Origin of the sequence: Georgenia sp. TF02-10, assembly GCF_022759505.1 — a bacterium.
In the GTDB taxonomy this organism is placed as follows: Bacteria; Actinomycetota; Actinomycetes; order Actinomycetales; family Actinomycetaceae; genus TF02-10.
In genome coordinates, this window is record NZ_CP094289.1 from 3136628 (window position 1) to 3247335 (window position 110708).

Here is a 110708-nt window from a genome sequence, read left to right on the forward strand (position 1 = left end):
TCGATGGCGGAGTTGGCGGCCGAGGCGGCCCCGCGGAGCTTAGTGACCTCGGTGCGGAGCTGGCCCACCAGGTCGATCAGGCCCCGGATGGCCTGGTTGTTGGCCTTGACGTTGGAGTGGATGTGGCGGACGTGGTTGTTCAGCGCCCGGATGTCGGCCCGGTTGTCGTTGATCGCCGTCAGGGTCACGGAGCCCGCGTTGCCCCGGTCGTTCGGCCCCGACGGCTGGGCGAACACCGGGTCAGACGGGGCCGACGGCAGCGTCCCGCTCGGGACCGTGGCCTTGCTGGGCTTGGGTCCCATCTCGGCGGTCACCGCTGGCGGCTCGTGCCAGGACAGGTTGGCCGTGACCTCCCAGACCCCGCCGGTCTTGACCAGCTCCACGGTGTCCCCGTCCCGGACCGCCTTCGCGGTGGAGCGCAGGCGGGCGTTGCGGGCGTGACCGTCCACCACCACCGTGACGGCGAAGGCGTCCCGGGCGCCGGTGACGGTGCCGCGGTAGGTGCCCTGCTGGCCCTTGCCGGACCTCAGGGACTCGGCCAGGGCGGTCGTGCCCGGCTCGGTGCTCACAGCTTGCGCCTCCTCGTGGTGGTCGTGGTCTGCATGCCCGAGCCGTCGGCGGGCAGGTCCAGCGACCAGGACACGACCCGCCGGGGCCCGGCCACCCCGGCGCGGGCGCGTTCGAGGACGATGGTGTCGCCCGGGTCCAGGTCGGGACGGGGCAGGTGGGTGACGGTGACCTGCTCGACCGGCTGCTGGAGGTCGGCCAGGGTGGCCCGGGCCAGGTCGTCGGCCTGCGCCTGGGTGGTGATCTCCCCGGACTCGACCCGCTTGTGGTAGGTGTGCCCGTGCCCGATCCACAGCGGGGAGGACGGGTCGTCGTCGGTGGCCACGGCCGTCAGCGGCGGCTCCACGTCCGGGCTGGTGCTGACCACGGTGACCTTGTTGGCCAGGTCGTCCAGGTCCAGCCCCACCCGCACGTCGGAGAACGTCGCCCCGGCGCCCTCGGTGAAGACCGCCACCGGGACGGCGCCGGTGGGGATCGGCTCGACGGTAACCACGCCCATCCGGTCCACGTAGGCGACCATCCCCGCGGCGGCCGCGATGCGCTCCACGTCCGCCCACGGGTCCCCGCCCGGCTCGCCCGGCTCGTAGTCAGTGGGCAGCCGGTGACCGGTGGGGGTGATCGCCGTCGGCGCCCACGGGGCCTGGGAGGCCAGGATCATCGCGATGGCGTCCGAGCAGGTCATGCCGCCCACCTGGACCGCCGTGTCCCAGGTGGCCCGCTTGATCTCCGCCACCGCGTCCGAGCCGGTCACGGAGAAGACGATGGGCCCGTCGGGCTGGTCGTCCAGGTCGGGGACCTCCAGGTAGTAGGTGCCGACCGGGACCTCGCCCCACGTGCCGTCCGGGAGCTGCAGCCGCCACCACACCCGCGCCCGGTTGTGGGCCAGGGGGTGCAGCAGGTCCCCCGGCGTGCGGGGGAAGAGCGTCTCGTCGGTGACCGTCATGGACAGGCCCCACCGGATGGACGCCCCGGAGTCGCAGGTGACGCTCGCGGACTCCACCCCGGGGTGGGTCGCCGCCTCCCCGCCGAGGGTGGCGAGCACCGTGCCGTCCTCGGCGACGATCTCCACCCGGGCGGACTGCTCGATCTCCCGCCCGTCCAGCGCCTCCTGGAAAGCCTCGGAGACGACGAGCTCGCGCCACGGGATGGGCGGCGGTGCCGGGGCGATGGTCACCTGCAGGGTCGGCACGCCGGGCAGTGTGACCGGCACGACCAGCGCGCCGGCGACGGTCAGCGGCGGGGCCGTACCGGTCCCCGAGAGGCTGGCCCCGCCGGGGAGGGTGACGGGCACGTCCAGCGGCTCGGCGGTGATGACCCGGGGGGCCACCACGTCCACCGCGCCCGGGAGCGTGACCGGCACCGTGAAGGGCTGGACGGTGATGGACTGCTCGACCTCGACCGCGCCGGGCAGCTCGACCGGGACCAGCAAGGCGCCGGCCGGGTCGAGGTACTTCGTCGCCTCGTACTCGATGGTCAGGGTCGCCGCGGGCGGGGTCTCGACGGTGCCGATCTGGGACAGCTTGCCGGTGGCAGTGAGCTTGAAGCCGAGGGCGTTGCCGGCGCGCCAGCCGGGGCGGGCCACGATGGCCCGGACCGCGGCGGTGACGTCGACGCGGTAGTCCTGCCCGGCCGGGGTGGCCGTGACCGGGTGGCCGGACGGTGCGGTGTGTCCGTTGTCCGCGAAGGGCGGCTGGTCGTCGGTGGTGAAGACCTCGACCGTGAACGGCTCGGCCGCGCCGGTCGCCCGGACATCCAGGATCGCGGACGAGACGAGCGCGCCGGGGGTGACCGGGACGCCGACGAACCGCAACCCGGCGGGGCCGCTGGTTGTGGTGGTGTTGCCGGTGGACCGGTAGGCGCCGGAACTGGACGCCCAGGAGCCGTCGTCGGCGGTGTCGGTGATCTGCCGGACGAACGTCGCCATGCTTCACCCCCTCTCGGAGACGGAGAGGTTGGGTCAGGAGCCGAGGCGGAAGATGCCCGGCACGGGCCACCGAGCTGTCACGTCGGACCCGTTCAGCGACAGCTCCGTCTGCTCGGCCCCGGCGCCGAAGTTGGACCGCCGGACGATCAGCCTGGTGCCCTGGGCGATGACGATAGCCTTGACCGTCGCCGCCCCGGTGGCGGCCGTCCAGGTCGTGGGCGAGGCGTTGAACATGCCGCCCTCGACCACCTTGCCCTCCACCGTCGTGGTCGCCAGCCTGGCCGCGGCCGGGATGTCGCTGACGAGGGTGTGGTTGTCGTAGTCCGGCTCGTAGGCGCCCGAGACGAGGATGGCCGTGACCTCCCCGTCCATCAGGTCCACGTCGCCGCTCATCATCGCGTCGAGCGCCTTGGTGTACATGCCCTCAGCCATCGGTGCTCCTCATCGGTAGGTGGCGGCGTCCTCGGGGGACATGCCGTACAGGCCAGCGGTCTCGACCGGGTGGGTGACCGGCGCCCGGGTCGCGGCGCCGGGGGCGACCGGTGCCTGCTCGACCCACGCCACCGGGATGCGCCGCCGGGTCAGGGCGTGCTGCACCGGGCGGGCGGTCGAGAGCTCGGCGGACACGTCGAAGCACAGGGCACCCGCGTCGTGCAGGTCGGGCCCGTCGCCGCGCTCGGCGGGCCACCGGACCAGCAGCGGCTCCCCGGCGTGCAGCATCGCCAGCAGCGCCTCCTGCTCGGCCCCGTCCAGGGCCGCCAGCTCCATGGACCCGGCGCGCCCACGAAGGCCGCCGTACAGGACGCGGGAGAAGGTGTCCCCCGCGCCGTCGAAGATCGTCACGGGCCGGCGGTGGGTGTGCTCCCCGTCGCTGACGATGTAGACCTCCCGCCAGGTGGTCACCGGGTCGGCTGCCGCCGCCAGGTAGGACCGGGGGTCGGTAGAGACCACGGGCGCGGAGATGCCCCACTCGGAGCGGAGGTACTGCCCGTCCAGCACCTTGGCGGCGTCCGCCCGGTACGCCGTAGGGATGCCGTACGGCGCGAAGACGTCGGTGAAGGCGACGGTCCCGGACCCGCCGGTGGTGACGGCCGTGACCGGCACCCACAGCCCCTGGCTGGTCACCCGCTCCACCGTGACCCGGGTGCCCGGGGCGGCGGTGACGCCGACGCGGATGCCTCGGCGGCCCGGGAGGGCCTCCACGGACGGCACCGGCGGCGCCGTCCACGCCACGGTGAACGGCCGGGTCGCCCAGGACGACCAGGAGCCGCCGGTCTGCTGGACCCGCACCTGCGCCTCGTAGCCCCCGCCGTTGGCCCAGCCCAGGACCGGGACGGTGTAGAAGGCCAGCCGGCCGGGGAGGACGCCGGAGTCGTGCAGGACGGTCCCGGCCTGGACGATGCGGACCTGGGCGGCCGTCTGCTGCCCCCGCGGGGTCGTCGCCGTCCACGCCACCTGCGGGGTCAGGTCGTCCTGGACGGTGCCCGTCGGGGCCGTCACCTCCGCCGTCGGCGGGGTCACGGGCGTGAAGGACGAGGCGGGCGACCACGGCGACCACTGCCCGTCCACCTTCTCGCGGGTGCGGACCTGCCAGGACCGCAGCAGCCCGGCCGTGAACCGCCCGGCCGGGATCGTCACGCCCGACGTCGCCGACAGGTTCGTCGTGGCCTGGGCGACCAGCGCCGAGGTCGAGGCCGACCAGTACAGCCACTCCCCGTCCCCGGCGTCCACCCGCCACTGGTAGGCGTCCTGCGCGCCGCCGGCCACGACCGGCCGGTGCTGCCACAGGAAGTCGATGCTGCCGGTGTTGGTCACCTCGTCCCCGGCGCCCGGGGCCAGCACCACCGGCGCCGACGGACCCGCCGGGGGCAGCAGCTCCACCGCCACGCCCGACACCCGCCCCGGCACGCCGAGGGTGCCGCCGGCGGCGGACATCACGTCCGCCGCGGCGACCTTGCCCGACCAGGCGCCGAGGATCGTGGCCTTGGTCAGGGTCGCCGCCGGACCCCACGGCACCCCGGACGGCAGGCCCGGGGAGCGCGCAGGATCCCAGCCCGCCGCCATGACAGCACCGCCGCCGGGCTGGACCGTCACCTGCGCGAGCCCGGACCGGACCACCCCGACGCCCGCAGTGTCGCGGTACACCCGCAGCTGCGCCAGGCCCTGCACGGTCGGCGCCGGGTCGCTGGCCCCGGTGAGGACCCGGGAGGACACCCGCGCCCGCAGCGACTGCGCCAGCCCCCCCACAGTGAAGCCGTCCACCACCCGCCAGCCCGGCAGCGCCCGGGGCCCACGGTCCGAGGTCGAGGCCTCCACCAGGACCGCCAGGTCCCCGGCCCGTACCCCCGCCGGCCACGACGGCGACGCCGACCAGCCGGACGCGCCCACCACAGTGGTCACCTGGCCCTCCTCACCGCGGTCGTCAGGGCACGCTGGGTCTCCCGCCGCGCCACCGGCGCGGAGACCTCCTCGACGTAGGCGTCGAACTCGCGGTTGCCCACCCGGAGGACCACGTGGTCCGGCAGGCTGTTGCTCATGCCCTGGTTGGCCAGGCGGTGCATGTCCGCGAACTGCTGGCTGGACAGCACCGCGTCCGGGGTCCGCATCGACGCCGAGTGGTAGGCCAGCATCCCCGGCTCGAGCCAGGCGTTCCCGCCGTCGAAGATGTTCAGGGACTCGGGGTTGACGGCCCGGCCCCACCCGCCGCGGTGCAGCTCGAAGTGGAGATGGACGCCGGTGACGTTGCCGGTGGCGCCCTGGTAGCCGATGTGCTGACCAGCCTTCACCTGCTGCCCCGGCCTGACCTGGATGCCACCGACCGGGTTGTGCCCGTAGTAGGTGAACACCCCGCCGCCGTGGGAGATGCCGATACCGAGGCCGGTGCGGCCCCCCAGGATGCCCGCGCCCGTCCGGAACACGGTCCCGGCGTTGGCGGCGAACGTGGGCCCGCCGCCGGCGACGTCGATACCGGCGTGCAGCCGGCCCCACCTGTTCCCGAACCGGCTCGTGATCGGGCCGCGGGACGGGCGTCGCCACCCGCCCGGCCCCGGTGGCGGACCACCCTGCTCCGCACCGCCCTGACCGGGCGGGGGTGCCTCGGCGTCCTTGCCCCTGATCCAGCCGATCAGGCTGTCCATGGCGTTGGTGACCACGGACCCGGCGAGGCCGCCGACCGGCCCCCACTGGGAGACCGTGCCGCCGATGAGTCGCTTCAGCGGGTCCAGGATCGCCGCCGCTGCCGAGGCGAGACCGCCGCGCACCCACGACACCGCCGACGACACGGCGCTCTTGGTGGCCTCCCACCCGCGGGAGAAGATGTTGTCGCCCATCGGGGCCAGCGCCTCGGACGGCCGGCGTCCCGCGGCCCGGCGCGCCAGGTCACGGTCCAGGTCCTTCCCCTGCGCCAGCGCCGCCGCGGTCTCCGCCGCGGTGTACACCCGGCCTGGGGTGGCGAGGTCGATGAGCTCGGGACCCTCCTCGCCCACCAGCGCCCAGCCCGGACGGGCCCGGCCGCCCTTCGCGAACGCCGGGATGTCGTCCGCGTGCGGCAGGCGGGCCTTCGACCCGATCGCGACAGCGACGTTGTCGAAGGCCTTCTTGATCCCGCCGTTCCAGACGTCGTTGATGATGAAGTTGATCGGCAGGCGGAACACGTTCGCCACGGCCCGGAAAGCAGTCCCGATGGACTTGACGCCGTCCTCGACCCAACCCCGGACCTTGTCCAGCCCGGCCTTGAAGCTGCCGAACACGTTGGCGTCGATCCAGTCCCAGACCGCCTTGAAGCCAGCCTTCAGTCCCTCCCAGATCACCACGACCGCGGCGACCTTGTCGTTGAACCAGGACCGCACGGCCTCGATTCCGGCGTTGAAGGCGTCGAACACCGCGCTCTTGATGTAGTCCCAGCCCGCCTTCAGGGCCACCTTGGCGCCGTCCCAGTAGCGCTGGATGTCCATCCACTTCTGGTTGAACCAGTCCGCCACCAGGGCCCAGGCCGCCCGCAGCGGGGCGAAGACGTTCAGGTCGATCCACGCCCAGGCAGCCTGGAGCGCGACCTTCGCGCCGTCCCAGTAGCGCTGGATATCGAGCCAGCGGTCGCGGAACCAGGCCGCCACCACGGCGAACGCGGCCCGCAGCGGGGCGAAGACGTTCAGGTCGATCCACGCCCAGGCAGCCTGGAGCGCGACCTTCGCGCCGTCCCAGTACCGCTGGATGTCCAGCCACCGGTCTGAGAACCACTGCGCCACGGCCTGCCACCCGGCCTTGATCCCCTCGAAGATCGGGGACAGCGCGTTCTCCCACAGCCACTGGATACCCGCGGCCATCAGGTCCCACGCCAGCTTGATGACGTTGACCCAAATGTCGTAGATGAAGCCCGCCATGGCCGACCAGGCGTTCCATATCCCGGTGAATATCGGGGACAGCACGGTGGTCCACAGCCACGACGCGGCGGCCGCCACGGCGTCCCAGGCGGGCTTGAGGATGCCCTCCCACGCCGCCTGGACGGCGGCGACCAGGAAAGCCCAGCCGGCCTGGATTCCAGCCCATGCCGGCTGCAGCACGCCCGTCCACAGCCACGACGCGCCGGCCCCGATGGCCGACCAGATGCCCTGGAAGAAGGGCACCACGGTCCCGGTGAACCAGCCGACCACGGCGCCGACGGCCGTCTGGATTCCGGTCCACACCCCGGAGACGACCGTGCCCACGGTGGAGACGCCGGACTTGATGCCCTCCCAGACGGCACCGAGGAAGGGCACGACCGAGGTGGTGAACCAGGTGACGACCGCCTCGGCGGCGGCCTTGATGCCACCCCACACCGGCTGCATGACGTTCTGCCACAGCCAGGTGGCGCCGGCCGCGATCCCGTCCCAGACCGTCTTGAGGAAGGGAACGACGCTGCCGGTGAACCAGTCCACGACGGCGCCGACGGCGGCCTTGATCCCGTCCCACGCGGCCTGGACGACATTCCGGAACGTCTCGGAGTTCTGGTAGGCATAGACGAGCCCGGCGACCAGCAGCCCGATGGCGGTGATGACGATGCCCAGGGCGTTCGCCCGCATCGCCGCGTTCAGGCCCTTCTGGGCGAACGTCGTGGCCGCGATCCAAGCCTTCACGGTGTTGAGGACCTTGAAGGCCAGCAGCGCCGTCACGGCGACGCCGACCCCGGTCGCGAGCGCGATCACGGCGTCCTTGTTCTCGACCACGAACCCCGCGAGAGACTTCAGCGCCGGCAGGCCGCTGGTGTTGATCCAGGCGACGAAGCCGTTCACGGCCGGCAGGAGCCGCTCGCCGAGCTCGGCGCGCATGTCCGCCCAGCGCGAGGCCAGGATGCGCTGCTGGTTCGCCAGCCCGTCGGAGGTGTTGGCGAAGTCGCCATGGGTCTGGGCGGTCTGCTGCATCAGGGCGCCGTAGCGCGCCTGCACCTTCTGCGCCTCGGTCATCTCGCCACTGCCGTCGGAGATTCCGTTGGCGAGGGCGTACGCCTCGACGGCGGCTGCGGAGAGGTCGATGCCGTACTTCCGCAGCGGCTCGGTCTCCCCGGCCAGACCGGACTGGAAGAGCTCGGCCGCCTCGGACACGTCGAGGTTCATCACCGAGGCGAAGTCCGACGCGCGCGTCGTCAGGTCGTCCAGGGTCCCGACGACGTTCCCACCCTCGCCGGCGATCGTCTTGGAGAACGCAGAGAACCGGACCGCCAGGTTGTTGAACTCAAGGTTCGACAGGCCCAGGTTGTCCGCGGCGCTCCGACCGAGCTTCTGCACCCCGCCCGAGGCGTCACCGAAGGAGACGTTCAGGGCGTTGATGGACTCGCTCAGCCCGGACGCCTCGTCGATAGAGCCCTTGAGGAAGGACCCGATCCCGACCGCCGTGAACACCCCGGCCATCGGCGCCACCGCCGACTTGAAGCGCGAGACGAACCCACTGCCGGCGAGGGTCCCGGCGCTGGCCACCGTGGCAGAGATGCCGCTGCCGATCTTGCTGGCCGCACTGCCGACCGCGCTGGTGGCCTTGCCCAGCCCCGCCGAGAGCCGGGAGCCGAAGCCCGTGGCGGCCGTCGCCCCGGCCCCCGCGACAGCGCCGGAGGCGCCCGCGGCAACCGCACCGGCGGCCGACTTGACAGCGCCCGCCTTGGCCGCAACACCGTTGGCCATGCCGGTCGCCATGGCCGTGCCGGCGTCCTTGCCGGCGCCCGGCATGATGGTGTTGACCTGGTCGCCGACGTCCTTCTGGAAGCCCTTGAGCGAGGGCGCCACGAGGATCGTGGCGCGACCGACGACCGGCACGGACGACCACCTCCGCCCTCGTCGTTCAGCTGTCGGTGGCGTGCGGGAAGAACGCGGTCAGGAGCCACTCCCCAGCGGCCTGCGCGGCCGCGGCGCGTGCCTCGTCCAGGGCAGTGACCGGGCGGGGGAAGGGCTTGTCGTTGACCTTGGGCGCCGGCCGCAGGCTCTTCACCTGCACGACCGGGATGCCGACCTTGAGCGTGGCCACGGCCTTGACGACCTCACCGAGGCGGTCGCGGACCTCGGCCATGAGCGCCGTCTGGGTGTCCCACTCGGTCAGCGGCGGGGTCCACCTCGGGGCCGGGCCCTCGTTCTCGCCCTCACGCTGGAGCGCGAGCTGGGCGGCCTCGCGGTCGGTGGCCATGGCGGCGCGGGTGCGGGACGTGCCCGGCAGCTGCTCGATGAGCTCCAGCAGGGCCCGCCACCGCCGCGCCCGCCACCACTGGGCGAGGTCGACACCGGGGTACTCGTGGGCGAGGTCGGCTCGGATGGCCTCCCGGTACCTCGTCAGGAGGCCGTAGAGGCGTTCCCTTCCGGGCGGCCGCCGAAGATGTACTCGTAGTGCTTGGTGACCTTCTGGGCCAGCGCGATGGTCTGGCGGATGTTCAGCCGCTCAGCCTTCAGCTTCTTGTGGTCCTCGTCGGAGAGCCATCGCTTGAAGATGACCGAGTTCGGCTGGCCCTCGATGTCGGCCATGAAGTCCTCGAACTCCTCCATCTCCATGTCGCCCGGGTCGGGGAAGGTGATGACCTTGCCGCCGGAGAGGCCCAGGCGGTACGGCTCGGGGTGCGCCTCGGTTTCGAGGCTGGCGGCGGTGGCGTGAATGGTGGGCTTGTCGGTCACGGGTGTTCCTCTTTCGGGTGTGCTGGTACGGTCCGCCCATGCTTGGACGGAAGAAGAAGGTCGAGCCGCCGCTGCGCGCCGACCTCGCGGAGAAGGCCGGCAGCCGGCTCGTGAAGGTGCTCCGGGGCCAGATGCGGCTCGCGGAGCGGCACCTCGCGCCGGACGAGACGGTCGTGGCGGTGAGCAACGCCGGCACGAGCGTGGTCGTGCTGACCGACCGGCGGATCGTCTCGGCGTTCAAGGACATGTTCGACGAGCGGGTGGACATCACCCCGCTCGGTCAGGTGTCGGGGGTCGTGGTGTCGGGTCGCGGCCCGGTCGTGAACATGACGCTGGCCAAGCCGGGCGCCCAGGTGGACTTCCGGAAGGTGGGCCGGGAGTTCGCCGAGGCCGTCCAGGCCGCGACGACGCGCTGACCTACTTCTTCTCGGCCTGCTCGTCGGCCTTGCGCACGGCGACCGTGCGGGCCTTCTCCTCCTTCACGCCGGGGGCGTTGCGGAGCCGGACGACGGTGGCGGGGTGGGCGGTCTCGACGGTGGTGCCGTGCTGGTCGGTGAACCTGGGCATGACGGACTCCTTCTACGGGACGGGACCGGGTGTTGCGGGTTGGGGTCCGGTCGGCCGTACGACACCCGTAGCGCACGGCCGACCGGAGCATCACGGCGTGGCGCCAACCTTCCAGCCCAGGGCCGCCGCCTGGCGGAGGAAGCCCTTGCCGGTGATCGTGTTCTTCACCTTGTAGCCGAGGGTCTTGTCAGTCCGGCAGGAGAAGCCGATCTCGAGGCTGGTGGCGTCGGACTGGTTCCACTGCTCCTCGGGGAACGAGCTCACCCACACGCTCGGGAAGAACTTGCCCCGCACGACCGGCGCGGTGACCGAGCCGTTGAAGCCGAGGATGACCGCGCGGTAGAAGACCTGGTCGGAGATGTCCCCGATCTCGATCTCCACCTCGCCAGTGGTCGGGTCAACGGTCGCGGCCGACAGGTCCACACCCTCGGACGCCTCGATGACGCCCTTGTCCAGCACCTGCATGAAGGCCGCGGAGAAGCCGCGGACGTCGCTGGTGATGTCCTCCGCCAGCGGCGAGGTGTGGCCCAGGGCCTCCACCGGCTCGGTGGAGACGTCCCGAGGGAAGGTGATCCCGTCCGGGGTGATCAGGCCCAGCGGCCGGTACTCCTCGGGGAAGGCGTTGATCAGCACCCCGTCGGTGGTCAGCTTGCCCGGTGCGGGCGCGTCCTCGGGGGCCAGGGCGACGATGGCACCCTTGGTCTTGCTGTAGGCGGTCGGGACCTCGGAGGCCTCGACGAACTCGGTCCAGGTCATGGCGGACATGGGTGATCCCTTCTGGGGTTCGGGAGAGGGTGGGGGTCAGCCGACGGGGCCGACGTCGATCCGGTAGGTGGCCTGCCAGAGGCTCACGGCGTCGTCGACGTACGGGATCGGGTGGGGCCCGACCTCGACCCGCACCAGGTCGATCTCGTCGTGCACGAAGCGGGCGGTCAGGGTCGCCAGGACGTCCTCGGCCGCCTGCCGCGCCTGGTCCCGGGTGGGGCCGTAGGTGTCGACGTTGACCCGGTCGGTGCGGAGGATGCGGGCCTGGACGGCGGAGCCCACCATGTAGGCGTGGTGCACCACCTGCCGGGCCGGCAGGGTGGTCAGGTTGAGCACCGCGCCGGTCAGGTCCGCGACGATCTTCTCGGTGTCCGGGAAGGTGATGACGGCCATCACTCGCCGTTCTCGATGACGTCCACGGCCCGGGCCAGGACGTGGTGCACGTCCTCGACCAGATGGGCGTGCGGGGCGTTGTTGATCAGCGCGGCACCGGCGCGGTCCTCGTTGTCGTACCCGGCCTGCACCGTGGTGGGCTCGACCCGGAACTCGCTCTTGTAGCGCCCGGTCTTGACCGGGGCGACCGACTCGGCCCACCGCCTGCCGACCTCGGCCGCCTGGACCATCGCGGCGCCGACCTCGGCGGACATGCCGAGCTCGCGCATGCCCTGGTGGTCGGGCTTGTAGGCCTTCGTCATGGGTCATCCCTTCCTGAGCGGGACCTCGGCGCCGCCGCGGCGCATCAGCACCCCGGTGGACGACGTCAGGTCCGTCCGGTCGACCGGGTCAGAGGTGGACCGGGACGCCAGCAGGCACCCATCCACCTCGATCTCCACGTCCGGGCCCGGGTAGCCGTACCGGTCCGGCGGACCCGGGCGGAGGACCGTCACGGTGCACAGCCACTCCGTGGGTAGCTCGTCCACCACGTCGACCGGCCAGGTGTGCGGCTCGCCGTCCACGGCCCAGTCGCCGGCCGCCAGCCACGTCCCCTCGGGGACACGGATGCGGTCGGTGGAGCGGAAAGCGAACGGACCCATCAGGGCACCTCGCCGGACACTGGTAGGGTCTCGGGCGACCGCTGCCCCTGCGGCTCGTGGCCCGGGGTGGCGTTGACGACCACGCCGGCGAGCGGATTGGTCGAGGTCGACGACAGGCCGGTCATGTCGACCGTGTAGGCGCCGCTGCTGGCGCAGAGGATCTGGAGGCGCTTGACCTCCGAGGGCCAGAAGAAGGAACCCTTCGGTGCGCCGTCGCCCCGCTGGGGCTCGACGGACTTCTGGAAGGGTCCGGCGCCCACCTGGGTGACGACCCGGGTGTCGGCGCCGTGCCGGCGTGGGATCGCCTGGCGCAGCAGGGCCCGGATGGCGTCGCGCTTCGGGTCCTCTGGGGCCAGGGCGGTGATGCAGGGGGCGGCGAGGATGGCTTCCGCCTCGGCGTCCTCGATCATCGCCAGGGCCTTGGCCTCGGGGATGTCCGCGTACGGGGCGAGGTCTCGTGGCTCGACGAACCGACCCATCCTCACCGCCTCCTGCTACCGAGCGTCCGGCTTGGCGGCCGGCTTGCGTGGCCGCGCCGGCCGCTTCACCGGCGGCTTCTTCTCGTCCTTGGCCTGGACGGCCTTCCACCCGAGGCGGGAGAGGGCCGCCACGCCGGCCGGCTTGATGTCGCGCTCCTCACCCTCGGGCGAGCGCATCAGCGGCGACATCAGGCGCCCGTAGCCGCCGGGGTGACCACACCGGCCGGGTAGGTGCCGCCGAGGCGGGTCATCGGCACCGCGGCCTGGAAGCCGACCCGGAAGACGACGCGCATGGCCTTGGAGTCCTGCTGCATGAGGTTCAGGACCACGCGCCCCTCGGCGTCGGAGATGACGCCCTCGCTGAAGAGGTCGTAGGTGACGTCCTGGCGGATGCCCACCACGAACTTCGACCAGTCGACGGCCAGGCCCTCGGCGACGTCCGCGTCCCAGGCGCCGTTCCGAACCTCGTCCAGGGTGTACCCGAAGAGGGTGGCGTTGCCGCCCTGCGTGGGTGCGCCGAAGAGGTACTGGCCGTTGGCGTCCTTGAGCCCGCGGAGCTGCCAGTTCAGGCCGGGCCGGGTGGCGAAGGCGTTGACCGCGAAGCCGCCCTCGGACGCCGCGCCGGCGACCGAGGCGAACGCGTCGGCCAGGTTGTTCGTGGCGGACAGCTGCGCGACGTTGCCGGCGGCGATGGCGCCCGGGACGATGGCGGTCGGCCACGAGGCCGGCTTGTCGTCCCCGAACAGGGCAGCCCCGTCGACCTTCTTCCCCAGCGCCTCCCGCAGGAGCGGCTTGACCTGGTCCCACAGCGGGACGTTGGAGTCGTCCACCACCGCGTTCGGGATCGGCACGATGACCGCCAGCTCCTCGGCGGTCATCGTGATGCCGCGCCAGGAGACGTTGGTGGTCTGCTTGAGCCCGGTGTCGCCGTCCACCCAGTAGGCCTCGGGCAGGGTGGCGAGCACCGGCTGCTTGGACTTCTTGGACGACATGAGCGTCTTGCGCGCCCGGGTCAGGACGACCGACTCCTCGGGCGCGGTCTGGATGATCTCGTTGATCTGCTGGTCGGGGATGAGCTGGTCGGTGACCTCGGCCCGCCCGACGATCTCGGCGAAACCCGCCATGATCTACTCCTTCTGTCAGGTTCGGGCGAGCTGCTGACGCAGCCAGTCGCCCTGCGGTGGGATGTCGCTGCCACCCTGGGCAGCGTTGGGGCGGGGAGCCCTGGGACCTTCCTTGGACCGCGCCACGAGCGCCTGCACCTGCTTCAGCAGCCGCTCGGGGTCGTCCGCCGTCAGGAACAGCTCGGCGCTCTCGTCGTCGATCTCGTGGAGCTGCACCAGGTGCTGGCGCAGCGCGGCGGCGACCTTCGCCGGCACCTGCTGCGCCTCAGCCTCGGCGCGCTCGGCGCGCTCAGCGGCCTTCTGCACCTCGGTCTTGTTCGCGTCCTCGATCTCGTCCAGCCGCGACGCCTTGGCCTTCAGGTCGTCGTAGTCGGCAAACTTCGACCGCTCACGCTCCAGGCGCTGACCGATCCTTCGGTTCAGCTCCTCCTGCGAGGTGATCGGCTCGAAGGCCTCCGCCTGCTCGGTCTGGTCGGCCGTCTGGTCCTGGTCCGGGGTCGGCTCGGTCGTCGGTTCGGTCATGTCAGGTCTCTCCCAAGGTCCGAGCTGTTGACCGCCGCTCGTGCGCGTAGGTCCACGCCCGGGGTCGGGCGGGAAGATCAGATGGTGTCGAGGTAGACGCGGATGGTGGCGTTGTGCCGGGCCCGCTGCTCGGGGCCCATGCGGCTCGTGCGCTTGGACGCCTCGTAGGCGCCGACGTCCACCTCGGGGGCGTCCGGGTCCCACGACGGGGCGGCTGCGCAGTTGCACGAGCCGTGCGAGGCGAAGTGCACCGTCGACTGCTTGTAGACCGCCCCTCGGCCCGCGAGAAGTCGGCAGAACCGGCAGGCGCCGCCGCGGGTGACCCGCTGCCAGCCGGACGCCCGGGGGTCCCGGTCGGTCGAGGTGACGATGGTCTGCCGACCCGCCGCGAGCGCGTACTTCCCGGCCTTGGACGACAGGGTGAGGAGCGCATCACCCGGGGTGGGCGTCCAGAGGGCGCCGGCCGCGCGGCGGACCGTGCCCTCGACGGCGTCCGTGTAGGGCGAGTCCTGCATGACCGCCCGGTACCGGCCGGGGACACGCTCGACCGCCCGCTGCTCGTCGTACCAGTCGGCCGCGACGGCCGCCGCCGACTCGCCGTAGGTGCTGACCAGGTAGGGCACGAACTCCAGCAGGGCGTCCCGCGCGGCCTCGGGCCGCCCCAGGTCCAGCGACGCGAAGAAGGCGGCCAGGTCCCGTTCGACCAGCGTCCGGATACCCACCTGGGCCAGGCGCAGCCGCTCGGCGTCGGCCGGGGAGACCATGGGCTACGCGGTCTCCAGCTCGTCGGCCTCGGACACCGGCAGCCGCAGGGACGTCGGGATCGCGCCGGTGAACTTGATGCCCGCCAGGCCGAGGCGCTGCGCCGCGTCCTGAGGGTCGACGCCGGCGCGGATGAGGACGTCGAGGGCGTCCGCCTTGGCCTTCAGCGCGCCCGCCTCGGCCACCGGGTCGGGCTGCGCGGTCGCGGGGCCGGCGGCGGCGACGAGGGTGTCGAGCCGCTGGTTCGCGGCCTTCCGGCGCTGCTCGCCCAGGGCCCGCTCCGCCTGCCGCTCGTCCAGCCCCAGCAGCTCCAGACCGACCTCGGTCTCCGCGAGCCACGGCACCGCTGCCAGTTGCTTCTGGCCGGCGTCGGCGGTGGCCGACGTGGTGGGCGTCGCGGCGTTGCGCCACCGGTTCGCCACCCGGCGGTGCAGGTCGGCCGGGGCCGTCTTGTCCCGGATCATCAGGGCCAGCCGTGCGACCTCCATCCACGCCCGGCCGAACCCCACCTGGCGGCGCTCGGCGCGCTTGACCAGCCGGGCCTCCATTGCGCGGATCGCGTCCGCCGAGGCTGGGTTGTCCGACTGGAAGCCGAAGTAGGTGACCGGCTGGCCCACCTCGGTGGCGAGCAGCTGTGCCCAGCCCTTCACCTGCTCCAGGAACGGCTGAGGGGAGCCCACCTGGAGCTGCTTGATGTCCGGCATCAAGCCCTCGTCGTCACGGTCGATCGCCAGCGCATGGCCGGCCACGATCCGCCAGCCGGACGTCGGGTTGCCGTTCGCGTCCACGAAGGCGTCCGGGCCGCGGCCGAGCAGGGTCAGCTGAGGGATGCCGTAGAACTCGCGGTTGCCCTCCATGCCGAGCACGGTCCGGACCGCGGCGTCGCAGTAGTAGCGCACCGCCTTGGTGATCTCGGACTTGCCCTCGGTGCGCGAGGCCCGCGGGCGGTTCGGCATCCGGGCCACCGGAACCCGGTCGAGCCTGTGCTCGTCCCGGTCCGTCACCACCCACGTGCCGCTGCGGCGCTGGAGGGTGATCGTCTGGCCGACCACGTCCAGCACGACGTCGGTGACCTGCCCGTCCTTGACCCCGGTCACGGTCACGGCCGAGGTGAGGCGCCGCGAGCGCGCGTCCCACACCCCGGTCGTGGTCCGCGCCGAGTGGATCGTCACCAGCGGCGACGGCTCGCCCTCGCGGCCGGTGCCGACCCGGACGAAGGAGACCCCGTACAGCAGGGAGTCCAGGTGCGCCAGGCCCGACTCGACGTCCAGCGCGTTGTCGGTGTAGACCTTCCGCAGGCCGAGGTCGTCGTCGACCTCGTCCCACCCGTACCAGTCCAGGCGCTCCTCCAGCACGTCCACCGTGGTCGCCGCCCAGCCCACGACCGGGCTGATCCGGGCGGCGATCTCGGGCGGCATCGCGATACCCATGTGCCGGACCCGCTGCTCGGCCTCGTAGTAGGCGTCCTTCTCGGCGTTCGACATGGCGTACTGGTCGAGCCTGGCGAGCAGCAGCGCCAGCTCGCGCTGCTCGTCGTCGTGCAGCGCCTGGAGCGTCAGCAGCGTTGCCGCGGGGACGACCGTCACAGGACCACCACCTTCCCGCTGCTGCTGCCGCTCCGGGGTCGTCGCTTCGCCGTCTCTGCCGCGTGCCGGGCCAGCGTCACCGCGTCCAGCGCCGTCACGTCACCGCCTGGCACGACCGCCTCCCAGCCCCACCCGCCGTAGACGCCGATCTTCCGCTTGCCCGCCACCCGCACCTGCGCGTCCAGGCCCGGCTGGCCCAGGTGGGTCACCGTGGCCTCGACGACCGCCCGCAGCATCCCCGCGTGCGCTGTGATCGCCTCGTCGGTCGTCACCACGTGCACCCGCCGCCGGGACACCCCAGCGGCCACCAGGGCGTTCGCCAGGTCGCCCGCGCCGGCCTTGCCGTCCACCACGATCTGCGCCGCCCTCCGCCACCGGGTGGCCAGCCAGTCCACCAGTGGCGCCACACCGTCCGACAGGGACGACACCCCGAGCGACACGACGTGGATCGGGCCCTCGTCCGGCCGCAACGCCACCGCACAGCTCACGCGCTCGCCGTCGGCGGAGAACTTCACCCCGAAGGCGACCGTGCCGTCCACGGGCGCCTGGTCGGACGGGACGGCCAGAGCGTCCCAGACGTCTTGATTGATGAGCACGCCCGGGCCCGACACGTCGTCCCAGATACCGAACGCCTCGCGGTCGAAGTCGCCCGGGCCCGTCAGGAGCTTCTTGAGCCGAGCCACCGCCTTCGGGCCCGTCCGCAGCGGGTACGACGGGTTCGCCTTCCGACGCTGAGCCTCGTCGTCCCACCGGGCGCCGCGGTCCGCCGAGAACTCGACGTACAGCACACCCTCGGAGTCGCCCGCCAGCGCCTCGGCGCGGAGCCGCTTGAACACCTCAGCGTCGTCCGACGGCTTCGGCGGCGTCCCCATCAGGATCACCTGCGGGTTCGTCGCCTGGTTCATCGTCGGCGCCAGGTCGGCCATCGCCCGCTCGGAGAGAATCTGCGCCTCGTCCAGGACGAGCCGCCGAACCTTCGCCACGCCGCGCACCGCGCCGGACTCGCGCGCCTTGAACAGGATGCGCGAGCCGTTGCGGAACGGGATCGCCTCGTTGCCGGCGCCCGTCGTGATGGCGTCAGGGTCGATATGGGCCCGCATCTGCGGCAGTTCTGCCATGACCTTGAGTGCCATGAAGGACTCGCGCGTTACCGTGAAGTGGTGTGCGGTCCAGACGGCCAGCGTGCCGGGATTGATGATGCAGTCCGCGAACAGCAGGGCGCCGACGTCGTAGGTCTTGCCGGCCTGGCGGCAGATCGAGATGACGATCGTGTCCGCCGCATACGAGCCACTCGCGTCCTTGGCGAGGATCGCCGTGTTGAGGTCGGCCTGCCAGGGGTCGAACCCAATACTGACCGTCCGGCACACCTCGCGGACCGACGGCCATCCGGTCGAGACGATGCCGTCCGGGAGGATCAGGTGGCGAGCATCAGGAAGCAGGCCATGCCGCGTCGGGGGTGCCTGCGGCGGAGCCGACGTCGTCACCGTTCTCCTCAGCGTCCAGAGCCGCGATCTCGTCGACGATGTTCACCAGGCGCAGCGACAGTGAAGCCATGTCCCGAGGCGGTACACCCTCGTCCAGCCGGGCGGCGATCGAGTCCCGCAGCGCCACCAGCAGGTCACGCCGACTGCTGGCCGCGGCCTTGCTGATCGCGCCGCCGGGCGGCTCAGGCGCAGGAAGCGCTCGCAGGTTCCGGCGTGCGGCCATGACCGAGCACCTCCTCTCGGCGAGCAAGCGCGAGCACTCGCACCTCGTCATCGGTTCGCGCGGCAGGGCCTCGCAGCTGGGGTCGGGCTTCTCTAGCCACCGCTAGCTAGGCGGGGCTGGTCTGATTCTTGCAGTACATCGTGGTGGAAAACGTCTGGCGGCCTCGCGTGGAACGAGTCGTGTGTATGTGCTCGCTATGCCTGGCGGGGCGAGGACCGGCCGGGGATGGGGGCTCCCTCCCCACCCCCGCAGACGAGAGCCAGCCAGTTCGGGTCGACGGGGAAATCGTCGGCGGCCGCGACGGGCACAGGCACCTTGGTGCGGTTGCGCTGGCCGTTGCACTTGCGGCAGATGACGCGGAGGTTGTCGGCGTCGTCGGTGCCGCCTTGTCCGTGAGGGATGATGTGGTCGGTCTCGGCGCTGTTGGGCAGCAGTGGTGTGTCGTAGTCGAGCTCGGCGCCGCACGGCCTGCCGTCGACGCCTGGGCAGTGGGTGAGTCCGCTGCGCCTCGCTTGGGTCTTGACGCGCTTGCTGTTGCGCAGGTAGGTGGCCGTGCCGGTGCGTGACGTGGCCATGTGACGGCTGGCCCCTCACCTCTCGCGCTCGTGCTCCTGGCGGGACCCGAACCCGCACGCCTGTCGGCACCGCTGCTTGAGGGCGGCGCGTCTGCCCGGTTCCACCACAGGAGCGAGTGACGCCCCATCGAAGGCTCGAAGGGACGCCATGTCCTTCGGCGCATAAGCCCATGCAGCCAGGGTCGATCGGCGCCCATGTGGGTCGGTCCCGGGCCCGCACTACTCCCGGGGCCGGATCGTTGCCCTACCCCCGGGGGTGCTTCTGCAAACCCCCCCTCCCGGGGGTTCAGGCTCAACACCCCTCCCGGGGTGCTGCTCGATGTACCCCTCCCCCGGGATGCACGAACGCCCCGCTCGGGGGGAGGCGGGGCGTCGGGCTGTAGGGACACTTGTCCCTGCATTGGAATGACAGTACCACGAGCGAACTACACCCGTGCAACTACGGCACGCGGAGCAGCCCGGCCACGGCATCACGGACGCGGTACCAGCTTGCGGCGAGGAAGTGGACCACCGGGTTATCGGGGTGCTCCTCGAAGATCACGACAGCCCCGCAGACCGTCACGACGCAGATCATGATCCCGAGCAAGTCACCCCACGTCACGGCTTCATCCTCCCGCAGAACTTGCACCGGGTGTCGGGCACGAGGTGCCCGAGGTGCCGCCGGGTCGCTTCATGCGCTCTGCTCCTCGGTCTCGTTCTTGCCGGTCACGTCCTCGGTCTTGTACCGCACGTTCCTGCCCTCGCCCTTCCTGCGCCAGTGCCTGCGCTTGGCCCACTGGCGGACCAGGTCCTCGCTGACGTTGAGCAGCCGGGCCGCGCGCTCGACGGTCACCCACTCGGACCGGGCGCCCCAGCGGGACCACTGCTCGTGCCCGACCCGGTCGCGGCACGCGGGGTTGGAGCAGACGAGGTCGCCGTCGAAGCCGGGCCCGTCGATCACCGCCTCATAGGTTCCCGGGCAGGTCACGACCAGGCACGGGGACCCCGTCCGCACCACCCGGTCGTGCCGCCTGGCGAGCCGGCGCATCATCCGCAGGTGTTCCACGGCGTCGAAGCAGAGCGCGTAACGGAGCATCTCGTCGGGGTGGTTCTCGATCCGGTCGGCCCACCTGGCGGCCAGCCTGAGCCGGCCGGGCGTGTGGTCGGGGACCTTCCCGATGCCCGGCTCTTCGTCGATGAGGACGTGGGCGACGAACTCGGCCCAGGAGTCGACCTCGGCGACGGCCCGGTCGTGCTCGTCGGCGTCGATGATCTCGGTGACGCCGGGCGGCACGCGGCTGCCGGGCTTGCCAGGCTTGCGACCGCCGGGGTCGGGGACGACCGGCGGCAGGGCCGCGACCGTCTCGTAGGTGCTGGCGAGCTCGTCCAGCACCACCTCCAGGGGCAGATCATCGAGGCTCAAGGGTCACCCTCCACAGCCTGGTCATCGTCCCGGTGGTCTCGCACCAGGACCTGATCCACCGCTTCTCCGAGTCGCGCTCGACGACGGCGCCGCAGCGGTTGCAGCGGTAGGTGCTCACGAGGCGTCGTCCTCGTCGTCGTACTGCTCGGCCGCCTCGTCCTCCAGCTCGCGGTCGTTGTAGTTCTCTGCGGCACTGATCGCCTGGGCGTAGGTGATCAGGCCACTAGCGACAACCTCGTCTGTCTCGGTGTCCAGAACGTCGTACTTCCCCCAGGCGTTGGAAGCCACTACTCCGTACCTGCTGCTCATCGCTGCTCCTTCTCGTGCTTGGCCTCGCAGTCCCGGGCGAGGGACGGCAGGACGTGCGGGTCACCACAGACGGTGCACTTGTAGGGGTCCACCGGGACCGCCCCGGATCGCCGCGCGCCTGCCACGCTCCCGGCCTCGAATCCCACGGGTGTAGCTCGGGAGGGGTCGGGCGCTCTCAGGACCCCTGAGGGCCTCCTGCGCGATCCGGGCGTCACCGGCCCGACCCCTTCCGCCCGACGACCTCGCTGAGCGGCACCATGGGCCGCCGGGTGTGACGGGGGCACACCGGGTAGGTGTCACCGCGCAGGTCGAGCCGCAGGGCCACGGCCGGCTTCTCGCACGGCTGGACCTCCCCGCGCCGGACCACCTCCTCGTCGCAGAGGTCGACCTGCTCGGGCACGACGGTGGCGCGGACGCCGGCGCGGGCGATCCGGAGCCACTCCTCGTCCCGGGCCCGACGGACCTCGGCGCGGCACTGCTCATCCGCCGGGGCGCACGGGTTGGGCGTCGAGATGGGCACCCCGCCGGTGACGCTCGCCGCGTAGTCGCGCTTGCCCGTGCTGTAGCCCTCACGCCAGGCGCGCTCGGCCAGCTCGGCGTCGTGGGTCGCGAGCCAGGCGGTGAACTCGGTGCGCAGGTGCTCGCGGAGGTCGAGGTCGTCGGGGCGGTCGCTCGCGTCCCAGGCGTAGGCCCAGGAGTACAGGTCGCGGACGCGCTCGGTGGTCAGGGTCTCAGGCATCGGTGGGCTCCTCTCGCCAGTCGGTGATCTCGGCGGCGGCGAGCCGGAACCGCTCACCGGGGTAGGTGGCGCGCGCGTGCTGCAGCTCGCGCTCGGCGTCGCGGCGGGAGCCCGTCCAGGAGCCGTAGCCGGCGTTCCAGCCGTCGCGGATGCCGTCGGCGTCGACCCACTCCTGGACCGAGTAGACCGTGCGCGTGGCGGTCCACGGCAGCGCAAGCCCGTCGCCGGCGCGGCGGGGCACGTAGTGGACGTGGACGTGCGACTGGGTCATCGTCGCGGCAGGGCCGGACGAGGTGATCAGGTTGTAGTCCTCGTCCTGCCCACCGGCATACAACTCGGCTTCGGCCATCGCTTCCATGACCGCGTACGCGGCCGGGTGCTCGGCGTGCCGGCGGGGTACGAACAGCAGGTGCCCGGGGACCACCGGGGCGAGCGGCTCGAACCCGACGACGTCGAACCGCGCGTAGCGCAGGTCGCGGCCGCTCTCGATGCGCTCGCAGAGCGCGCAGCTGGGCTTCCTGTCGCTCACGACCCGGCCTCCTCTCGCAGCCGGGCCGCCCGGGTGTCGAGCCGGTCAGCGGCGTTGTGGAGCACCTCGACCGTGACGTCCTGGGTGCGGCCGACAGCGCGGGGGACGCGGGGGCGGATCGCGGCCGCCGCCTCCGTCAGAGCCGCCACCCGCCCGTCGGCGTAGCCGCGGGCGTAGGCGATGTCGTCGGGGTGCCGGACCCCGCGGAAGGCGTCGTCCTCGTCCGCGGCCTGCCGCAGCGCCGCATAGGTCCGCTCCATCGCCTCCCGCACCTTCTGGCGCTCGGCCTCGTCCATCGACGCCCACACCTCCTGGACCTTCTGCCAGTCCTTCTCCCAGTCGTCAGCCACGGTCGGCCGCCTCTCTCTCGGGGTCGGGGGTGGTGGGGGGCTGGCCGTAGCCGGCCTCGCGGAGGAGGTCGGTGAGGTCGGCGAGGCGGACCAGGCAGGGCCAGTCCGCGACGGTGGTCTCGCCCATCCCGTCGGGGCGGAACACCACGACGGGAAGCCGGCCGTCGGCGCCGGCGACGGCCTGACGGACCCACGCCATCGGGGAGAGGTCTCGGCGGGCCTTGACCTCGACGGCGACGTCGACCATGCCGGTGACGTCGCTGCCCTGCCGTGAGGCACCGGTGGACTCGGCGTGCGGCCAGCCATGGTCGGCGAACCAGTCGGCCACGACCTTCTGGGTCCTCATGCCTCGGTGGCGACGGTGCTGGGACGGCATCTGCTTCTCCTGGGTGGGGTCGAGAGGGTGGGGGCGGGGGTGGACGTAGGGGTGGACAAAGGTGGACACGTCCACCCCTGGGCCTGTCTCTACGTACGCGCGATTGCACCTTGTAGGTGTGTTATCGCAGGTCAGAGCGTTGTTCGAACGGTCGTCCGAACGAGTTTTCGTCGCGCAGGGGTGGACACGTCCACCTTTGTCCACCTTTTCTTCCGCGATGCGGAAGCGCTCGGACAGGCTCATCGGTCCTCACCCGCCAGCCGGTAGGCGCCGTTGCCGCCGTGCACGACGTTCCCGTCGTGCTCGATCTGGCCGGCCTCGTACAGGCGGCGCAGGGCGTCCTCGAAGTGGGCCCGGTCGCGGCCTGCGACCGCCCGGCGGAGGTCGGCGTGGGGCACCCAGTCCCCGGTCCGCCGCAGCTTCTTGGTGATGACGACGCACACCCGCCGGACGGCCGCGTCGATGGTGCGCTCCTCGACGGTGATGGCGCGGGCGGCGTCCGCCTCGGCGCGCCGGCGACCCTCCTCGACCGTGCGCCGCTCCATCGCCTCGATGACGGCGGCGCGGGTGGCCGCCGACTTCCGCATGATGACCTCGGACAGGTCCCAGTCCTCGGTGGTGACGACGAGGCGGTCGTCGGCGAGGGCGAGGGCGGCGGCGACCTTGAGGCGGCACTGGTAGACGTGCCCGTCCAGCGGGTCACCCTCGCCCCGGAGGGTGGCGAGCCGGGCGGCGTCGACCTCGGCGACGATGGCCGGGTCGAGGTCCATCCGTGCCCCGCCGACACCGACGAGCGACCCGAGGCGCGGTGGCGACCAGGCGATCGGGGCCGGCTCCTCGGGTCGTTCGTCGGGCGCGTCGGGGTCGGTGACGGGCAGCCACAGGAATCGTTGGGGCGTGCCGCCGTCGGCGTCGTCGAGGAGGACCCCGGCCCGGTGGGGCTGGACGCCAGCAACGAGGCAGAGGCGGTACTCGTGGGCCTCGACCAGGAAGGACCGGGAGGGGTCGGCGGCGACCTGCCCGAGCATCTCGCCCGACCAGGCGGCCCGCAGGTCGGCCATGAGGGTGGAGCCCTGGCGCCCGGACTGGGCGGCGAACCTGTCGATCTCGGAGACGTCGACCAGGCGGGCGTGGGTGGCGTCGGTCCAGTCGGACTCGCCGGCGTCCTTCTCGCCCTTGGTCAGGCGCCGCTTGTACAGGTGGGCGATGGCCTCTCCGGAGGCGAGGCGCGCGGTCTTGATCCCGCTGATGTGCACGGCGTCGGTGGCGGCGGCGGTGGCGACGCCCTTGCCGGCGCCGGAGGGGCCGACGAGACCGACGAAGGTGTTGAGGGAGCCCCGACCGCCGACGATGGGTGGCAGGCACACCTGGGCGGGGGTGGCGGTGAGGATACGGGCGAGGGTGACGCCGAGGACCGCCCAGGGGGAGGCGCGGCGTGCCCGGGCGAAGTCGTGCAGGTGGCGCAGGAGCGGCCGGGCGCCCCAGAAGGCGTCCTCGGCGGCCGGGTCGAGGTCGGGCAGGACCGTCACCGGCGGCGGTTCGTACTGCTCGCCCGGCTCGGGCTCGGGCAGCCCGGCCGCGCCGGTGGCCTTGGCGGCCTGGTCCCAGCACTTCTCGCAGCCGTCCCAGACGTGGTCGTGCGGGGCGTGCGCGAGGTAGTCGGCGCGGGCGGTGGCGAGGTCGTAGCCGGACCACGGGGAGTTGGCGAGCTCGATGAGCTTGCGGGCGGTGACGAAGCTGTTGGTGTCCCAGGACGCGCCCTTGACCCACGGCCTGGGCAGCTGGTCGAGCCGGTCGAGCCAGGCGTCCCGGATGGCCGCGGCGTAGGGATGGAGCCCCTCGGCGGGCTCGCGGCGCCGGATCGGGGTGACGACCGCCCCGGCCGGAGCGGCTGAGCTGCCGTTCCGGCCGCGGAACAGGTCGTAGAAGTCCACCGTGTCGGTCACCGTGCTGGCTGCCACTGGTCTACCTCGGCACGGATCAGCGGCTGGCACGGGAGCTCCCGGTCGTAGTCCGGCCCGTAGTGGCCGAACCGCCACCAGATGTCGGAGTGCTCACGCTCGCCGCAGGCGCGGCACACCTCCGTGTACAGCGGCCAGACGTTCACTCTGCACCGTGCGGGGTTCGCTCCCCGTGCGCGTCAGCAGGAGCCGATGCCCACAGTTCCGCAGCGAACCTCTCAACCTTCTCGACGCGCTCGCCGTGCGCCCCCTTGACCTCGACCCACGTGCGGAGGTTCGGCAGCCAGAAGTCCGGCAGGTACCGCATCCCGTTCTCGAGCTGGAACCCTTCCGGCTCGTACTCCCAGGCGATGCCGAGGTGGTCGAACGTGGCGGCGACGTCGGCCTCGAGGCGCGACCGGAAGGGTGTGCCACGGTAGGTCGTCGGGATCGGCTTCATGCTGCCACCTCGGTCGTCAGCGGCTCGTACCAGAAGTAGGTGCCCTCGGGCGTCCGGCTCGGGGGCAGGACGACATACCCGCCGCGGCCGCGGTAGTCCACGGACGGGAGCAGGTTCGTGGTGCTACCCTGCGCGGTCGGCGGGACGAGGAGGTGGCGGCCGCGGGGGGTGAGGGCGTAGGCGATCCGCTCGGGAAGCACTCCGCCGCCGTCGACGTACTCCCCGAGCGCGACCAGCCCCTCGGGGCCGTCGACGTCGATGGCATCGAACAGGACGCCCGTGGGGGCCGCGACGTTGTAGCTCGGGTTGACCCGCCACCAGGCCCTGATCTGGCCGGGGTCGGTGGTCGCGTCCTTGAAGCCGTGCGGGGTGGCGGGCCGCTTCCCTCCCGGGGCGCAGGGGAACACCGGGAGGCCGAGGGCTGTGGCGTACCAGGTGGCGCTGGCCAGGAGGGCGCCGGGGGCGGCGAGGCGGGCCTCGGCGGCCTCCTGCTCGGCGTCGACCAGGGCGCTGAGCCGGGCCACCTCGGCCTGGTCGCCGCGGGTGGCGGCGGCCAGGTAGGCGCGGTCCGTGTCGGTGAGCGCGGTCATGCGCCGCCGCCTGGCGTACCCAGCCTGTCCGGGCCGAGGATGTCCTCGATCTGCCAGGCGTAGTCCTCCAGCTCCTGGTCCGCCGTCTCACGGGCGCGGGCGCGTATCCGCCCGGCGAGGTCGTGCAGCGCCTGGAGCATCCACCGGGTGTCCGTGTCGCTGGTCATGGCCCTGTCCTTTCCTTCCGTGACGCGGCCGCCCGCTCCCGCGGCGTCATCCCCGCGGCGATGCCGTGCCGGGCGGACCTTGGGAGACCGGCCTCGGCGGCGAGGATGTAGCGCCGGCAGGCGGTCAGGGCCGGGCAGGCCTGGCACTGGGCGACGGCCCAGGCGACCGCGGCGGCGTTCTCGGGCGGGGGGAACCAGCACTCAGGGCTGCACTGGCGGCAACGGGCCTGCTCGAAGACGTCGGCCTGGGCGAGGCCGGGCGCCTCGGTCCGGGTGGGTCGGGGGTCCGGCTCCGCCGGGGCCTTGGTGAGCGCCCGGTCCAGGGCGGCGCAGGCCTTGCACAGCCGCGCCGCGTAGTTCCCGGCCCGGACCGTCCCGGGGTGGTCGGCGGCGCGTTCCTTGCTGGGCCGGATGCGCTTGCCGCACCGGCAGGTGGGGTGCTCGCAGGTGCACGCCGCCCGGGGCTGGACGGTCCCGGTGGTCAGGTGGGTGGGGTGGAGCTGGAAGGCACCGAAGGGGGTGCGCTCGCGGGCGGACTGGCCGCCCCAGGGGCTGGGGCTCATGCGGCACCTGCCTCGGCGTCGAGGAGGTCGAACAGTCGGCCGCCCTCGACCGCCCACTGCACAATGTCGCGCTGGTGCGGGAACAGGACGGGCGAGATGTCGCCGGGGTCCCCGCCGGTGCGCTCGTCGTCAGCCATCGGTCGCCCGCCTCGCGATCAGGTCCAGCAGGCCGAGGACGTGCCCGCGCCGCCGGTCGAGCTCGGCGTGCGCCTCGTCCATCTCGCGGGCGAGGCGGTCCCGCTCCTTCTCGATGTTCGCGAGCTGCTCCTTCGCGGAGCGGAGCCTGCCGCTGACCACCTCCAGCTCGGCGTGCAGCGTCTCGACCTTCTCGGTCGTGGACCACGGGGCGCTGGGCGCCTCGATCAGGAGCATCTCGTCCCCGTCATCGTCGCGGCGCCTCGTGATGCTCTCGGCGTAGCCGATGGCCGTACCGTTGACGATGACCCACGGGGTGCGGTTGGGCTCCACGGCGGTGATCCACGCCTCCTCACCCCCGGGGGCCGCGGTCTGCTGGGGATGCTTCATGGCTGGGTCCTTCCTCGTGACCTTCGGGTGGTCGCTACCTGGTGCCCGGCCGACGGCTCGCACGTCGGTGCCCGCTGGCCCGGGCTGCCGTCTCAGAACGGCGGGGCGCCCATGCCGGCGGCGGCCTGCTGCTGCACCGGCTGCTGCTGGGCCGCGGCAGGGGCCGCGAACTGCTGGGACTGGCGGCTGGCGAGCCAGGCCTTACCCGCCGCCAGGTCGGCCTCGCTGGGCTCGGCGATCAGCCACGGCGGGGACTGCGAGGGCTTCGCGTTCCCGGTCGTGAGCCGTCCGAGGACCTTCGCGCCCACCTTCGGCGCCAGCTGCGATCTCAGGACGCGCGGAAAGACCAGGGCGTCGAGGAACTCCTCGGGCTCACCGTCGATGGCGTAGACGTTGGCCCGGACGGCGTCGGTGCTGCCGAACGCGGTCTGGATGTCGTGCTCGACCCCGAGCGGCTCGATGACGAGCAGCCGGCCCTTGAGGTCGCTCCACTGGATGCCGGACGCTGACGCCGGCGCGGCGAACGGATTCTCGCTCATGCTCTTGCTCCTTCTTGTTCTCGTGCTAGCCCTGGTCCGCGGCTGCGGTCAGGGACGCCTTCTTGTCGAGCCTCCGGTGGCAGGGTTTGCACAACGGGGATATATCTCTCCGGGTTAATGGAGTAGGGGCCGTTCGGCGATTGACGTTCGAAGGGGTCTGCGTGGTCATATGCCCATTCGGCTGCCACTTCTTTACAGAAGTGGCAAGGATGCATTGACGCATGTCCGCGATCGCGTCGCAACCGATAGTGCACGCCAAAGTAACCAACATCGTCACCACGGGACCAGCGCGTCAATATCGCTTCGGCATCGCCGTGCTTAATGAAACGCCAGTAATGGTATCGGCACAGGCCAAAACCGTGGGCGTCGGCCCCACAGTCATCGATAGAGCACGGCATTCGGCCTCGCACGGGGTCCGCAGTCGATCCGGTTCGCTTCATTCGCATGTAATGCTTGTGGCAGAGCCCGCGCGCCTCGATCTTGCCTTCGCAACCGACGACATCGCAGGTCGCCGCTGTCTTGATGGGCTTGCCGGTTGAGCCGTGCCGACGCAGGCGGCGGTAATGCTTATCACAAAGCCCTCGCGCAACAGCTGTGATCTTGCACTGGTCAACTGAGCATTGCATTCTGGGCACCCCCTTCGATCGCCGCCCGCCGTGCCGCTGCTGCGGCGGTGTGTGCCTCGGTCCAGCCGTGGCCGGCGTAGAGCTCCCAGGCCTTGATCAGCTCGTCGACGGTCGCGGTGGTCTCGATGAGCGCCAGGACCGCATCCCGGTGGGGCTCCTCCGGAGCCGCCGCCGGCGGTTCCCACGGGGTGAGGAGGTTCTTCTCCTGGCGCCACGTCCGGGCCTTCATGGACAGCAGCAGGGCCTCCCAGCCGCGGGCGATGTCCACCCAGTAGGCGGTGGCGGTGCCCTGCCTGGCGGGGACGTGGACGACGAGCGCCCGCTCCTGGTCGGGGACCTTCTCCCACGGCAGGCGCTTGCCGGTCTCGGGGTCGTACCTCATGGAGTGGGCGTAGATCGCGGTCTGGACCGCCCAGGCGTGCGGGTAGGCCACCGACGACCCGGTCTTGACGTCCCCGATCACCACGCGCCCGTCGGGCAGGCGAAGCACCCGGTCGGCGGTCCCGGCGATCCGGAAGGCGTCGCAGACGACGAACTCCTCGACCCCCAGCACCTCCCAGCCCACCTGGTCGGCGAGGCGGACGTAGGCGGCGATGTCGGCGGAGTGCTCGGGCGGTACGTGGCCGAGGTCGGCGCCGGTGTCGAGCCGCTCGGTGAAGGCGTGCAGCGCCGTCCCGGTGGTCGCCGCGGCGGTGGAGCCGCCGGCGTCGGCGGCCTGCTCAGCGAGCCGGTTGAGGGTCTGCTTGTCGGTGGGGTCGGTGGCGGCGGCCGCGGTGAGGAGGTCGCGGCGGGCGACCAGCCCGAGCAGGGTCATCCGCTGCTTCCACGTCATCAGCCCCGACTGGTCCTCCAAGGTCTTGGCGACCGTGGTGGCGCGGGTGTACGGCACCGCCTTTGCGCCGAGTGGCTGGGGCGGGACGATCATCGCTCGACCCCATCTGTCGCGGATGATGCCCTTGCCGGGGCCGACGAGCCCCTCGCCGCCGCTCACAGTGGCCACCAGCGCAGGTCGTCGACGGACAGGAGGGCACGGCAGCCGACGCACACCAGGTGGTCGGCCAGCCTGACCGCGCGCACCGCATTGGCGTGGTGGGTGTCGCACAGGAGCCAGATCGGGCAGGGGCAGGGGTGCTTCCACGCCCAGGTGGCGTGCTGGTCGCACCCGACGCAGGGCACGTCCCGGGTCAGGTCGAGGTCGAGGTCGACCTCGGGTGCGATGGCGGCCATTAGGCCCTCCAGTAGCGGGCGCTGGTCGCTGGTGCGCGGACGCCACAGCGGTGGCACCGGACCATCGGCCAGGCGTTGACGAGGTGGACCTGCTCGATGTGGTGGTCCTGGCACAAGGCGGTCGCCGGGCAGGGGCATTTCGCCTTCCACATCCAGGCGCCCGGCCGGTCGCAGTCCTGCATCCAGCAGGGCAGGGTCTGGTCCAGGTCGACGGCGAGGTCGGCGCCGAAGGCGGTGGCGGTCATCGTCCGATCACCGCCCCCCAGATGCCCTGGGCGGCCCAGACGAGGACACCGAGGGCGACGACGGCGAGCATGACGATGACGAGGGCGGCGAGGACCTGGCCGATGACGTAGGAGGGGTCGCGGCGCTTCATGGCGTCACCGCCATCGGGCAGCGATGGAGGGACTCGAACACGTCGACGTCGATGCCCCGCGCGCTCTTGGCGAGGCACCTGGTGCACAGCCACCTGTCGTCCAGCTGGGCGAACCCGTCGTCGCTGTAGGTCTCGACCTGGGCCATGACGGCCTGGTGGACCTCGACCAGGTCATCCAGCGACATGCCGGCGCGGAGGATGGCGAGGGCGACGGCGACAGCCTGGTCGTCGCGGAGGCGGAGCTCCAGGTCTCCCCCGAAGTAGAGCTCGGTCTCGGTGGCCCAGCGGTCGGCGGAGATGTCCCCGGCGGTGGTGTCGAGGCGGACGGTGGTGCTCATCGGGCGTTCGCCTCCCGGACGAGGGCCGCGACGATGGCGGTGGCCTGGTCGCGGTCGAGCTCGAGGGTGAGGCCGTCGCCGAGGTAGAGCTCGACAGCGGGCCCGTCATCGGTGGTGTAGCTGTCGGCGTCGATGGCTACCGGGCCGACGTGGACCTGGATGGTGGCGTCGCTCATCGGGCCACCTCCTGCGGCCAGACGTCCACGAGGTGGATGCTGGTGCCGGCGACGTGATCGCCGTCGTGACCGGCGGCGTCGGTGCAGAGGTAGCCCTTGGGGCTGGTCGCACCGCAGTCCGGGTCGATGAGGGCGCCGGTGAAGTCCGGGGCGCCGACCTCGCGGCGGCCCTCGGGGCGGTCGTCGGCGCTCATCGGTCGCCCCCCCGCAGCCTCGGCGGTCTCCCTCTCCGCGGTAACAGAGACCATGACGTGGACGCCCCGAACCTGGCCGGACCAGACGCCGGCGACGCCGGTGTCGTCCAGGCCGAGCTCATCGGCCACGGCGGTGGCGTGCAGGTGACGGAGCTTGCCGTGGATCATGATGCTCACCGAGGCGCGATCGGCGTGGTTCTGGACGATGAGGCTGTAGTCAGGGTCGGTGCGGTAGTCCACGACCTTCATCAGGTAGGAGACCGTGGCGGCGAACGGGTGCTTGGACATGCGTTGTCCTCTCAGGTGGTGGGGAGCTGGGCGGCCACGAGCTCGTACTCGCGGCGGAGCATGACGGTGGTGAGGGTCCACACCCGGTCGGGGCGGGACATGTGGGCGTCGGTGCCGACGGCGGCGACGACGACGCGGCGGTAGGTGTCGTGCAGGGCCTCGACCGACTCGGCGGCGTTGAGGCGGACGACCCAGGCGAGCAGGGCGTCGTCCAGGGCGGCGGTCACCGATCCACCCCCGCCTCGTAGACCCGGTAGGCGCAGCCGGCGGCGAGGAGCAGCAGGGCCGGGCCGGCCAGGTCGGTGACGGTCACGGGGCCGAGGTCGACCAGCCACAGGGCCGTCAGCGGCAGGCCGACCATGGTGGCGAGGGTGGCGACGCCGAGGAGGAGAGCCGTGGCGAGGACGTTGGGGATCACCGGGCCACCCCCCGGTCGCCGCCGTCGGTGAGGACGGGATCGAAGCTGGGCTGCACCTCGAACACCGTGCTCACCCCGAACACCCGGCCGGCGTACCTGACGAGGCCGGCACGCTCGGGCACCGTCAGGCCGAGGGACCAGGCCGCACGGCCGAACCGGTAGGCGTCGCCACGGTTCAGGTGGACGGTGATCGTCGCGGACTCCTGGCCCCGGAGGAGCACCAGGCAGTAGACGTCGGTCCCGTCCTCGAGCTCCTCGGCCAGGACGACGGTCACCTGCGAGACGGCGCGGATCAGACGCAGTGCGCGCCTCCGCTCGGCACCCATCGGGGTGAAATCGGTCGGGTTCTTCACCGGGCCACCCCCAGCGCGTCGAGCAGGTCCTCTCGGGCCACGACGAGCCCGACGTACTTCTTCGGGGTGTGGGCGACGAGGTGGACGTGGCGACCGTCCTCGTCGGGCACGACCTTGAGGTCCCGGTCGGTGCGGGCCACGTCGGGGATCAGGTGGTAGACCTCGGCGTCGTCCGCGAGGCCGAGGACGGCCGGGGGGTCGGCGGCGCGGCGCCCGGACGGGACCGGGCGGGCGCCGGCCGCCCTGGCGAGGGCGCGGGCGACCGGGCCGTTCGGGGAGTGCACGTCGGTGGTGCGGTGGCGGGGGCTCATGACGCTGCCCTCTCGGTCTCGGCGTACCACTGGCGGAGGGTCTCGTGCGTGACGTCGATCTGGCCGTCGGTGGCCTCGTAGAGGTCGCGGGCGATGAAGCGCCAGGCGCGGCGCGTCTCGCGACGCTCGGCGATGAAGGTCTGGACGTCCTGGCCGAGCAGGACGCTGGCGAGCCTCTGTGTCGGGGTGGGGGTCTCGCTGCCGAGACCATCCTCTCGAACTTCGGAGTTCATGAGCGGGACACTACTCCCGACTTCCGGAGTGGTCAACCACTCTAGGGACGGGGCTTGTCAAGATGCTTGACTGGCTCTACCGTCAGGAGACATGAGCACGCAGACGACACGCATCGCACCCCCGACCGGGCCGGAGGCGGAGGACACCATCCGCCGGACCGTCAAGGGGATCATGAAGGGCCGCGGTCTGACCGTCGAGGAGGTCGCCCCTCGGCTGGGCATGGCCGTGTCGACCCTCTACCGCAAGCTCGCGGGCCACGGGAACCGCGACGCCTTCCGCGCTGGCGAGGTCGCGTCGCTCGCTGACGTCCTCGGCGTCGAGGTCGGCCGGCTCTACGACGGCGCCGGCGGCATGTTCACCCCGCCCGACGGCGGGGGCTCTGTACACCGCCTGGGACTCGAACCCAGAACCCACTGATTAAGAGTCAGTTGCTCTGCCAATTGAGCTAGCGGTGCATGGCGCGCGGTGCCCAACTTTACACGGGTCGTCAGAGGGGCTCCAACCGAGACGCCCGGTGAGGTGCCGCACAGGTGCGACCGAGGCCCAGGTCTCCCCCAAGGTGCTCGGGTGGCATCAGCCCCCGGCGCAGTCGACGCAAGTCCTCGCCGTCGGTCGCGCAGCGAGGCGTCCCGCAGGTATCCGGCGTCCGCACCGTTCGCACACGCCGTACGTGGCCGCGTCGAGACGCGCGAGGGCCTGGTCGACCTGCTCGAGGCGCGACTCTGCGGAGCGGGCGAGCGCCGCCACCTGGGCGCGTTCGAAGGCGATGGTGGCGCCGTCGGGGTCGTGCTCGTCGTCGGAGTTGGCGTCGCGGGAGGAGTCCGTGAGGCTCGCCAGCTCGGCGCGGGCGGACGCGATCCGTGCCAGTGCCTCGGCGCGCAGGTCGAGCAGCGCCGCGCGGGTGTCACCGCCCGTCGCGGGGGCGGACGGCCCTGCCGTGGGGGTGCTCGCATGGCTAGTTCCGGGTCTCACGCAAGGCGCAACCGCCAGGCCGCGCCGGGACTTCCCGGCGACCTGGCGCGCGCAGCCCGTCCCGTGCAGCTCCACGTCGCGCACGACGCGCGCCCCGGCATCCACATGGGCTTCGCCCGCATCCCGTGTGCTCCATTTCGCGCACGACGCCCACCCCGTGCGGCTCGACCTCGTGCGCGACCCGTCCACCTCGTCAGGTGTCCACCCCGGACGCGGCGCACCCCCTGCACCGGGCGACGGCTCCGCGCTGCAGCGGTGGTGGGAGGATGAGGCGTCCTGCCCCCTGCCCCGGAGCCTCCATGACCCGCCTCGCCCCCGGTGACCCCGCCCCCGACTTCACCCTGCCCACCGCCGACGGCCCGGTGTCCCTCGCGGATCTGCGCGCCGGCGCGGAGAAGGGCGTGATCGTCTACTTCTACCCCGCGGCCGCGACCCCCGGCTGCACCACCGAGGCGTGCGACTTCCGCGACTCCCTGGCCGCGCTGCAGGGCGCCGGGTACGCCGTCGTCGGCATCTCCCCCGACGACGTGCCGGCGCTGAGCCGGTTCGCCGCGCAGGAGTCGCTCACCTTCCCGCTCGCCGCCGACCCCGAGCACGAGGTGCTGGCCGCCTACGGTGCCTGGGGCGAGAAGAAGAACTACGGCAAGACCTACGTCGGGGCGATCCGGTCCACCGTCGTCGTCGCGCCGGACGGCAGCGTGGTGCTGGCGCAGTACAACGTGCGGGCCAGCGGGCACGTCGCCCGGCTCCGCAAGGAGCTCGGCGTCGCCGCCTGACGCGGTCGCCCCGCCAGGCATGGTCCCCGGCAGCCCTGCCGTGGGGCGCAGCACCATCACCGTGGCTACGGTCGGCAGCAGCTCGTGCAGCGAGGGACGTGGTGCAGTGAGAGACGGGCGGTTCGACGAGGCGCTCCCCTATCCCCGGTGGGTCCGTTGGATCGGTGGCCTTGCCCTCGTCCTCATGGTGGTGATCACCGCCAACGGGGTGGCCACGCGGGCGGCGATGTCGCGCGTGGAGCTCGTGGTCTTCGCGGTCGTATGCGCCCTGGGTCTCGCCGCAGCGATCGCGACGCTTCTGGGCAAGCAGCGGGTCGTGGTCACGGCTGCCGCACTGGTCCTCCGCCTCACCGGGTGGCGAAAGACGGTGCCGCTGTCCGACATCACCCTGGTCGAGAGCTACGGGCGCACTACCGAGCTCGAGTTCGGCGGCTACGGGGTGCGCCTCGCGGGCAAAGGGGTGACGGCCCTCGTCGCCAATCCGGGCCCGTGCGTGCGGGTCGCGGTCGGTGGACGGCGCCCGCGGACCTACATCATCCGCACCGACCGCCCGGAAGCGCTCGTCAGCTCCCTCGACGACGCCGCGCGCCCAGTCCCTGGGCGGTAGCAGCTCCTCATGGTGCTCGACGTCGCTGCGCCCGCCGCCGCGCTCACGCGCCCGGAAGTCTCGCCGCCCGGCGAGTCACGCGCCCCGGTTGGCTCGCCCGCCCGGCGGGTCTCCCGTCCCCGGTAGGCTCGAGGCGAGCGCGAGTGGCGTAACTGGCAGCCGCGCCAGGTTTAGGTCCTGGTGCCCTTGGGCGTGCGGGTTCGAGTCCCGCCTCGCGCACCGGAGGTCCTCATGACGACGTCGCCATCCGCCGCTGAGACCGAGGCGGCGCCGGGCCCGACCAGCGTCCCCGCCGCCTCCGCCGCGCCGTATCCCCCGGCGCCGTGGCACCTGCGCGGCAGCGCCGTAGTCGCGCTGTTCCCGGTTCCGGTCGCCGACCTGCCGCCCGCGGTCGCCGCGGCGGTGCCCGCCGGCGCCCGTCCGCTGCGGGTCGCCGGCCGGGTCCCGGTCCTGATCGCCGTCGCCCGGTACGTCCCCGGCGGGGACCTGAGCTACCACGAGGCCTTGGTCGCCGTGCCGACCGCTCGGCTGGGCATGCGGGCCATGCGTGCGCCGGCCGCTCAGCCCGGCAGCCGGGACGCCCGCGTGCCGACCGCTCGGTCAGACGGCCGTCCGGCGACGGCCGGCCCAGCGGGTCGACGGCGCAGCCCATTGACCGCCACGGTGGCGCAGATCTGGGTGGACAGCGCCGCCTCCCGGACCGGCGGCCGGAAGCTGTGGGCCATCCCGAAGGAGCTCGGCACGTTCGTCACAAGCCGCGGGCTGGCCGGGCTCGGCACGACGCTGACGGTCGACGGCACGCCGGTCCTCACCGTCCAGGCCCGGCTCGGGCGCCGGCTGCTGCCCGGGGCGCCCGCCGTGCCCCTCACCACCCTCCAGCGCGGCACCACGCCGGCGCAGGGCGGGGGCGCCGGCCAGGTCCGCGCACGGGTCCGGGTCCGCGCGGTCACCCACCCCGTCCGGGCGCGGTGGGCCTTCGCCCCCGCCGGTCCGCTCGGCTACCTGGCCGGCCGGTCCCCGCTCGCCGTCGTCGGGCTCACCGACGCCGCCCTGGTCGTCGGCGGCGACTGACGGCCCTGCGCGAACGCCGGCGGGCCCCGCCCGCCGGGCCACCTGGGTCCAGCACCACGCCGCCCTGCGAGAGGAAGTGGCGGCCCCCGCCGGGGCCATCTCGCTCCCCCGGCGGCCTGACCTCGCGCCAGTCACGCCCGCCCACCTGGCGTCCGCCCGGCGGGGCGACCTCGCATCCCCGCCCCGCGCACGATAGAAACGAGCAGTGAGTGAGATCGCGAGCGGGGACATGGGCCCGTGGCTCTCCCCCGAGGACCTGGAGAGCGTGCGCCGCAAGGTGCCCATGCTCTACATCGACGCCCTGCCGGTACGGGTGGACGACGCCGGGGAGGTGGAGGCGGTCGGGCTGCTGCTGCGGGTCACCGAGGCCGGCACCATGTCCCGAGCGCTGGTCTCCGGCCGGGTCCTCTTCCACGAGACGGTCCGGCAGGCGCTGGCCCGGCACCTGGAGAAGGACCTGGGCCCGATGGCCCTGCCGCGGCTGCCGCTGTCCCCGGTGCCCTACGCCGTCGGCGAGTACTTCCCCACCCCGGGCAGCCCGTTCTACGACCCCCGCCAGCACGCCGTCTCCCTCGCCTACGTGGTGCCGGTGGTCGGGGACTGCCGACCGAGCCACGACACCCTGGAGCTGACCTGGCTGACGCCGGCCGAGGCGCTGCTCCCGGAGATCCTGGCCGACATGTCCGAGGGCCACGCCAGCCTGCTGCGCCGGGCGATGGCCCACCTAGGGAGGTTGTACTGATGGAGACAGCGCCCGAGCCGATCCCCACCGGGTCGGTGCACCCGCTGCGCTGGTTCGGCATCGACCTGGTGTGCGTCGCGGTGTTCACCCTCGTCGGGCTGCTCGCCCACGGCAGCCCGCTGAGCGGGTACCTGAGCACGCTGTGGCCGTTCCTGGTGGGGCTGGTGGTGGCGTGGATGGCGCCGGGCGTCCGGGCCCTGCCGCTGATCATCTGGCCCTCGGGCGTGATCGTCTGGGCGGTCACCGTGGTGGTGGGCCTGGCCCTGCGGTGGGCGACCGGGGCCGGGATCTCCGGCGCCTTCCCGTGGGTCGCGGCCGGCGTCCTGGCGGTGCTGCTCCTCGGCTGGCGGGTGGTCCCGGAGGTGATCGAGCGGCGCCGGGAGCGGCGCGCCCGCTACCTGTAGGGGCTTCCCGACGGCGGCCGCCCGGCCGTCCCGGGCAGGTGGCTGACGGCCCGCGGCCGGGACTCGGTGGCTGACGCTCCTGGCCGGGACTCGGTGGCTGACGCCGCTGCGGGTCGCTCTCGGCAGGTCCCCGCCGCGGCCGGGCCCGCGGGCGCCGTCGTCCCCGGGCCGTTCAGCCCAGCGCGGCGGCGACGTGCGGGGCGAGCGCGGTGAAGGCCATCCCGCGGTGGCTGATGGCGTTCTTCTCCGCCGCGGTCAGCTCCGCGGTCGACCGGTCCTGCCCGAGCGGCACCAGGATCGGGTCGTAGCCGAACCCGCCGGTCCCGCGCGGCGCGGTGAGCAGCGTGCCGGGCAGGGTGCCCTCGGTCACGGTCTCCCGGCCGGCCGGGGTGACCAGCGCGGCGGCGCAGGTGAACCGGGCGCCGCGGTGCTCCGGGCGGACCTCGGCGAGCTGGTCGAGCAGGAGCTCGAGGTTCGCGCGGTCGTCGCCGTGCCGGCCCGACCAGCGGGCCGAGAAGATCCCGGGGGCGCCGCCCATGATGTCCACGCACAGGCCGGAGTCGTCGGCGACGGCCGGCAGGCCGGTCGCGGCGACCAGCGCCCGGGCCTTGATGAGGGCGTTCTCGGCGAAGGTCGTGCCGTCCTCGACGGGCTCGGCGACGCCGAGGTCCGCCGCGCCGACCACGGCGCCGGCCGGCAGGCCGGGGACCAGCGGGGCGAGGATGGCCCGCAGCTCGGCGACCTTGTGCGGGTTGTGGGTGGCCAGCACGAGCCGGGGCCCGCCGCCCGCCTCGGTCGGCGCGCTCACCGCAGACCGAGCACGGGGACGACGACGGCGGTCCCGGAACCCGGGATCACGGCAGCCGCTCCAGCGGCGCGGCGAGCGCGGCGGCCTGGATGTCCCGCAGCCGGGCAGTGCCGGCCACGGCCAGGTCGAGCAGGGCGTCGAGCTCGGCCCGGTCGAACGGCGCGCCCTCGGCGGTGCCCTGCACCTCGACGAACTGCCCGGAGCCGGTGACCACGACGTTCATGTCCGTCCCGGCCGCGACGTCCTCCACGTAGGGCAGGTCGAGGACGGGCCGGCCGTCGATGATGCCGACGGAGACGGCGGCGACGGAGTCGGTGAGCACCGGGCCGGGCCGCTTGCCGCTGATGTGGCCCTGCGCGGTGCCCCAGGCGACGGCGTCGGCGAGGGCGACGTAGGCGCCGGTGACGGCGGCGGTGCGGGTGCCGCCGTCGGCCTGCAGGACGTCGCAGTCCAGCACGATGGAGTTCTCCCCGAGCGCGGCGAGGTCGACGACGGCGCGCAGCGAGCGGCCGATCAGGCGGGAGATCTCGTGGGTGCGCCCGCCCACCCGGCCCTTGACGGACTCCCGCTGGGAGCGGGTGGTGGTGGCGCGCGGGAGCATCGCGTACTCCGCGGTCACCCAGCCCTGGCCGGAGCCCTGGCGCCAGCGGGGGACGCCGTCGGTGAAGGAGGCGGCGCACAGCACGCGGGTGCGGCCGAACTCCACCAGCGCGCTGCCCTCGGCGGCGTCCAGCCAGCCGCGGGTGATCCGGACCTCGCGGAGCTCGTCGGGGCGGCGGCCGTCGGCGCGCAGGGTGGGGGCGGTGGGGGGCGAGGACATGGCGTCGAGGCTACCGCCGCCCGCGAGAGGCGGGCGACGGCGACCGCGGCCGGACGACGGCGGCCCCACGGGTCGGTCCGCCCGCCCGGCTCAGCCGGTGTTCTGCAGCCCGGCGGCCACGCCCTTGAGGGTGAGCAGCAGCAGGGTGCGCGCGTCGGCGCCGTCGCCGCCGGCCTCACCACCCCCGCCGGCCGCCGTCGTCCCGGCCGCGCCGGCCGGGGCCCGCAGCGCCCGCAGCGCGCGGAGCTGGAGGAGGGACAGCGCGTCGACGTAGGGGTTGCGCATCTGCACGGCGCGGCCGAGCACCCGGTGCCCCTCGAGCAGGCGGGCGTGGCCGGTGATGGCGAGCACCCAGTGGGTGGTCAGGTCCAGCTCGGCCAGGACGAGGTCGGCCAGGTCGGGCCGGTCGCCCAGGGCCAGGTAGCGCTCGGCGATGCGCCGGTCGGTCTTGGCCAGGGACATCTCGACGTTGTCGATCATCGTCGTCAGCAGCGGCCACTCGGCGTAGGCCCGGCGCAGCAGCGCCAGGTCCCCGACCCGGTCCAGGGCGGTGCCCAGCCCGAACCAGCCGGTGAGGTTGATACGGGCCTGGGTCCAGGCGAAGTTCCACGGGATGGCGCGCAGGTCCTCCAGGGACTCCACCGACAGCCCGCGCCGGGCCGGCCGGGACCCGATCGCCAGGTCGCCGATCTCCTCCTGCGGGGTGACCTGGGCGAACCAGGCGGGGAACCCCTCGGCGCGGACCAGCTGGTAGAAGCGCGCGCGGGAGACCTCGTCCAGGCGCCCGGCCAGGTCGGCGTAGCGGCGGGCGGCGTCGGCGTTGCGCTGCTCGGTCGAGGGCGCCGAGGCCATCAGGGTGGCGGCGGCCACCTGCTCAACGTGCCGGACCGCGATGGCCGGGTTGCCGTACCGGGCGGTGATGACCTCGCCCTGCTCGGTGACCTTGAACCGCAGGTCCACCGAGCCGGGGGGCTGGGCGAGGATGGCCCGGTTGGCCGGCCCGCCGCCGCGGCCCAGCGCCCCGCCGCGGCCGTGGAACTGGGTGACCACGACGTCGTTCGCCGCCGCCCAGGCGGTGATCCGTTCCTGGGCCTCGTACAGGGCGAGGGTGGCGGCGACCGGGCCGACGTCCTTGGCGGAGTCGGAGTAGCCGAGCATCACCTCCATCCGCCGGCCGGTCTGGTCCAGCCGGCGCTGCACCGCGGGCAGCTGGAGCATCTCGGTGAGCACCTGCGGGGCGGCGCGGAGGTCGTCGAAGGTCTCGAACAGCGGGATGACGTCCAGGACCGGGGCCGCCTCCGGGGAGCCGGCGGCGAGCTCGGCGAGGGCGTAGACGTCGGCGATGTTCTGCGCGGACTGGGTGAAGGAGACGATGTAGCGCCGGCAGGCCTCGACGCCGTGCCGCTGCTGGACGGCGGCGACGGCCCGGAAGGTGTCCAGCACCTCCTCCGGCGGCACCGCGGGCTTCTCGACGGCGGCCGGGTCGGCGGCCCAGGCGAGGGTCTGGCTGTGGACCTTGGCGTGCTGGCGCACCTCGAGCTCGGCGAGGTGGAACCCGAAGGTGTCCAGCTGCCAGATGAGCCGCTGCAGCTCCCCGAACGCGGCGCGGGCGGCACCGGCCGCGGCGAGGGAGTCCTGGACGGTGCCGAGCTCGGCCCGCAGCTCCGTGGGACCGGCGTAGGCCAGGTCGGCGTCCCGGCGCCGGGTGGCGCCGATGCGCTCGGCGAGGACCAGCAGCACGCTGCGGTGCGTCTCCCCGGGGGAGGCGGCCGCGGCCTGGGCGGCCAGCTCGGGGGCGAGCTGGCGCTGGCGGGCCCACAGGCCGGCCAGCGCCTCGCTCGGCGGCGCGAAGCGGTCCTCCACGGTCAGGCCGACGGCGACCGCCCGGGCGGTGCGCTCCAGCGCGAGCAGCACCCGCTCGGCGGCCTGCCCGGCGGCCTGCCGGGTGATCGCGGCGGTGACGTTGGGGTTGCCGTCCCGGTCCCCGCCGATCCAGGTGCCCAGCCGGACGAAGGCCGGCGCCCGCGGCGGGGTGTGGCCCGCCTCGGGGCCCTGCAGCCAGTCGTCCATCCGGCGGTAGACCTCGGCGAAGACCTCGGACAGCGAGGCGTCGAAGACGGCGAGGGAGGTGCGGACCTCGTCCAGCGGGGAGGGGTTGGCCGGCCGCAGCTGGGCGGTGCGCCAGAGGACGTCGATCTCCGCGAGGAGCTCGCGCTCGTTCGCGGCGAGGGCCCCGGCGCCGAGGCGCGGGTCGTCCCGGTCGTCCAGGAGGGTGGCCAGGCGGCGGAGGGAGCCGGCGACGGCGTTGCGGCGCGCCTCGGTGGGGTGGGCGGTCAGCACCGGGTGGAACCGGAGCTCGCCCAGCCGGCGGGCCGCCTCCTCCTCCCCGACCTCGGCGGCCAGGTGGGCGTAGGCGGCGGCCACGGAGTCCGCCGGGCGCTGCTCGGCCAGCGGGACGCTGCCGTCGCGGCCGCGCAGGGTGCGGACCCGGTGCTGCTCCTCGGCGAGGTTGGACAGGTGGAAGTAGCAGGTGAAGGCCCGGGCCACCTCCTCGGCGCGGGCCGGGGTGAACCGGGCGACGAGCTCCTCGGCCCGGGCGAGGTGGTCGCCGGCGGGGTCGTCGACGGCGGCGATGACGAGCTCGCGGAGCTCCTCGACGTCCTCGAACAGCCCGTCGTGGCCGTACTCGGTGAGCACCCGCCCCAGCAGCCCGCCGAGGAGGCGGACGTCCCGGCGCATGGCCTCGGGGATCTCGTGGCGGGCGGCGCCGCGGGTGTGCTGGCCGGCGGGGGTGGGCTGGCCGGCAGGGGTCGGCTGGCCGGGAGAGGTGGGCTCGCCGGCGGGCTGGCCGGCGGAGCGGGTGGGGGCCTGGCTCATACCGGCAGGCTACCCACGCGTCCGCGGCGCGGACGCTCCGGACCAGTCCCTGGTCGACGCAGGGGTGGCAGCTGCCGGAAGGGGACGCCAGCGTCCGGGTGGCCACCGACGGCGACCAGTCCGTACCTCACCGTGTCCAGCCTTCGGGCCGCAGCGTCCAGGCAGCGGGCTACAGCGTCCAGGTGGCCCCGGCGGCGGCGACGTCCACCGGGCCCGGGTAGGCCTGCTGCGCCTCCGCACGCACCGTCTGCGGGTCGGTCCACGGCTGCAGGTGGGTCAGCACCAGCCGGCGGACCCCGGCGGCGGCGGCGAGCTCGCCGGCCCGGCGGCCGGTGAGGTGGATGCCGCGGGCGGTGTCCCGGCCCTCCTGGAAGGCGGCCTCGCTGAGCAGCAGGTCGACCCCGCGGGCCAGGTCCGTCACCCCCGCGCAGGCGTCGGTGTCGCCGGTGTAGGCCAGCGTCACGGTGCCCGGCCCCCGGTCGCTGGGCCCGGTGACCCGGATGCCGTACGCCGGCACCGGGTGGTGCACCGGGAAGGACTCCAGCCGCAGCGGGCCCACGTCGACCGCGGTGCCCGGGCGGTGCTCGGCGAAGGTCAGCTCCCCGGTGTAGCTCTCCGCCGGGCCGTCCCCGCCCACCCCGCGGACCCGCTCCAGGGCGCCGGCCGGGGCCAGCACCGGCAGCGGGGCGAGCGGCCCGGCGGGGTGCCAGCGGCGGTAGACCTGCATGCCGATGACGTCGACCATGTGGTCGGCGTGCAGGTGGGACAGGACGAGGAGGTCCAGCGCGGCGGGGTCGAGGTGGTTCATCAGCGCCCCCATCGCCCCCGGGCCCAGGTCCAGGACCACCGACCAGGTGCGCCGCCGGCCGTCCTCGCCCACGCCGTCGGCCTGGACGAGGTAGCACGAGGCCGCCGACGCCGGCCCGGACATCGAGCCCGAGCAGCCGACGACGGTCAGCCTCACCGGGCGTCCGCCAGGACCTCGGGGGCGTCCGCCAGGACCTCGGGGCCGCGCACGGCGCTGACCTCGGGGCCGAGGAAGCGGCGCGCCAGGCGGGTGAACTGCGCGGCGTCGCCGGTGGCCAGGAAGCGGTGGGTGGGCGGGCCGGCGTCGGCCGGGCGGGAGAGCCCGTTCGCCACCAGGGCGCGGTAGACGTCCTTGGCGGTCTCCTCGGCGGAGGAGACCAGGGTGACGCCGTCGCCCATGACGTAGGCGATCGCGCCGGTGAGGAGGGGGTAGTGGGTGCAGCCCAGGACCAGGGTGTCCACCCCGGCGGCGCGGACCGGGGCGAGGTACTCCTCGGCGGCGGCCAGCACCTCCGGCCCGGAGGTGATCCCGCGCTCGACGAGGTCGACGAACGCCGGCGCGGCGGCCATGGTCAGCTGCAGGTCCGGGGCCGCGGCGAAGGCGTCCCGGTAGGCCCCGGAGTCGATCGTCGCCCGGGTGCCGATGACCCCGACCCGGCCGGTGCGGGTCGCGGCGACGGCGCGGCGCACCGCCGGCTGGATGACCTCCACCACCGGCACCCCGGCGTCGACGGTGTACCGCTCGCGGGCGTCGCGCAGCACGGCGGAGGAGGCGGAGTTGCACGCGATGACGAGCATCTTCACGCCGGAGACGACGAGCCGGTCCATGACCTCCAGGGCGAGGGCCCGGACCTGGGCGATCGGCTTGGGGCCGTAGGGGGCGTTGGCCGTGTCGCCGATGTACAGGACGGACTCCCCCGGCAGCTGGTCCAGCACGGCGCGGGCCACCGTCAGCCCGCCCACCCCGGAGTCGAAGATACCGATGGGTGCGTCCACGGCTCGCGAGCCTACCGACGGCGGTTGCGGCGGTGCAGGGCCTCCAGCAGTGACTCCTGCCACCACGTCAGCGCGGTGTACATGGTGGCCAGGGCGTCCGTGACCTCGTCCTCCGGACCGGGGTCGGGGTCGCGACCGGGGTCGCGGCCCGGCCCGGGGCGGCGGCGGGCCGGGTGGCCGGCCTCGGCGCGGGCCTGCACCGCCTCGGCGTCGGCCTCGTCCTCGATGCCCAGCCGGACGGCCAGCACCAGGCGCACGTCGGTCAGCGCGGCGAGCCAGTCCTGCTCCTGGCCGGTGCGGACCAGGACGACGTCGCCCGCGCCCTCGCGCAGCGCCTCCCGCACGGTGGCCAGCCGGGCGACCTTGCCCGCCCGCAGGCCCTGCTCGGTCAGCGTGCGCAGCTCGGCGGCCAGCTCGGGGTCGTCCTGGCTCATCGGCGGCAGGAGCCGGGCGACGGCGGGGTCGGCCGGGACGTCCGGGCCGGCCTGGCCCGGGGTGAAGTCCAGGGCGGCGAGGACCGCGGCGTCGCCGTCGGCCTCCGCCGCGCGGGGGTCGGGGGCCTCCTCGAGGCGGGTGCCGAGCAGCTCGGCGACGTCGGTGACCAGGCGGCGCAGGATGCGCCGCTCGGCGGGGTCCACCCGGGCGGCGTGGCCGCCGGGGACGGGGACGAAGGCCTGCACTACTCCCCCTCCTCCTCGACGGTGGCCCACAGGCCGTAGCCGTGCATCGCCGTGACGTCGGTCTCCATCTGCTCGCGGTGCCCGCGGGAGACGACGGCCCGGCCGCGGGTGTGGACCTGGAGCATGAGGCGGCGGGCGGTCGGCTCGTCGTAGCCGAAGTAGGTCTGGAAGACGTAGGTCACGTAGGACATCAGGTTGACCGGGTCGTCCCAGACGACGGTGCGCCAGGGCCGCTCGGGCGCCTGCTGCTCGGCCTGCTCGGGCGCCTCCTGGCCGGCCGGGGCGGCGGGGGCGGCCGGGGCTTCCGGCGCGGCCGGGGTGGCCTGGCCGGCCGGGGCGCGGGAGGTGGGGTGGGCCAGCACGCTCATCCCCTCACTCTAGGCAGCGCTACCGTGCTCACCATGCTGAGCGCCGGGAGCACCGCCCTGCTGACCGACATGTACGAGCTGACCATGGTCCAGGCGGCCCTGAAGGCGGGCACCGCCGAGCGGCGCAGCGTCTTCGAGGTCTTCACCCGGCGGCTGCCCGGGGGCCGCCGGTTCGGCGTGGTGGCCGGGACCGGGCGCCTGCTCGAGGCCGTCGCGGCGTTCCGGTTCGGCCCGGCCGAGCTGGACTACCTCGCCCGGGCCGGCGTCGTCGACGAGCCCACCCTGGAGTTCCTCCGCGACTACCGCTTCACCGGCGACATCACCGGCTACCCCGAGGGGGAGTGCTTCTTCCCCGGCTCGCCGGTGCTCACCGTCGAGGGCACCTTCGCCGAGGCGGTCGTGCTGGAGACCGTCATCCTGTCCATCCTCAACCACGACTCCGCGGTGGCGGCGGCGGCGTCGCGGATGACCATCGCCGCCCACGGGCGGCCCTGCCTGGAGATGGGCGCCCGGCGCACCCACGAGGAGGCCGCCGTCGCCGCGGCGCGCGCCGCCGTCGTCGGCGGGTTCACCGGGACCTCGGCGCTGGAGGCGGGCCGGCGCTACGGCCTGCGCACCATCGGCACCGCCGCGCACTCCTTCACCCTGCTGCACGACGACGAGGAGGCCGCCTTCGCCGCCCAGGTCGCCGCGCTCGGGCCCGGGACGACGCTGCTGGTGGACACCTACGACGTCACCGCGGGCGTGCCCCGGGCCGTGGCCGCGGCACGCGCCGCCGGCGGGGAGCTGGGCGCCGTCCGGCTGGACTCCGGGGACCTGGTGGCCCAGGCGTTCACCGTCCGCGCCCAGCTCGACGACCTCGGGGCGACGTCGACCCGGATCACCGTCACCTCCGACCTGGACGAGTACGCCATCGCCGCGCTCGGCGCCGCGCCGGTGGACGCCTACGGGGTGGGCACCAAGCTGGTCACCGGCTCCGGCCACCCCACCGCCGAGCTGGTGTACAAGCTCGTCGCCCGCGAGGGCCCGGCCGGGCAGATGGTGCCGGTCGCCAAGGCCTCGGCGGCCAAGGCCTCGCTCGGCGGGCGGAAGGTCGCCGGCCGGGTGCTCGACGGCGCGGGCCGGGCCACGGAGGAGCTGGTCGTGGCCTCGGCCGACCCGGGGCCGGGGCTGGCCGCGCTGGCGGAGGCGGGCGCGCGGCCGCTGCAGGTGCCGCTGGTGCGCGGCGGGGAGGCGGTCCTCGACGACGGCGGCGCGGCGGCGGTGGCCGCGGCGGCCGACCGCCACCGGGCGGCGCGGGCGGAGCTGCCCTACGACGCGTGGCGGCTCAGCGAGGGCGAGCCGGGGATCCCGACGCGACACCTGGACCTGGACGGCGGCGGCCGGCCGCGCTGAGCCGAGCCGGCGGCGGCCCGGGCGGGGGACGCCGGACCGGCGAGGACCGGTCCTGCCGAGGGCGCCGGACCGCCGGGTCACCGGGCGGTCAGTCCTGACGAACACGCCGGACCGCCGGGGGCCAGTCCTGCCGACGGACGCCGGACCGGCAGGGGCCAGTCCTGCCGAGCACGCCGCACCGGCGGGGGTCAGTCCTGCAGGATCAGGAGCCGGATCGCGCGCGCCAGCCACTCCTGGTAGGCGGACCGGCTCCAGCCCGCCTCCGACACCAGCTGCGTGTAGCTCTCCGGGGAGATGAGGAACGAGAGCGCGTCGGCCAGCTCTCCATCGCTGCGGGTGCTCCGGCAGAGGCCCTTCTCGCGGAAGACGGCGACGGAGCTGAGCATGTCGGTCCGCCGGTTGCCCTGCAGCTCGTGCAGCCGGCGCGCGACCTCGGCGTCGGCGGCCGCGGCCTCCAGCAGCCGCGGCCAGAGCCGGGCGACGCGCGCGTTGGCGGCCGTGACGAAGTCCAGCTGGAACGCGAGCAGCTCCTCCCCGCCCAGCGGCGCGCTCTGCGCGCCGAGCTCGCGCCCGTGCAGCGGGCCCTCGCCCTCGGAGCCGGCGAAGGCGAGGTCGAAGCTGGCCAGCAGCAACGACGCCTTCGGGCCGTTCTGCTTGACGGTCTCGAGCGAGACGCCGGCGTCCCGCGCGATCCCGGCCAGCGAGGCGCCGGCATAGCCGGACTCGCCGAACGCCCGCGCCGCCGCCTCGAGCACCCGGCGCCGCGTCTGCGCCGCCTGCGCCTCGCGCAACGGGGAGACGTAACGAGCCATCCGAGCCATTGACTGCCCTATCGAGGTAGTGAATACTCCTGCGGTACCTTCAACATCCTACACGGCAGGAGACCGCAGATGTCCTCCCTCCTCCTCTGCAGCACGCCCGTCCACGGGCACGTCACGCCGCTCCTCACCGTGTCGAGCGCGCTCGTCGCGGCCGGGCACGACGTCCGCTTCCTCACCGGCGCCCGCTACCGCCGCGCCGTCGAGCAGACCGGCGCCCGATGGGTCCCGCTGCCGGCCGAGGCGGACTACGACGACCGCGACATGGACGCCGCGTTCCCCGGCCGGACCGGGCGCAGCGGCGCCGACGGCGCCCGGTGGGACCTGCAGCACATCTTCCTCGACCCGGCACCGAGCCAGCTGGCCGCCGTCGACGCGCAGCTGCGCGCCGAGCCCACGGACGCCGTCCTGGTCGAGAGCCTGTTCCTCGGGGCGATGCTGCTGCTGTGCCGCCCGGCGGGCGAGCGCCCGCCGGTCATCAACCTCGGCATCGTGCCGCTGGGCCTGCGCAGCCGCGACACCGCCCCGTTCGCGCTGGGCATCCCGCCGATGCCGGGCCCGGTCGGGCGGCTCCGCAACGCCCTGCTCACCTGGACCGCGGACCGCTTCGTCTTCGCCGCGCTGCAGCGGGCCGCCGAGGAGATGGCACGCACCGTGGTGGGCGCGGAGCTGCGGACCGCGGTGATGAACTACCCGGCGACGGCCGACGCCGTCGTCCAGCTCACCGTGCCCGAGTTCGAGTACCTGCGCAGCGACCTGACGGTGCCGGTGCACTTCGTCGGGCCGGTGTCGCTGGCCGCCGCCTCGGCGACGCCCGAACCGGAGTGGTGGGACGACCTCGACGGGCGGTGCCCCGTCGTGCACGTGACGCAGGGCACCGTGGCCAACGGCGACCTCGAGGAGCTCGTCCTGCCCACCATGCGCGCGCTCGAGGGCCGCGACCTGCTCGTCGTCGCCTCCACCGGCGGGCGGGAGGTGCCGCGGTCCCTCGCCCTGCCCGCCAACGCCCGCATCGCCAGCTACCTCCCCTACGACCGCCTGCTCCCGCGCACCGACGTGCTGGTGACGAACGGCGGGTACGGCGGCGTGCACTACGCGCTCGCCCACGGCGTGCCGGTCGTCGCGGCCGGCAGCACCGAGGACAAGGCGGAGGTGTCGGCGCGGGTGGCCTGGAGCGGAGCGGGCCTGCGCGTGCGCCCGGGCGCGGGCGGGGTGGCCCCCGCCCGCATCCGCCGCGCCGTCGACCGCCTGCTCTCCCAGCCCTCCTACCGGGAGAACGCCCGCCGCCTCGGCGCGGCGATCTCCGCGGCCCCGGGGCCGGCCGGTATCGAGCCGGTGCTCCGCGACCTCGTCGCGGCCAGAGCGGCCTGACGCGCCCCCGGCTTCTCGCGGGTCCCCCTCGAGCGGGTCCCGACGACGACCCGCGAGACCTCGACACCGTCTCCAGCCCGCACCTCACCGTCTCCCGCACACCGCGCATCGTCTCCCGCACCCCTCGGCCCGAAAGGCACGACCATGGACGCTCCTTCACCCGTCCCGCCCGCCCCCGCCGTCCCGGCTGCCCTGCCCGGCGAGCACGCCGAGCGCCTGCGCGCCGCGCTGCACGGCGACCTGCTGATTCCTGGCGACGACGGGTGGGACGCCGCCCGCCAGGCCTGGCAGGTGCGCGTGGACCAGCGGCCCGCCGCGGTCGTCGTCGCGGCCGATGCCGACGACGTGGTCACGACCGTGCGGGCGGCGCGGGAGCTCGGGCTGCGGGTCGCGCCGCAGTCCACCGGCCACGCCGCCGGCACCATCCCCTCGCTGGCCGGCACGATCCTGCTCCGCACCTGGCGGCTCGACGAGGTGACGATCGACGCCGCCGCCGGCACCGCGCGCGTCGGCGCGGGCGCCCTCTGGGGCGACGTCGCCGCTCGTGCGGCCGAGCACGGCCTGGCCGCCGTCGCGGGGATGTCGTCCACGGTGGGCGTGGCGGGGTTGCTCCTCGGCGGCGGCCTGGGGTGGCTCGCCCGCTCCCACGGGCTCGGGGCGAGCAGCCTCGTCTCGATCGACGTCGTCGACGCCCTCGGGCGCACGCTGACCGTCGACGCGGAGCACCACGGCGACCTGTTCTGGGCGGCCCACGGCGGCAGCGCCCCCGTCGTCGTCACGGCGGTCCAGATCCGGCTCCACCCCGTCGCGCAGCTGAGCGCCGGGGCCCTGATGTGGCCGGTCGACCGGGCCGCCGACGTCGCCCACGCCTGGCGGGAGTGGAGCGCCGGCCTGCCCGACACCGTCACCTCGTTGGTCCGCGTGCTGCGCTACCCACCCATCCCCGACATCCCCGAGGCGCTGCGCGGACGCTCCTTCGTGGCCGTCGAGGCGGCGGTCCAGGCGGATCCGTCGTCCGCCGCGGCCCTGCTGCAGCCGCTGCGCGCCCTCGGTCCCGCGCTCGACTCGGTCCGCCCGATGTCGCCCGCCGAGCTCGGCACGGTGCACGGCGACCCGCCCCGACCCTCACCGGCCTACGGCGCGGCGGTGGTGCTGGCGGAGATCACGCCTGAGTCGGTGGACGCGCTGCTGGGCGCGGCGCTGTCCGCGCCGGCGGCGCCGCTGCTCTCGATCGAGCTGCGCCAACTCGGCGGCGCGCTGACACCCGGCCGGGCGGACGGCGGCGCCGTCGCCGCGGTCGACGGCGCGGGGCTGGTCTACGCGGTCGGCATCGTCCCGGTCCCCGAGGCGCTGGAGCCGGTCCGGGCCGCCGCGGCCGCGGTGACCGGGGCGCTCCGGCCGTACGCGTCCGGCACGGTCGTCAAGAACTTCGCCGAGACGCCGGCACCCGCGAGCACCCTGTACGGCGACCAGGTCGACCGCCTGCGCCGGGTGGTGACCGCCTGGGACCCGGACCGGATGATCAGCACCGGGCACCCCATCGACTGACCCGAGCTGGTCGACTGGACCGACCGGAGCCCGTCGACGGCGACCCGCGCACGCTCACCGACGAGCACCTACGCGTCGAGCAGGGCTCCCAGGGCGCGAACGGGTCGACCCGCGGGGGCAGGCGGACGACGTGAGTCAGGATCGCGTCCATGAGTGTCGGTGGCGGCGGCCCGGAACCCCTCGCGCCGGTCAGCGGCGGCCCACGAACCACTGCCGCAGCAGCGCGATCCGGGCCTCGATCTCGTCGGTGCGGGCCAGCGCCACCTCCGGCCCGCCGCACCGGCTGCGCAGCTCGGTGTGGACGACGCCGTGCGGGGTGCCGGAGCGCCGGGACCAGGCCGAGACCAGACTGGCGAGCTCCTTGCGGGCGGCAGCGCGGCGGCGGTGGTCAGCGGCGCCGTCGTCCGGCCCCCGCTCCCCCGCCGCAGCCCCGCGGCGCTGCTGGGCCTTGATCTGCTCGGCCTGCCGCGCGCGCAGGAGGGTGCTGACCTGCTCGGGCTCGAGCAGGCCGGGGATGCCCAGGTACTCCTGCTCCTCGGCCGAGCCGACCTCGGCGCCGGTGCCGAACTCCCCGCCGTCGAAGAGGACCTTGTCGAAGGACGCCTGGGAGCCCAGCGCGGCGAACCCGGGCAGCAGGGCGTCGGAGGCCTGCTCGGTCCGGTTGGCCCGGGCGAGCAGGGCGTCCTCGGGCGTGTAGCCGGCGCCCTTCTCCTCGGCGGTGAGCACCCGGTCCAGGGCGTGGTCGCGCTCCCGCTCGAGCTCGCCGGCCAGGGCGAGCAGGTGCGGCACGGAGGGGAGGAACACCGACGCGGTCTCGCCCCGCCGTCGGGCCCGGACGAACCGGCCCACCGCCTGGGCGAAGAACAGCGGGGTAGCCGTGGCGGTGGCGTAGACGCCCACCGCCAGGCGGGGCACGTCCACCCCCTCGGAGACCATCCGCACCGCGACCATCCAGCGCTGCTGCCCGCCGGCGAAGTCCTCGATCCGGGCCGAGGCGCCGTCGTCGTCGGACAGCACGACGACGGCCGGCTCGCCGGTGAGGTCGCGGAGCATGCGGGCGTAGGCCCGGGCGGTGTCCTGGTTGGTGGCGATCACCAGGCCGCCGGCGTCGGGGACCTGGCGGCGGACCTCGGTCAGCCGCTGGTCGGCGGCGGCGAGGACGGCCGGGACCCACTCCCCCTCCGGGTCCAGCGCGGTGCGCCAGGCCTGGGCGGTCATGTCCTTGGTCAGGGGCTCGCCGAGGGTGGCGGAGACCTCGTCCCCGGCCTTGGTCCGCCAGTGCATCTGCCCGGAGTAGGACAGGAAGATCACCGGCCGGACGACGCCGTCGCGCAGGGCGTCGCCGTAGCCGTAGGAGTAGTCGGCGCGGGAGCGGCGCACGCCGTCGGCGTCCGGGACGTACTCCACGAACGGGATCGCGGCGGTGTCGGACCGGAACGGGGTCCCGGTCAGCGCCAGCCGCCGCCGGGCCGGCTCGAACGCCTCGGCGACGGCGTCGCCCCAGCTGAGCGCGTCCCCGCCGTGGTGCACCTCGTCGAGGATGACGAGGGTGGGCTCGGCGGTGGTCCGCGCCCGGTGCAGGGCGGGGTTGGCGGCGACCTGGGCGTAGGTGACGGCGACGCCGTCGAACGCGGCGCCGTGCCGGCCCTGGGCGTTGGTGAACGCCGGGTCCAGCCGCACCCCGACCCGGGCGGCGGCGTCGGCCCACTGGACCTTGAGGTGCTCGGTCGGGCACACCACGGTCACCCGGCGCACCACGCCGGCGGCGATGAGCTCGGTGGCGACCCGGAGGGCGAAGGTGGTCTTGCCCGCGCCGGGGGTGGCCACGGCGAGGAAGTCCCGCGGCGAACGGTCGAGGTAGGTGCGCAGGGCCTCGGCCTGCCAGGCGCGCAGCCGCGAGGCCGTCCCCCAGGCCGCGCGCGCCGGGTAGGCGGGCGAGAGGCTCTCCGCGGCCGCCGTCGAGACGGCCGCGGGGTGGGGCGGCGTGGGCGTGCGCTCGTGCCGGGCGGTCACTCCCCGGTGCCGGCGTTGTCGCGGCGGCCGCCGAAGGGCCAGCCCCGGCCCTTGGCGCCGTCGTCGCCCCCGGGCTTCATGCCCTCGAAGATGGCCTTGCAGGTCGGGCACACCGGGTACTTCTTCGGGTCGCGGCCGGGGGTCCAGACCTTCCCGCACAGGGCGATGACCGGCTGGCCGGTCACGGCGGACGCGGCGATCTTGTCCTTGCGGACGTAGTGGGCGTACCGCTCGTCGTCCCCCGGCGAGGTCTGCTCGCGGACCTCCTCGCGCTCGAGCACGCTCGTGCCGGACGACGGCGCGGACGTGGGCGGCTGCGGCCTGGTGGGGGCGTCGGGGGTCGAGCTCATGACGGCCAGTGTAGGCACCGGGTGCGGGTCGGGGCGTGTCCTCACGGCCGCTGCCGGGGCGGGTTCCTCACAGCCCCGCCGTGCTCGTGCTCACAGCCCCTGCCAGGCCGGCTTGGCCGCGTAGACCTGCCGGAAGTAGTCGGCGAGGCGGAGCCGGGAGGCGGCGTCCTCGTCGACCAGGACGGTGACGTGCGGGTGGTGCTGCAGGATCGTGGCCGGCCACAGCGCGCTCACCGCGCCCTCGACGAGCTGGTGCACGGCCTCGGCCTTGCCGGTGCCGCTGGCGACGAGGACCACGTGCCGGGCGGACATGATGGTGGCCAGGCCCTGGGTGAGGCAGTGGTGGGGGACGGCGTCGACGTCGCCGCCGAAGAACCGGGCGTTGTCCCGGCGGGTCTGCTCGGTGAGGGTCTTGATCCGGGTGCGGGAGGCGAGGGAGGAGCCGGGCTCGTTGAAGGCGATGTGGCCGTCGGTGCCGATCCCGAGGATCTGCAGGTCCACCCCGCCGGCGGCGGCGATGGCCGCCTCGTAGGCGGCGCAGGTGGCCGGCAGGTCGGCCGCGCTGCCGTCCGGGCCCTGCACCGCACCCGGGGCGAAGTCCACCTGGCCGGTGAAGTCCCGCTCGATGACGTTTCGGTAGCGCTCGGGGTGCTCCGGGGGCAGGCCGACGTACTCGTCCAGGGTGAAGGCACGCGCCCGGGCGAAGGAGACCCGGCCCGCCTGGTGCCGGCGGATGAGCTCGGCGTAGACGGCGAGCGGGCTGGAGCCGGTGGCCAGGCCCAGGACGGCGTCGGGACGCGCCTGCAGGAGCTGCTCGATCTCGTCGGCGACGAGCCGGGCCCCGGCCTCGGCGTCGGGCTGGATGACGACCTCCACGGCATTCCTCCTCGCTCGCCGGCGCCACCTGCACCGGCGCCCGCCACCCTAGCGGGCGGCGGGCGGGGGGCAGCGGGCCCTTCGGCGGCGGCGGGCGGGAAGGGGGAGGCAGCAGCCGGCCAGTTGCCGGCGGCGCCGGGCTGCGCTGGACGCCGGTCACCGGTCGGCCCTGAAGCCGGCCGGCGGGACTGGTTGGCGCCGAGCCCGGCCGGTCTGCCGACTACTGCGTCCGGCAGGCCGTCGTGCGGTCGCGACGGCGGGCAGGACCGGCCACGTCCTGGGGCCAGGTCCTGCCCGCCGCGGGAGGGTCAGGAGGCGGCGACGGCCTTCTTCAGGGCCGAGCCGGCGGAGATCTTCACGCCGTGGCCGGCGGGGATCTGGATCTCCTCACCGGTCCGGGGGTTGCGGCCGGTGCGGGCGGCCCGGTCCACGCGCTCGACGCTCAGCAGGCCGGTGACCTTGACGGCCTCGCCCTTGCTGATGGAGTCCACGAGGACGTCCTGCAGCGCGGACAGGGCGGCGTCGGCCTGGGACTTGGTGAGCGAGGAGCGCTCCGCGATGGCGGCGACGAGCTCGGTGCGGTTGACGGACATAGAATCCCTCTCATCGGTCGGTTCGGGCACCGCCTGGTGGTGCCGCTGCGCCGACACTACGCACACCGCGGCGCCGTTGTCGCATCACACGCCCGCGTTTTCCGCGAGTTCGAGCCGTTCCGGGTGCTTTCGACGCTCGGCGGCGACGGCGTGCCGTCGTTGGCCCAGTCCTCGCGAGCGACGTGACGCCCTGGGGTCGGCGACCGGCCGCCGTCGTCCCGGTTGGGTCCGGCAACCGCCGTGCCGTCCCGGGCCAGGTCCCCCGTCGCCGTCGTCCCGGCACTGCCCCGCTTCCGGCGAGACGCCCGGGGGGCGGCGCCCGGCCGCCGTCGTCCCGGCCGGGTCCGGCAACCGGCGTGCCGTCCCGGCCGGGCTCGCAACCGGCGAGCCGTCCCGGGCCAGGTCCCCCGTCGCCGTCGTCCCGGCGGGCAGGATGGGGGGACACGAGGAGGAGGTCGACATGGAGGAACGTCTGCTGGGCTCGACGGGCCGGCAGGTCTCGGTGGTGGGGCTGGGCACCTGGCAGCTGGGCGCGGACTGGGGCGAGGTGGAGGAGTCGGCGGCCATGGCGGTGCTGGCGGCGGCCGTGGACGCGGGCGTGACCTTCCTGGACACCGCCGACGTCTACGGCGAAGGGCGCAGCGAGCGCCTCATCGGCGCCTTCCGCCGGGCGAACCCCTGGGCGGACGTGCTGGTGGCCACCAAGATGGGCCGGCGCGCGCCGCTGGTGCCCGAGGCCTACCACCTCGACGCGTTCCGGGCGTGGACGGACCGCTCCCGGGAGAACCTGGGCGTGGACCGGCTGGACCTGGTGCAGCTGCACTGCCCGCCGTCGGCGGTCTACTCCTCGGCGGCGGTCTTCGAGGCGCTGGAGACCCTGGTCGCCGAGGAGCGGATCGCCGCCTACGGCGTCAGCGTGGAGACCTGCGCGGAGGCGCTGACGGCGCTGGAGCACCCCGGCCTGGCCTCGGTGCAGATCATCCTCAACGTCTTCCGGCGCAAGCCGCTGGCCGAGGTGCTCCCGACGGCGCAGGAGCGGGGCGTGGGCATCGTCGCCCGGGTGCCGCTCGCCTCGGGGCTGCTGTCGGGGCGGTACGACCACCGGACGGTCTTCGCCCCCGACGACCACCGCAGCTTCAACCGCCGCGGGGAGTCCTTCGACGTCGGCGAGACCTTCGCCGGGGTGGACTTCGAGACCGGTGTCGACGCCGCCCGGGAGTTCTCCCGGATCGTGGCCGAGCTCGGGCCGGCCGGCGCGAGCCCCGCGCAGGTCGCGCTGGCCTGGGTGATCCAGCAGCCCGGGGTCACGACGGTCATCCCCGGCGCGCGGAACCCCGAGCAGGCGCGGGCCAACGCGGCCGCGGCGGACCTGCCCGCGCTCTCCCCCGAGCTGCTGGCCGCCGTCGAGCGGCTCTACGACGAGCGGCTCCGGCCGCTGGTGCACGACCGCTGGTAGGCGCCTGGGGGCGGGCAGGGTCAGCCCAGGAACGGGGCGAGCTGCGCGACGAGCGCCTCGACGTCCTCCGGCGTCGTGTCGAAGGAGGCGACGGCGCGGACGGTGCCGGCGTCCCACGCCAGCACCGGTGCCTGGGCGACCACCCGCGGCAGGGCCGCCGGCGGCACGGCGACGAAGACGGCGTTGGCCTGCACCGGGTACCGCGGCGGGGCGCCGAGGGCGGTGAGCCGGTCGGCGAGCAGGTCCGCGGCCGCGTTCGCCCGCGCGGCGTTGTCCCGCCACAGGTCGTCGGTGAGCAGGGCGAGGAGCTGGGCGGAGACGAAGCGCATCTTGGAGGCGAGCTGGGTGGAGGCCTTGCGCAGCCGGTCGACGGGCTCGGCGAGGGCGGGGTCGAGCACGACGACGGCGTCGCCGAACATCGCCCCGTTCTTGGTCGCGCCGAAGGAGACGACGTCGACGCCGGCGTCGGTGGTGAGCGCGCGGAGCGAGGTGCCCAGGCGGGCCGCGGCGTTGGCCAGCCGGGCGCCGTCGACGTGGACCCGGGCCCCGCGGCCGTGGGCGACGGCGGCCAGGGCCGCCAGCTCATCGGGGGTGTAGGTGGTGCCGAGCTCGGTGCTCTGGGTCAGCGACACCGCCGCCGGGCGGGCGTGGTGGACGCTGCCGTCGTCCTCGAGCGCGGCGGCGAGCTGGTCGGGGGTGATCTTGGCGTCGACTGCCGGGACGGTGCGGGTCTGGATGCCGCCGACGAGCTGGGGTGCGGTGGACTCGTCGGTGACCAGGTGCGCGCGGTCGGTCGTGACCAGGGCGTCCCAGCGCTGCAGCAGCGCCTGCGCGGCCACGATGTTGGCGCCGGTGCCGTTGAAGACCGGGAAGATCCGGGCGTCGGGGCCGAAGACCTCCCGGGCGCGCTCGGCCAGGGCCGCGGTGACGGTGTCGGCGCCGTAGGAGGCTGCGTGCCCCTCGCCGGCCGCGGTGACCGCGGCCAGGACTGCGGGGTGGACGCCGGAGGCGTTGTCGGACGTGAAGCCGCGCGTGGTCATCGGGCCATTGTCTGACGCCGGGAGATGGGCGCTGGCACAGAGCCGGCGGCGGCTGCCGCGGGTCGGCCCGCGGCGCTGACATCAGCGAAGCGCTGGCGGGCTTCGTTCGCTGATAGCACCCGGACGACCGCCGCCGACGAATCGGCGGCGGCCGTGATGCTGGACGACGTCGGGTCTAGAACGGCGGGTCGCCGTATTCGTCGTCGCCGTGGTTCCCGGCGGCGGAGATCGTGCTGGGGCGTGCTCGTCCTCGCCAGGTGTTCAGGGGGGTGGTGGTGCCGTCGAGGTTGCGGCGGTATGCGTGGCCGGTGGGGGTGAGCCACTCGAAGACCCCGGGGGTGGGCTGGGTGGTCTTGAACGTGCCGGCGGACTTGAGGGCGTGGTCGGTGGTGCACTGGGCGCCGAGGCTGTCGGCGGCGGTGCGCCCGCCCTGGGAGAAAGGCCGCGTGTGGTCGATCTGGCAGCGTTCGGCGGGGGTGGTGCAGCCGGGGCGGACGCAGGTGCGGTCGCGGGTGCGGACGTGCTCGGCGAGGTCGGCGGGGGGCCGGTAGCGGGTGCGGCCGAGGTCCAGGACGGTGCCGGAGAGGGGGTCGGTGATCAGGCGGCGCCAGGTGCCGCCGGCGGCCAGGGCGCGGGCGACGTCGGGGCTGATGGGGCCGTACCCGGCGAGCTCGGCCACCTCCCCCGGCTCGGGGTCCAGGACCAGATCCCGCCCACTCCCGCCGGCGGGACCGGCGGGCACACCGCCGGTGCCGGGGCCGGTGCCGGTGCCGGAGCTGGTGGTGGCGTCGTCCTTGGTCACCCCTGCGGTGGCCCGGTCACCGTCACCGACGACGGCGTTACCGTCCCGACTGGCGCCGTTGCCGTCCCCGTCGCCGGTGGCGCCGGTGGTGTCGCCGCTCGTGCCGGTGGGAGCCTCGCCGTCGTGCGGGGGGAGGGCGACGGACAGGGGGATGGTCACGCGGATCTGGGTGCGGTTGGTGCCGGGGTCGCCCAGCGGCATGCCGGAGCGCCAGGACAGCAGCAGGTGCAGGTCGGGGATCTCCCCGAGGCCCGGGCACTCCACCCAGGCGCCGCTCCCGGGCGCCTGTTGGCCGCCCCGGGGCGGACAGTCGGGCGGTAAACCCGACGGTGCCGGCGGGTCGGTGACGCCCAGAGGCACTTCAGGGCGTGACAGGGCAGGGTCAGGCGTTGAGCCAGGCGGACCAGATTCGGGCGGCGAGCCCGGCGGGCCAGGGTCAGGCGGTGCGCCGGTCGCGGGCGCTGCGCGGTCCTCGACGCCGGGTTCGGCTCCCGGGCCGGGCGGGCCCGCGCCCGCGTCCTCATCGGTTGCACGCATCTCACCGTCGTCGCCCGCACCGTCGTCGGTTGCGTCGATTGCGTCGGTTGCGTTCGCCTCGTCGGCCGCGCCCGCGCCGGCGTCGGCCGTGCCGGCGTGGTCGCCGGCGTGCTCGTCGCTGCCTGGGTGGTTGAGGTTCGGTGGTTTGGTTCCGGGTGGGGGGCCGGCCCAGCCGGTGGTGAGGGCGCCGTGGGCGAGGACGGCGAGGGCGTCGGCGCGGAGCTGGTCGCGGGTGCGGTCGTCGCCGTGGGCCTGGGCGGTGGTGGTCATGGCTTCCAGGGCGAGGTCGACCCGGACGGCGTCCTCGGCGGGCAGGACCGCGTACAGCGAGGCCATCCCGTCCGGCAGCGGCGCCGGGTGGGTCACTTTGCGGCCGGCGCGGGCCCGGTGGTGGCGCTCGGTGGCCGCGGCGGGGTCGACCTTGACCAGCGCGGCGGCGAGGTCCTTGACGAGCTGGGCGTGGGTGCGGGTGGGGGCGGTGGGCAGCACCTCGGCCTCGGCCAGGACCGCGACCGGGAGGGCGTGCTCGGCCAGGGTGGTGATGATCGTGGCGGCCTTGCGGTAGTCGATCGCCCCGGACCGCAGGGCCTGGGCGGTGTCGGTGAACGCCCCCCGCATGCCCCGGCCGGTGCGGATCAACCGGTTCGCCTCCGTCACGGAGATGCCCAGGCGCATGGCGACCTCCTGGGCCGAGCCGTCCAGCACCGTCCCGCCCGGGCCCTTGACGGTGCGGGCGTCGTAGATGTCTCGGCACCGGGTGGCGACCACGTCGGCGAGCTCGGCGGACCTCGCGGCGGCCCAGGCCTCCACCCGGCGTATCGCGGCGAGGGCCTCCACCGCGGCGAACCCGTCCAGCTCGGCAAGGTTCACCCCGGACAGCAGGGCGGCGAGCTCGGGCCCTGCCGGGCACCGGGCCAGGGAGTCCGTGTCCACCCCGATGGTGGTCAGCAGGCAGCCGTCCCCGGCCGCCCCGGCCGCCTCCCACCGGGAGTACGGCACCTCGGTCACCGGCACCGGGCCGGGATCGTCCGGGACGACCACGTCGGTCTCGCCGCGGGCCACCGCCAGGAACAGCTCGACCCCCGCCGCCACCTGCTCACCGGTGAGCGTGACGGTCCGGTCCTCATCGGCCAGCGGCTCGCGGGGGGCCATCGCCGATGCGGTTGCGAAGAACTCCTGGACCGGCGGGGTGATCTCCTCCCCGCGGGCCCGGGTCGCCGCCTCCGCCGCCCGGGCCAGCCGGGCCGCGGTCTCCTCCACCTCACCCGGCGCCACCGCGACGTCCCCGGTGATCTCCGAGGTCCGGGCCACCCCGGCCGCCACCGCGGCGTCGGCGAGGACCTGGGAGGCCACCAGCCACACCCGCACCCGCACCCGGGCGTGCGGGTCGTCCCCGGCCGGGCCGCCGCCGGGGCCGTCGAGGGTGTCCTCGTCCCACAGCTCCCCCGCGGTCGCCGCCCGCACCGCCGCGACCCGGTCCTGGGCCGCCATCATCGCCGCGAAGTGGCGCATGTGCCGGCACGGAGAGTTCGACTCGAAGTCCTCGGCGCAGCAGAACCCCCGCGCCTGGGCCGCCTCGTCCGCCGGAGACCACACCAACCACCCCTCCGGACCCGGACCGTCCCACCCCCACCCACCAGCAGACGGACCGGCACCGCCGGGACGACCAGCAGCAGCACCGGGACGACCAGCAGCACCGGCCGCCGGCCGCTTCTCCCGCTCACCATCGAACACAGGTACAGAGTAGATCGGGCCACCGACATCGGACCCCGGCCCGTCCCCACCCCCGCTGAACGGACCGCCAACACGGCCGGAGCGACCCGCAGCGCGGCCCGGACGACCGGGGGCGCCACCGGCTTGAGCCTCGTCCCGCTCCTCCTCGAACATACGTCCATAGTGGGACCGGCCACCGACATCGTGCCGGGCTTGTCCCCAGCCTCGGGGGTCAGCCCCATGCCGCACCACCCCGGAGGGGCCGACAGCACGTCCCGCAGCTGGCTCGGCATGCCCTTCGTTGAGCATGCCGACATGACGGCGGCCTGGCCAGTAGCGTCGACGTTGCCATCTCAGGCGTGTCGACCACGAACGACGCCGTCGCCGTCGCCGTCGACCACGGACGACAGCACCCCTCCGGTCGTGCCACGCGGGCACGAAAGGAGGGGTGCTGCCTGCGGGACCCCGATCGGTCAGGGCCCCGCTGGGGGTGGAGATGGCGGGAATCGAACCCGCGTCCGACGGTGCTGAACCAGGGCTTCTCCGGGTGCAGTCTGCTGCTGATTTTCTCGGCCCCAGCGATCACGCAGACAAGTCGCTGACGGGCCCAGTCATCTAGGTGTCCCCGCTGCCCCGATGACGAGGGCGGCGAGCAGTGGCTCTCTAGTCGACGCCAGGATCCGGGACGAGAGCTAGCCCGGGCTGACGGAGTTCAGGCCTCGCTCAGGCGGCGAGGGCGAACTCGGTGCGCTTGGAATCGGCACCTATTGGTTTGCAGAGAGCGTTGACGAGATGACTCTGCATCCTCGACCCGCTTCCCCTGGGACGACAACCGTCGTCGAAACCGATCATCCCCTGTGGAGTTGTCGCCAGTCCCGCCCGGGGGCGGGGCCTGCGGTGTCATGCTACGGGGTCAACCACCGGCCCCGCACGTTCATTCCCGCCCCCGCCAGAGCGTCGACCGCGGGCTCAGGACCGCTTGCGGGAGGTGAGCTCGTCGAGGAGCAGGGTCCCGGCGATGCCCAGCATGAAGACGTCCTTGGCGATCCCGGTGCCCTCCTGGCTGGGCCGGAACCGGGACCCCTCGGCGGTCAGGCCGGGGGTGCGCAGGTACATCCGCAGGAGCGCGGTGGAGAAGCCGCCCAGGCCCAGGGCCACCAGCCAGGTGGGCACGAACGGGGCCAGCAGGGCGGCGCCGAGCGCGGTCTCGGTCGTGGCGATGAGCTTGCCGAAGTCCTGCGGGGACAGCTCCTTCAGCTGCGGGAACGCGTTGGCGCCCATCTGCTGCAGCCCGGCGGCGCCCTCCGGCGGGAGGTTCCGCTTGCCGAGGCCGGAGTTGAGGATGAAGGCGCCGGCGGCGAGGCGGGCGGGGACGTGGCGGAGCTTGATCGGCATACCCATGGCTTCCTCCTGTACAGGTAACAGGAGTACAGCCTATCGACGGGCGGCCCGGACCACCGCCGCTACCCGGACGCCTGCAGCGACCGGGAACCTCCAGGTGGCGGCGCAGGCGACGGCCTGCAGGTGGCGGCGCAGGCTCGTCGGCCTACAGGTGGCGGCGCAGGCTCATCGCCCGTTGCGCCTCGCGCTCGTCCTGCTGCCGGCGCAGGGTCTCCCGCTTGTCCCACTCCTGCTTGCCGCGGGCCAGCGCGATCTCGACCTTGGCCCGGCCCTTGAGGAAGTACAGCTCCAGAGGCACGATCGTGTGCCCCTTCTCCCGGCTCTTGACGGCGAGCTCGGTGATCTCGTCCTTGTGCAGCAGGAGCTTCCGCTTGCGCCGCGGGCCGTGGTTGGTCCACGACCCCTGCGCGTACTCGGGGATGTGCGCGTTGTGCAGCCACGCCTCGCCGTGCCGGTCGATCTCCACCCAGCCGTCGACGAGGGACGCCCGGCCCATCCGCAGCGCCTTGACCTCGGTTCCGGTGAGCGCGAGCCCGGCCTCGAAGGTGTCGTCGATGTGGTAGTCGTGCCGCGCCTTCCGGTTCCGCGCGACGACCTTCTTCGCGTCCGCCGCGGCCTTGGCCCGCTGCGCGGCGGTCGGCTTCTGCGTCGCGGGGGCCTTGCTGCTGGCCACGTCGGTCACCTCCTGGGTCTGGTCGGGGCGCGCCCACCGTCGTCCGTCGTCGTGCTGGCGCTGCCGGTCCTCAAGCCTAGGTCAGGGCGGGGCGGATCCCGAGGGGATATCGCTGACGGCGCACCCGGCTGACGACCACGCCGCAGGGAGTCCCCCGCGGCGCACCCGCGCGGCGACTCGGCGACGTCGCGAGGGTGCGCCCGGATCAGAAGCCCGGCAGCGTCATGGGGTCGATCGTCACCCCGTCCTTCCAGACCTCGAAGTGGACGTGGCACCCGGTGACGTTCCCGGTGGCGCCCGTGTACCCGATGACCGAGCCCTGGGGGATCTGCTGCCCGGCGCGCACCGCGAACCGGGAGAGGTGGTTGTAGACGGTGACGTAGGAGCTGCCGTCGAGGATGCCGTGGTTCACCAGCACCTGGTTGCCGTGCGTCCCGTTGCCGGCGGCCGGCCGGACCCCGACGACGGTCCCGGCCGCGGCGGCGACCTGCGGGCTGCCGCAGCTCGAGCGCAGGTCGACCCCGTTGTGCATGAACCACCCGCCGGTGATCGGGTACACGCGGTAGCCGTAGGAGGAGGTGACGAAGAGGGAGCCGGACACCGGCGGGATCAGGATCCCCCCGGCCGCCGGGGCGGGAGCGGCGGGCGCGGCCGGGGCCGGCGCCGCGGGGGCCGCGGGGGCGGGCGCGGCCGGGGCCGGCGCTGCGGAAGCGTCCCGGCGCTCCGCGTCCCGACGGGCGGCGTCCCGGGCGGCGGCGTCTGCCTGCCGCTGCCGCTCGGCCTCCGCGGCGGCGGCCGCCGCCGCGGCCTTGCGCTTCCGCTCCTCCTCGGCCTTGCGGTTGGCCTCGTCGATGGCCGCGATCTCCTTGGCGAGCTCGTCGTTGGAGGACTCCAGCTCGTCGATCTGCTCGCCGTGCTCCTTCTTCTTGGCCTCCAGGTCGGCGGCGAGGGCGGTCGTCTCCCGCTCGAGCTGGGCGATCTCCGTCGCGTGCTTCTTCGCGGCGGCACGGGCCTCGTCGGCAGCGGCGACGGCGTCGTCGGCGTCGGCCTTGAGCTCGCCGATGCGGGTGGTGACCGCCTCCTGCCGCTCGGCCTGGTTGCGGGCGACGGCGCCCGCGGTCTCCAGCTCGTCCAGGACCTGGGTCTGGGCCCGGACTGCGCTCTCCCGCACGGCGTAGCCCCGCAGGAAGTCCTCGGTGCTGCCCGCGTCCAGGACGACCGACAGCGAGCTCGCCGCGTGCTCGCCCCGGTAGGTGCTGCGGGCCAGCTCGCCCATGGCCGTCTTGGTGGCGTCGATCCGGGTGCCGCCGTCGGCGATCTCCTCGGCGAGCGCGGCGGCCTCGGCCTCGGCGAGGTCGAGCCGGCCGGCCACCTGCGCCTGCTTGCTCTCCGCGGCGGCGAGCTTGTCCTGCGCCTCGGCCAGCGCGGCCTGGGCGACGGGCAGCTTGGTGCGGACGTCCTCCAGGGCGAGGTAGGCGGCGGCGAGCTCGCTGTTGACCCCCTCCAGGGACGCCTCGACCCGCTCGCGCTCGGCGGCGTTCTCCTCCTGCTGCCGCACCAGGTCGTCGCGGGTGTCGGCCTGCGCGACCGCCGCCGGGAGCGCCACGGCGAGGGCGAGGGCGAGTGCGGTGGCCCGGACCAGGCGGCCGCGGCCGCGGCGGCCCGTGCCGGCACGGCGAGCGGTACCGCCCAGACGGCCACGGCCGCCGTCGGAAGGGACGGGACGGGCGCCGTCGGAAAAGACGGGACGGTCGCCGTCGGGAAGCGCAGGACGGGCGCCGTCGGGCCGGGTCCGACGACGGCGGGTGCCCCTGAGGCGGACGGGACGGGCGCCGTCGGGGCGGGCCGAGCGGACGCCGTGGGGCTGCTGGTACATCTGTCTCCTCATACCCGTGTGTAGCGGCCCAGGGTCACCACGGAGCTGACGGCCGCGAGCAGGATGGCGGCGAGGACGAGGAAGGGGGCGATGGCCCACACGTCGGCGGTGCCGACGTACTGCACCCAGGGCGTGGAGGAGGCCAGCCAGTCCTGGACGAGGTAGCGCACCCCGGCCAGCAGGCCGGCCACGGCCAGCACCGCGCCGGCGAGGGCGGCGATCGCGCCCTCGAGCATGAACGGCAGCTGGATGAACAGGTTCGACGCGCCCACCAGCCGCATGATGCCGGTCTCCCGGCGGCGGGACATGGCCGAGAGCCGGATGGTGGTGGTGATGAGCAGGACCGCGGTGACGATCATGACCGCGCCCAGGCCCACCGACATCAGGGTGGCCCGGTTGAGGACGAGGAAGAGCGGCTCGAGCTGCTCGCGCTGGTCGACCACCACCTCCACGCCGGGGCGGCCGTCGAGCTCGTCGGCGACGATCTGGTACTGCTCGGGATCGACGAGCTTGACCCGGTAGGAGACCTGCATCTGGTCCACCGTCAGGGACTGGGCCCAGACGGTGTCCTCCATCTGCTCCTGGAAGGCCTCGTACGCCTGCTCCTTGGTCTCCAGGTAGACCTCGTCGACGTACGGCGCGAGGGCCTCGGACTCGAGCAGCTCGCCGATGTCGGCGATCTGCTCCTCGGTGGCCTCCCCGGCGGCGCAGGCGGGCTCGGCGGAGTCCGCCGGGCACATGAACGCCGAGACCTCGACCTTGTCGTACCAGTCGTTCTTCAGGTTGCCGATCTGGGCCTGCAGCAGGGCGGCGGCGCCGACGAACATCAGTGAGACGAAGGTGACCAGGGCCACCGAGACGGTCATCGCGAGGTTGCGGGTGAGGCCCTGGAGGGTCTGGGAGAGGACGAACCGGATGCGCACGTGGCCGTCCCCTCTACCGGCTCGCACCGTAGACGCCGCGGGACTGGTCGCGGACCATGACGCCGTCGGAGAGCTCGACGACGCGCTTGCGCATCTGGTCGACGATGTCGTCGTTGTGGGTGGCCATGACGATGGTGGTGCCGGTGCGGTTGATGCGGTCGAGGAGGCGCATGATCCCGATCGAGGTGGTGGGGTCGAGGTTGCCGGTGGGCTCGTCGGCGAGGAGGAGCTGGGGGCGGTTGACCATCGCGCGGGCGATGGCGACGCGCTGCTGCTCGCCGCCGGAGAGCTCGTGCGGCAGGCGGCGCTCCTTGCCGTCCAGCCCCACCAGCTCCAGGGCCTCCGGGACGGTGGTGAGGATGTGGTGCCGGGGCTTGCCGATGACCTGCAGCGCGATGGCCACGTTGTGGAAGACGGACTTGTCGGGCAGCAGCCGGAAGTCCTGGAACACCGTGCCGATCTGCCGGCGCAGGTGGGGCACCTTCCACCGGGAGACCTGGGCCAGGTCCCGCCCCAGGGCGAGCACCCGCCCGGAGGTGGGCCGCTCCTCGCGGAGCACCAGCCGGAGGAAGGTGGACTTGCCGGAGCCGGAGGCGCCGACGAGGAAGACGAACTCGCCCCGCTCGATCTCCAGGGTCACCTGGTCCAGCGCGGGCCGGGCGCCGCGCGCGTAGACCTTGGAGACGTTCTCGAACCTGATCATGCCCCGGGGCGGCCAGTCTCGACGGCAGGGAGGTACAGCTCTGGCCGCTCCGAGACTAGACAGGTCGGCGACGGCGGTGGCTGACCGACACGCCCGTTCTCCCGGCCGGGCCGGGGCGGCGGCAGGGCCAGGGCGGCGGCAGGGCCAGGGCGGCGGCAGGGCCGGGGCCGGCAGCAAGGGCCGGGCCCGGCGGCAGGGCCGGCGACGGCGCCGTCAGGCTTCGGCGAGGACCTGCTGGTTGTTCTTGCGCCAGCGGATGCCGGCGTCGATGAAGTCGTCGATCTCGCCGTCGAAGACCGCCGCCGGGTTGCCGGACTCGTGCTCGGTGCGCAGGTCCTTGACCATCTGGTAGGGCTGGAGGACGTAGGAGCGCATCTGGTCCCCCCAGGAGGCCTTGGCGTCCCCGGCGAGCTCCTTCTTTTCCGCGGCCTCCTGCTGCTGCTTGAGCAGCAGCAGGCGGGACTGCAGCACCCGCATGGCGGCCGCGCGGTTCTGGATCTGGGACTTCTCGTCCTGCATCGAGACCACGATGCCGGTGGGCAGGTGCGTGATGCGGACCGCGGAGTCGGTGGTGTTGACCGACTGCCCGCCGGGGCCGGAGGACCGGAAGACGTCGACCCGGATGTCGCTCTCCGGCACGTCGATGTGGTCGGTCTTCTCGATGAGCGGGATGACCTCGACGGCGGCGAAGGAGGTCTGCCGGCGACCCTGGTTGTCGAACGGGGAGATCCGCACGAGCCGGTGGGTGCCGCCCTCGACGGACAGGGTGCCGTAGGCGTAGGGGCCGTCGACCTCGAAGGTGACCGACTTCAGGCCCGCCTCCTCGGCGTAGGAGGTGTCCAGGACCTTGGTGGCGTAGCCCCGGCGCTCGGCCCAGCGCAGGTACATCCGCAGCAGCATCTCGGCGAAGTCGGCCGCGTCCACGCCGCCGGCGCCGGCCCGGATGGTGACGACGGCGGACCGCTCGTCGTACTTGCCGGACAGCAGGGTGCGCACCTCGAGCTCGGCGAGCTCCTTGGCGATGGCGGTCCGCTCGCGCTCGGCGTCGACGAGGAAGGCGTCGGCGTCGGCGCCGTCCTCCTCCTGCCCCAGCTCCACGAGCGCCTCGAGGTCGTCGATCCGGCGGGTCAGCCGCTCGACCCGCTCGAGCTCGCTCTGGGCGTGGGAGAGCTGGGAGGTGACCGCCTGGGCGGCGTCGGGGTCGTCCCACAGGTCGGGGGCGGCGGCCCGCTCGGAGAGCTCGGCGATCCGGGCGCGCAGGGCCGCCGGGTCCGTCACCGCCCGGATGGACTCCAGGGTGGAGCGGAGCTCGGCGATCTCGTGCGGGAAGTCGGTGGCCACGCACCGAGATTACGCGATGGGGCCTGGGTCCGGCCGGGCCTGGACCGGCCGGACCGGCCGGCCCGGCCGCCGTCAGACCGGGCGGTGGAGGCCGGGCCCGCCCCGTCAGGTCGGCGCCCGCCCCGTCAGGTCGGCGCCGGCACCAGGTGGCGGGCGAACCAGTCCGCGGCCAGCGCGCCGGCCTGCTCCAGCGCACCCGGCTCGGGGAAGAGGTGGGTGGCGCCGGGGACGACGGCGAGGTCGCACTCCCCGGGCAGCTGCGCCTGCGCCTGCCGGTTGAGGGCGAGCACCTCGGTGTCCCGCTCCCCGACGACGAGCAGGGTGGGGGCGGTCACCTCTCGCAGCCGCGGAGCGGCCAGGTCGGGCCGGCCGCCGCGGGAGACGACGGCGCGGAGCCGGGCGGGGCGCTCCGCGGCCGCCCACAGCGCGGCGCCGGCCCCGGTGCTGGCGCCGAAGTAGCCGAGCGGGAACTGGTGGAGCGCGGGCTCGGCGGCCGTCCAGGAGGTGGCGGCCAGCAGCCGGTCGGCGAGCAGCGGGATGTCGAAGACCCGACGCCGGTCGGCGGCCTCCGCCTCGGTGAGGAGGTCCAGGAGCACCGTGGCCAGGCCCGCGGCATGGAGCAGGTCGGCGACGGCCCGGTTGCGCGGGCTGTGCCGGGAGCTGCCCGAGCCGTGCGCGAACAGCACCACGCCGGCGGCGGCCGCCGGCATGGCGACGTCGGCCGGCAGGGGGCCGGCGGTGCTCGGGACGGCGGCCTCGTACCGACGGACCGACGGTCCGGCGGGTGCCGGGTCTGTGGGCGGGTCGGCCGTGCCCCGGTCCGGGGCGGGTGTCTCGCTCGCCCGGTCCGGTCTAGGCTCGGCCGGCGCCCGGTCCGGGGCGGGACTCCCGCTCGCCCGGTCCGGGCCAGGCGCCGGGTCCGGCACTGGCTCCGTCGTCACCCGGGCCGGCCCCGACCCGGCCGGCTCCCGGTCCGCCCGCTCGGTGCGGCGGGCCTCGGCGAGCAGGTCCCGGACCTGCGCGTCGGTAACCTGCCGGAAGTCCTCGTACCAGGCGCCGACGGCGAGGAGCCGGGCGGGCTCGGCCAGGGCGATGAGCTCGTCGACCTCCTCCCGCAGCGCGGCGGCGACGTCGCCGGCGACGACGGGGACGGCCAGCACGATCCGCGCGGCGCCGCGGGCGCGCAGCACCGCGACGGCGGCGCGCACGGTCGCTCCGGTGGCGATGCCGTCGTCGACGAGGACGACCTCGCGCCCCGCGACCTCCTCCCCCGCCCCGGGGCCGCGCCAGGCCGCCACCCGCCGGTCCAGCTCGGCCCGTTCGGCCGCCGTCGCCGTCTCGATGTCGGTGGCGCTCACGTGCCGCACCACCGCCGGGTTCAGGACGCGGGTGCCGTCCTCCCCGAGCGCGCCCATGGCGAGCTCGGGCTGCCAGGGCACGCCGAGCTTGCGCACCACGACGACGTCCAGTGGGGCGCGGAGGGCCCGGGCGACCTCGGCGGCGGCAACGACCCCGCCGCGCGGGAGGCCGACGACGACGGTGCCGGGCCCCCCGGCGACCCGCGCGGCGAGCTGCTCGGCGAGCCGGCGCCCCGCCTCCCGGCGGTCGGTGAAGATCTCCTGGGTTGCGGCCATGCCTCAGCGTCCCCCATCGCCCCACCGGGGACAACGACCGCACCCCGGCCGGCCGGCTGCGCGCCCGCCTCGAGCTCGGACGGCTCAGGCGGCGCCGCGCCGGTACGCCGGCGTCGTCAGCGCGAGCACGGCGAGGCCGGCGAGGACCGCCCCGAGGATGACCACGGACATCGCCGCCGCGTCCTCGCCGAGCACGCCCACCAGCGGGCTGATCACCCCGGCCACCCCCGCCTGGAGCGCCCCGACCAGCGCCGCCGCCGCACCGGCCCGCTCGCCGTGGCGGGTCAGGGCCAGCGCCGAGGCGTTCGGCGGGATCACCGAGTTGACGGTGAGCAGCAGCCACAGCGGGACCAGCAGGCCCACCAGCCCGCCGGCCCCGGTCTCGGCGACGAGGAGCAGCACGACGCCGAGCGCCGCCGCCACCGGCATGGCCACCCGGAGGATGGCGAGGGGAGCGAAGCGCCGGACCAGGGACGCGTTGACCTGCGAGCCCAGGATGATCCCGACCCCGTTGACCGCGAACAGCAGCGCGAAGACGTTGGCGGAGAGCCCGTACCCCTCCCGGAGCACGAACGGGGAACCCGCCACGTAGCTCATCAGGGCGGCCAGGCCCAGGCCGGGCAGGACGGCCAGGCCCATGAACTGCCGGTCCCGCAGCAGGGTCCGGTACCCCCGCAGGGTCCCGCCCAGCCCGTCCCGCCGTCGTCGGGCCGGGGGCAGCGTCTCGGGCAGGGCGAGGGCGACGACGACGAGCAGCACCAGCCCGAGCACGGCGAGCGCGCCGAAGGTGCCGCGCCAGCCCCACCACCCGGCGATCAGCCCGCCGAGCGACGGCGCGAAGAGCGGCGCGACGCCGATGACGAGCATGAGCCGGGACAGCACCACCGACGCGCCGGCGCCGCTGTACCGGTCACGGATGACGGCCATCGCGCAGACGGTGGCGGCGGAGTTGCCGATGCCCTGGATCACCCGGAGCGCCAGCAGCGGCAGGATGTCGGGCGCCACCATGCACAGCACCGACGCGACGACGTGGATGCTCACCCCCACCAGCACCGGGCCGCGGCGGCCGTGCCGGTCGGACAGCGGTCCCATGAGGAGCTGGCCCAGGGCGCCGCCGACGAGGACGCCGGTGATCGTGCCCTGGACCAGGGCGGCGGTGGTGGACAGGTCGGCGGCGACGTCGGGCAAGGACGGCAGGTACAGGTCGGTGGTGACGGCCGGCAGGGCGGCCATCGCGCCGACGAGGACGACGAACGCCGCGCCCGGGCGCGCGGCGGGGGCGGGGAAGCTCACGGGGCGGCATCGTCCCACGTGGCAGCGTCTGCGCGCGGTGCCGGTCCAGGAGGCCGTGCACCGGCGGGGCGTGCGGCCGGCGCGGTGGGCCCGGACGGCTCAGCCGCCCCGGGCGGTCGCGGTGGCCTGCAGCGCGATGCCGCCGCGCCACCGTTCGAGCACCCACGGCACGAGCGGTGGCCGGGCCACGCTGCTCAGCGTGACCTGGGCGGTGTACCCGTCAGTGGTGCCGGTGGGCTCGGCCACCCGCAGCTGGTCGAACTCGCCCAGCAGGTCCGCCGGGGCCTGCCCGAGGTAGGCGTCCACCGCGGAGCGGACCGTGGTGTCGGTGAGCGGCACCCGGGTCGGGGTGCCGGCCCCGGCCTCCTGGGTCGTGTAGTACGTCACGGTGTCCAGGGCGTCGGCGGCGTCGGCGGCAGCGGCGTCGGCGAGGGCGAGGAGCCGCTTGCGCTCGATGTGCACCGCGGTCGCGGAGGCGACGACGAGCACGAGGACGAGCGCCAGCACGGCGAAGCCCAGGGTGAGCAGCATGATCTGGCCGGAGTCGCCGTCGGCCCGCTGGCCCCACCCGTGCCGGCCCCACCAGTCCCGCCCGCCGACCGCCGGCGGGCTGCGCCGACGGCGACCGACCGCCGCCGGTGGCGAGGACCGCCAGCCGCCCAGACCGCGGCGGGCGGACGCTCCCCCGCTCATCGCTCGGTCTCCCGGAACTCCCCGACGACGGCGACGTGCGTGGCGTGCACCGGCACGGCCACCGGCACAGCCCGAGCGAGCACGTCGGGGACCAGCGGCAGGTCGACCTCGCTGCGGACCTCGACGACGACGCGGGCGCCCGGGGTCAGGCACGGGTCGGCGGTGCAGGTGGCGGTCAGCGCCGCGGCGCCGTCGACGGCGAAGCCCTGGTCGGCCAGCGCGAGCTCGACGGCGGCCCGCCCGCGCGCGGTGGCGTCGGCCATGGTCTCGGCCTGGGCGACGATCCGGCCGGCCTCGCGGGCGGCGCCCTCGGTGGCGAAGGCGGCGGCCTGCACCCGGCCGAGGGTCAGCACGAGGTAGACGAGCGGGACGAGGAGCAGGAGCGTCACGCCGAGGAACTCCACCACCGCGCTCCCCCGGTCCGCGCCGTCGGCGTCGAGGCGGCGCCACCACCGGACCAGGGCGATCATGGCCCGGCCCCGGCCGGGTGCGGCGGCTCGAGCACGGCGTGGCCCTGGACCTCCAGCACGCCGGTAGGCCCGAGCAGCCCGATGACCGGGAGCGGCGCGCGGACCGCCACCCGGACGAGCGTGCTGCCGCCCCGCTCGACGGTGCTGGCCGCAACGTCCTGGCCGTACCGCGGGGACAGGCTCAGGCCGATGAGCTCCTCGGTCCGGGCCGCCCCCTCGGCCGGGCTGGACCCGAGGAGGGCGCCGCGCCGGGCCCCCTCGGACGCGGCGTCGACGAGGGTGTTGCGCACGTGCAGGGCGAGGCCGAGCTGGAGGACCGCAACGACGAGGGTGAGGACGAGGACCGCGACGAGGATGAAGTCGACCATCGCCGACCCGCGGGTCGGGGCGGCGGCGAGCCGGGACCAGCGGCCGCCGGGACTGGGGCGTGCGGACGGGGCCGGTGCGGGCCGTCCCGGTGCGGGAGGCGCCGGCACGAGCGGCGCCGACGCAAGTCCTGGGGCGGGCCCTGGGGCGACCCGCACGGGCGCACCGCTCAGACGCTGAGCACCCGGTTGATCGCCGTCTGGAACACGTTGGTCAGGGCCGGACCAGCGATCGCCCAGATCGCGATGACCAGGCCGGCGGTCATCAGGGTGACCAGCACCCAGCCGGGCACGTCCCCGCGCTCGGGGTCGTCCTCCCGGTGGGGCCAGGTGAGGTGGGGCCAGGCGAGGTGGGCGGTGAGCAGGAGCAGGGTGGTCCACATGGGTCGGTCCTCCAGGGGTGCGGGTCGGGACGGGGCCTGGGCGCTGAACGGGGGCGGTAGATGCGGCAGGGGCGGCGGATGCGGCAGAGACCGCGGACGGGGTGGCATCGCCGGATGAGGCGAGGCCGGAGGTTGCGGCGTGGCCGTTCGGCGAGACGGGGGCGCTGCCGTTCGGCGCGACGGGGCCGGCGGGCGAGACCCGGCCGTCGCGCGGGACGGGGCCGCCCGACGAGACCCGGCCAGGGCCCCGGGCCGGCGCCGGCCGGGGCGCGGTCATAGGCCCACCTCGAGGACGGCGAGGCCGGGGAACACCGCGAAGAGGACGGTGACGGGGAGCACCAGGAAGACGACCGGGACCATCATCATGATCTCCTTCTTCCCGCCCGTCTCCATCAGCTCCTGGCGGGCGCCCTCCCGGGCGTCCTGGGCCTGGGCGCGCAGCACCTCCGCCAGCGGGGTGCCGCGCTCGAGCGCGACCGCGATGCCCTCGGCGAACCGGGCGACGGTGGGGGCGTCGGTGCGGCCGGCCATCCGCTCCAGGGCCACCACCAGCGGCACCCCGGAGCGGGCGTCGACCAGGGTGCGGCGGACCTCGGCGGCGAGCTCGCCGCGGGTGGTGCCGGCGACCCGCTCGAGCGCACCGACCGGCCCCTGCCCCGCGGAGACGGCAAGCGCGAGGAGCTCGGCGACGTCGGGCAGCTCGGCCCGCATCCGCTCCTGGCGGCGCCGCGCGGTGGTGGTGAGCACCCGGTCGCGGGCCACGGCGCCACCGACCCCGGCGAGCAGAACCCCCGCGAGCAGCGGCACCAGCGGCGCGCCCCGCAGCGTGCCCAGCGTCAGGGCCCCCAGCAGGGCCACGGCGACGGCGACGGCGGCCCACACCAGCTGCTCCATCCGGAGCTGGTCCGGGGTCAGGTCGCTACCGGCGAGCTGCAAGCGCCGACGGATGCTGACCGTGGAGGAGCCGAGCCGCTCCAGGACCCGGCTGGCGTCGGCGAGCCACGGGGTCAGCAGCCGCTCAAGGGTGGGGAAGGGCGTGTGCAGCTGCCGCTCGGCCAGGAGTCTGGAGGTGCGCGGCCGCTCCCGCAGGTAGGGCGTCAGCCGCTCCGTCAGGGTGATCCGGCGGGCGGCCAGGCGCCACAGCACCAGGCACAGGCCGAGCCCGCCGACCAGGCCGGCCAGCGCGCCGAGCGCGGCGGGGCTCATCGCAGCACCCGCTGGTCCTCGGGCAGCCGGCCGATGCGCACCATCAGCCAGTAGGCGGCCGCCGAGCAGGCCCCGCCGAGGGCCAGGACGACCACCCCGGCGGCGGTGCTGTAGGCGGCGGTCGTCTCCTCCCGGGTGGCCAGCAGCACGAGCACGAGCCACGGCGCGGCGACGGCCAGCCGGGCGCCGTTGACGGTCCAGGACTGCCGGGCCTCGAGCTCGCCCCGGGTGCGGAGGTCCTCGCGAAGCATCTGCGCCAGGGTGCGCAGCAGCCGGCCCAGCTCGGTGCCGCCGACGTCCCGGGTCAGCCGCAGCGCCTCCACGATCCGGTCCGCGACCGGGTCGGCCAGCCGGGCCTTGAGCGTCTCCAGGGCGTCGTCGAACCGGCCGGCGGCGCGGTAGTCCTCGGCGAATCGGCGGAACTCCGTCCGCACCTCCTCCGGCCCCCGCTCGGCCAGCGCGATCAGCCCCTCGGGCAGGGACAGCCCGGCCCGGATGCCCGAGGCGAGGTCGTCGATGACCTCCGGCCACACCGTGCGCAGCAGCGTGCGGCGGTGGCGGGCCCGGGAGCGCACCAGCGCCCAGGGCAGGGTGCCGGCGAGCACGGCGAAGCACGCCGCGATCGGCGCGGCGGTCAGCGCCAGCCCGAGCAGGCCCACCGCGGCGCCCAGGCCCAGCGAGGTCAGCAGCAGCGACGTGGGGCTGACGGCCGGCGCGCCGGCCTGGACCAGGAGGTCCTGGGTGCGCTGGGTCCAGGTGGGCCGCGAGCGCCGGCGGGGCGCGGCGGGCGGGAAGCAGGAGAACCAGACGGAGAGCAGACCGGCGCCGAGGAGCAGGCCGGCGACGACGCCCACCGCTACCGCCCGCCGTCGTCGTCGGCCAGCAGCGCGGCCAGGTCGATCCCGGCGCGGGCGAACCGGTCCTCCCCGGCCGGGAAGCCGCCACCGCGCACCAGGTGCCCGTCCCGGCGGACGTACAGCTCGGCGGTCTCCACCACGCCCTCCTCCACCCGGCCGGTGACGGCGACCACCTCGCGCACGGTGCGGCGGCCGTCCCGGTCGAGCTCGAGGTGCACGACGACGTCGATCGCGGCGGCCACGGTGGGCACGACGAACGCGGCGGTGACGTTCTCCCCGGCCAGCAGCGGCAGGGTGCACAGCTTGGTGACGGCCTCCCGGGCGGAGTTGGCGTGCAGCGTGCACATCCCCGGGATGCCGGCGTTGAGGGCGACGAGCATGTCGAAGGCCTCCGCCTCGCGGACCTCGCCGATGATGATCCGGTCCGGCCGCATCCGCAGGGACTCCTTGACCAACCGCCGCAGCGGGACCTCCCCCACGCCCTCGAGGTTGGGCTGGCGGGTCTGCATCGCCACGGTGTCGCGGTTCGCCAGCCGCAGCTCGAAGACCTCCTCGCAGGTGATCACCCGCTGCCCGGGCGGGATCGACCCGGCGAGCGCGCCGAGCATGGTGGTCTTGCCCGCCTGGGTGGCGCCGGAGACCAGCACATTCATCCCGGCGAGGACGGCCGCGTCGAGGAACGCCGCGGCCGCCGCGGTCAGGGACCCGCGCGCGACGAGGTCGGCCAACGACCGGGCGCGGGTGACGTACTTGCGGACGTTGACGGCCCACTCCGCCCGGGTGATGTCCGGGATGACCACGTGCACCCGCTCGCCGCTGGCCAGGGCGGCGTCGACGAAGGGTGTGCTCAGGTCCAGCCGCCGGCCGGAGGCCCGGAGCATGCGCTCGACGAGGTCGCGGACCTGGACCCGGTCCAGGATCGTCGTGGTCAGCTCGGCCCGGCCGGACCGGGCCACGAAGAGCTTACCCGGTTCATTGATCCAGAGCTCCTCCACCTCGGGGTCGTCGAGGTAGCGCTGCAGCGGGCCCAGGCCGGCGACGGCGTCGAGCACGTCCCGGGCCGCGCCGTCGGGGTCCGGCAGCGGGGGGACCAGGCCGGCGACGGAGCGGTCCTCGTAGTCCGCGAGCGCCGCGGCCACCAGGCTCCGCACGCCGTCGGCGTCCCGGCTGGGGTCCAGGCCGCGTCGGCGCACGAGCTCGCGGACCTCGGACTCCAGCAGCGCGACCCCGTCGTCCATCACCACCCCCAGGTGCTGACCCGGCGCGCCCCCGCGCCGGTGCATGCGGAGAAGGTAGGCGAGGATCGGCCCGGACGGAAGGGGTTCGGCGACACCTGTGGACGTCCTGGCCCCCGGCGCGGCGGCGGACAGCGGGCCGGGCTGGCGCCTACCGTTGCCCCGTGGTCCGTTCCGCGCTCGCCCTCGCCGCCCTCGCCACCACGGCCCTGCCCGGCCTGGACGTGGTGGCCACCCGCCCGCCGCAGCGCGTCGGCGCCGACTTCCAGACCACCGGGATCCTGGACGCCGGCGGCCGGCACTGGGTGGTGCTCGCGCCGCTGCACCCCGCCGCCGGGGCGGCGCTGGAGGGGGAGGTGGCGCTGCTGGGCAACCTCGCGGCCGTCGTCGACGCCGGCCGGCTGCCCTTCGACGTGCCCCGGCCGGAGGGCTTCGCGGTGCTGCCCGAGGGCGGCCGGGCGATGGTCTACCGCCAGCTCGTGGGCCGGCCGCTGGACCTGGACCGGCTCACCGCCGGCCCGGGCCTGTCGGCCGAGGTCGGCCGGGCGATCGCGGCCCTGCACGAGCTCGACGTCGCCGTCGTCGCCGACTCCGGGCTGCCGGTCTACGACGCCGAGACCTACCGGACCCGGTGCCTGGCCGAGGTCGACGAGGCGGCGCGGACCGGGCACGTGCCCGCGGTGCTGCTGAGCCGGTGGGAGCGGGCGCTGGAGGACGTGGCGCTGTGGCGCTTCCGGACCACCCCGGTGCACGGGGACCTGGCGCCGGAGCAGGTGCTCGTCCACGAGGGCCGGGTCTCGGCCCTGCTCGGCCTGGCGGAGGCGCACGTGGGCGACCCGGCTGAGGACCTGGCCTGGCTGGTCGCCGCGGCGCCGGAGGAGTCCCTCGACGCGATCGAGGAGGCCTACGCGATGGCCCGCACCGAGGGCGCAGACGCGCACCTGATCGACCGGGCGCTGCTCGTCGCCGAGCTGGCGCTGGCGCGGTGGCTGCTGCATGGGGTCCGCACCGGGGACCCGGCGGTGGTCGAGGACGCCGCGCGGATGCTCCGCGAGCTGGCCGAGGACGTCGCCGACGCACCGCCGATCGGGGCCGCGGAGCCGGTGGTCCGGCCGGCTGAGGGGTACGAGCCGGCGGAGGGGTACGTGCCGGACGACGGCGACCGGGGGGTGGGTGCGTCCGCGGGCCGGGCCGCCGCTCCGGTGGGCGGGGCCGGTGCCACGGCCGCCGGCGCCACGGCCGACAGTGCCACGGCCGCCGGTGCCACGGCCGGCGGGGACGGGGCCGGCGGAGACCCGGCGGCGGTCACCGAGGAGCTCAACCTCGGCGCGGCGCTGCCCGACTTCCTGCGCGAGGAGGCCGCCGCGGCCGACATCCCGGCTCCCGCCAGCACCGCCCCCGAGGACGGGCCGCACTCCGGCGACGCCGACCAGCCCGCGTCTGGCACGGCCCCCGTGGCAGGCGTCGAGGCCGACGACGCCGCGGCACCTGCCGCCGGCGCTACCGCCGCGCAGCCGGGCAGCGAGGACGCACCGGCCGCCGCGGATCCGGCGGCCACCGGGATGACGCACGACGGCGACGCAGCGGCGAGCGCGCCGGACGACCCGTCGGCGGACGGCCGGAACAAGTCGTCGGCGGACGCCCGGGACAAGGACGCCTGACTGCCCCAGACTGACTGCCCCAGACTGCCGGCCCGGCCGCGAGTTCGCTGGTTCGTGCCGAGGTCGAGGTTGTCCGCCGAGTTCGCCAGCTGTGACTAGCGAACTGGGCTCGGACTGGCGAACTCAGCACCGTCCGGCGGCGCGAGTCCGCTCGTTCGAGCCGAGGTCGCTGATGGAGCAGGTGCCGCCCCAGCCACCGGCGGCCCACCCGCCGGGGCGCCTACCCGCCAGCCCCGCCCAGCGCGGCGGTGATCCGCGCGACGACCTCCGCCTCCGGCAGCGCGCCGGCCCGCACGGTGGTGTCCGCGCCGACGTAGTAGAACGCCGCCGAGACCTTCTCCAGCGGCACGCCGGCGGCCCGCGACCAGGCCAACCGGTACAGCGCCAGCTGCATCTCCCGGTGGGCGAGGTCGGCCGCGTCGCGCGGCGGGGCCCCGGTCTTCCAGTCCACCACCTCGTCCCCGTCCGGGCCGCGGAAGACCGCATCGATCCGGCACCGCACGATCGTGCCGGCGACCGGGGTCTCCAGGTCCACCTCCACCGCCACCGGGATCCGGGTCGCCCAGGCCGAGGCGGCGAAGGTGGCCTGCAGGGCGGCGAGCTCGGCGTCGGTGACGGCGCCCTCGTCCGGGGCGTCGGCGTCGAGGTCGTCGAGGTCGAGGAGGGCCGCCGCACCGTAGAACCGCTCCACCCAGGCGTGGAACCGGGTGCCGCGGCGGGAGACGACGGTGGGCTCGGTGGGCACCGGCCGGCGCCGGTCCCGGGCGAACGCCGCCGGGTCGGTCACCAGCCCGACGACGGCGGAGGCGGACAGGTGCCCGGCGAGGGGGACCTCGCGGTCCCGCTCGGTGGCCTGGTCCCGCTCGGCGAGCAGCAGGGCGGCGTCGCGCAGCCAGCGGTCCAGCCGGGGGTCGCCGGTGCGCGCCGCGAGGTCCAGCCCGCGCCCGCCGAGGTCGCGGCGGGTGGCGGTGACGGCGGCCGCGGCGGCCTCCCGCCGCGGCCGGCGCGCGCCCAGCGGGTCCGGCCAGGGGGTGCCCGGGGCGTCGGCGAGGGCGGGGTTGGTCGCCTCCGCCGGCGGCCGGGGGGCGAGGCCCTCGCCGAGGTCGGTGACCTGCCCGGCGCGGTGCGGCCCGAGGAGGAACCGGGACGGCGGCAGGGCCGAGGCGCCGTCGCGGAACCAGGACCCGGTGAGCAGCAGGGTGTGCCGGGCGCGGGTGAGGGCGACGTAGGCCAGCCGCCGTTCCTCGGCGACCCGGTGCGCGCCGGCGGCGGCGCGGAAGTCCTTCCGGGCGGCCTCGACGTCGGCGTGGGTGGCGGCCCCGGCCAGGTCCAGGGCGGGCAGGGCGTCGGCGTCCCCGCGCAGCGGGTAGGGCAGCTCGCCGATGTCGGTGAGCCAGGCGGAGGCGCTCACCGCGCCGTCGTCCCGGGGCCGGCCGTCGTAGCTGGGGAACTGGGACTCCACCAGCCCGGGCACGGCGACCAGGTCCCACTCCAGGCCCTTGGCGGCGTGGACGGTGAGGACCTGGACGACGGCGGAGTCGGGGGTGGCCTCGGCGGTCTCGGCCGCGTCGAGGCCGCGCTCGCGCTCCTCGGCGGCGTCCAGCCAGGCGAGGAACGCGCCGAGGGTGGGCCGGTCGGCGTCGCCGGCGAAGGTGGCCGCGACCTCGGTGAAGGCGTCGAGCGCGGCGCGGGCGGCCCCGGTGCCGGTCCCGCCGGCCCGGGCGGCGACCTCGATGTCCAGGCCGAGGAGCTGCTCGGTGGCCACGACGAGCTCGGGCAGGGACAGGTGGGTCAGGGCGCGGACCTGGCGGAGCACCTCCCCCAGGTGCCGGACCCGGGCGGCGCCGGCGGCGGAGAGGGTGGTGCCGCGCTCGCCCTGCCAGCCGGGCTCCGGCGGGTGGTCCACGGCCTCGGCCAGGCTCGCCTCGGCCCGCGGGTCGAGCCGGCGGTCCGGGTCGGCGGCCAGCCGGCCGGTGGCCCGCCGGGCCAGGGTCCGGGCCCAGTCCTGCAGGGCGTGCAGGTCCGCCGCGCCGAGCCGGAGGTTGGTGAGCAGGCGCACGACGGCGTCTCCGCGGCCCGGGTCGTGGGCGGCCTGGAGCGCGGCCCGCAGGTCCACCACCTCCGGGGTGGCGAGCAGGCCGCCGAGGCCGAGGACCCGCACCGGCAGGCCGCGCTTGCGCAGCGCGGCGACGACGGCCGGGAACTGGGCGCGCCGGCGGCACAGCACCGCCGCGGTGCTGGCGTCGGCCGGGTCCCAGCGGGCGGCGACCAGGTCGGCGACGGCGCGGGTCTCCTCCTCCTGGCTGGTGGTGTACCGGCCCAGCACCTCCCCCGCCCCGGCGTCGGGCCGGGCGCGCAGCACCGGGACGGCCACGGCGGGGCCGGGCCCGTCGCCGCCACGCAGCGGCGCGGCGACCGTGTTCGCGGCGGCCAGGACCGCGCGGTCGTTGCGCCAGGAGGTGCTCAGGGCGAGGGTGGGCGCGGCGATGGTGGCGCCGTCGTCCCGGACCCGGGGGAACATGGTGGGGAAGGTGGCCAGCGACGCGGCCGAGGCGCCGCGCCAGCCGTAGATCGCCTGGTGCGGGTCGCCGACGGCGGTGACCGGGTGGCCGTCGCCGAAGAGGCGGGCGAGCAGGCGGAGCTGGGCCACGGAGGTGTCCTGGTACTCGTCGAGCAGGACGACGCGGTACTGCCCGCGCAGCTGCGCGCCGACCTCGGGCACCTCGGTGGCGATGCGGGCGGCGAGGGCGACCTGGTCGCCGAAGTCGATCAGGCCGCGCTCGCGCTTGCGGCGGCGGTAGGCCTGGACCAGGTCGAGCAGCGCGCGCCGCTCGGCCAGCGCGGCGGCCGCCACGGCGACCTCCTTGTACGGGCCTTTCTTCGGGCCGGCGGGGTCCTTCTCGAGGAGGTCGCGCTCGAGGTCGGCGAGCAGCTCGCGGGCCTCGGCGACGTCCAGCAGGTGCTCGTCGAGCGCCTGGGCCAGCCGGAGCACCGCCTGGGTGACCGAGGCCGTCGAGCGGTCGGTGGGCAGGTCCGGCACCCAGCTCCGGACGACGTCGTCGGCGAGCTGCCAGGACCCGGCCTCGGTGACCAGCCGGGCGTCGGGGTCCGCCCCGACCCGCAGGGCGTGGTCGCGGGCGAGGTTGGCGGCGAAGGAGTTGTAGGTGGCGATGCGGGGCCGGTCCACGTCCAGGGGGCGCCGGGCGGCGGGCGCGCCGGCGCTGGTCCCGCCGGGGGCGGCGGTGGTGGTCCCGCCCGGCTCGGCGGCCGGCCCGGCCGGCTCGGTAGCCGGCTCGTCCGGTGCGGCGCCGGGGCCGGTCGGTGCTGTCGACCCGCCAGCTGCGCTGCCCGGCCCGGCCGGCGGGAGCAGCCCGGCCGCCCGCAGGTCGGCCAGCCGGCGTCGGACCCGGCCGGCGAGCTCGGCGGCGGCCTTGCGGGTGAAGGTGAGCCCGAGGACCTCCTCGGCGCGGACCAGGCCGTTGGCGACGAGGTAGACGACGCGGGCCGCCATCGTCTCGGTCTTGCCCGAGCCGGCGCCGGCGACGACGAGCAGCGGGCCGAGGTCCGCCTCGATGACCGCCGTCTGCTCGGCGGTGGGCCGGGGCCGGCCGAGGGCGTCGGCGATGTCCGCGGCGCTGTGCCGCTGGGCGGGCGGGGCCAGGGTCGACGTCGGGGTCATTCGGTCACTCGCTTCCCGGTCTCGGCCACCGGGCAGGAGCTCTGCACCGGGCAGTGGCGGCACTGCTCCCCCGGCTGGGCGGGGAACACCGACCCGGCCATGGTCTCCGCGGCCTCGGTGACCAGGTTCCGGGCCCAGCCGGGCTCGGCGGCGTCGGGCAGGGCGGGCTGGGGCCGCTGGATCGGGCCGCCGCGGCCGGTGCCCAGGTAGACGAGCCGGCCCCCGCCGGGCCGGACGTCCCCGAACGCCCCGGCCTCGACGGCCACCTGGTAGGCGCCCAACTGGGGGTGCTCGGCCGCCCGGTCGCCCGTCACCGGGTGGGCGGAGGTCTTCAGGTCCACCACCCGGACCCGGCCGTCCTCGGTGTGCTCCACCCGGTCCATCCGGCCGCGCAGCCGGGCCCGGCCGACGTCGGCGGTGAACTCCCGCTCGACGTCGACCTCGCCCGGCACGCCCGCCAGGTACGCGGCGAGCCGGTCGACCATCGCCTCGGCGCGGGCCCGCTGGCGCCGTCCGGACCAGGTCTCGTCCAGGCCGAGCTCGGGCCAGCGGCGGGCCAGCTCGGCGCGCAGCTCGGCGGCGGTGCCGTGCGGGTGGGCGGCGGCGATCTCGTGCACCAGGGTCCCCACCGACTGGTCGGTGCTGGCCTCCCCGCGGCCGCCGGCCTGCTCCAGCACCCACCGCAGCGGGCAGGTGGTGGCCAGCTCCACGGCGGACGGGCTGACGCTGACCGGGCCGGCGGGGCGCAGCGGGGCGGCGGTGCTGACCGGGGCGAGGCCGCTCCAGGTGGCCGGGTCGGCCCCAGCCACCCCGTGGTCGGCAAGGTGGGCCAGCAGCGCCGCGGCGGTGCCGGCGGTCCGGGCGCCCGGCCCGTCGGCCCCCACCGTCTCCTCGAGGGCGCCGCGCAGCTCGGCCACCAGGCCGCGCAGGTCGAGCGCCGGGGAGACGGTCCGGGGCGGGGCGGCGGGGTCGAGGTCCGGGTCGAGCAGGTCCAGGAAGGTGGAGGGCTGGTCCTCCTCGTCCAGGACCGCGGTGACGAGGAGCCGGCGGGTGGCGCGGGAGACGGCGACGGCGAGCATCCGGAGCTCGTCGTCCAGCACCTCCCGGCGGGCCGGCGCGTAGGCGCGCCGCCCGTCCGGGGACCGGCCGGCCTCGACGTCGGCGAGGGCGCCGGCGCCCAGCAGGGAGTCCCGGAGCCGCAGGTCGGGCCAGACGTCCTCCTGCACGCCGGCGACGACGACGACCTCCCACTCCTCCCCCGCGGCCGCCGCGGGGGTGAGCACCTGCACGGACTCGGCGCGCACCCCCTGGGCGGCGAGGGTGTCCGCCGGGAGGTCCTGGGCGAGGACGTGGTCGAGGAACGCCGCCGGCCCGGCCCCGACGGTGCGGTCGGTGAACTGCTCCGCGGCCCGGAACAGGGCCAGGACGGCGTCGAGGTCGGCGTCGGCCCGCTCCGCCCCGGGGCCGCCGGACAGGGCCCGGTCCCGCCACGGCCCGGCCAGCCCGGTGGCGTCCCACAGCGCCCACAGCACCGTCTCGGCGGTGGCGCCCGGGCGGGCCAGGGCGGCCCGGCCGGCGGCGAGCACGGTGCGCACGCGTGCGGTGGCGCGGCCGACGCGGGTCGGCAGGTCGGCGGTGAGGTCCGGGGAGCCGGCGGGCGGGCCGGGTTCCGGGGCGGCCGCCGCTGTGCCGGCGGTGGTGCCGGCCCCTGCGGCGCTGGCCTCTGTGGCGCTGGCCTCTGTGGCGCTGGGGGTGGTGCCGGCCGCCGGGGCGCCGGCGGGCAGGTCCGCCGGGGGCGGGGCGAGCGCGGCGACCAGCAGCTCCCCGGGGCTGCGGGTGCCGCCGGCGGCGTGCTCGCGGCCACGCAGCTCGCGGCGCAGCACCCGCAGCCCGACGGCGTCGAGCCCGCCCACCGGGGAGAGCAGGAGCTCGGTGGCCTGCTCCTCGTCCGGCACCCCGGCGACCGCGGCGGTCAGGGCGAGGAGGAGGGGGCGGACGGCCGGCTCCTCCCGGAGCACCCCGGGCCCGGCGGCCGCGCCGGCCGGGACGCGCCAGGTGCGCAGCGCCCGCTGGACCGCGCCGACCTGGGCGGCGGACCGGACGACGACGACCATCTGCGACCAGGCGGTGCCGTGGTGCAGGTGCTCCTCGCGCAGCTGGCGGGCGATGAAGGCACCCTCCTGGGCGCGGGACCGCAGCACCTCCACCGCCACCCCGCGCGGGGCGGCCGGCCGCTCGCCGCCGGCCTGCCCGACGGTCGGCCGGTCGTGACCGGCGGGGTCCCCGGCACCCGCCGGCGCCGCCGCTGCCCGCCGGTGACCGACCACCCCGGAGCTCGCGACCTGCCCGGTGACCGCGGCGGTGGCGGCCCGAAGCCGGGCGGTTCCCCGGTAGACCCGCTCCAGCACCAGCCGGCTGGCGGAGAACCCGCCGAGCGGCTCGGTCGTCTCCGCCCGGGCCACCAGGGCCGGGGTGCCGCCGCGGAAGCCCTGCACCCCCGCGTCGGGGTCGCCGAGGAGGAGGAGCTGGGCGCCGTCGTCGGCGAGCACCCCCAGCAAGCGGGCGGTGGCCAGGGTGGAGTCCTGGTAGTCGTCCACCACCACGCTGGACCAGCGCGGGCGCGGGTGGCCCGGCACCTCCTCGGTCCAGGCGAGCAGGGCGGCGGTGGCCTCGTCGACGATGCGGGCGGCGTCCAGCCGCGCCCCGCGGTCCGGAGTGACCTCCCCCAGCGCGGTCACCTCCTGGTACTCCTGCAGGGCGGCCGCCGCCGCCGTCCACTCCGGCCGACCGTACTGCCGGCCCCGCTCGGCGAGCTCGGCCGGGCCGAGCCCGAGCTCGGCGGAGCGCATGAACAGGTCCCGCAGCTCGGCCCGGAACGCCGGCAGGGCAAGAGTGTCCGGGCCGATGCCGTCCGGCCAGCGGACCGCCGCGCCCTGCCCGGCACGGTGCCCGGCGAGCAGCTCGGCGAGGATCAGGTCCTGCTCCGGCCCGGTGATCAGGGTGGGGGCGGGCTCGTGCAGGAGCGCGGCCCGCATCCGGAGCACCGAGTAGGCGAACGACGCCGGGGTCCGGACGAGCACCTCGCCGGTGGTCCGGCCCAGCCGGCGGGCGACGGCGTCGCGCGCCCGGGCGGCGCCGCGGCGGGTCGGCACCAGCAGCACGGTGGCGCCGGCGTCCGCGGCGTCAGCGGCCTGGGCCCGGGCGAGGAAGGCCGCGGTCGCCGTCGTCGTCTTCCCGGTCCCCGGTGCGCCGACGACCAGGAGGTGCCCGGCGTCCGGGGCCCAGCCCACCGCGGTGGCCTGCTGGGCGTCCAGCTCCGGCGCGGGCGGCGGGGGCGGCGGGGCGGTCAGCCGCAGGGTGGCCGCCGGCATGGGGTGCTGCATGGGAACGATGGCATCACACCCCACCGACATCGCGTCGCTGCGGGTACGACGGCGGCCATCCCCCGTGGCTACTCGGCGGCCGGCCAGCCGTTGGGGGTGCACCCCTCCAGCCCGAGAGTCTGCTGGAGCATGACCGGAGCGGGCCGGCCCGGTGCCGGGCAGCCGACGTGCGGCTGCCCGACCAGGTGGCCGACCTCGTGGTTGACCAGGTACGCCCGGTACTCCCCTGTCGTGCCGCCGGCGGCCAGGAAGGGCTCGGCGCCGTCGGAGAACCGGGCGGCGTTGAGCACCGCCCGGTCGCGGGTGCCGCAGGACAGCCGCCCGCCCGTCGGGAGCGGGGCGCAGAGCTGGTCGGTCAGCGCCGGGGAGGCCAGGACGAGACGGATGTCGGCGGGTCCGTCGGTGCGGGCGAACGTCGCCGTGCCGTCGTGCGCCCAGCCGCGGGCGTCGTTGAGGACCGTGAGGGCGTAGTCGGCGAAGGTCGCCGCGTCCACCGGCAGGCCCTCCTCGACCTCGACCCGGACGGTCCGCACGGGCGCGTCCGTCCGAGGCGCGGGCACGCTGCCCGGCACCGTGTGCCGCGTGCCGCTGGCCGACGACGGGATGGGGGCCGTGGTCAGTCCCGCCCGTGCCCGCTCCTGGCGGACCGCTGCCTCGGCGGCGGCGAGCAGCCGGGGGCCGTCGGCGGCCGCGGTGTCCCCGGGCGGCGCCGGCGTCCGCACCGGGCCGAGGCCTGCCCGGCCCCGGTCGGCGGGGCCGGGGGCGTGCCCGGGGTGGCCCTCGGCGGCGGGGCCACGGGCGGGAGAGGCGGACGGCGGGGTGACGGCTGCGCGCACCGGTGCGCCGATCGCCGGAGCGGTGACGAGGCGCCCCACGGCGAGCCCGGTCCCGGTGCTCGGCACCGCGACGATGGCCGCCGCCGCGGCCGGGGCCGCCGGCGCTACCGTCCCCGCCTGCGCGGCCGGCACCGCCGCCGCCAGCAGCGCGAGCGCGGCGGCCGCGGGCGCGCGGCGACGCCACGAGGTCGGGGACACGGCCCAATCCTGGCACCAGCCGGCACATGTGGGAACGTGCGTGCACCGGCAGCGGAAGGGGCCGTCCGTCGCCGGCCGGGGAGGCCGGGTCGGTCCGTGGCCGGCCCTGGGGACCTGGTTCCGGACGGCGCGGGGTCCACGCGAGGACCTACGATGGAGCGAGTCAGTCCATCTGCAGGAGGAGAACCGTGGAGATCACCATCGGCGTCCGGAACGTCGCGCGCGAGATCACCCTGGAGTCTGCGCAGACCCCGGACGAGGTGGTGGCCGCGGTCACCGAGGCGCTGAAGGGCGAGGCTCCGCTGATCCTGCCGGACGAGAAGGGCCGCCAGGTCGTCGTCCCCGCCGGCGCGCTGGGCTACGTCGAGATCGGCTCGCCGGAGCAGCGCCGCGTCGGCTTCGGCCTGGTCTGAACCGCCTCCGTCCGAGCCGGCCTCGGTCTCGCCCGAGCTGAGCGAGCGACCCGAGAGGCCTGTCTTTTCGTAGGGCCGGGGCCCAGGGGGCGCCGCACGCCCCTGACGCCAGTCGGGCCAGCGCCAGCGTGCCCGCCGCCACGCCCGGCCTGCCGGGCCCCGTGACCGCCCCCACGCCCGTCATGCCGGGCCCCGTGACCGCCCCCACGCCCAGCGGGCCGCGGCCGGCCGCGGCGCGCGCTACCCTGGAGAGGTAACCGGCTGCCCGGTCGTCTCGTCGAAGCCAGCACCCTTGCCGCCACGCGCGGCGCGCACTGATCACGATCGGCTGCCACGAGCAGGCTGACGACCCTGCGCGCCCCGGGCCCGCCCGGCGCGGTGTGCGGCGCCGTCGGCCACGACCGACAAGGCACACATGACCCAGACCACCGGCGTGCTGAACGCCGCCCCGGCCGCCGTCGTCGTCGACGACCACGACCAGCCCACCCCGGACATCACCGACGCCGCCGCCCCGGCGGACCTGGCCCACAAGTCCTTCGCGGACTTCGGCGTCTCCGAGCCGATCGTCGAGGCGCTGCGGGCCGTCGGCATCACCCACCCCTTCCCCATCCAGGCCCTGACCCTGCCGGTCGCCCTGGCCCGGCACGACATCATCGGCCAGGCCAAGACCGGCACCGGCAAGACCCTCGGCTTCGGCATACCGCTGCTCCAGCACCTGGTGGCCCCCGGCGAGGACGGCTGGGACACCCTGCCCGACGCCGGCCTGCCGCAGGCGCTGGTCGTCGTGCCCACCCGCGAGCTCGCCAAGCAGGTCGCCGAGGACCTCGCCGCGGCCGCCCGCACCCGCAGCGTCCGCATCCTGCAGGTCTACGGCGGGCGGGCCTACGAGCCGCAGATCGAGGCCCTCCGGGACGGCGTCGAGGTCGTCGTCGGCACCCCCGGCCGGCTGATCGACCTGCTCAAGCAGCGCGTGCTGAGCCTGTCCCGGGTCCGCACCGTCGTCCTGGACGAGGCCGACGAGATGCTCGACCTGGGCTTCCTGCCCGACGTGGAGACCCTGCTCGCCCGCACCCCGGCCGCCCGGCACACCATGCTGTTCTCCGCGACCATGCCGGGCGCCGTCGTCGCCCTCGCCCGGCGGTACATGACCCGCCCCACCCACATCCGCGCCCAGGACCCCGAGGACACCGGCGCCACCGTGCGGCTCACCCGGCAGGTGGCCTACCGGGCCCACGCCCTGAACAAGGTCGAGGTGCTCGCCCGGATCCTGCAGGCCCGCGGCCGGGGCCTGACCATCGTCTTCACCCGCACCAAGCGCACCGCCGCCAAGGTCGCCGACGAGCTCGCCGAGCGCGGCTTCGCCTCCGCCGCCCTGCACGGGGACCTGGGCCAGGGCGCACGGGAGCAGGCGCTGCGCGCGTTCCGCGCGGGCAAGGTGGACGTCCTGGTGGCCACCGACGTCGCCGCCCGCGGGATCGACGTCGACGACGTCACGCACGTGATCAACTACCAGTGCCCCGAGGACGAGAAGATCTACCTGCACCGCATCGGCCGCACCGGCCGGGCCGGCAACACCGGCACCGCGGTGACCTTCGTGGACTGGGACGACATGCCCCGCTGGTCCCTCATCAACAAGGCTCTCGACCTCGGGGTCCCGGAGCCGGTGGAGACCTACCACACCTCCGAGCACCTCTACACCGACCTGGACATCCCGCAAGGCACCACCGGCCGGCTCCCCCGCGGCGAGCGCACCCGCGCCGGGCTGGCGGCCGAGGCGGTGGAGGACCTGGGCGAGACCGGCCACCGGCACGGCGGCCGCGGCGGCGGTCGCGACGGCCAGGGCGGCGGGCGGCGGACCGGGACGCGCGGCGACGGCGGCCGGTCGGGAGCCCGTGGCGACGGCGGCCGGTCGGGAGCCCGCGGCGACGGCGGCCGGGCCGAGGGCGGGCACGACCGCGGACGCGACGACGGCGACCGCACCGGCGCGCCCAACGGCGACCGGCCCCGGCGCCGGCAGCGGCGCCGCACCCGCGGCGGCAAGCCGGTCCAGGGCAACCAGGGCGACCAGGCCTGACGGCGCCTGGGGCGGTGCCGTCGCTGCCGACCGCGCCAGCGCGCCCCGGCGGCGTTGACCCGCACGGGCAGCACTGACCGGCCGCCGGCGCTGAGTTCGGCGCTCCCCGGCGGCGCTGCCCGTCGGCGCTGCCCGACGCTGGCACGGACGCCGTCGGCACCAACGCGGCAGCGGTGGTTCGCCCCCGGCCGCCTGTACACCCCCCGGCGTCCCTGGCATGGTGGGCGGCAGCCCGCCGCCCGGACAGCACCGTCCGGCGCGGCGCGGCGCGCAGCGCACGTCGACGACGAGGACCCGACGCCATGACCACCGCAGTGCTCGACCAGACCCGCGCGCAGCTGCTCGGGGCGGCCGCCAGGCTCGACCCCGCGCCGGCGCAGGCCGAGGAGCTGCTGCGGCTGTTCTACCGCGACGTGATGACCGAGGACCTCCAGGCCCAGCGGCCCGTCGACCTCCTCGGCGCCGCCCGGTCCCACCAGGAGACCGCGAGGCGGCGGGCGCCGGGCACCGCGCAGGTCCGGGTCTTCAACCCCTCGGCGGACGCCGAGGGCTGGTCCACCGGCTGCACCGTCGTCGAGATCGTCACCGACGACATGCCGTTCCTCATCGACTCCGTCGCCGCCGAGCTGAGCCGCCAGGGCCGCACCGTCCGCCTGCTGGTCCACCCCCAGCTCGTGGTGCGCCGGGACGCCGACGGGGTGCTGCAGGAGGTCCTCGACGCCGAGCCGGCGCCGGCCCCGGCCGAGCCCGGCGCCGTCGTGGAGTCCTGGGTGCACGTGCAGGTGGGGCTGGTCAGCGACCCGGCCGAGCGGTCCGAGGTCGCCGCCGAGCTCGCCCGCGTGCTGGCCGACGTGCGCCTCGCCGTCACCGACCACGACGCGATGGTGGCCAAAGCCGACGAGATAGCCGCGGACCTCGCGACTGCCCCGCCGCCGGTGGTCGACCGGGCGGCCGCCGAGCGGGCGCGGGCCCTGCTGCGCTGGCTCGCGGACGGCCAGTTCGTCTTCCTCGGCTACCGGGAGTACCGGCTGACCGACCCGGACCCGGGCCCCGGCGCCGCCGCCGAGGCGGTGCTGGCCCCGCTGCCGGAGACCGGGCTCGGGCTGCTGCGCCCGGACCCCGACCGCCCGGCCCGGCCCACCGTGCTGCCCGGCCGGGCCGCCCGCAAGGCCCGCGAGCCCCGGCTGCTGATCATCACCAAGGCGAACTCCCGCGCCAGCGTGCACCGCCCGCTGTACCTGGACTACATCGGGGCGAAGACCTTCGACGGCGACGGGCGGGTGGTCGGCGAGCGCCGCTTCCTCGGGCTCTTCACCGCCGCCGCGTACCGCTCCTCGGTCACCGAGGTCCCCTACGTGGCGGAGAAGGTCGCCCGGGTCATCGAGGCCGCCGGGTTCGCCCCGGGCAGCCACCTCGGCCGGGACCTCATGGGGGTGCTCGAGGACTACCCCCGCGACGAGCTCTTCACCGCCACCGTGGAGCACCTCACCGAGGTCGCGACGGCGGTGGTGCACCTGCGCGAGCGCCCCCGCACCCGGCTGTTCCTGCGCACCGAGGTCTACGGCCGGTTCGTCTCCTGCCTGGTGTACCTGCCGCGGGAGCGGTACAGCCCGGCGGTGCAGCAGCGGGTGATGGCCCTGCTGCGGGAGGCCTTCGGCGGGGTCTCGGTCGAGCAGGACGCCCTGCTGTCCCGGTCGGTGCTGGCCCAGCTCCACGTCGTGGTCCGGGTGGCACCCGGCGAGCAGGTCCCCGAGGTCGACGTCGCCGCCCTCGAGCAGCGCCTGGCCGAGGCGACCCGCGGCTGGGCGGAGGACCTGGCCGACGCCGCCCGGGAGCGGTACGGCGAGGCGACGGCGGCCCGGCTGCTCGGCCGGTTCGCCGCGGCCCTGCCCGAGGCGTACAAGGAGGACTTCCCGCCCGAGGTGGGCGCCGCGGACCTGGCCCACCTCGACGCCCTCGCCCCGGGCGCCGTCGGGCTGGACCTGTACCGCGGCCCGGACGCCCGGCCCGGCGAGCGACGGCTGAAGGTCTACACCACCGACCCGCTCACCCTCAGCGGGATCCTGCCGCTCTTCCACCACCTCGGCGTGGCCGTCACCGACGAACGGCCCTACGAGCTGCGCGCCGAGGCGGGCAGCCTCGCCCACGTCTACGACTTCGGCCTGCGCGCCCCCACCGAGGAGGCCTGGGCGGCGCCGGGCAGCCGCGAGCGGTTCCAGGACGCCTTCGCGGCCGTGCGCTCGGGGCTGGCGGACAGCGACGGCTTCAACACCCTGGTGCTGCTGGCCGGCCTGACCTGGCGGGAGGTGACCGTCCTGCGCACCCTGGCCGCCTACCTGCGCCAGACCGGGTCGGTCTTCTCCCGCGAGTACGTCGAGGCCGCGCTGCGGGAGAACCTGGGCACCACCCGCCTGCTCGTCGAGCTCTTCGCGACCCGGTTCGACCCCGGCCGGTACGGCGGGCAGGCCAGCCCGGAGCGGTCGGCGGCCGAGGAGGAGCTGGCCGAGCAGGTCCGCGCGGCGCTGGACGAGGTGACCAACCTCGACCACGACCGGATCATCCGGGCGCTGCTCGCCGTCGTGCGGGCCACCCAGCGGACCAGCTACTACCGCACGGCCGACCGCGCGGGCGGGGCGGCCGGCACCGCTGAGGGGGACGTGGCTGGCACCGACACCGACGGAGCGGGCGGGCCGGCCGGCTCCGCCGACCGGGACGCCGACGGCGCGGGCGGAGCGTCCGGCGCCGCCGACGGGGACGCGGCCGGCAGCGGCACCGACGACGCCCCAGCAACCCAGCCGCCCGCCGTCGCCCTCAAGATCGACCCCCGGGACCTGCCCGACCTGCCCCAGCCGCGGCCCCGGTTCGAGATCTTCGTGTGCAGCCCCCGGGTCGAGGGCGTCCACCTCCGCTTCGGCCGGGTGGCGCGCGGCGGGCTGCGCTGGTCGGACCGCCGGGAGGACTTCCGCACCGAGGTCCTCGGCCTGGTCAAGGCCCAGACGGTGAAGAACGCCGTCATCGTGCCCACCGGCGCCAAGGGCGGCTTCGTGGTGAAGCGGGCGCCGGACCCGGCGGTGGACCGGGACGCCTGGCTCGCCGAGGGCACCGCCGCCTACCGCACGTTCGTCACCGCCCTGCTCGACGTCACCGACAACCGGGTCGGCGGGGAGGTCGTCGGCCCGGACCGGGTGGTCCGGCACGACGGCGACGACCCGTACCTGGTGGTAGCCGCGGACAAGGGCACCGCCGCATTCTCCGACCTGGCCAACGCCGTCGCCCGGGAGCGGGGCTTCTGGCTCGACGACGCCTTCGCCTCCGGCGGGTCCACCGGCTACGACCACAAGAAGATGGGCATCACCGCCCGCGGGGCATGGGAGTCCGTCACCCGGCACTTCCGCGAGCTCGGCCACGACACCCAGAGCCAGGACTTCACCGTCGTCGGCGTCGGGGACATGAGCGGGGACGTCTTCGGCAACGGCATGCTGCTCTCCGAACACATCCGCCTGGTCGGCGCCTTCGACCACCGCCACGTCTTCCTCGACCCCGACCCCGACCTGGCCGCCTCCTACGCCGAGCGGCGCCGGCTGTTCGACCTGCCCCGCTCCTCCTGGGCCGACTACGACCCGGCCCTGATCAGCCCGGGCGGCGGGGTCTACCCCCGCACCGCCAAGTCGGTGCCGCTCACCCCGCAGGTCCGGGCCCGGCTCGGGATCGCCGACGACGTCGCCGCGCTCACCCCGGCCGAGCTCGTCCGGGCCATCCTCACCGCCCCGGTGGACCTGCTCTGGAACGGCGGCATCGGCACCTACGTCAAGGCCACCGCCGAGTCCCACGCCCAGGTCGGGGACCGCGCCAACGACGCCGTCCGGGTCGACGGCGCCGCGCTGCGCTGCCGGGTCGTCGGGGAGGGCGGCAACCTGGGGCTGACCCAGCGCGGCCGGATCGAGGCCGCGCTGGCCGGGGTGCGGCTGAACACGGACGCCATCGACAACTCCGGCGGGGTGGACAGCTCGGACTACGAGGTGAACATCAAGATCGCCCTGGGCGCCGCCCTCCGGTCCGGCCGGATCACCCGGGCCGAGCGGGACGAGCTGCTCGCCGCGATGACCCCGGACGTGGCCCGGAAGGTGCTGCGGCAGAACTACGAGCAGAACGTGCTGCTCGGCAACGCCCGCGCCCAGGGGGACCAGATGGTCCCCGCGCACCGGCGCCTGATGACCTGGCTGGAGGACCGCGGGGAGCTGGACCGCGCGCTGGAGTTCCTGCCCACCGACGCCGAGCTGGCCCGGCGCGCCGCGGACGGCCACGGCCTGACCTCCCCCGAGTTCGCCGTCCTGGTCGCCTACGCCAAGCTTGCCCTCAAGGCCGACCTGGTCCGCAGCGGCCTGCCGGACGACCAGTGGTTCGCCGCGACCCTGACGGAGTACTTCCCGCCCGCCCTGCGCACCCGGTTCGCCGCCGAGCTGGCCGAGCACCCGCTGCGCCGGGAGATCGTCGTCAGCTCCGTCGCCGGCTCGGTGGTCAACCGGGGCGGGATCACCTTCGTCTACCGGGCGATGGAGGAGACCGGCGCCGACGCCGAGCAGGTCACCCGCGCGTTCGTCATCTGCCGGGAGGTCTTCGACCTGGCCGGGTTCGTCCGTGCGGTGGAGGCGCTGGACAACGTCGTGCCCACCGCCGTGCAGTCCCGGCTCTTCCTGGACTTCCGCCGGCTGCTGGACCGCGCCGTCCGGTGGTTCCTGCGGAACCGGCCGGCGCTGGACGTCGGCGCGGAGATCGCCCGCTTCGGCCCGGCGGTGGCCGGCTTCCCGAGCATGGCCACGGTGCTCCGGGGCGACGAGCGCGACCGGCTGCAGGCCCAGGCGCAGGAGTACGCCGACGCGGGGGTGCCGGCCGACCTCGCCGAGCACACCGCCTCGCTGCTGGACCGGTACTGCCTCCTCGACGTCACCGAGCTGGCGACCCAGACCGGCCGGCCGACCGCCGAGGTGGCCGACCTGTACTTCGCGACCTCGGAGTACTTCGGGTTCGACCGGCTGCTCGACCGGGTCCAGCAGCTGCCCCGGGAGGGCCGGTGGGACACCCTGGCCCGGGGGGCCATGCGGGAGGACCTCTACGCCGTGCTCCGCTCGCTGACCGCCGCGGTGCTGTCGGCGGCCGACGGCGGCGGGCCGGCCGACAGGGCGGCACCAGCCGGCGACGGCGCCGCCCGGCTGGCGGCCTGGGCCCAGGCACGGGAGGGCATCCTCGCCCCGGTGCGGCAGGCGCTGGCCGAGATGGACCGGGCCGGCGCCGGAGGCCTGGCGCCGCTGTCGGTCGCGCTGCGGGACCTGCGCGGCCTGGTCCGCCTCGACGAGCTCGCGACCGCTCGCCCGGCCTGACCTCCGGCCGCCGCAACCACCGCCCAGACCACATCGAGAACGACAAAACGGTTGCTCCCGGCAACCACTTTGCCAGTCTCGACGCACACAGCGGCCGCCACCACCGCCCGCCCAACACCGACAACGACAACGACAAGACAGTTGCTCCCAGCAACCACTTTGCCAGTCTCGACGAGGCACAGCCGCCGCCACCACCGCCCGGACACCGTCACCCGCGCCGGGGCCAGCGTGGGCGATTCGCGGATACCTCTGTGCCGTATGCGTCTGTGCCGACGTTCTCGGCTCAGTCGTCGAGCCGCACCACGTGCTTGCCGAGAGTCGAGCCGGACTCGACATCGGCGTGAGCGTCGCGGACGTGCTCCAGGCCCACGTAGACCTTCGCGACCGGCGCCTTGAGTCGGCCGTCGGCGATGGCTTGGAGCTGTTGCTGGAACACCTGAGGGGGCAGGTCTGTCGCCTGGCCCGCATAGCTGGTCAGCCTCACCCCGCTGGGGATCATGAACGGGCTGAAGTCGGGAATGCTCCATCCGCCTGCCAGGGCGCCCGTGAAGCATGCGGTGCCGTGCCTGCGCACGCACCCGAGGGTGTCGGGCAGCACGGTGCAGCCCACGAGCTCGAGTGCGGCGTCGACGCCGGCTGGTGCGAGGCCGTGGACCTTGGCGGCGATCTCTCCGTCGTCCACGATGGGATGGTCGACGCCGATGGCCCGTAGCTCGTCGGTACGGTCGGCGTGACGGGTGGTGGAGATGACGGTGGCGTCCATGTCCTTCGCGATCGTCGCGGCGCTCAGCCCGACCGTGGACGTGCCCCCACGGATCAGCAGGGTCTGCCCGGCCTGCAGATCAAGGCCGGTGGTCAGCGATCCGTAGGCGGTCTGGAACATCTCGGGCAGTGCGCCGACGACGTCCCACCCCAGCGCGGTCTCGAACCCGATGACCTGTGCCGCGGGGACGGTGACGTACTGGGCGTAGGAACCGTCAAAGGTGCGGCCCATGCCACCCATCATCGTGGCTACCTGCTGCCCCGGACGTAGGTCGCTGTCCTCGTCGGCCTCGTCGACCACGCCGACGGCCTCGATGCCGGGGATGCGGGGGTAGGTGACCTCCGGGTCTGACTCGCCCTTGCGGGTGGTGACCTCGGACTCGTTGACGCCGAAGGCCTTCACCGCGATCCGCACCCAGCCCGGCTGCCGTTCGGGGACCGGGACGTCTTTGAGCTCCAGCGCGTCCAGATCCCCGGGGCGGGTGACGACGACGGCTCGCATCGCGTCAGGTGTGGTGCCTACAGCTGATTCCGTGCGGCTCATTGCAGCTCCTTGCGTTCGGGTCTTCGGGACTCCTGCTAGGGACGGCGCTCCAGAGGTCGAGGGCTGTCCTCATGGTCCACCTTCCGGTGCGGTCTCGCGCCTTGCGTCCTGCGTCGTGCCCGGCTGCGTGAGTACGGCGCTCAGCCGGCCTTGGGACCGGCAGGTCGCCTGGTGAGCACCGGTGCGCGTCACTGACGAACTCATCGACGATGGATCGATAGGCGCGACGGACCGCGTCCTCGTCCAGGGGCCGCTTCATGGAAGGAGCGGTAGTCCACCAGCCCCACATGAGTGCGTCAACGGCACGGGCGGCGGCGTCCGGGAAGTGCTCACGCAGGACGGTGAGTGCCTCTTCCTGGAAGTCACGCAAGATCGCTGCGACCCTGGTACTGCACGCCGCGTATTGGTACATCTCCGTGTATACCGAGGCGACCCGTCGACCCGCCACCTCTGGAAGGGAAGAACAGTGAGCCTGTCGGGAGAGCAGCTGCAGCAGGTCGCACGCGACACGGCCGGCTCACTGGCCGGCGTCAGCCATGGGCGCCCGTTCACCCCGCACCTGGACGTGTGGAAGGTCGCGGACAAGGTCTTCCTTGTCGTCACCGACGACGATCCCGACGCCCAGATCATCACGGTGAAGGTAGACCCTCACCATGGGGAGACACTGCGTCGTGACCACGAGACGATCACCGCAGGCCGGTACTTCAACAAGCGGCACTGGGTGTCCGTCGGAGCCGGGCGCGGGATCACCAAGCACGTCGTCGAGGACCTCGTGCTCGGCTCCTACGAGCTCGTCGCCGACCACCTGCCCACCAAGGACAGGCCGGCATGAGCTCGTAGCCACCGCCGTCCGACCAACACCGAGAACGACAAAACGGTTGCTCCCAGCAACCACTTTGCCAGTCTCGACGCAGCACGGCCCCGTGCCGGCCGGCCCCCAGCCCAGCCCAGCCCCGGTCAGTAGTGCATGTCGACGAACGCGAACACGGCGTCGGCCATGAGCTGCACGGCGATCGCGGCGAGCAGCAGGCCGGCGATCCGGGTGACCAGCGTGGTGCCGCCGTCGCCGAGCACCCGGTGGATCACCCCGGCGAACCGCATCGCCGCCCAGAGGACCAGGTGCACGCCCACCAGCGCGACCCCGATCGCGACCCACCCGGGCGGGCCCTCGACGTCCTGCACCGCGAGCATGGCCGCCACGATCGCGCCCGGCCCGGCGAGCAGCGGGGTGCCCAGCGGCACGAGCGCCACGTTCACCCCGTTCGGCGACGATCCGGGCTCCTCCTGCTTGCCGGTGAGCAGCTCCATCGCGACCAGCAGCAGCAGCAAGCCGCCGGAGAGCTGCAGGGCCGGCACGGAGATGTGCAGGAAGTCCAGGATGTACTGGCCGAACAGGGTGAAGGCGAGGATCACCCCGAAGGCCACCGCGGTTGCCTGCCGGGCCGCCACCCGCCGCTGCCGGGCGGTCATCGTCGAGGTCAGGGCGAGGAAGACGGGCACCGTGCCCGGCGGGTCCATGATGACGAAGAGGGTCAGGAAGGTGGTCGACAGCAGGCCGACGTCGACGATCTCGGTCATGGCCGCACCACCGGCAGGCTCCCCTCGCTCTCGATCAGGGCCAGCACGGCCGGGTCCGTCGTGTGCTCGCCGAGCACGTTGAGCTTGCCCGTGCCGTGGTAGTCGCTGGCCCCGGTGCGGGCCAGGCCGAGCCGGTCCGCGAGCGCGGCGAGCTCGGCCCGCGCGACCGGGCTGTGGTCCCGGTGGTCGACCTCCAGGGCGGCCAGGCCGGCGTCGGCCATGGCGGCGACGACGGCGTCGCTGACCACCCGCCCGCGGGTGGCGGCGCGGGGGTGGGCCATCACCGGCACCCCGCCGGCGGCCCGGACCAGGCCGACGAGCGTCACCGCGTCCGGGGCGTGGTAGCGCACGTAGTAGGGCCCGCGCGAGGAGAGGATGGTCGCGAAGCAGGTGTCCCGGTCCGGGGCGACGCCGGCGGCGACCAGCGCGTCAGCCATGTGTGGCCGCCCCACGGTCGCCCCGGGGGCGACCTGGGCGCGGACGTCCGCCCAGGTGATCGGGAAGTCCTGGGACAGCCGGTCGACCATGATCCGGGCGCGCTCCTCCCGGGAGCGCCGGGACCGGTCGACCTCCGCGGCGAGGTCGGGCTCCGCCGGGTCGTGCAGGTAGCTGAGCAGGTGCACCGAGATCCCGCCCGCCTGGCAGGACAGCTCGGCCCCGCGCAGCAGGGCCACCCCGGTCTCGGCGACGGCGGCCTCGGCCTCGGCCCAGCCGGCGACGGTGTCGTGGTCGGTGATCCCGACGACGTCGAGGCCGGCCGCGGCCGCGGCGCGCACCAGGTTGGCGGGGCTGTCGGTGCCGTCGGAGGCGGTCGAGTGCGCGTGCGGGTCGATGCGCATCTCGTCTGCTGGCACCCGCCCAGGGTATCCGTGGCGCCGGAGGCGTCCGGCAGCGGGCGCCCGCCCCGACGGGGCGGCGCCAGCCGGTGGCACGATGGAGGGATGAGCCAGGACACCGCCTCCGACCAGCCCCTGCAGGACCGCGGGGACAACCGCTCCCAGAAGCCCAGCAGCCCGGCCTTCCGCGCCTTCATCGCCGACGGCTGGGGGCCGCGGCCGGAGGGTCTGCCCGAGCGCTCCCCGGCGGCGGATCCGGCGGCGCTGCGCCGCGCGGCGGTCGGCCGGCTCTTCCCCGGCGAGCGGCTCGTGGTCCCGGCCGGGCAGCTGGTCGTCCGCAGCAACGACACCGACTACCGGTTCCGCCCGCACTCGGCGTTCGCCCACCTCACCGGGCTCGGCACGGACCTGGAGCCGGACGCCGTCCTGGTCCTGCACCCGCTGGACGAGGCCGACGGCGGCCGGGGCGGTGCGGCCGAGGCCACCACCGGCGAGCCGGCCACCGAGGCCACCACCGGCGAGCCGGCCACCGAGACCACCGACACCCAGGGCACCGACGAGGCCACCGGCATCCGTGCCACCGACGCCCGCCCCACCCACGAGGCGGTGCTGTACTTCCGGCCGCGGGCCGGGCGCGACACCGAGGAGTTCTACGGCGACTCCCGCTACGGCGAGCTGTGGGTGGGGGCGCGCCCCTCGCTGGCGGAGATGGCGGCCGTGACCGGCCTGCGGGTGGAGCACATCGACAGCCTCGCCGACGCCCTGGCCAAGGACGTCGGCGCCGGGCAGGTGCAGTTACGGGTGGTGCCGGCGGCCGACGCCGCCGTCTCCGCCCTCGTCGAGAAGCTCCGGGCCGAGGCCGGCGTGACCACCGGCACCACCGAGGCCGACGCCCGCCTGGCGGAGGCGCTCTCCGAGCTCCGGCTGCGCAAGGACGACCACGAGGTCGGGCAGGTCCGGGAGGCCGTCGCCGCCACCGCCCGGGGCTTCGAGGACGTCATCCGCTCCTTCCCCCGGGCGGTGGCGCACCCGCGCGGCGAGCGGGTCGTCGAGGGCGCGTTCGAGGCCCGGGCGCGGGAGGAGGGCAACGGGACGGGCTACGAGACCATCGCCGCCGCCGGCGAGCACGCCAGCACCCTGCACTGGATCACCAACGACGGGCAGGTCCGCCCCGGGCAGCTCGTCCTGGTCGACGCCGGCGTCGAGGTCGACTCGCTCTACACCGCCGACATCACCCGCACCCTCCCGGTCGACGGCGTCTTCAGCGCCGCCCAGCGGCAGGTGTACGAGGCGGTCCTGGCCGCCGCCGACGCCGCCTTCGCCCGGGCGGGCCGGCCGGGCACCCGGTTCAAGGACGTCCACGCCGCCGCGATGGAGGTCATCGCCGCCCGCCTGGAGGAGTGGGGGATGCTCCCCGGCACCGCCGCGGAGTCCCTGGCGCCCGAGGGCCAGTTCCACCGGCGGTGGATGGTGCACGGCACCAGCCACCACCTCGGCCTGGACGTCCACGACTGCGCCCAGGCCCGCCGGGAGATGTACCTGGAGGCCGAGCTCGCGCCCGGGATGATCTTCACCATCGAGCCGGGCCTGTACTTCCGGGCCGACGACCTGAAGGTGCCGGCGGAGCTGCGCGGCATCTCGGTGCGCATCGAGGACGACATCCTCGTCCGCCCGGACGGGTCGGTGGAGAACCTCTCCGCCGCTATCCCCCGGACGGTGGCCGACGTCGAGGCGTGGGTGGCCCGGCTGCGCGGCTGAGCTGGGGCTCAGCCCTCCTCCGGCGCCGGGCGCGGCACCGGCACGCGGGCCCGCTCCCGCTCACCCGCGGCGAGGTGCTCGCGGGCGAAGGCGAGGGAGGCGGTCAGCGCCGCGCGGCGGGCGTCCGGGGTGAGCTTGCGGGTGTTGACCTCCACGACGACCGCCCCGGTGTACCCCTGCGAGCCGAGCATGGCGAGGACCTCGGCGCACGGTTGGTCCCCCCGGCCCGGCACGAGGTGCTCGTCCTTGTAGCTGTGGGTGCCGTCGGCGAGGTGGACGTGGGCCAGCCGCGGGCCGAGCTCGTCGGCCATCGCGAGCGCCTGCGCCCGGTCCAGGCCGGCGGTGGCGGTGTGCGACAGGTCCAGCGTCACCGAGGCGTAGTCGTGCTCGAGCGGGTCCCACCCGGGTAGGTACGCCTGCATGACGCGCTCCCGGCGCCGGGTCCGGGCCCGCCAGGGGAACATGTTCTCGACCGCCAGCCGCATACCGTCCAGCCGCTCCCGCTCGGCGATCGCGCCGACGAAGTGCTCCGCGTAGGAGCGCTGCCACCGGAACGGCGGGTGCAGCACCACGACGTCGGCGCCGACCTCGGTGGCCAGCTCGGTGGACCGGTCGACCTTGTCCCAGGGGTCGTTGCCCCACACCCCCTGGGTGAGGAGGAGGGTCGGGGCGTGGATGGCGAGCACCGGCAGGCCGTAGCGGTCCATCAGCTCGCGCAGCCGCCGGATGTCCTGGCTGTCCGGGTCGCGCAGCACCATGACCTCCACGCCGTCGTACCCGAGCTCGGCCGCGACGGAGAAGGTCTCCGCCACGCCAGCGGGGTAGATCGAGGAGGTCGAGAGCCCGACCGCTGGGGGCACGCTCAGCCCCTGCCCTCGCCCGGCTCCTCGAGGTCCTCCAGGCGGACCCCGTAGCGGGGTCGCTCGCGGCGCTGCGGCGGTTCATCGCCGGTCGGCCGCTCAGCCGTGCCGGGCGCGGGCTCCCGGCCGCCGTCGGGCTGCTGCGCGGGCTGGCCGGTCCCGGGCTGGGTTCCGCCGGGCTGGGTTCCGCCGGGCTGGGTGCCGGTGGGCTGGCTGCCGGCGGGCCGGCTGCCGCCGGGGGCGGACCAGGAGGTGGGCGGGGCGTAGGGGTTGTCCGACGACGGCGGCTGCGGCCCCGGCCCGGCCGGCCCGGTGCCGGCGGGCCCGGGACCGGTCGCGGTGAGCGGCCCGCGGGCGCCCGCACCGGTCGGGACGGCGGCGGCCGGGCCGCGGCCGCCGTGGCCGCCGGCGGTGAGCAGCTGGCGCGCCTGGCCGGCGAGCTCGGGCGAGCAGAGCACCGAGTAGCGCGAGGCGACCACCTGGCTGGTGGAGGTGAAGTCCCGCTTCCCGCCGGTCAGGGCGTAGGAGACGACCGCGAAGAGGATGCCGAACGCCGCACCGATGAGGATCCCGGCGAGCAGCGGGAACTGGCCGTCCGGCGCGAACACCCAGAACAGCAGGGAGATCATCAGGCCGAACCAGGCGCCGCTCATCGCTCCCGCCCCCGCCACCCGGGCATAGGTCAGCCGCCCGGTGACCCGCTCGACCAGGCGCAGGTCGCTGCCCACGATCGTCACCTGCCGCACGTCGAAGGCCTCGTCGGAGAGGTGGTCGACCGCCTGCTGGGCCTCGAGGTAGGTCGGGTAGGACGCCACCTCCACGCCGCTGGGCAGGGTGGGGGTCCGCGGGTCGGGCTGCTGCGCGCGCATGCCTCGATCTTCCCCCGAACCCGGGGGTCGCTGCCAGGCGTTCCACCCGCGGAGAAACCGGTCCGGCCGCGCCAGGAACTCCCCCAGACTCCCCGCCGCTCCCCCAGACCCCCGCCGCCTCGCCCCCAGCCCCCCGCCGCCTCTCCCCAGACCCGCGCCGCCTCTCTCCCGGGACCCCTGCGACATCTCCCCCAAGCCGGGGCCCCGGCGCCCCCGTGCCCCCGCCCCGCGGCGCGACGGCGCTGTCCTAGGCTCTGCTCGTGAGCACCACCGCCCCGTCCCGCTCCGGCGCCCCGAGCCGCGTCTACGTGGCCCGGCTCGCCGGCACGCCGGTGTTCGACCCCCTCGGGGACCAGGTGGGCCGCGTGCACGACGTCGTCGTCCTGGTCCGGCTCAAGGGTGCCCCGCGCGCCGTCGGGCTGGTGGTGGAGGTCCCCGGCCGGCGGCGGGTCTTCCTGCCGCTGACCCGGGTGACGAGCATCGACGCCGGCGCCGTCATCACCACCGGCCTGGTCAACATCCGCCGGTTCGTCCGCCGGGCCACGGAGACCCTGGTGGTCGCCGAGCTGCTCGACCGGCAGGTCACCCTCCGGGACGGCTCGGGCACCGCCGTCGTGAAGGACGTGGCGCTCGAGCAGCAGCGCAACCGGGACTGGCTGGTCACCAAGCTCTTCGTCCGCCGGCACGCCGGGCGTGGCGTGCTGCGCCGCGGGGAGGCCCTCGTCGTCGACGTCGAGGACGTCACCGGCCTGGCCGCCAGCCCGGGCCAGCAGGGTGCGACGGCGCTGCTCGCCACCCTGGAGGACCTCAAGCCGGCGGACATCGCCGACGTCCTGCGCGACCTCACCGACACCCGCCGGCTGGAGGTGGCCGCCGAGCTCGACGACGAGCGCCTGGCCGACGTCCTGGAGGAGCTCGGCGAGGAGGACCGGGTCTCCATCGTCTCCGGGCTGGGGGTGGAGCGGGCCGCGGACGTGCTGGACGTGATGGAGCCCGACGACGCCGCGGACCTCCTCGCCGAGCTGCCGACCGCCCGGGCGAGTGAGCTGCTCGAGGCGATGGAGCCGGACGAGGCGAAGGACGTGCGCCGGCTGCTGGCCTACGAGGAGCACACCGCCGGCGGGCTGATGACCACCGAGCCGATCATCCTGCCGCCGGAGGCCACCGTCGCCACCGCCCTCGCGCACGCCCGCCGGCAGGACGTCACCCCCGCGCTGGCCGCGATGCTGTTCGTGGTCCGCCCGCCGCTGGAGACCCCGACCGGGCGGCTGCTCGGCGTCGTCCACCTCCAGCACGCCCTGCGCGAGCCGCCGCACGCCCTGGTCGGCTCGCTGCTGGACAAGGACGTCGACGCCCTCGCCCCGCAGGACGAGATCGGCAAGGTCACCCGCCTGCTCGCCACCTACAACCTCACCGCGCTGCCGGTGGTGGACGACGGCGGCCGGCTGCTCGGCGCCGTCTCCGTCGACGACGTGCTGGACCACCTGCTGCCGGAGGACTGGCGCGACGCCGACGAGGACCTCACCGACGAGGTGATGACGAGGAGCGCCCATGGCTGACCGGCTGGACACCCCGCTCGAGGCACGGCGGCGCTGGCTGCCGCGCAGCCGGGACCCCGAGGCGTTCGGCCGGATCTCGGAGGGCATCGCCCGGTTCATGGGCACGCCGCGGTTCCTGGTCTACCTCACCATCTTCTGCGGCGCGTGGCTGCTGTGGAACACCTTCGGGCCGCCGGAGCTGCAGTTCGACTCCGCCGCCCTGGGCTTCACCGCCCTGACCCTCATGCTCTCGCTGCAGGCCTCCTACTCCTCCCCGCTGATCCTGCTGGCGCAGAACCGGCAGGTGGACCGGGACCGGGTCGCCGCGGAGCAGGACCGCCAGCGCGCCGAGCGCAACCTGGCCGACACCGAGTACCTCGCCCGGGAGGTGGCGGCGCTGCGGCTGGCGATGAACGAGGTCGCCACCCGGGACTTCGTCCGCTCGGAGATGCGGTCGCTGCTGGAGGACATCGTGGAGGAGCGGGAGGCGCGCATCCGCGAGCTCGAGCGGGACCTGGCCGAGGCCCGCCGCGCCGTCGAGCACGCCGGCGGCGCGGGGTAGGCGGCTGCCCGGGCGGGACGGGGACCGGCCCCCGGACCACGACGGCGGCAACCTACGATGGAGGCATGAGTGCTCCCACCGTCGAGGCCGTCCGGGCCGAGCTCGGGAAGGTCATGGACCCCGAGATCCGCCGTCCCATCACCGATCTCAACATGGTGCGCAGCGTCGAGGTCGGCCCGGACGGTCAGGTCGTCGTCGGCGTGGACCTGACGACGGCGGGCTGCCCGCTGAAGGACACGATCACCCGGGACGTCTCCGCCGTCGTGGGCGCGCTGGACGGCGTCGCCGGGGTGCAGGTGGCCATGGGCGTGATGTCCGAGGAGCAGCGCCGCGAGCTCCGCAGCCAGCTGCGCGGCGGCGTCGCCGAGCCGGTCATCCCCTTCGCCCAGCCCGGCTCCCTCACCCGCGTCTACGCGGTGACCTCCGGCAAGGGCGGGGTGGGCAAGTCCACGGTCACGGCCAACCTCGCCGCGGCGATGGCCGCCGACGGGCTCAAGGTCGGCGTCGTCGACGCCGACATCTACGGCTTCTCCATCCCCCGGATGCTCGGCGTGACCTACCCGCCGACCAAGGTCGAGGACATGATCCTGCCGCCGGTGGCGCACGACGTGAAGGTCATCTCCATCGGGATGTTCACCCAGGACGGCCGGCCGGTGGTGTGGCGCGGGCCGATGCTGCACCGCGCGCTGCAGCAGTTCCTCGCCGACGTCTTCTGGGGCGACCTGGACGTCCTGCTGCTGGACCTGCCGCCGGGCACCGGGGACATCGCGATCTCGGTGGCGCAGATGCTGCCGACCTCGGAGATCCTCGTCGTCACCACCCCGCAGGTGGCCGCCGCGGAGGTGGCGCAGCGGGCCGGGGTGATCGCCGCGCAGACCCAGCAGCACGTGGTCGGGGTCATCGAGAACATGTCCTGGATCGAGCAGGGCGGGGACCGGGTGGAGATCTTCGGCTCCGGCGGCGGTGCGCGGGTGTCCGCCGAGCTGGGCCGCACGCTCGGCTACCAGGTGCCGCTGCTCGCCCAGCTGCCCATCGAGGTGGCGCTGCGGGAGGGTGCCGACGCCGGTCGCCCGCTCGTCCTCGCCGACGGCGGCAGCCCGGCCGTCGACGGGCTGCGGGAGGTGGCCCGCACCCTGAGCCACCGGGCCCGGGGGCTCGCCGGCCGCTCGCTCGGGATCAGCCCGGTCGGGCGCTGACGACGGCGCCCGGCCGCCGCGCGTGACCGGTGCGTCGGCGTCAGTGGTCGGCAGACGTCTGGTCTGTCGGCGTCACTCGTTCCGCCGACGTCAGCCGGTCGACCGGGTCACCGGTCGGTGGACCCGCCGTTCGTCTCGTCGTCGCCGGCGACCCGCTCGGACTGGCCGCGCAGCTCGTCGATGAGGCTGGAGGCCTGGGCCTTGGTCAGGTCCTCCGGCAGGTCCCGGCCGGCCTCGCGGGCGAGCGTGCCCAGGTAGCTCAGCTGGGCGCCGGTGGCCGGCTCGTCCCCGGTGGTCCAGTCCTCGGGGTCCTTGATGGTGTCGTCGCCGCGGTTCTCGGTCATGGGGAACACGGTAGGGCGGGACCTGGCTCCGCGCGCGGCGGTGCAGGCGCCGGGCGGCCGCCGTCTGCCTGATCGGCTGCCGCGATCCGCCCGACCTGGCTGCCACGATCCGCCCGACCGGTGCCGCCGTCCGCCCGACCGGCTGCCGTCATCGACCCGACCTGGTCGGGCTGGGCGCTCGTCCCCAGAGAGCGCGACCCGCACCGGCGGGAGGCGCGGGTGGCTCCAGACTCAGGTGGCCTCGTCGTCGAAGGGGACGACGTAGCCGGCAACGTCCTCACCCGCCGGGGCACCCGCCGTCGGCGCGCCGCCGTCAGCTGCGGCGACCGATCCCCCGGCCCTTCCATCCGTCCCCGGAATGGCCACCGCACCGATGGCCGGCGACGCTCCGGGCACCGCACCATCGGACGTTGCCTTGCCGGACGCCACCCCGGCCGCCGTCGACCCGGCAGCCGCCATTCCAGCCGCCGACGCCGCGCCGCTAGCCGTCATCCCGTCGCCCGCTGCGCCGCCGGGCCCGGGCGTCACCGTCGCGCCGGCGGCGACACCACTCCCGCTGGTGCCACGGCCCGCCGGCGCAGTGGCCCGCCGGGCGGTGGGCGGACGGCGCACCACCGGCGGTGGGGGCGGGTCGTCGAGGAGCGCCTCCCGGACGATGCGGCGCGGGTCGTACTGCCTGGGGTCCAGCGCCGCCAGCTCGGCCATCTCGTCGCCGAGCTCCTCCTGGACCCGCTCCTTGGCACCGGTGGCCAGCCGCTTGAGCTCGCGGACCAGGCGGGCGAGCTGTGCGGCGAGCTCGGGCAGCCGCTCGGGGCCGATCAGGAGGAACGCCAGGATGAGCAGCACAGTGAGCTCGCCCCAGTTGATCGGCACCCGGCAAGGATAGGCCGAGCCTTGGGGCGCCATACCGCGCGCGGTGCCGGGAGCCGGTCGCTTTCGCGGCGGTCGGGCCGGCCTGACCCGTGCCCGGGGGCGGTCCAGCGACGGCTGCGCCAGCCCGAGACGGGCGCGGGTCGTAGAGCGGGCCATCCGGCTAGGGCAGCCCGGGCAGGGCAGCCCGGGCAGGGCAGCCCGGGCAGGGCAGCCCGAGCGCTCAGGCCGCTCGGCGGCGCCTCAGCCCACCAGCGCCTGGGTCCACCCGACGACCGTGTCCAGGCCCCGGTCCAGGCGACCGGCCACGCCGGTACCCGGGTTGGTGGCCGGGAAGAGCTCGGCCACCTGGGTCACGTGCTCGGCGTCCTCACCGGCCGCGGTGACCAGGACGACCACGTCGTCGCACTGCGCGACCAGGCCGGCGCCGGCGCCCGGCAGCCGGAACGCGCTACCCGACCCGAGGGGCACGGTGGGCAGCGTGGCGAGCGCGGCGACGTCGAGCACGCCGCGCTGCTGCAGCACCTGGACCGGCCGGCCGTCGGCGACGACCGCGACCTCCACGACCTCCCGGCCGGCGTCGTCGGTGCTGGTGCCGACGTGCGAGATGCGGATCCCCTCCGGCAGGTCGGCGGGGGCGGGCCAGTCGTGGTCCCGCAGCCAGGCCAGCGCGGCGGTGGTGGTGTCCGCCCCGGCGTCGACGCGCTGGACGGAGTCGGCGGAGACGACGAAGGTGCTCGGGCCCTGTCCGGGCCCGGACACCTGGGCGAGCATCCCGGCCGGGTCCCCGGTCCGCTCGGTGAGCGCCCCGACGACGACGAGCGCGCCGGCCACCCCGGCGGCCCCGGCGACGGCCAGGGAGGCGCGGACCACCAGCCGGCGCCGGCTCCCGGTGCGCAGGTGCGCGCGCAGCCCCCCCGGGGCCGGCCAGGGGGCTGCCGGTGCGGCGCCGAGGCGGAGCAGGCGGTCGGTGAGCTCGGCGCTAGGTGCGACGTCGTGGGCCTCGCTCAGCCGCCGTCGGGAGGCCCGCTCGACGGCGACCTGCGCGGCGCAGGCCTCGCAGGTCACGAGGTGCGCGAGGGCCTCCTCGGCCCGCTCGGGCGGCAGCTGGCCGTCGACGAGCGCGCTGACGTCGTCGCCCAGGTGCGCCATCACCTGGCCTCCGCGGGGTCGGGGACGGAGGTGGGGCGGCGGTGCGCGAGCTGGTCGCGCAGCATGGCGCGGGCGCGGTGGATGCGGGAGCGGACGGTACCCATCTTGATGTCGAGGGTGGCCGCGATCTCCTCGTAGGACAACCCCTCGATGTCGCACAGCACCACCGCGGCGCGGTACTTCGGCGGCAGCGCGTCCAGGGCGGCCTGGACGTCGACGTCGAGGTGGGCGTGCTCGAACCCGCGCTCGGGCTCGTCGACGTCGCGGGCGGCCGGCAGCCGCTCGGTCGCCTCACCGATCGGGTCCATCCGCACCCGGGAGCGGCGGCGGGCCTGGTCGAGGAAGAGGTTGGTGGTGATGCGGTGCAGCCAGCCGTCGAAGTTGCCGGGCTGGTAGCTGTGCAGGGACCGGAAGACCCGGACGAAGGTCTCCTGGGTGAGGTCCTCGGCGTCGGCCCGGTTGCCGCTGAGCCGGTAGGCCAGCCGGTACACCCGCGCCGAGTGCTCGGTGACGATCTCCTCCCACGACGGCGGCTGCCAGGCGGGGGCGTCGGCGGCAGCCGGGACGGGGGCCCCGGCGGGAGGTGCGACGGCGGCCGCAGCAGAATCGTCGACGGCGACGTCGGCGGCTCGGGTGTCGAGGCTGCCGCCGGCCGGGCGGGCGACGGGCGCGCCGTCGTGCGACATGGGACGTCCTTCTGTTCGGGTCCTCCTACGGTACTGGTCGGACCTGGGCGTCGCCTGGGAGCGGGTCGTACCGCGGAGCGGTCGTGGAGCGCACGGGAGATGGCACCACGTGCGAGCCCCGGGCCTTGTCGGCGTCTTGGTGCCGGCAGTCACAGTCACGTCCCGGCCGGGGGGTCAACCTCCGAGGTGCTCGGGGCCGTGGTGCTTCGCGTCCGGGCACCGCCGGATCGCGGTCCGAGCGGGTCGCCGGGACCGAGGTGGCGGGCGGGCGGCCTCGTCCAGGGCTTCTTGTAGGTCGTCATCGAGCTGGACTCGGGTATGGCTCGGCCTCGAGGCGAAGAACTCACGATCGGCTTGCCACATCTTCTCTCGCACTCGCTCGTGCGCTTCGGCCTCGTCGGCTGCGCGAAGGGTGGGTCGGGTAAGTGCCATGTGGACGTGATCAGCCGCCGCTCGGCGGCTTTCCACACGATGGGTGTAGCCGGGGATGTTGACCAGCACCTCGGTGTCCGGATACGTGTAAGGATCCGGCATCACCGGTCACCCCAGCCCGTTCGCTGTGGTCAGCGCGTGTCGTGCTCGGCTTCCAGTTCCGCCAGCCCCTCGGCGATGGTTTGCTCGGCCGTCGCCTCACCGGTCAGCACCCTGCGGGCCGCCTCCCGGTCCGCGGCCGTCGGCTCCTCACCAGCGGTGCGCTGACCCGCTTCGATCGCGGCCTGCCGCCGAGCGATCCACGCCTGGGAAGCCGCCTTCGTCACTACGATCACCCGCCTCCTCCGCGGTCCCCGGCGCCTTCCGGGCTACCGCCTGCGCCCGGCACCACTCCAGGTGACATCCTCGCAGCGCCCGCCAGTGGCGTCTCCACGCCGCCAGATCATGTTCTACCCGTCCTGACCGGCAAGACGGGATGGATGCAGGGCCCCAGGGTCCGTAGTGCACCTCCCCTACGGGACGACTCTGCGGAGGCCCGCGGTGAGGGGCGGTGCGACGGCACAATTCGCGACCGACATGATTTGCGATCGCTACAATACTTGTAGCCGCCCCCGACATGATGCGTCTCGGAACCGTCATCAGAGCACCGCTTCTCGTCAGTCAGTGAGGGACGGCGACTGCTGACGCCATCAGCGCTGGTCGACAAGCTCGGGGGAAGACGCGCGGTCAAAGGAGTGTGGACAGAAGATGAGTGCGCCGAATCGAGACACGCTGGCGTCGATGACTGGTGGCCGTGCACTCGCTCGACCAAGCGGTGGACTACGACCCGATCGCCCGCCCGAGGGTTCGGGCATCCGGGTCGTGACGCTCAACGTGCTCGACTTCGCCGACGCGGACGGAGAGACCCGGAGGGCGGTCGTCGCGCGCCGGCTGCGCGAGCTCGCGCCCGACGTCGTCGCGCTGCAGGAGGTGCCCACCGACCGGCCGGACGAGATCGTGTCGGAGCTCCTCGGCGCGGGCTACGCCGTGGTGGCCCACCCGACGGACTCTCCCGACGGCGTCGGCGCGCTCCTGGCCTCCCGGTGGCCGCTCGCGCCGCTGCACACGGAGGACCTGCGGCTGACGGACCGGTCCGGGGACCTGCCGTGGAGCTTCGCGGTGTTCGCCCGGGTCGACGCGCCGGCCCCGCTGGGTCCGGTCCTGGTGGTTCATCCCAAACCCGCCTGGACCTACCGGCTCGAGCACGAGCGCGAGATCGCGGCGGTACGGACGTCCGAGCTGGCCGACGGGCTCACCGCAGAGCAGGGCATCGAGCACGTCGTCGTGCTCGGTGACTTCGACGCCGCACCCGACCACGCCTCGATGCGGTTCTGGACGGGCCGGCAGTCGCTGGGCGGGACGAGCACGTGCTACACCGACGCGTGGGAGGCGTGCCGTCCGGCCGAACCCGGCCACACCTTCACCCGCCAGAACCCTCTCGTCCGGGCGGGCACGATGCCGCACGGCCCGGACCGGCGGATCGACTACGTCCTGGTGCGCTGCGGCAGCCACGGCCCCTCGCTGCAGGTCGCCTCGTGCGCGCTCGTCCTCGACCAGCCCGTCGACGGCGTGCAGGCCAGCGACCACTACGGCGTCCTCGCGGACCTCTCGGTGCCCGACCGCCCAAGCGGCAGCTGGGCGCCCGACTGGTGAACCCAGGCCTACCGTCGCCGGTCACCGCGCCTCGGCGACCCGGCTGACGATCCAGGCGTGCTTGCCGACCTGCCGCACCCGCTCGAAGCCGTACTGGTCGAAGAGCTCCACCGTGGCGCTGAACAGGAACCTCCCCTGGGAGCCTGTTGCTTTTTGGGCTGGCGCGGGCCTGGGCGTGTCTGCCGGCCGGCCTGGGCGCTGCCGGGAGGATCGGGGGTATGGCCAGGACGTACCGGGTGGTGGATCGGGACCAGGAGTTCTTGCTCCCGCCGGACATGCGTGAGTGGTTGCCGCCGGAGCATCTGGTGTGGTTCTTGATCGCGGCGGTGGAGCGGATGGACACCACCGCCTTCCACGCCAAGGCCCGGTTGGGTGGGGTGGGTCGGCGGGGGTATGACCCGGAGATGCTGCTGACGCTGTTCGTGTACGCGATGGCGCAGGGGGAGTCCTCCTCGCGGCGGATCGAGCGGCTGTGCCACACGGATGTGGCGTTCCGGGTGATCTGCGCCCAGGACGTCCCGGACCACACGGTGCTGGCCCGGTTCCGCCAGCGCCACGAGGAGGCGCTGACCGGTCTGCTGACCGAGTCGTTGGTGCTGGCCGCCGAGCTGGGGATGCTCTCGATGGGGGTGGTGGCTCTGGACGGGACGAAGATCCAGGCCAGCGCCAGCAGGGGCGCCAACCGCAGCGAGGCCACCCTGCGGAAGATGGCGGAGGACTACGTCGGCCGGGTCGGCGCCACGGACGCGGAGGAGGACGCCCTGTTCGGTCCGGACAAGCGCGGGGACGAGCTGCCCGAGGCGGTGACCGACCGGACCGACCGGGGTGGGCGGATCCAGCGGGCGCTGGACGTCATCACCGCCCGCCGCACCAAGACCGAGGCGGAGGAGAAGAAGAAGGCCGAGCGGGCCCAGAAGCGCGCCGCCGCCCGCAAGGTGGAGGCGGAGGCGGAGGCGGCGAGGGCCGCCGAGCGGGCCGAGAAGTATCTCGCCGCCCGCCGCAAGGCCGAGGCCGAGGCGGCGAAGACGGCCGAGCGGGCAGAGAAGACGGTCGAGCGGGCCGAGGAGTACCAGAGCGCGCAGGCGGAGGGGGCCCCGCTGTGCGGGCACCCGCCGAAGGGGGTGGACCCGGTCGGCGTGGCCAGGGCCCGGTGGGAGCGGGCGCGGGCGCAGGCCGCGGCCCGGTACGAGGCCTACCAGGGCGACCTGGCCGCCGGGGTGGTCAGGAGGGGACGCCCGCCGCTGCCGCCGGACGAGCACTGCCGGGTCCGTCGGGCCTGGGTGGCCTACCAGGCGGCCCTGGCCGCCCGCGGCCTCGTGACCGCTGGTCAGGACACGGCCGGCGGCACCGATCAGGACCGGGCCCCAGGCGCCGGCGCCGGCAACGCCACCGGGGCCGGCACGGAGCAGACCGCCGACGCCGGCCAGGCGCCGGGCGCCGGCACGGAGCAGGCCGCAGACGCTGAGAAGGTTGGCGCCGGGGCGGCGGCGCAGGCCGGCGGCCCGGCCGGGGAGAACGCCGGGGAGAAGGTGTATGCCAACCTCACCGACCCGGACTCCCGGCTGATGAAGACCCGCGACGGTTGGGTCCAGGGCATGAACTGCCAGACCTCCACCAGCGAGGACGTGTTCATCCTGACCGCCCGGGCCACCCAGGACACCACCGACGTGCGCCAGTTCCTGCCCACCAAGGACGCGGTCGAGACCACCCTGGCCACCATCGCCGAGCGCACCGGCCGGACGGACCTGACCATCGGGACGATGCTCGCCGACGCGGGGTATGACTCCAACGAGAACCTCACCGCACCCGGCCCGGACCGGTTGATCGCCGACAGCAAGCGCCGCCGCCTGTCCGCCCGCGCCACCACGAACCCGGCCGAGGGTCCACCACCGGAGGGTGCGTCGGCCCGGGAGAAGGTCAACCACCGGCTGCGCACCCCCGACGGGCTCGCCACCTACCGGCGCCGGTCCCACCTGATCGAAGCCCCCAACGCCTGGCTGAAGGACGGCCGCGGGCTGCGCCGGTTCTCCCGCCGCGGCCTGGCAGCGGTGCAGTCCGAGCTCTCCCTGGCCGCCGGGGTGACCAACCTGCTCCGCCTGCTCGCCAAGGGAGTGACCACCGCCCAGCTCCAGGTCGCCTGACCCCCACCAGGGGCACCCCCACACCCCCGCCAGGGCCCCCACCCGCCCGCACAGCCCCCGAAGTCCCCCCAGGGCGTCCAGCACACGCTCGGCCCGGCTCACCGAGCCGCTGGTCCGAAAATCCCGCCACCAGGCCCCCGCGCGACCGCCGCCAAAGGACAACAGGCTCCTGGGCCTGGCGGCCGTCCGTCACCTCGGAGATCGCCTCCACCAGCCCGCCGCCCTGCCGGGCGATGGCATCGAGCGCACCTTCCAGCGCCACCCGGGCGATGCCCTGGCCGCGGTGCTTGGGATCGACGTAGATACAGGTGATCCGCCAGTCCGGCACCGGCGGGGCGTCCTTGTCGTAGACGCGGCGGTGCTTGATACCGGGCAGCTCCTCCGGGCTGCCGTACTGGGCCCAGCCCTGTGCCCGCCCCTCCCCGTCCAGGACGAGCGCGGCGTGGGCCCGACCGGTGCGCACCCGGTCCTCCTTGATCGCCCGGTAGCTGACGCCGCGCTGCCCGCACTCCGGGTGGTAGCCGATGCACCAACACCCGCCGTAGACGCCGTTGTTGCGCTCCACGAGCTCGGCGAACGCGTCCCACGTCGAGGCGTCCAGCTCCGTCACCCTGTACACCGGCGCTCCTCCGGCGCCCGCCAGAGTCACCATCGGTCGGCCTCCCCTACCGGCATCCGGGCCAGGGCGGGCGGAGCAGTGATCATCGGCCAGCGCCCCGAGTCGAGCGCGACGGAGGAGCCGCTGGCGCTCGTCAGTTCCGGCATGTCAGCACCTTTATCCGCACTCTCGCCTTCGATCCGCGCTCTCGCCTTCAATCCGCACGCTCGCCCGCGGCGGGCGTGAAGCTCCGGGTATGCCCGCACGGGGAGATCGTGGCCGAGGTCGCCTCGGTCGGCCCACCGGTCAGAGCTCGGTGCCCAGCGGCCGGCGCGGAACGAACGGCGTGGTGCGCCGCCGCGCCTGCCGCCGGACGCGGCGAAGGTGGGCGCCCTCGGCCTCACGGATGAGGTCCGCTGCACGGACCTCATGGAGCTCGAACCACATGTCCATCACGGTCTCCTCCTGGTGGTGGTACGGACGATGGGTGGGTGGGGGTGTGCGCCGCTGCGCCCTCGGCGCCCGCCGCGGTCACCACCGGTCGGCCTCCTCGGCCAGCACCCGGGCCAGGGCGGCCGGGGCGGTGATCATCGGCCAGTGCCCGGAGTCGAGGTCGACGAAGGAGACCGCGGCGCGCGCCAGCTCGGGCACGTCCCCGCCGTCGATCCATGCTCGTGCGTCGGCAGGTGAGAACTCCGGGCATACCAGCAGCACGGGGACGTCGTGCCGCCGGTCGTCGCGGAGCCGGACCACGCCCCGCGAGACGGCCTCCGGGACCGGGACCGCCCGCGCCACGAACGCGCGCCGGGCGGCGTCGTCCAGGTCCGCGGAGTCCGGGCCTTCGAACGGCTCCCAGCCGGGGAAGGGCATCGCGCCGTCCTCGGGCTCGAAGAGGTCGGCGTAGCGCTCGCCGTCCGCCGCGGGGAACCCGCCCACCAGCGCCACCGCGCGGACTCGCGCCGGACGCGCGTCGGCGGCCACCCACGCGAGGCTGCACGCGGCCGAGTGGCCGACGACCAGCGGCGGGCCGTCCGCGGCGTCGACGGCCGCGACCACCGCCTCCACCTGGTCGTCGAACGTCGCCGTCGGGTCGCCGTCGTCCTGGCCCGGGAGGGCGACCGGCACCGGCCGGTGCCCGCGCACCCGAAGGTGCTCGGCCACGTCGTCCCAGACCGAGGCGTCCAGCCACAGCCCGGCGATGAGCAGGATGTCCACGGCTGCTCCTTCCTCGAGGGCCGGCCGGGGTGCCAGCGCCTGCGGTTCGCGTCTCTCGCACCCCGACGCTAGAGCCGGTTCCGGACGATCTACTTCCTGGCTAGCCTCGGGATGTGGGAGCCGACCTGAGCCCGACCGCGCGGGCGCTCCGCGCGCTCGACCTGCTCCAGACCAGCCCCGGCGCCACCGCCGCC

General features: G+C 74.9%; 118 protein-coding genes, 3 tRNA genes, 1 other RNA gene and 1 pseudogene (2 of these 123 running past the window's edge). 25 read left to right on the forward strand and 98 right to left on the reverse strand.

The window, feature by feature from the left end; translation table 11 throughout:
- From MF406_RS14145 to MF406_RS14175, 7 genes are all read right to left on the reverse strand, one after another.
- Positions 1-569, reverse strand: partial view of a hypothetical protein gene (locus MF406_RS14145; protein ID WP_242894953.1) — the 5' portion only. 73 nt of this gene lie to the left of the window's left edge; only the first 569 of its 642 coding nucleotides appear in the window; its start codon is at positions 567-569; its stop codon lies beyond the left edge, outside the window.
- Positions 566-2491, reverse strand: coding sequence for a DUF5047 domain-containing protein (locus MF406_RS14150; RefSeq protein ID WP_242894955.1), 1926 nt, complete (start codon positions 2489-2491; stop codon positions 566-568). Before MF406_RS14150 ends, MF406_RS14145 begins: the two co-directional genes overlap by 4 nt.
- Before the next feature lie 33 nt (positions 2492-2524).
- Positions 2525-2923: a hypothetical protein gene (locus MF406_RS14155; RefSeq protein ID WP_242894957.1), complete on the reverse strand. Its 399-nt coding sequence runs from the start codon at positions 2921-2923 to the stop codon at positions 2525-2527.
- Between the two features lie 9 nt (positions 2924-2932).
- Positions 2933-4891, reverse strand: coding sequence for a hypothetical protein (locus MF406_RS14160; protein WP_242894959.1), 1959 nt, complete (start codon positions 4889-4891; stop codon positions 2933-2935).
- Positions 4888-8772 carry a peptidoglycan DD-metalloendopeptidase family protein gene (locus tag MF406_RS18905; RefSeq protein ID WP_305852963.1) on the reverse strand — a complete coding sequence of 1295 codons (3885 nt, stop codon included), beginning with the start codon at positions 8770-8772 and terminating at the stop codon, positions 4888-4890. Before MF406_RS18905 ends, MF406_RS14160 begins: the two co-directional genes overlap by 4 nt.
- Before the next feature lie 25 nt (positions 8773-8797).
- Positions 8798-9136, reverse strand: coding sequence for a hypothetical protein (locus MF406_RS14170; RefSeq protein WP_242894961.1), 339 nt, complete (start codon positions 9134-9136; stop codon positions 8798-8800).
- 143 nt (positions 9137-9279) lie between these two features.
- Positions 9280-9615, reverse strand: coding sequence for a hypothetical protein (locus tag MF406_RS14175; protein ID WP_242894963.1), 336 nt, complete (start codon positions 9613-9615; stop codon positions 9280-9282).
- A gap of 38 nt (positions 9616-9653) precedes the next feature.
- On the opposite strand from MF406_RS14175, the gene MF406_RS14180 reads away from it, so the two are divergent.
- On the forward strand, positions 9654-10031 hold the full coding sequence (locus MF406_RS14180; RefSeq protein WP_242894965.1) for a hypothetical protein: 378 nt from the start codon (positions 9654-9656) through the stop codon (positions 10029-10031).
- 1 nt (position 10032) lies between these two features.
- Here MF406_RS14180 and MF406_RS14185 read toward each other — a convergent pair whose 3' ends face one another.
- From MF406_RS14185 to MF406_RS14335, 31 genes are all read right to left on the reverse strand, one after another.
- Positions 10033-10182 (reverse strand): hypothetical protein, encoded by a 150-nt coding sequence (locus MF406_RS14185; RefSeq protein ID WP_242894966.1) that lies wholly within the window; start codon positions 10180-10182, stop codon positions 10033-10035.
- Between the two features lie 90 nt (positions 10183-10272).
- Positions 10273-10947, reverse strand: coding sequence for a hypothetical protein (locus MF406_RS14190; protein ID WP_242894968.1), 675 nt, complete (start codon positions 10945-10947; stop codon positions 10273-10275).
- A 36-nt stretch (positions 10948-10983) separates the two neighbouring features.
- The gene (locus tag MF406_RS14195; RefSeq protein WP_242894970.1) at positions 10984-11340 is read right to left on the reverse strand and encodes a hypothetical protein; all 357 of its coding nucleotides are present in this window, start codon (positions 11338-11340) and stop codon (positions 10984-10986) included.
- On the reverse strand, positions 11340-11642 hold the full coding sequence (locus MF406_RS14200) for an HK97 gp10 family phage protein (RefSeq protein WP_242894972.1): 303 nt from the start codon (positions 11640-11642) through the stop codon (positions 11340-11342). The genes MF406_RS14195 and MF406_RS14200 overlap by 1 nt, the downstream gene beginning before the upstream one ends.
- Before the next feature lie 3 nt (positions 11643-11645).
- Positions 11646-11981: a hypothetical protein gene (locus tag MF406_RS14205; protein WP_242894974.1), complete on the reverse strand. Its 336-nt coding sequence runs from the start codon at positions 11979-11981 to the stop codon at positions 11646-11648.
- The gene (locus MF406_RS14210; RefSeq protein ID WP_242894976.1) at positions 11981-12460 is read right to left on the reverse strand and encodes a hypothetical protein; all 480 of its coding nucleotides are present in this window, start codon (positions 12458-12460) and stop codon (positions 11981-11983) included. Before MF406_RS14210 ends, MF406_RS14205 begins: the two co-directional genes overlap by 1 nt.
- 15 nt (positions 12461-12475) lie before the next feature.
- A complete protein-coding gene (locus tag MF406_RS14215; protein WP_242894978.1) occupies positions 12476-12649 on the reverse strand; it encodes a hypothetical protein in 174 nt (57 codons plus the stop codon).
- Complete coding sequence (locus tag MF406_RS14220; RefSeq protein WP_242894980.1) at positions 12649-13584, reverse strand: phage major capsid protein; 936 nt, start codon at positions 13582-13584, stop codon at positions 12649-12651. Before MF406_RS14220 ends, MF406_RS14215 begins: the two co-directional genes overlap by 1 nt.
- Before the next feature lie 15 nt (positions 13585-13599).
- Positions 13600-14106 carry a hypothetical protein gene (locus tag MF406_RS14225; protein ID WP_242894982.1) on the reverse strand — a complete coding sequence of 169 codons (507 nt, stop codon included), beginning with the start codon at positions 14104-14106 and terminating at the stop codon, positions 13600-13602.
- A gap of 77 nt (positions 14107-14183) precedes the next feature.
- Positions 14184-14870 carry a hypothetical protein gene (locus tag MF406_RS14230; protein ID WP_242894992.1) on the reverse strand — a complete coding sequence of 229 codons (687 nt, stop codon included), beginning with the start codon at positions 14868-14870 and terminating at the stop codon, positions 14184-14186.
- Between the two features lie 3 nt (positions 14871-14873).
- Positions 14874-16454: a phage portal protein gene (locus tag MF406_RS14235; RefSeq protein WP_242894994.1), complete on the reverse strand. Its 1581-nt coding sequence runs from the start codon at positions 16452-16454 to the stop codon at positions 14874-14876.
- A complete protein-coding gene (locus MF406_RS14240; RefSeq protein WP_242894996.1) occupies positions 16451-17821 on the reverse strand; it encodes an ATP-binding protein in 1371 nt (456 codons plus the stop codon). Before MF406_RS14240 ends, MF406_RS14235 begins: the two co-directional genes overlap by 4 nt.
- A gap of 61 nt (positions 17822-17882) precedes the next feature.
- Complete coding sequence (locus MF406_RS14245) at positions 17883-18161, reverse strand: hypothetical protein (RefSeq protein ID WP_242894998.1); 279 nt, start codon at positions 18159-18161, stop codon at positions 17883-17885.
- A gap of 194 nt (positions 18162-18355) precedes the next feature.
- Entirely contained in the window at positions 18356-18736 is a 381-nt protein-coding gene (locus MF406_RS14250) for an HNH endonuclease (RefSeq protein ID WP_242895000.1), read from the reverse strand.
- A 31-nt stretch (positions 18737-18767) separates the two neighbouring features.
- Positions 18768-18850: transfer RNA gene (locus MF406_RS14255), tRNA-Leu, on the reverse strand.
- Between the two features lie 325 nt (positions 18851-19175).
- Positions 19176-19337: a hypothetical protein gene (locus MF406_RS14260; protein WP_242895002.1), complete on the reverse strand. Its 162-nt coding sequence runs from the start codon at positions 19335-19337 to the stop codon at positions 19176-19178.
- 69 nt (positions 19338-19406) lie between these two features.
- On the reverse strand, positions 19407-20138 hold the full coding sequence (locus MF406_RS14265; protein ID WP_242895003.1) for a helix-turn-helix domain-containing protein: 732 nt from the start codon (positions 20136-20138) through the stop codon (positions 19407-19409).
- A 114-nt stretch (positions 20139-20252) separates the two neighbouring features.
- Entirely contained in the window at positions 20253-20447 is a 195-nt protein-coding gene (locus MF406_RS14270) for a hypothetical protein (RefSeq protein WP_242895005.1), read from the reverse strand.
- 211 nt (positions 20448-20658) lie between these two features.
- Positions 20659-21186 carry a hypothetical protein gene (locus MF406_RS14275; RefSeq protein WP_242895007.1) on the reverse strand — a complete coding sequence of 176 codons (528 nt, stop codon included), beginning with the start codon at positions 21184-21186 and terminating at the stop codon, positions 20659-20661.
- A complete protein-coding gene (locus MF406_RS14280) occupies positions 21179-21715 on the reverse strand; it encodes an HIT family protein (protein WP_242895009.1) in 537 nt (178 codons plus the stop codon). Before MF406_RS14280 ends, MF406_RS14275 begins: the two co-directional genes overlap by 8 nt.
- Positions 21712-22065, reverse strand: coding sequence for a hypothetical protein (locus MF406_RS14285; RefSeq protein WP_242895010.1), 354 nt, complete (start codon positions 22063-22065; stop codon positions 21712-21714). Before MF406_RS14285 ends, MF406_RS14280 begins: the two co-directional genes overlap by 4 nt.
- On the reverse strand, positions 22058-22411 hold the full coding sequence (locus MF406_RS14290; RefSeq protein ID WP_242895017.1) for a hypothetical protein: 354 nt from the start codon (positions 22409-22411) through the stop codon (positions 22058-22060). The genes MF406_RS14285 and MF406_RS14290 overlap by 8 nt, the downstream gene beginning before the upstream one ends.
- Positions 22412-22680: 269 nt before the next feature.
- A complete protein-coding gene (locus tag MF406_RS14295; RefSeq protein ID WP_242895019.1) occupies positions 22681-24402 on the reverse strand; it encodes a hypothetical protein in 1722 nt (573 codons plus the stop codon).
- The gene (locus MF406_RS14300; RefSeq protein WP_242895021.1) at positions 24384-24548 is read right to left on the reverse strand and encodes a hypothetical protein; all 165 of its coding nucleotides are present in this window, start codon (positions 24546-24548) and stop codon (positions 24384-24386) included. The genes MF406_RS14295 and MF406_RS14300 overlap by 19 nt, the downstream gene beginning before the upstream one ends.
- Positions 24545-24841: a hypothetical protein gene (locus tag MF406_RS14305; RefSeq protein WP_242895022.1), complete on the reverse strand. Its 297-nt coding sequence runs from the start codon at positions 24839-24841 to the stop codon at positions 24545-24547. Before MF406_RS14305 ends, MF406_RS14300 begins: the two co-directional genes overlap by 4 nt.
- A complete protein-coding gene (locus MF406_RS14310) occupies positions 24838-25431 on the reverse strand; it encodes a bifunctional DNA primase/polymerase (RefSeq protein WP_242895024.1) in 594 nt (197 codons plus the stop codon). Before MF406_RS14310 ends, MF406_RS14305 begins: the two co-directional genes overlap by 4 nt.
- A complete protein-coding gene (locus MF406_RS14315; RefSeq protein ID WP_242895026.1) occupies positions 25428-25598 on the reverse strand; it encodes a hypothetical protein in 171 nt (56 codons plus the stop codon). Before MF406_RS14315 ends, MF406_RS14310 begins: the two co-directional genes overlap by 4 nt.
- Positions 25595-26161, reverse strand: coding sequence for a WhiB family transcriptional regulator (locus tag MF406_RS14320; protein ID WP_242895028.1), 567 nt, complete (start codon positions 26159-26161; stop codon positions 25595-25597). Before MF406_RS14320 ends, MF406_RS14315 begins: the two co-directional genes overlap by 4 nt.
- Complete coding sequence (locus MF406_RS14325; RefSeq protein ID WP_242895030.1) at positions 26158-26298, reverse strand: hypothetical protein; 141 nt, start codon at positions 26296-26298, stop codon at positions 26158-26160. Before MF406_RS14325 ends, MF406_RS14320 begins: the two co-directional genes overlap by 4 nt.
- Positions 26291-26686 carry a hypothetical protein gene (locus tag MF406_RS14330; RefSeq protein ID WP_242895032.1) on the reverse strand — a complete coding sequence of 132 codons (396 nt, stop codon included), beginning with the start codon at positions 26684-26686 and terminating at the stop codon, positions 26291-26293. Before MF406_RS14330 ends, MF406_RS14325 begins: the two co-directional genes overlap by 8 nt.
- A 92-nt stretch (positions 26687-26778) precedes the next feature.
- Complete coding sequence (locus MF406_RS14335) at positions 26779-27225, reverse strand: hypothetical protein (protein WP_242895034.1); 447 nt, start codon at positions 27223-27225, stop codon at positions 26779-26781.
- Between the two features lie 221 nt (positions 27226-27446).
- Between MF406_RS14335 and MF406_RS14340 the strand changes: the two genes are divergently transcribed.
- Complete coding sequence (locus MF406_RS14340) at positions 27447-27764, forward strand: hypothetical protein (RefSeq protein ID WP_242895035.1); 318 nt, start codon at positions 27447-27449, stop codon at positions 27762-27764.
- A 70-nt stretch (positions 27765-27834) separates the two neighbouring features.
- Here MF406_RS14340 and MF406_RS14345 read toward each other — a convergent pair whose 3' ends face one another.
- Genes MF406_RS14345 through MF406_RS14395 form a run of 12 tightly spaced genes read right to left on the reverse strand, consistent with a single transcriptional unit; the run spans position 27835 to position 31765 of the window.
- On the reverse strand, positions 27835-28851 hold the full coding sequence (locus MF406_RS14345) for a PD-(D/E)XK nuclease family protein (protein ID WP_242895037.1): 1017 nt from the start codon (positions 28849-28851) through the stop codon (positions 27835-27837).
- On the reverse strand, positions 28839-29078 hold the full coding sequence (locus MF406_RS14350; protein ID WP_242895039.1) for a hypothetical protein: 240 nt from the start codon (positions 29076-29078) through the stop codon (positions 28839-28841). The genes MF406_RS14345 and MF406_RS14350 overlap by 13 nt, the downstream gene beginning before the upstream one ends.
- Positions 29078-29323 (reverse strand): hypothetical protein, encoded by a 246-nt coding sequence (locus MF406_RS14355; RefSeq protein WP_242895041.1) that lies wholly within the window; start codon positions 29321-29323, stop codon positions 29078-29080. The genes MF406_RS14350 and MF406_RS14355 overlap by 1 nt, the downstream gene beginning before the upstream one ends.
- Positions 29320-29454, reverse strand: coding sequence for a hypothetical protein (locus tag MF406_RS18770; protein WP_256463900.1), 135 nt, complete (start codon positions 29452-29454; stop codon positions 29320-29322). Before MF406_RS18770 ends, MF406_RS14355 begins: the two co-directional genes overlap by 4 nt.
- Entirely contained in the window at positions 29451-29792 is a 342-nt protein-coding gene (locus MF406_RS14360) for a hypothetical protein (protein ID WP_242895043.1), read from the reverse strand. The genes MF406_RS18770 and MF406_RS14360 overlap by 4 nt, the downstream gene beginning before the upstream one ends.
- Entirely contained in the window at positions 29789-29968 is a 180-nt protein-coding gene (locus MF406_RS14365) for a hypothetical protein (RefSeq protein ID WP_242895050.1), read from the reverse strand. Before MF406_RS14365 ends, MF406_RS14360 begins: the two co-directional genes overlap by 4 nt.
- Positions 29965-30450: a hypothetical protein gene (locus MF406_RS14370; RefSeq protein ID WP_242895052.1), complete on the reverse strand. Its 486-nt coding sequence runs from the start codon at positions 30448-30450 to the stop codon at positions 29965-29967. The genes MF406_RS14365 and MF406_RS14370 overlap by 4 nt, the downstream gene beginning before the upstream one ends.
- A gap of 11 nt (positions 30451-30461) precedes the next feature.
- Positions 30462-30677, reverse strand: a complete 216-nt coding sequence (locus MF406_RS14375; protein ID WP_242895053.1) for a hypothetical protein — start codon at positions 30675-30677, stop codon at positions 30462-30464.
- Positions 30674-30868 carry a hypothetical protein gene (locus MF406_RS14380; protein ID WP_242895055.1) on the reverse strand — a complete coding sequence of 65 codons (195 nt, stop codon included), beginning with the start codon at positions 30866-30868 and terminating at the stop codon, positions 30674-30676. The genes MF406_RS14375 and MF406_RS14380 overlap by 4 nt, the downstream gene beginning before the upstream one ends.
- Positions 30865-31221 carry a hypothetical protein gene (locus MF406_RS14385; protein ID WP_242895057.1) on the reverse strand — a complete coding sequence of 119 codons (357 nt, stop codon included), beginning with the start codon at positions 31219-31221 and terminating at the stop codon, positions 30865-30867. The genes MF406_RS14380 and MF406_RS14385 overlap by 4 nt, the downstream gene beginning before the upstream one ends.
- Positions 31218-31532, reverse strand: coding sequence for a hypothetical protein (locus MF406_RS14390; RefSeq protein ID WP_242895059.1), 315 nt, complete (start codon positions 31530-31532; stop codon positions 31218-31220). Before MF406_RS14390 ends, MF406_RS14385 begins: the two co-directional genes overlap by 4 nt.
- Positions 31529-31765, reverse strand: coding sequence for a hypothetical protein (locus MF406_RS14395; protein WP_242895061.1), 237 nt, complete (start codon positions 31763-31765; stop codon positions 31529-31531). The genes MF406_RS14390 and MF406_RS14395 overlap by 4 nt, the downstream gene beginning before the upstream one ends.
- A gap of 91 nt (positions 31766-31856) precedes the next feature.
- Between MF406_RS14395 and MF406_RS14400 the strand changes: the two genes are divergently transcribed.
- On the forward strand, positions 31857-32183 hold the full coding sequence (locus MF406_RS14400) for a helix-turn-helix domain-containing protein (RefSeq protein WP_242895063.1): 327 nt from the start codon (positions 31857-31859) through the stop codon (positions 32181-32183).
- Here MF406_RS14400 and MF406_RS14405 read toward each other — a convergent pair.
- A tRNA-Lys gene (locus tag MF406_RS14405) sits at positions 32149-32221 on the reverse strand. The genes MF406_RS14400 and MF406_RS14405 overlap by 35 nt on opposite strands.
- 118 nt (positions 32222-32339) lie before the next feature.
- Positions 32340-32738: a TraR/DksA family transcriptional regulator gene (locus MF406_RS14410; protein ID WP_371744512.1), complete on the reverse strand. Its 399-nt coding sequence runs from the start codon at positions 32736-32738 to the stop codon at positions 32340-32342.
- 299 nt (positions 32739-33037) lie between these two features.
- On the opposite strand from MF406_RS14410, the gene MF406_RS14415 reads away from it, so the two are divergent.
- The 6 genes from MF406_RS14415 (at position 33038) to MF406_RS14440 (ending at position 36338) form a co-directional block, all read left to right on the forward strand.
- The gene (locus MF406_RS14415) at positions 33038-33514 is read left to right on the forward strand and encodes a peroxiredoxin (protein WP_242895065.1); all 477 of its coding nucleotides are present in this window, start codon (positions 33038-33040) and stop codon (positions 33512-33514) included.
- 184 nt (positions 33515-33698) lie between these two features.
- Positions 33699-34121 carry a hypothetical protein gene (locus MF406_RS14420; protein ID WP_242895066.1) on the forward strand — a complete coding sequence of 141 codons (423 nt, stop codon included), beginning with the start codon at positions 33699-33701 and terminating at the stop codon, positions 34119-34121.
- 137 nt (positions 34122-34258) lie between these two features.
- Positions 34259-34340: transfer RNA gene (locus tag MF406_RS14425), tRNA-Leu, on the forward strand.
- Between the two features lie 12 nt (positions 34341-34352).
- Positions 34353-35192, forward strand: a complete 840-nt coding sequence (locus tag MF406_RS14430) for an acetoacetate decarboxylase family protein (RefSeq protein WP_242895068.1) — start codon at positions 34353-34355, stop codon at positions 35190-35192.
- Between the two features lie 229 nt (positions 35193-35421).
- A complete protein-coding gene (locus MF406_RS14435) occupies positions 35422-35934 on the forward strand; it encodes an NUDIX hydrolase family protein (RefSeq protein ID WP_242897809.1) in 513 nt (170 codons plus the stop codon).
- The gene (locus MF406_RS14440; RefSeq protein WP_242895076.1) at positions 35934-36338 is read left to right on the forward strand and encodes a DUF3054 domain-containing protein; all 405 of its coding nucleotides are present in this window, start codon (positions 35934-35936) and stop codon (positions 36336-36338) included. The genes MF406_RS14435 and MF406_RS14440 overlap by 1 nt, the downstream gene beginning before the upstream one ends.
- A 172-nt stretch (positions 36339-36510) precedes the next feature.
- Here the strand turns inward: MF406_RS14440 and rdgB are convergent, their stop codons facing one another.
- The 7 genes from rdgB to clpS all read right to left on the reverse strand — a co-directional run bounded on the left by rdgB (position 36511) and on the right by clpS (position 43694).
- Positions 36511-37146, reverse strand: a complete 636-nt coding sequence (rdgB, locus tag MF406_RS14445; protein ID WP_242895087.1) for an RdgB/HAM1 family non-canonical purine NTP pyrophosphatase — start codon at positions 37144-37146, stop codon at positions 36511-36513.
- Positions 37147-37192: 46 nt separating this feature from the next.
- Positions 37193-37966, reverse strand: a complete 774-nt coding sequence (rph, locus tag MF406_RS14450) for a ribonuclease PH (protein WP_305852964.1) — start codon at positions 37964-37966, stop codon at positions 37193-37195.
- A 90-nt stretch (positions 37967-38056) separates the two neighbouring features.
- Positions 38057-40843 (reverse strand): phosphoenolpyruvate carboxylase, encoded by a 2787-nt coding sequence (locus tag MF406_RS14455; RefSeq protein ID WP_371744513.1) that lies wholly within the window; start codon positions 40841-40843, stop codon positions 38057-38059.
- Between the two features lie 169 nt (positions 40844-41012).
- Positions 41013-41807 carry an MBL fold metallo-hydrolase gene (locus MF406_RS14460; protein WP_242895089.1) on the reverse strand — a complete coding sequence of 265 codons (795 nt, stop codon included), beginning with the start codon at positions 41805-41807 and terminating at the stop codon, positions 41013-41015.
- Positions 41804-42646 carry a glutamate racemase gene (murI, locus tag MF406_RS14465; RefSeq protein ID WP_242895091.1) on the reverse strand — a complete coding sequence of 281 codons (843 nt, stop codon included), beginning with the start codon at positions 42644-42646 and terminating at the stop codon, positions 41804-41806. Before murI ends, MF406_RS14460 begins: the two co-directional genes overlap by 4 nt.
- Before the next feature lie 11 nt (positions 42647-42657).
- Positions 42658-43326: a DUF2017 domain-containing protein gene (locus MF406_RS14470; RefSeq protein ID WP_242895092.1), complete on the reverse strand. Its 669-nt coding sequence runs from the start codon at positions 43324-43326 to the stop codon at positions 42658-42660.
- A complete protein-coding gene (clpS, locus tag MF406_RS14475) occupies positions 43326-43694 on the reverse strand; it encodes an ATP-dependent Clp protease adapter ClpS (RefSeq protein WP_242895100.1) in 369 nt (122 codons plus the stop codon). The genes MF406_RS14470 and clpS overlap by 1 nt, the downstream gene beginning before the upstream one ends.
- 33 nt (positions 43695-43727) lie before the next feature.
- Here clpS and MF406_RS14480 point away from each other — a divergent pair, with 33 nt between their 5' ends.
- A complete protein-coding gene (locus MF406_RS14480; RefSeq protein ID WP_242895107.1) occupies positions 43728-45089 on the forward strand; it encodes a nicotinate phosphoribosyltransferase in 1362 nt (453 codons plus the stop codon).
- 188 nt (positions 45090-45277) lie between these two features.
- Here MF406_RS14480 and MF406_RS14485 read toward each other — a convergent pair whose 3' ends face one another.
- Positions 45278-45901, reverse strand: coding sequence for a TetR/AcrR family transcriptional regulator (locus MF406_RS14485; protein ID WP_242895109.1), 624 nt, complete (start codon positions 45899-45901; stop codon positions 45278-45280).
- 78 nt (positions 45902-45979) lie between these two features.
- On the opposite strand from MF406_RS14485, the gene MF406_RS14490 reads away from it, so the two are divergent.
- Positions 45980-47278, forward strand: a complete 1299-nt coding sequence (locus MF406_RS14490; RefSeq protein ID WP_242895111.1) for a glycosyltransferase — start codon at positions 45980-45982, stop codon at positions 47276-47278.
- Between the two features lie 144 nt (positions 47279-47422).
- Positions 47423-48826 carry an FAD-binding oxidoreductase gene (locus MF406_RS14495; RefSeq protein ID WP_242895113.1) on the forward strand — a complete coding sequence of 468 codons (1404 nt, stop codon included), beginning with the start codon at positions 47423-47425 and terminating at the stop codon, positions 48824-48826.
- A 189-nt stretch (positions 48827-49015) separates the two neighbouring features.
- Here MF406_RS14495 and MF406_RS14500 read toward each other — a convergent pair whose 3' ends face one another.
- From MF406_RS14500 to MF406_RS14515, 4 genes are all read right to left on the reverse strand, one after another.
- A complete protein-coding gene (locus tag MF406_RS14500) occupies positions 49016-50839 on the reverse strand; it encodes a DEAD/DEAH box helicase (protein ID WP_242895114.1) in 1824 nt (607 codons plus the stop codon).
- On the reverse strand, positions 50836-51189 hold the full coding sequence (locus MF406_RS14505; protein WP_242895116.1) for a DUF3039 domain-containing protein: 354 nt from the start codon (positions 51187-51189) through the stop codon (positions 50836-50838). Before MF406_RS14505 ends, MF406_RS14500 begins: the two co-directional genes overlap by 4 nt.
- A 90-nt stretch (positions 51190-51279) precedes the next feature.
- Positions 51280-52065, reverse strand: a complete 786-nt coding sequence (gene nagB, locus MF406_RS14510; RefSeq protein WP_242895118.1) for a glucosamine-6-phosphate deaminase — start codon at positions 52063-52065, stop codon at positions 51280-51282.
- 308 nt (positions 52066-52373) lie between these two features.
- The gene (locus MF406_RS14515) at positions 52374-52658 is read right to left on the reverse strand and encodes an HU family DNA-binding protein (protein WP_242895120.1); all 285 of its coding nucleotides are present in this window, start codon (positions 52656-52658) and stop codon (positions 52374-52376) included.
- A 460-nt stretch (positions 52659-53118) separates the two neighbouring features.
- Here MF406_RS14515 and MF406_RS14520 point away from each other — a divergent pair, with 460 nt between their 5' ends.
- On the forward strand, positions 53119-54114 hold the full coding sequence (locus tag MF406_RS14520; RefSeq protein WP_242895122.1) for an aldo/keto reductase: 996 nt from the start codon (positions 53119-53121) through the stop codon (positions 54112-54114).
- 20 nt (positions 54115-54134) lie between these two features.
- Here the strand turns inward: MF406_RS14520 and MF406_RS14525 are convergent, their stop codons facing one another.
- From MF406_RS14525 to MF406_RS14615, 18 genes are all read right to left on the reverse strand, one after another.
- A complete protein-coding gene (locus tag MF406_RS14525) occupies positions 54135-55154 on the reverse strand; it encodes a low specificity L-threonine aldolase (RefSeq protein WP_242895124.1) in 1020 nt (339 codons plus the stop codon).
- Positions 55155-55329: 175 nt separating this feature from the next.
- Positions 55330-58089, reverse strand: a complete 2760-nt coding sequence (locus MF406_RS18910) for an HNH endonuclease signature motif containing protein (protein WP_305852965.1) — start codon at positions 58087-58089, stop codon at positions 55330-55332.
- Positions 58090-58694: 605 nt separating this feature from the next.
- Positions 58695-59062, reverse strand: a transfer-messenger RNA (tmRNA) gene (ssrA, locus tag MF406_RS14540).
- Between the two features lie 113 nt (positions 59063-59175).
- Entirely contained in the window at positions 59176-59607 is a 432-nt protein-coding gene (locus MF406_RS14545; RefSeq protein ID WP_371744517.1) for a hypothetical protein, read from the reverse strand.
- A 145-nt stretch (positions 59608-59752) separates the two neighbouring features.
- Positions 59753-60280, reverse strand: coding sequence for an SsrA-binding protein SmpB (gene smpB, locus MF406_RS14550; protein ID WP_242895126.1), 528 nt, complete (start codon positions 60278-60280; stop codon positions 59753-59755).
- Positions 60281-60485: 205 nt separating this feature from the next.
- A complete protein-coding gene (locus MF406_RS14555; RefSeq protein ID WP_242895128.1) occupies positions 60486-61886 on the reverse strand; it encodes a M23 family metallopeptidase in 1401 nt (466 codons plus the stop codon).
- Positions 61887-62164: 278 nt separating this feature from the next.
- On the reverse strand, positions 62165-63079 hold the full coding sequence (gene ftsX / locus MF406_RS14560; RefSeq protein WP_242895129.1) for a permease-like cell division protein FtsX: 915 nt from the start codon (positions 63077-63079) through the stop codon (positions 62165-62167).
- Between the two features lie 13 nt (positions 63080-63092).
- Positions 63093-63782 (reverse strand): cell division ATP-binding protein FtsE, encoded by a 690-nt coding sequence (ftsE, locus tag MF406_RS14565; RefSeq protein WP_242895131.1) that lies wholly within the window; start codon positions 63780-63782, stop codon positions 63093-63095.
- Positions 63783-63995: 213 nt separating this feature from the next.
- The gene (prfB, locus tag MF406_RS14570; protein ID WP_242895133.1) at positions 63996-65123 is read right to left on the reverse strand and encodes a peptide chain release factor 2; all 1128 of its coding nucleotides are present in this window, start codon (positions 65121-65123) and stop codon (positions 63996-63998) included.
- A 125-nt stretch (positions 65124-65248) separates the two neighbouring features.
- A complete protein-coding gene (locus tag MF406_RS14575) occupies positions 65249-66757 on the reverse strand; it encodes an alpha/beta family hydrolase (protein ID WP_242895134.1) in 1509 nt (502 codons plus the stop codon).
- Between the two features lie 84 nt (positions 66758-66841).
- Complete coding sequence (locus MF406_RS14580; RefSeq protein ID WP_242895136.1) at positions 66842-68050, reverse strand: multidrug effflux MFS transporter; 1209 nt, start codon at positions 68048-68050, stop codon at positions 66842-66844.
- Between the two features lie 99 nt (positions 68051-68149).
- A complete protein-coding gene (locus tag MF406_RS14585; protein WP_242895138.1) occupies positions 68150-68743 on the reverse strand; it encodes a hypothetical protein in 594 nt (197 codons plus the stop codon).
- Complete coding sequence (locus tag MF406_RS14590) at positions 68740-69213, reverse strand: pilus assembly protein (protein WP_242895140.1); 474 nt, start codon at positions 69211-69213, stop codon at positions 68740-68742. Before MF406_RS14590 ends, MF406_RS14585 begins: the two co-directional genes overlap by 4 nt.
- Positions 69210-69581 carry a TadE/TadG family type IV pilus assembly protein gene (locus tag MF406_RS14595; protein WP_242895142.1) on the reverse strand — a complete coding sequence of 124 codons (372 nt, stop codon included), beginning with the start codon at positions 69579-69581 and terminating at the stop codon, positions 69210-69212. The genes MF406_RS14590 and MF406_RS14595 overlap by 4 nt, the downstream gene beginning before the upstream one ends.
- Positions 69582-69748: 167 nt before the next feature.
- Positions 69749-69961 (reverse strand): hypothetical protein, encoded by a 213-nt coding sequence (locus tag MF406_RS14600; RefSeq protein WP_242895143.1) that lies wholly within the window; start codon positions 69959-69961, stop codon positions 69749-69751.
- A gap of 273 nt (positions 69962-70234) precedes the next feature.
- The gene (locus MF406_RS14605; RefSeq protein ID WP_242895145.1) at positions 70235-71167 is read right to left on the reverse strand and encodes a type II secretion system F family protein; all 933 of its coding nucleotides are present in this window, start codon (positions 71165-71167) and stop codon (positions 70235-70237) included.
- On the reverse strand, positions 71164-72021 hold the full coding sequence (locus tag MF406_RS14610) for a type II secretion system F family protein (protein WP_242895147.1): 858 nt from the start codon (positions 72019-72021) through the stop codon (positions 71164-71166). The genes MF406_RS14605 and MF406_RS14610 overlap by 4 nt, the downstream gene beginning before the upstream one ends.
- Before the next feature lie 2 nt (positions 72022-72023).
- Positions 72024-73307, reverse strand: coding sequence for a CpaF family protein (locus MF406_RS14615; protein WP_242895149.1), 1284 nt, complete (start codon positions 73305-73307; stop codon positions 72024-72026).
- A 116-nt stretch (positions 73308-73423) separates the two neighbouring features.
- On the opposite strand from MF406_RS14615, the gene MF406_RS14620 reads away from it, so the two are divergent.
- On the forward strand, positions 73424-74920 hold the full coding sequence (locus MF406_RS14620) for a phosphotransferase (protein WP_242895157.1): 1497 nt from the start codon (positions 73424-73426) through the stop codon (positions 74918-74920).
- 220 nt (positions 74921-75140) lie between these two features.
- On the opposite strand, the gene MF406_RS14625 is transcribed toward MF406_RS14620, so the two are convergent.
- From MF406_RS14625 to MF406_RS14635, 3 genes are all read right to left on the reverse strand, one after another.
- Complete coding sequence (locus tag MF406_RS14625) at positions 75141-78599, reverse strand: ATP-dependent DNA helicase (RefSeq protein ID WP_242895159.1); 3459 nt, start codon at positions 78597-78599, stop codon at positions 75141-75143.
- Complete coding sequence (locus MF406_RS14630; protein ID WP_242895161.1) at positions 78596-81982, reverse strand: UrvD/REP family ATP-dependent DNA helicase; 3387 nt, start codon at positions 81980-81982, stop codon at positions 78596-78598. The genes MF406_RS14625 and MF406_RS14630 overlap by 4 nt, the downstream gene beginning before the upstream one ends.
- A gap of 68 nt (positions 81983-82050) precedes the next feature.
- Positions 82051-83016 (reverse strand): DUF3152 domain-containing protein, encoded by a 966-nt coding sequence (locus MF406_RS14635; protein ID WP_242895163.1) that lies wholly within the window; start codon positions 83014-83016, stop codon positions 82051-82053.
- 188 nt (positions 83017-83204) lie between these two features.
- Here MF406_RS14635 and MF406_RS14640 point away from each other — a divergent pair, with 188 nt between their 5' ends.
- The 3 genes from MF406_RS14640 (at position 83205) to MF406_RS14650 (ending at position 90881) form a co-directional block, all read left to right on the forward strand.
- Complete coding sequence (locus MF406_RS14640; protein WP_242895165.1) at positions 83205-83429, forward strand: DUF3107 domain-containing protein; 225 nt, start codon at positions 83205-83207, stop codon at positions 83427-83429.
- Positions 83430-83844: 415 nt separating this feature from the next.
- On the forward strand, positions 83845-85503 hold the full coding sequence (locus tag MF406_RS14645; RefSeq protein ID WP_242895167.1) for a DEAD/DEAH box helicase: 1659 nt from the start codon (positions 83845-83847) through the stop codon (positions 85501-85503).
- A 302-nt stretch (positions 85504-85805) separates the two neighbouring features.
- Positions 85806-90881, forward strand: a complete 5076-nt coding sequence (locus MF406_RS14650) for an NAD-glutamate dehydrogenase (protein WP_242895169.1) — start codon at positions 85806-85808, stop codon at positions 90879-90881.
- A gap of 283 nt (positions 90882-91164) precedes the next feature.
- Here the strand turns inward: MF406_RS14650 and MF406_RS14655 are convergent, their stop codons facing one another.
- Complete coding sequence (locus tag MF406_RS14655; protein WP_242895171.1) at positions 91165-92187, reverse strand: alcohol dehydrogenase catalytic domain-containing protein; 1023 nt, start codon at positions 92185-92187, stop codon at positions 91165-91167.
- A 466-nt stretch (positions 92188-92653) separates the two neighbouring features.
- On the opposite strand from MF406_RS14655, the gene MF406_RS14660 reads away from it, so the two are divergent.
- Positions 92654-93019, forward strand: coding sequence for an MmcQ/YjbR family DNA-binding protein (locus MF406_RS14660; RefSeq protein WP_242895172.1), 366 nt, complete (start codon positions 92654-92656; stop codon positions 93017-93019).
- 125 nt (positions 93020-93144) lie between these two features.
- Here MF406_RS14660 and MF406_RS14665 read toward each other — a convergent pair whose 3' ends face one another.
- Positions 93145-93765 (reverse strand): MarC family protein, encoded by a 621-nt coding sequence (locus MF406_RS14665; RefSeq protein ID WP_242895174.1) that lies wholly within the window; start codon positions 93763-93765, stop codon positions 93145-93147.
- Complete coding sequence (locus MF406_RS14670; RefSeq protein WP_242897813.1) at positions 93762-94604, reverse strand: PHP domain-containing protein; 843 nt, start codon at positions 94602-94604, stop codon at positions 93762-93764. Before MF406_RS14670 ends, MF406_RS14665 begins: the two co-directional genes overlap by 4 nt.
- 102 nt (positions 94605-94706) lie before the next feature.
- Between MF406_RS14670 and MF406_RS14675 the strand changes: the two genes are divergently transcribed.
- Entirely contained in the window at positions 94707-96359 is a 1653-nt protein-coding gene (locus MF406_RS14675; protein ID WP_242895176.1) for an aminopeptidase P family protein, read from the forward strand.
- An 8-nt stretch (positions 96360-96367) separates the two neighbouring features.
- Here MF406_RS14675 and MF406_RS14680 read toward each other — a convergent pair whose 3' ends face one another.
- Both MF406_RS14680 and MF406_RS14685 read right to left on the reverse strand, forming a co-directional pair.
- The gene (locus MF406_RS14680; protein WP_242895178.1) at positions 96368-97219 is read right to left on the reverse strand and encodes a sugar phosphate isomerase/epimerase; all 852 of its coding nucleotides are present in this window, start codon (positions 97217-97219) and stop codon (positions 96368-96370) included.
- A gap of 2 nt (positions 97220-97221) precedes the next feature.
- Complete coding sequence (locus tag MF406_RS14685; RefSeq protein WP_242895180.1) at positions 97222-98088, reverse strand: general stress protein; 867 nt, start codon at positions 98086-98088, stop codon at positions 97222-97224.
- A gap of 260 nt (positions 98089-98348) precedes the next feature.
- On the opposite strand from MF406_RS14685, the gene MF406_RS14690 reads away from it, so the two are divergent.
- The 3 genes from MF406_RS14690 (at position 98349) to MF406_RS14700 (ending at position 101384) form a co-directional block, all read left to right on the forward strand.
- A complete protein-coding gene (locus tag MF406_RS14690; RefSeq protein WP_242895194.1) occupies positions 98349-99647 on the forward strand; it encodes a magnesium transporter MgtE N-terminal domain-containing protein in 1299 nt (432 codons plus the stop codon).
- Positions 99640-100188, forward strand: a complete 549-nt coding sequence (locus MF406_RS14695) for a DUF1003 domain-containing protein (RefSeq protein ID WP_242895196.1) — start codon at positions 99640-99642, stop codon at positions 100186-100188. Before MF406_RS14690 ends, MF406_RS14695 begins: the two co-directional genes overlap by 8 nt.
- Before the next feature lie 65 nt (positions 100189-100253).
- Positions 100254-101384 (forward strand): P-loop NTPase, encoded by a 1131-nt coding sequence (locus MF406_RS14700; protein WP_242895198.1) that lies wholly within the window; start codon positions 100254-100256, stop codon positions 101382-101384.
- A 107-nt stretch (positions 101385-101491) separates the two neighbouring features.
- On the opposite strand, the gene MF406_RS14705 is transcribed toward MF406_RS14700, so the two are convergent.
- The 5 genes from MF406_RS14705 to MF406_RS14725 form a co-directional block, all read right to left on the reverse strand.
- On the reverse strand, positions 101492-101728 hold the full coding sequence (locus MF406_RS14705; protein ID WP_242895200.1) for a DUF3072 domain-containing protein: 237 nt from the start codon (positions 101726-101728) through the stop codon (positions 101492-101494).
- Positions 101729-101959: 231 nt separating this feature from the next.
- Positions 101960-102601: a twin-arginine translocase TatA/TatE family subunit gene (locus MF406_RS14710; RefSeq protein WP_242895201.1), complete on the reverse strand. Its 642-nt coding sequence runs from the start codon at positions 102599-102601 to the stop codon at positions 101960-101962.
- Positions 102602-102841: 240 nt separating this feature from the next.
- Positions 102842-103750: an anti-sigma factor gene (locus MF406_RS14715; RefSeq protein WP_242897814.1), complete on the reverse strand. Its 909-nt coding sequence runs from the start codon at positions 103748-103750 to the stop codon at positions 102842-102844.
- Positions 103750-104436 (reverse strand): RNA polymerase sigma factor SigE, encoded by a 687-nt coding sequence (sigE, locus tag MF406_RS14720; RefSeq protein WP_242895203.1) that lies wholly within the window; start codon positions 104434-104436, stop codon positions 103750-103752. The genes MF406_RS14715 and sigE overlap by 1 nt, the downstream gene beginning before the upstream one ends.
- Positions 104437-104999: 563 nt before the next feature.
- Entirely contained in the window at positions 105000-105203 is a 204-nt protein-coding gene (locus MF406_RS14725) for a hypothetical protein (RefSeq protein ID WP_242895205.1), read from the reverse strand.
- Between the two features lie 526 nt (positions 105204-105729).
- Between MF406_RS14725 and MF406_RS14730 the strand changes: the two genes are divergently transcribed.
- Positions 105730-106560, forward strand: coding sequence for an endonuclease/exonuclease/phosphatase family protein (locus tag MF406_RS14730; RefSeq protein WP_242895207.1), 831 nt, complete (start codon positions 105730-105732; stop codon positions 106558-106560).
- Between the two features lie 218 nt (positions 106561-106778).
- Positions 106779-108701 carry a transposase gene (locus tag MF406_RS18915; protein ID WP_305852966.1) on the forward strand — a complete coding sequence of 641 codons (1923 nt, stop codon included), beginning with the start codon at positions 106779-106781 and terminating at the stop codon, positions 108699-108701.
- Positions 108702-108915: 214 nt separating this feature from the next.
- On the opposite strand, the pseudogene MF406_RS14750 reads toward MF406_RS18915, so the two are convergent.
- The 3 genes and pseudogenes from MF406_RS14750 to MF406_RS14760 form a co-directional block, all read right to left on the reverse strand.
- A pseudogene (locus tag MF406_RS14750) lies at positions 108916-109353 on the reverse strand (GNAT family N-acetyltransferase); the annotation flags it as partial.
- Between the two features lie 252 nt (positions 109354-109605).
- The gene (locus MF406_RS14755) at positions 109606-109752 is read right to left on the reverse strand and encodes a hypothetical protein (protein WP_242895209.1); all 147 of its coding nucleotides are present in this window, start codon (positions 109750-109752) and stop codon (positions 109606-109608) included.
- Between the two features lie 78 nt (positions 109753-109830).
- A complete protein-coding gene (locus tag MF406_RS14760; protein ID WP_242895211.1) occupies positions 109831-110514 on the reverse strand; it encodes an alpha/beta fold hydrolase in 684 nt (227 codons plus the stop codon).
- Between the two features lie 113 nt (positions 110515-110627).
- Between MF406_RS14760 and MF406_RS14765 the strand changes: the two genes are divergently transcribed.
- On the forward strand, positions 110628-110708 hold the 5' portion of the coding sequence (locus tag MF406_RS14765) for a YafY family protein (protein WP_242895213.1). It continues 930 nt past the right edge of the window; 81 of the gene's 1011 nt are visible here — the first part of the coding sequence; its start codon is at positions 110628-110630; its stop codon lies beyond the right edge, outside the window.

Coding starts and splice junctions, on each gene's coding strand:
- MF406_RS14625 (WP_242895159.1), bottom strand. CDS start 78,599: ATGACCCCGACGTCGACCCTGGCCCCGCCCGCCCAGCGGCACAGCGCC.
- MF406_RS14585 (WP_242895138.1), bottom strand. CDS start 68,743: ATGAGCGGGGGAGCGTCCGCCCGCCGCGGTCTGGGCGGCTGGCGGTCC.
- MF406_RS14275 (WP_242895007.1), bottom strand. CDS start 21,186: ATGCCTGAGACCCTGACCACCGAGCGCGTCCGCGACCTGTACTCCTGG.
- MF406_RS14485 (WP_242895109.1), bottom strand. CDS start 45,901: ATGGCTCGTTACGTCTCCCCGTTGCGCGAGGCGCAGGCGGCGCAGACG.
- MF406_RS14270 (WP_242895005.1), bottom strand. CDS start 20,447: ATGAGCAGCAGGTACGGAGTAGTGGCTTCCAACGCCTGGGGGAAGTAC.
- MF406_RS14335 (WP_242895034.1), bottom strand. CDS start 27,225: ATGAGCGAGAATCCGTTCGCCGCGCCGGCGTCAGCGTCCGGCATCCAG.
- MF406_RS14395 (WP_242895061.1), bottom strand. CDS start 31,765: ATGAACTCCGAAGTTCGAGAGGATGGTCTCGGCAGCGAGACCCCCACC.
- MF406_RS14490 (WP_242895111.1), top strand. CDS start 45,980: ATGTCCTCCCTCCTCCTCTGCAGCACGCCCGTCCACGGGCACGTCACG.
- MF406_RS14575 (WP_242895134.1), bottom strand. CDS start 66,757: ATGGCCGCAACCCAGGAGATCTTCACCGACCGCCGGGAGGCGGGGCGC.
- clpS (WP_242895100.1), bottom strand. CDS start 43,694: ATGAGCGTGCTGGCCCACCCCACCTCCCGCGCCCCGGCCGGCCAGGCC.
- rph (WP_305852964.1), bottom strand. CDS start 37,966: ATGTCCTCGCCCCCCACCGCCCCCACCCTGCGCGCCGACGGCCGCCGC.
- MF406_RS14370 (WP_242895052.1), bottom strand. CDS start 30,450: ATGTCCAAGCACCCGTTCGCCGCCACGGTCTCCTACCTGATGAAGGTC.
- MF406_RS14755 (WP_242895209.1), bottom strand. CDS start 109,752: ATGGACATGTGGTTCGAGCTCCATGAGGTCCGTGCAGCGGACCTCATC.
- MF406_RS14360 (WP_242895043.1), bottom strand. CDS start 29,792: ATGAGCACCACCGTCCGCCTCGACACCACCGCCGGGGACATCTCCGCC.
- MF406_RS18915 (WP_305852966.1), top strand. CDS start 106,779: ATGGCCAGGACGTACCGGGTGGTGGATCGGGACCAGGAGTTCTTGCTC.
- MF406_RS14355 (WP_242895041.1), bottom strand. CDS start 29,323: ATGACCGCCACCGCCTTCGGCGCCGACCTCGCCGTCGACCTGGACCAG.
- MF406_RS14180 (WP_242894965.1), top strand. CDS start 9,654: ATGCTTGGACGGAAGAAGAAGGTCGAGCCGCCGCTGCGCGCCGACCTC.
- MF406_RS14290 (WP_242895017.1), bottom strand. CDS start 22,411: ATGAGGACCCAGAAGGTCGTGGCCGACTGGTTCGCCGACCATGGCTGG.
- MF406_RS14205 (WP_242894974.1), bottom strand. CDS start 11,981: ATGGGTCCGTTCGCTTTCCGCTCCACCGACCGCATCCGTGTCCCCGAG.
- MF406_RS14435 (WP_242897809.1), top strand. CDS start 35,422: ATGGGCCCGTGGCTCTCCCCCGAGGACCTGGAGAGCGTGCGCCGCAAG.
- MF406_RS14215 (WP_242894978.1), bottom strand. CDS start 12,649: ATGTCGCCGCTGATGCGCTCGCCCGAGGGTGAGGAGCGCGACATCAAG.
- MF406_RS14420 (WP_242895066.1), top strand. CDS start 33,699: ATGGTGGTGATCACCGCCAACGGGGTGGCCACGCGGGCGGCGATGTCG.
- MF406_RS14305 (WP_242895022.1), bottom strand. CDS start 24,841: ATGAAGCCGATCCCGACGACCTACCGTGGCACACCCTTCCGGTCGCGC.
- MF406_RS14715 (WP_242897814.1), bottom strand. CDS start 103,750: ATGGCGCACCTGGGCGACGACGTCAGCGCGCTCGTCGACGGCCAGCTG.
- MF406_RS14350 (WP_242895039.1), bottom strand. CDS start 29,078: ATGGCCGCCATCGCACCCGAGGTCGACCTCGACCTCGACCTGACCCGG.
- MF406_RS14515 (WP_242895120.1), bottom strand. CDS start 52,658: ATGTCCGTCAACCGCACCGAGCTCGTCGCCGCCATCGCGGAGCGCTCC.
- MF406_RS14230 (WP_242894992.1), bottom strand. CDS start 14,870: ATGGTCTCCCCGGCCGACGCCGAGCGGCTGCGCCTGGCCCAGGTGGGT.
- MF406_RS14700 (WP_242895198.1), top strand. CDS start 100,254: ATGAGTGCTCCCACCGTCGAGGCCGTCCGGGCCGAGCTCGGGAAGGTC.
- MF406_RS14590 (WP_242895140.1), bottom strand. CDS start 69,213: ATGATCGCCCTGGTCCGGTGGTGGCGCCGCCTCGACGCCGACGGCGCG.
- MF406_RS14670 (WP_242897813.1), bottom strand. CDS start 94,604: ATGCGCATCGACCCGCACGCGCACTCGACCGCCTCCGACGGCACCGAC.
- MF406_RS14185 (WP_242894966.1), bottom strand. CDS start 10,182: ATGCCCAGGTTCACCGACCAGCACGGCACCACCGTCGAGACCGCCCAC.
- MF406_RS14525 (WP_242895124.1), bottom strand. CDS start 55,154: ATGACCACGCGCGGCTTCACGTCCGACAACGCCTCCGGCGTCCACCCC.
- MF406_RS14365 (WP_242895050.1), bottom strand. CDS start 29,968: ATGAGCGACGCCACCATCCAGGTCCACGTCGGCCCGGTAGCCATCGAC.
- MF406_RS14645 (WP_242895167.1), top strand. CDS start 83,845: ATGACCCAGACCACCGGCGTGCTGAACGCCGCCCCGGCCGCCGTCGTC.
- MF406_RS14170 (WP_242894961.1), bottom strand. CDS start 9,136: ATGGCCACCGACCGCGAGGCCGCCCAGCTCGCGCTCCAGCGTGAGGGC.
- MF406_RS14695 (WP_242895196.1), top strand. CDS start 99,640: ATGGCTGACCGGCTGGACACCCCGCTCGAGGCACGGCGGCGCTGGCTG.
- ftsE (WP_242895131.1), bottom strand. CDS start 63,782: ATGATCAGGTTCGAGAACGTCTCCAAGGTCTACGCGCGCGGCGCCCGG.
- MF406_RS14605 (WP_242895145.1), bottom strand. CDS start 71,167: ATGAGCCCCGCCGCGCTCGGCGCGCTGGCCGGCCTGGTCGGCGGGCTC.
- MF406_RS14505 (WP_242895116.1), bottom strand. CDS start 51,189: ATGAGCTCGACCCCCGACGCCCCCACCAGGCCGCAGCCGCCCACGTCC.
- MF406_RS14655 (WP_242895171.1), bottom strand. CDS start 92,187: ATGAGCCGCACGGAATCAGCTGTAGGCACCACACCTGACGCGATGCGA.
- sigE (WP_242895203.1), bottom strand. CDS start 104,436: ATGTCGCACGACGGCGCGCCCGTCGCCCGCCCGGCCGGCGGCAGCCTC.
- MF406_RS14495 (WP_242895113.1), top strand. CDS start 47,423: ATGGACGCTCCTTCACCCGTCCCGCCCGCCCCCGCCGTCCCGGCTGCC.
- MF406_RS14250 (WP_242895000.1), bottom strand. CDS start 18,736: ATGGCCACGTCACGCACCGGCACGGCCACCTACCTGCGCAACAGCAAG.
- MF406_RS14630 (WP_242895161.1), bottom strand. CDS start 81,982: ATGCAGCACCCCATGCCGGCGGCCACCCTGCGGCTGACCGCCCCGCCG.
- MF406_RS14195 (WP_242894970.1), bottom strand. CDS start 11,340: ATGGCCGTCATCACCTTCCCGGACACCGAGAAGATCGTCGCGGACCTG.
- MF406_RS14705 (WP_242895200.1), bottom strand. CDS start 101,728: ATGACCGAGAACCGCGGCGACGACACCATCAAGGACCCCGAGGACTGG.
- MF406_RS14520 (WP_242895122.1), top strand. CDS start 53,119: ATGGAGGAACGTCTGCTGGGCTCGACGGGCCGGCAGGTCTCGGTGGTG.
- MF406_RS14600 (WP_242895143.1), bottom strand. CDS start 69,961: ATGTGGACCACCCTGCTCCTGCTCACCGCCCACCTCGCCTGGCCCCAC.
- MF406_RS14190 (WP_242894968.1), bottom strand. CDS start 10,947: ATGTCCGCCATGACCTGGACCGAGTTCGTCGAGGCCTCCGAGGTCCCG.
- MF406_RS14675 (WP_242895176.1), top strand. CDS start 94,707: ATGAGCCAGGACACCGCCTCCGACCAGCCCCTGCAGGACCGCGGGGAC.
- MF406_RS14455 (WP_371744513.1), bottom strand. CDS start 40,843: ATGAGCCAGGCCCCCACCCGCTCCGCCGGCCAGCCCGCCGGCGAGCCC.
- MF406_RS14220 (WP_242894980.1), bottom strand. CDS start 13,584: ATGGCGGGTTTCGCCGAGATCGTCGGGCGGGCCGAGGTCACCGACCAG.
- MF406_RS14430 (WP_242895068.1), top strand. CDS start 34,353: ATGACGACGTCGCCATCCGCCGCTGAGACCGAGGCGGCGCCGGGCCCG.
- MF406_RS14615 (WP_242895149.1), bottom strand. CDS start 73,307: ATGCACCGGCGCGGGGGCGCGCCGGGTCAGCACCTGGGGGTGGTGATG.
- MF406_RS14315 (WP_242895026.1), bottom strand. CDS start 25,598: ATGACCAGCGACACGGACACCCGGTGGATGCTCCAGGCGCTGCACGAC.
- MF406_RS14245 (WP_242894998.1), bottom strand. CDS start 18,161: ATGGCCGCACGCCGGAACCTGCGAGCGCTTCCTGCGCCTGAGCCGCCC.
- MF406_RS14330 (WP_242895032.1), bottom strand. CDS start 26,686: ATGAAGCATCCCCAGCAGACCGCGGCCCCCGGGGGTGAGGAGGCGTGG.
- MF406_RS14665 (WP_242895174.1), bottom strand. CDS start 93,765: ATGACCGAGATCGTCGACGTCGGCCTGCTGTCGACCACCTTCCTGACC.
- MF406_RS14545 (WP_371744517.1), bottom strand. CDS start 59,607: ATGGGTATGCCGATCAAGCTCCGCCACGTCCCCGCCCGCCTCGCCGCC.
- MF406_RS14310 (WP_242895024.1), bottom strand. CDS start 25,431: ATGACCGCGCTCACCGACACGGACCGCGCCTACCTGGCCGCCGCCACC.
- MF406_RS14320 (WP_242895028.1), bottom strand. CDS start 26,161: ATGAGCCCCAGCCCCTGGGGCGGCCAGTCCGCCCGCGAGCGCACCCCC.
- MF406_RS14225 (WP_242894982.1), bottom strand. CDS start 14,106: ATGACCGAACCGACGACCGAGCCGACCCCGGACCAGGACCAGACGGCC.
- MF406_RS14440 (WP_242895076.1), top strand. CDS start 35,934: ATGGAGACAGCGCCCGAGCCGATCCCCACCGGGTCGGTGCACCCGCTG.
- MF406_RS14480 (WP_242895107.1), top strand. CDS start 43,728: ATGCTGAGCGCCGGGAGCACCGCCCTGCTGACCGACATGTACGAGCTG.
- MF406_RS14200 (WP_242894972.1), bottom strand. CDS start 11,642: ATGACGAAGGCCTACAAGCCCGACCACCAGGGCATGCGCGAGCTCGGC.
- MF406_RS14390 (WP_242895059.1), bottom strand. CDS start 31,532: ATGAGCCCCCGCCACCGCACCACCGACGTGCACTCCCCGAACGGCCCG.
- MF406_RS14210 (WP_242894976.1), bottom strand. CDS start 12,460: ATGGGTCGGTTCGTCGAGCCACGAGACCTCGCCCCGTACGCGGACATC.
- MF406_RS14415 (WP_242895065.1), top strand. CDS start 33,038: ATGACCCGCCTCGCCCCCGGTGACCCCGCCCCCGACTTCACCCTGCCC.
- MF406_RS14685 (WP_242895180.1), bottom strand. CDS start 98,088: ATGCGCGCGCAGCAGCCCGACCCGCGGACCCCCACCCTGCCCAGCGGC.
- MF406_RS14325 (WP_242895030.1), bottom strand. CDS start 26,298: ATGGCTGACGACGAGCGCACCGGCGGGGACCCCGGCGACATCTCGCCC.
- MF406_RS14340 (WP_242895035.1), top strand. CDS start 27,447: ATGTCCGCGATCGCGTCGCAACCGATAGTGCACGCCAAAGTAACCAAC.
- MF406_RS14650 (WP_242895169.1), top strand. CDS start 85,806: ATGACCACCGCAGTGCTCGACCAGACCCGCGCGCAGCTGCTCGGGGCG.
- MF406_RS14155 (WP_242894957.1), bottom strand. CDS start 2,923: ATGGCTGAGGGCATGTACACCAAGGCGCTCGACGCGATGATGAGCGGC.
- MF406_RS14400 (WP_242895063.1), top strand. CDS start 31,857: ATGAGCACGCAGACGACACGCATCGCACCCCCGACCGGGCCGGAGGCG.
- MF406_RS14150 (WP_242894955.1), bottom strand. CDS start 2,491: ATGGCGACGTTCGTCCGGCAGATCACCGACACCGCCGACGACGGCTCC.
- MF406_RS14595 (WP_242895142.1), bottom strand. CDS start 69,581: ATGGTCGACTTCATCCTCGTCGCGGTCCTCGTCCTCACCCTCGTCGTT.
- MF406_RS18770 (WP_256463900.1), bottom strand. CDS start 29,454: ATGAAGCGCCGCGACCCCTCCTACGTCATCGGCCAGGTCCTCGCCGCC.